Raw genomic sequence first — 115343 nt, forward strand, 5'->3', positions numbered from 1 at the left:
CGCCCATTGCGGAAGATTCCCCACTGCTGCCTCCCGTAGGAGTTTGGGCCGTGTCTCAGTCCCAATGTGGCCGTTCATCCTCTCAGACCGGCTACTGATCGTCGCCTTGGTGGGCCGTTACCCCACCAACTAGCTAATCAGACGCAGGCCCATCCTTCAGTGACCGGTTGCCCGGCCTTTGGTACATCGGTCATGCGACCAATGCACGTCATTCGGTATTAGCATTCCTTTCGAAATGTTGTCCCCATCTGAAGGGCAGGTTGCCTACGCGTTACTCACCCGTTTGCCACTAGAATCCATTTCTAACACCCAGTCTCTAAGTGTTAATCACTAAATAAAGTGTGGTGAGGCTCTGTTTTCGGGGGGCCTCACGACGCTGTCTCAGTGACAGTCATCTACTCAGTTACTCGGTGTTAGAAATGTCTTCCCGTTCGACTTGCATGTGTTAAGCACGCCGCCAGCGTTCGTCCTGAGCCAGGATCAAACTCTCCAAAAAATTATTTTGAAGAACCTGAATGGCTCTTAAAGTTTCTAGAATTACCTTTTAATAAAGGAATTTTAGTTTGGTCCGTCGTCAACATCAGCCAATCAACTGCGTCGCAAGCGACTTGTTGCTTGGGATGTTTTGACGTGGGCAATATTAACCAATCGCTAAAAGCTCTTGGATATTGCTCCAACAAACTATTGTATGTTTACTGTTTTTAAAAAACAGTACCATCATCTGGCTTGAATCATGTGTGCATGATTCTTGTTGCATTGTTTAGTTTTCAAAGAACACCCTGCTTTCTCTGAAGCTGTTGCTTCGTGAGTCAGCTTTTATAATATAACCTTTTTCCTCATCATTGTCAATGATTTTTTTGAAATATTTTTCAAGCTTAGAAAAAATAGTTATATACTTATATTCACCTTCTACTGACCATTCCTGCGCATCAGGTGACGACTTGTCCTATATTACACTTTTCGTGTCCCAATGTCAACATCTAATTACTTTTTATTGTTTTTTCTTTTGTTTTTGTCCCATAAAATAGTATAATTTTAGAGTATCTTCGTGGCGTAAACGCCCAAACTGGAGGATTTAAATTTAATGATCAATCTATCTCAAATTGCAACTGAGCAGGCAAATCCTGCTACCAAACATATTGATGAGCTATCTACCATAGATATGCTTAAAACTATTAACGCTGAAGACCAGAAGGTGGCCTGTTCGTTGGAACCTGCCCTTCCTGTTATAGCAGATGTTGTTGATGTAATTGCATATAAAATCAAACAGGGGGGCCGCCTGTTTTACATTGGTGCCGGTACATCCGGTCGTCTGGGCATACTGGATGCGGTGGAATGCCCCCCTACCTTTGGTACAGATCCTGAACTGGTTATAGGCATCATCGCTGGAGGTACCCCTGCCATTTTCAAGGCTGTGGAAGGGGCTGAGGATTCCACAGAGCTCGCTCTTGGAGACCTAAATGAATATTGCTTTAATCACAAGGATGTACTGGTGGGAATTGCCGCTTCCGGCAGAACCCCATACACTCTTTCTGCTATAAAATATGCCAGGGAATTGGGAGCCACTTCTGTTTCCCTGACCTGCTCACCAAATTCTCCTATGGAGGAGGCTGCCGAATATGCAATAGTTGTTCAGCCAGGCCCGGAAGTTATAACGGGCTCCACCCGATTAAAGGCGGGCACTGCCCAAAAATTGGTTCTTAATATGTTATCAACTGGAACAATGATTAAATTAGGCAAGGTTTACGGGCACTTAATGGTGGATGTAAAAGCATCAAACCAAAAACTCACGGAACGGGCCACCCGTATTGTTATGGAGGTCACTGACTGTGACCGTGAAACTGCTGTTGAGGCCTTGAATAATGCCAAGGGAAAAGCCAAACTGGCCATTTTTCACATAATTTCCGGGGAAACAATTGAAAATTCCAAGAGGCTTTTGAATGAGGCAGACGGCTACATTGGACAGGCCATAAAAAATCTGACTCTATAAATTTAACTTAAAAATTTTCATATAATTGAAGTTGTGAGGTATAAAATGAATTATAAGGATATTGCTCAAAACATATATTATTTGGTGGGAGAAAAGGATAATATTGTCTCATTCACTCACTGCATGACCAGACTTCGGTTGAAGCTAAATAATTATGATAAAGCAGATAAAGAAGCCATAAAAAACATCACAGGTGTTATGGGTACCAATCTTAATGAAGATGAATTTCAAATTATCCTTGGACCGGGCCGCGCTGACAACGTTTACGGTGAATTTGCAAATATTATGAACAATACCACTTCCCGGAATGGGGAGGGATCTGTACAGGCAGAAAAGAAAAAGAAAGCGGCTATAGGTGATGGCAAAGAGCTACACGCACAAATCCGCGCAAAAAACGCCACACCATTCAAATTGATGACCAAACGTATTGCCAACATTTTTATCCCAATGATCCCCGGGTTTATTGCCTGTGGTCTTCTTACCGGCATATTGGGTATTTCATTTAAGATTAATCCTGAGCTCACCAGTTGGCCAATTATTCAGCTTCTTACTGTAATGAGCAATGCCATTTTCTTTGGATTGAATATTTTGGTGGGCCATAACGCTGCCAAAGAATTCGGTGGCTCCCCCACCATGGGTGCTATTCTTGCCATCGTGCTCAGTCATCCCAACCTGGCCAATATAAATCTTATGGGCACAGAACTGGTACCCGGTCGCGGCGGTATAATCGCAGTTTTGATGGTGGCTATTATGGGAGCTTATCTGGAAAATTTCCTTAAACGTGTTATTCCTGAAATGTTCAGTCTGTTCTTAACACCTCTCTTAGTATTGCTTATAGGCGGTACAGTAGCTATTTTCCTCTTACAGCCTGTTGGACAGGTTATTGCTGAATTTATTGGCAATGCGGCTACCGCCGCTATCCAGCATGGTGGTATGGTTACCGGCTTTATCCTTGGAGGGATCTGGCTGCCGCTGGTTATGCTGGGAGTACACCAGACCATGACGCCTATCCACGCCCAACTTTTGTCTGAATACGGTGTTACTATTCTTCTGCCGGTACTGGCTATGGCCGGAGCAGGCCAAATTGGAGCTTCCATTGCCGTTTATGTAAAAACAAAAAATAATTTTCTCAAAAAAACAATTCTTTCTGCTTTGCCAGTTGGTATAATGGGTATTGGGGAGCCTCTTATTTATGGTGTTACCCTGCCTCTAGGCAAACCTTTTATAGGTGCCTGCATTGGCGGTGCCTTTGGCGGTGCAGTTCAGGCAACATTTATGGTCGGTGCTTCCGCCATGGGTATTTCCGGTTTGCCACTGGCTGCCACCACCAATAATATTCCTGTTTATCTTATTGGTCTTATAATTGCCTATATAGCTGGCTTTACAGCCACCTGGCTTATAGGTTTTGATGACCCTGAGGAGGAAAGTGATTAATATGAGTACTGGTATTTCAGTTTATCTTGGTCTTGACAATCATTTTGATGAAAACATTGAACTTATTAAAAAGGCCTCCAAAGCCGGCATAAAACGGATTTTTACCTCTCTGCACATTCCTGAGGCTGATACTGAGGTACTAAGGGCAGAGCTTAAGGAAATTCTCGATCTGGCCAAGGAATGCAATATGAGTGTTATTTCCGATGTTTCCCCCAGAGCCATGAAGGTTCTTGGGATGGCTGGATTCTCCCTAACTCATTTCGCTGAACTTGGCATCGGAACTCTACGGCTTGACGATGGATTCACCGTTGATGAAATTATCTCTATGAGTAAAAATGATTTAGGCATAAATATACAGCTTAATGCCTCCACCATAACCAAGAATCTTCTGGAAACGCTTAAGGAAAATGGCACAAATATGACAAAGCTTGAAGCCATGCATAATTTCTTCCCCAGAGAAAATACAGGGCTTTCGGAGGAGTTTGTTTACACAAAAACCCAACTGCTTCACCAATACGGCATTAAGGTAAGTGCTTTTATACCAAGTCTTAACCGACCACGGTCACCAATCTTTGCCGGACTTCCAACCCTTGAACTCCACCGTAAAACCAGCTTCAGCTTCTCGTTGCGCCACCTTCTGGCCATGGGAATTGATTCCGTCTTTGTAGGTGATTCTCTCCCTGCTGATAAGGAAATAGAGCTTTTAGGGACATATTCAAACACTGATGCTGTTCTGCTCCGGCCTGAACCTTGGACAACTGATGCTGATATCATAAATCTGCTTAAGAAGCCATTTACCACTCGCCCTGATGAAGCAAGGGACGTTATCCGCACTCAGGAAAGCCGCAAATTTGTCAAAGAAGCGGGTATAATCATAAAGGGTGACAATTGTGGTCCCAGAAACGCGGGCTACGTTACTATAGATAATGAAAATTATGGACGTTATCAGGGAGAACTGCAAATCTTAAAGGATTTCTTGCCTGCCGACCATCGCGTAAACATTGTGGCTTCTCTGTCAAATGACGAGAAGTTGCTGATAAAATATTTGACTCCGGGCAAATCCTTCAGATTCATCCTATAAACATAACAAAAAAGGGATAAAACCTAAGCTTCCGCTTTGGTTTTATCCCTTTTTAATTTCATTTCAAATATTAACTATGAGCCGCAGCCTTTCTGACTACATCATAATCGCCATCATGGGCCTCAACGAAGCCGTTAATCTTAACGTTCTTCATGATACTGCCCACAGCAGCATCACTGTCTGTCATGTGCTCAAAGGCCTGAGTCAGCTTCTTAACCAGCTCTGGATCTACACCAGGAGCTGCAGCGATGGCATCCTTTGGAATAGGATCTGTCATGAAGATAATATCCAGATTGTTGGCTGCCTCTGCACCAGCCTGTTCAAAGGCCTCGGAATAAGTGGCACCAGCCTCAATTGTACCGTTCAGTACAGCCTCAATTACCTTGTTGTGGCTGCCAAGGAATCGGGTGGAACCAAAGAAGGTGTCCGGATTCTTGCCATTTTCAATAAGGGCTGCCTTAGGATAAACATAGCCAGAGGCAGATTTTTTGTCAACAAAACCGAAGGACTTGCCCTGCAAATCATTCAAGTTGTTAATACCGCTGCCCTTCTTGGCAATGATATAACCAGTATAATTGGTGGCATTATTTACCTTAGGAGTTACCAATGGAGTAATATTGGTGGTGTTCTTGGCAGAAACATAAGCCGCCGGTGAGAACCAGCCCACATCAGCCATGTGGTTCTTCAAAGCATTGCCCAATGCCTCATAATCGTTTACGATGATGGTTCTTGCCTTCAGGCCAATACTCTTGGCAACCTGGGCCAAAATAGGCATGTGACTTGCCCGAATTTTCTCAGGAGCGGTGAATGGATTTACTGCAAAGATAATCTCATCCTTGTCCTTGAACTGTACAGCCACTCTCTGAAGGCTGTCACTAACCTTAAGGAGGGACTTGGCATATTCGCCAATTTCATCCAGACTGGCCAACTGATGGCTGACAGAAGAACTGGTCTCCTGGGTATTGCCGGCAATATCAACAGTGGCCTGGCCGATGGTCTCAATAACCTTGGCCATTTCATCAGTGGTTGCACACTGCTTGTTGGACATCTCACTAAGAGAGCTTACCACATTCTCGATGGTGCGGATATTGTTCACCATCTCACCCATAGCCGCGGAGGACTCAGATGCCATGGTCTCTACAGAGGTCAAGCGCTGAGAGCCTTCACGCATGCTCTTGGTAACACCGGAGGTGGTCCCTGTAATCTCACGAACAATTTCCTCTATTTCCTTTGTGGTTTCTTCACTTTCAGCAGCCAGCTTTCTAACTTCCTCTGCTACTACAGCAAAGCCCTTACCATGTTCACCGGCACGGGCAGCCTCAATGGCAGCATTCAATGCCAGCAAATTGGTCTGGCTGGCAATGCCCCGAATCTTCTCAACAAAGTTTTCAATCTTTTCAGAGGCCACATTCAGCTCGTCAATATCAGCAACAGCAGTCTGTACCACTTCACCAACATTGTTGATAGCCTTACTTACCTCATTAATGGAATCACGATACTGTTCAGCCAGTGAAGAAGATTCCTTGCACTGCTCCAGACTGGATATCGCTGTATCGGATACATTATGTGCAGATCCGGCAATTTCCATTACACTGGCAGATGCCTCCTCAAGGCTGCTGGCATTTACCTGGCTCTTTGAGCTTATGGATAATGCCAATTTATCCAGTTTGTCCAGAGTACTTCTGAACTGGCCGATACCCCACAATAACTGCTGGGAAGCATAAGCCATTTCCTCGGAAATGCCCAGCATGTCCACATCTGGTTTAGCCTGCTTGGATACAACAGCAGTATCTTTGGCAATTCTGTCTGCCGGCCTCATGGCAGGTCTTTGAGCTACAGGCTCCCCACCCTTCAAGATGGAATTAACACCGACTGCACCAATACCCCCTGCGACAACAATACCGGCAACAATGCCAAGGCCCCCCCCCAGCAATGCACCGATAATACAACCAACAGCTGCACTAAGAACCTGACATAAAATAAGTTTTGATTTCATTCCCTATATCGCCCCTTTTTATCCTTAAATGATGCTTTTTAAGCAAGACTTACTACATAAACATACATGAAATTGAATAGATACACAAGCCTATTATTGCACCAACAATTGACCCATTCATTCTGATCCACAGCAAATCAGGCTCCGCCTTGTCGTAAATCAGATGGTTCATCTGGTCGTCAGTAAGACTTCCCAAAACCTCCCTTGTAATATCCCCCAGCATCCCCTGCGCCTGAAGGGCACCACGCCCGGTAATTCCATACACAGTTTCATTAATGTAATCATTTATGCCAGATTTATTATCAAGAAGCTTCCAGAAGGTATCTACCAAAACTTTTGCCAGCCAATACATGAATTTGCCTGCTTCATCATCCCCGACAAAATCAATTTTGGCCGTAGAATTCCTTACATAAAAAGTTTCTTCTTTAGAGTTCGACCAAATACCGGAAAATTCCTGCTTTAATTCCAAATTATTTAGGGTCTTTTTTACTACATCTGTTAAAGAAGAAATCACAGTCTGACGCTCCCCGCTTTCCGGAGTTGCCAGCTTTTCCAAAAGCTTTATGCCCTGCTTCTGGGTAAGTTCTGCCGCTTCTTCAACGTTGATCAGATTGGAATTCTGGGCCCCTGCCATCATCATTTTTGCCATTGGACTATTCAGCTTTCCCTCAATATACGAATCCAAATAGTCCACAAGATTGTCCTTGAAGCTATCTTGAGATACATAACGGCCTGTACCCTTAATAAATTCATCGGCCAGTCTCTCCAAAACATCGCTGTTTCCGCTACCATTACTTAATTCCTCTATCAGCTTCCCAGCCATGACTGGACTGTTTAACCAGGCATCAAGCTTATTGGCCGCCAATATCTTGATATCGTTAATATTTTCTGCCAAAATTCCCTGAAGCCATTTGGCTGCTGTGTCGCGATTTTCCTCTTTGGAAAGCCATGCGCCTATCTTGGCCGAATAATCAATGGACTTTGCTTTATTTAACAGCTTCTTTTTTGAAAAAAACTCTTTTTGCAGCATCTTGCCCGTGGCTTCCACAAAGGCATCCCGCCGTCTTGGCAGTATGGCCGTATGATACGGAAACCCCAGCGGTTTTTTAAACAGCGCCGTTACCGCAAACCAGTCAGCAATACCGCCTACCAAAGCCGCCTCGGCACAAAACAGCAATCCGCTGGCAAAGAGGTTATCAGGGTATTCAATGTGGAGGCACAGGGTAAAAAGAAATATTACCGCCGCCCCCAGCAGGGTTTTGTCGGCCTTGTTCCAGTTTTGCCATATCATGGGTGAATCACCTGCCCTGCCAAATATACTACAATATACAATGCCATACCTGCCAATGAACCAACTACGGAGCCATTGATTCTAATCATCTGCAGGTCATCAGCCACTTTTTCCTCGGTAAATTCCACCAGCTCCTCATCAGAAAGGCCTTTGAGGCGTTCCTCTATCATGTTGGTAATAGTATGATGATGTATCTCCAGTTCCTTTGCCATCCAGCCTTTTATGACAGCATCCATTTTTTCCTTCCACTCATCATTTTCCACAAACTTTTCCAGAAAGCTCTGGGCAGCCCTATGGACTTTATCACCCATTTCATTATTGGCAACTACTTCGGAAAGATATTTCTCTGTCATGGCTTCTATTTTTTCCCCTGAAGAATATTCCCGAAGCGCACTCTCAAGATTATCCCTAATCCTTTGATTCTGGCATAACATTTTCATTCGAACCAGAAGCCACTGGGAAACAGAACCCCATTTTTCCTCATCTGATTTTACGGCATCTATCCATTTCTGGGCTCTTTTCACCAGCAGGCCGGTGACCTTTTCCTTATCAAGCCCCATAAGTCCCATAACGAAGCCGCGGCCCAAGCCGTCTCCCTCATATTTTTTAAGGAATTCTCCCACATTTTCCTTCAAAATTGATAGAAGCTTCTCATCTTTAAGAAGTTCCTCCCCTGCATTCAATAGGCTTTTAAGGACAATATCAGATACTTCCTTGGAGGAAAGTCGGTCCATTATGTCATCAGAAACAGCCGGAACGATTTTGTTGTCCACAGCTTCTTTAATAAAAGGAGTCACTTTTCTGGCCATGGTCTGGGCATCCATATCCCTAAATATCACATTGGTAATTTCCTCAGCCAAAGAGGACAAACGCTCCTTACCCTGAGAATCAATATATTTGGCCAGCAGCCCTGCCACATCCTGCCTGTCCACAAACTGCATGACATTTTCGGTGCTGAGAAGGTCATGGCCCACGAATTCCACCAGAGCATCCATTATTCGCTGGCGGTTTCTGATAATTATTTCCGTTTTATAAGAAATTCCCAGTGGCTTCCTGAAAATGGCAGTTACCGCAAACCAATCAGCCATACCGCCTATGGTCGCTGCCAAAAAGCCATTGTGCAACACACCGCCCCAAAAGCCGTAGTTTGCAGGCCAGGACATGGTTGCTCCCGCCCCCAGCACGCTTATGGCCAGTGCCACTGTAGCCTTGTATTTCTTCTTCATTGATTACCTCGAACATTCAAAATGCTGCCTAAGGAAAGGCAATATGCCTCTCCTCTGACAGCACTTTAATTTATGCTTTCTTAGAAACAGCCTCTGCCTTTGGGCCTCTTTCCTTGGCCACGGACAGCATCAGCTTAATTCGGTTCATCTGGTTAACCTCACTGGCCCCGGCATCACAATCAATGGCCAGAATATTGGCTCCCTTGTAGTGACGTCTCAGTTCGTGAATAACCCCCTTGCCGGTAATGTGGTTTGGCAGGCAGCCAAATGGCTGGAGGCAAACAACATTTGGCACGTTGTTCTTTATTAATTTAACCATCTCACCTGTGAGGAACCAACCCTCACCGGCCATATTGCCAAGAGAAACATGCTCCTGAGCCATCTGGGCAATCTCCTTGATGGTATGAGGCGGTATAAACCGTTTGCTGTTTTTCATGGCCTTTCTGACTGGACGACGATAGAATTCCATAAGCTGGATAAACATCTGTGAAATAAGCTTGCTCTTCAGTTTGCCGTCCAATAGCTCCCGCTTGACCACTGCGTCATAAGCAGAATACATAAAGAAGTCCACAAAATCAGGCATTACCACCTCAGCCCCCTCCTCATAGAGAAGACGTTCAATATGGTTATTGGCAACAGGGTGGTACTTGGCAAGTATCTCACCCACTATACCGACCTTTGGCTTCCACATATTTTCATCAATAGGAATGGCCTCAAAATCATCAACAATTGCCTTAATATTTTTGGAAAACCGCTTATAGCTGCCCTTCTTCTCATTGAGATCAGCCTTGCACCGCTCCATCCATTCGTCATAGAGCCGATCACTGTCACCCAGATTCAGCTCATAAGGCTTGGTACGATTTCGCACATTCATCAGTACATCGCCATAAACCGCCGCCTTAATGGCATCAGTAAGACTGTCTCTGGTAAAGTGGAAGGCATCTGTTTCCAGGCCCCAGCAAGCAAATACAGGAATCTGAGGATAGCCAGCGTCCTTCAGGGCCTGTCTCAACACATTGATATAGTTTGTGGCACGACATGCACCACATGTTTGGAATAACATAATAGATGTGTTGTCAGGATCGCACTTACCCTGCTGAACCGCATTGATAAGCTGACCAATGACCACAATAGCCGGATAGCACATATCATTATGAACGAATTTCAGTCCCACATCGATGGCACTTCTAGGCATTTCCGGAATTATAACATTATAGCCATGCTTGTTAAGCACGGACTCAAAGAGCTCAAACTGAATTGGCGCCATCTGAGGTGCCAGAATAGTATGGGTTCCCTTACATTCCTCTGTAAAATGAGGCCGCTCAGAAATCTCCAGCTGCTGATATTCCACAGGCTTCCTGCGGGCCAACGCTGCAATAAGGGAACGTAGCCTTATACGGGCTGCGCCCAGATTGCTTACATCATCCAGCTTAATCATGGTATAAATCCGCTCATGGTCCTCCAAAATGGATTTAACCTGGCCAGTGGTCAGGGCATCCAGACCACAGCCGAAGGAGCTGAACTGAATCAATGTCACATTATCATGTTCTGCCACATAATGGGCTGCATGGTAAAGTCTTGCATGATAGCTCCACTGATTTACAATTTTCAATGGCTCCGTCTTAACTGGCAAATGGTAGACCGCATCCTCAGAAATAATTGGCAAATCATAGCTTTGAATCATTTCCGGAATACCGTGGTTTATCTCCGGATCCACATGGTAAGGACGCCCAGCCAGCAAAATAACATGTTGTCCCCTGGCTTCTGCCTCACGGAGAATTTCTGCACCCTTCTGGCGCACTTCCTCACGATAGGAATCCAATTCAGCATAGGCCTTTTCCGCCGCCCTGGCAATATCGGACTTCTTCAGTCCCTCAAGCTTGCCAAGCTCTTCATTAAGACGCTTCACCATTTTTTTCTTATCGTTAATCGGCAGAAATGGCTCCAAAAATTTCACATTTTTTTCCTGTAAAATATCCATATTTCCCCGGATATTTTCGGCATAAGATGCCACCACCGGGCAGTTAAAGTGATTATCGGACGGGTGCATATCATCAGTCATATTATATGGCAGGCACGGATAGAATATCTTGTCAATGCCACGCTCCACCAAATCCATAATATGGCCATGAACCAGCTTGGCCGGATAGCATAAAGAGTCTGATGGCACTGTAGCCATACCACTGTAATACAGTTGGGCCGAGGATTCACTGGAAAGCACTACCTGGTAACCAAGTTCTGTAAAGAATGTAAACCAGAAGGGATAATCCTCATACATATTAAGAACCCGTGGAATACCTACTTTGCCTCTCTTTGCTTCTTTCAAAGGCTCATAATGGTTAAATAGGCGATCATACTTAAACTGATAGATATTTGCCGCCTTCCGCTCCTTTTTCTCCTTGCCGGCTCCCCGCTCACAGCGATTACCAGAGAAATAACGTCCTCCATCCGGGAAGATCTGCACTGTTACCTGACAGGAATTTCCACAGCCCTGACAGCGGAAGGAATTGCTCTTTACATTAAAACTCTCCAGTTCATTCAACGGCAGAATTGAAGAGTGATTGATACCGGACTCCAATGACAAAATAGCTGCGCCATAGGCCCCCATCAACCCTGCAATATCCGGTCTGATAACATTGCGCTCCAACAAGAGCTCCATTGAACGAAGGACTGCATCATTGTAGAAAGTTCCGCCCTGTACCACAATATTCTCCCCAAGGGAGCTTACGTCCTTAAGCTGCATCACCTTAAACAGGGCATTCTTTATAACAGATAAAGCAATACCCGCAGAAATATCTCCTACAGAGGCACCATCCTTCTGGGCCTGCTTCACCTTAGAATTCATAAATACAGTGCATCTGGTACCCAAATCAACAGGAGCCTTTGATTCCAAGGCCTTGGCTGCAAATTCCCCGGCTGTCATCTTAAGACTTTGGGCAAAATTTTCAATAAACGAGCCACAGCCCGCAGAGCATGCCTCGTTAAGGGTAATACTGCCAATGCTGCCCTTATTTACATAGAAACACTTCATGTCCTGGCCGCCAATGTCCAACACAAAGGACACATCCGGACAAAATTCCTGGGCTGCTCTAAGATGGGCAAAAGTCTCCACCTCACCCTTATCTGCATGAAGAGCTGCCTTAACTATTGCTTCCCCATAACCGGTGGTGGTTACTGAAGCAATATATGTATCCTCATTCATAGCTGCATAGAGCTCTTTCATTTCATCTACCACAGTATTCAGAGGAGAACCGTGATTACTGCCATAGGAAGTATAAAGGAGTTCCTTGTTCTGACCAATAGCTGCCAGTTTTGTGGTAGTAGATCCTGCATCTATGCCCACATATATAGGACCATTATATTTTGCCATATCGGCCTTTGGTACCTTGTCCCTGTCATGACGGGACTTGAATTCTGCATAAGCCCTTTCATCCTCAAAGAGAACGAAATCAGCCTGATGGCTCTCGGAGGCCATTACATCTTCAGCCTTCTTAATACTTTCCTTGAGCTCACTAAATTCCACCGGGCGAGCTTCCTCGCTCATAGCCGCCCCTACGGCAACGAAGTAATTCCCTTCATCCACCTTTACCACGTTCTCCGCAGCCAGTTTCAATGTCTCAATAAAACGCTTTTTCAGCTCTGGAAGAAAGTGAAGTGGGCCACCCAAAAAGGCCACATTGCCACCTATAGGCCGCCCCTGAGCCAGATTGCTGATAGTCTGATTTACCACTGCCTGAAAAATGGACAGGGCAATATCCGCTTTCGAAGCACCATCGTTCATCAGAGCCTGAATATCAGTCTTGGCAAAAACTCCACACCGTGAAGCAATTGTATATATCTGCTTTCCCTTCTCAGCCAATGCATTTAGTCCCTGGGCATCAGTGGACAAAAGAGATGCCATCTGATCGATAAAGGAGCCTGTACCACCAGCGCAAACGCCGTTCATGCGCTGCTCAGGGGCCTCACCGAAGTAGGTTACCTTGGCATCCTCCCCCCCCAGTTCCACAACTGTGTCAGTCTGCGGTATTAGGGACTTTACAGCAGAAGCACAGGCAATAACCTCCTGAACAAACGGCAATCCTATGCGCTCAGCAATACCCATGCCGGCCGAACCAGTGAGAGCAAGGGAAAACTTCTTGTCTTCAATAACCTTGCTTAAAGCATGAAGATTTTCTTTCAAAACAGAATTGATCTCGGAAAAATGACGTGCATATTTCTTATATACCAATTCTCTTTCCTTGTTGAGAACTACTACTTTAATTGTGGTGGAGCCAACATCAATTCCAACCCGCAAAAGAGAATTCATTCTTTCACCACCCGTGAACATAAAACTATCTAAAAGCCTGCAAAAAACAGGTCTACCTACCCTAATGTATATTATAACGCAGTTGTTCATTTTTTTCCATTTATGGAAAAATCTTATCTTAATATGTGTTAAAATGGATGTGTTAATTTGAAACGTTTGGGGGAAATATTTAGATGTCAGATATGGTTCATAATATAAAGGTTAAAGTATATATTGCCGACAGCTCAAAGCTCAACAATCCAAAGCTCTTTAAGTCTTTCTATGATAATGCCACTGCATACAGAAAAGACAAAGTAGATAAGATTCAGGAACAGCGTGATAAGCAGTCCGCACTGGCTGCCGGAGTGCTTCTTACCAAGGCTTTAAAAGAGGCCGGTTACGACCAGCAGACACTGGAATTAAAATTTAACAACAATGGCAAGCCTTTCTTTGCCAAGCACCCCGAGCTGGATTTTAGTTTGGCATACTCAGGGGACCGGGCTATGTGTGCCCTGGCTGTTGCTGACGGCCCTTTAGGGGCTGAAATTGGCTGTGACGTAGAAGAAAACACCAAGGAGCTGGCTGAATATCTGGATGAATACAATATGACGGCAGATAAGTGGACCAGACTGGAAAGCTATGCCAAGGCCACCCAGTCAGATATGAAAAGTCTCTTTTATGGCAGTGCCACAGTAATTCCCGGCTTTATCTTTTCGCATCCCGAATTGGATGACAATTACAAATACAATATCTGTTGCCGTACCCAGATACCTTCCAAAAATATGGTTATTGTAGATCTTGAACAAATGTAAAAATTCTATAAAATCATTGAATATTTTTTCAATTAGTATATAATCTTCTTAGTGGATAATAATTTACGGGGGGAAATTATGAATTTTGAAGACTATTATTCTTTAGGAGAACAAATTCATAGCTGTTTGCTGGATGTTCGCGGCATGAAGGATGAAGTAAAACAGCTTAACACCGTGCTGGATGATATTAAACAAAAGCTTAATTCCACTGCTGATTTAAGGGCAATGGGCAAACATAACATGTAACATAATAATCGTTGATTTACCAAGGCTGTTCCTGCAGCCTTCTTTTTTTTCAGGATATTATATGTAAAAGGGCTGACAAAATAAAAACAATCCAATTTTTGAATGTTGTATGCAAAAACCGGGCTGGGAGTACAACTTTGATAACTGACTGTACTATAAAAAAATTAAAAGGACAGCAAATTTGTGGCACGAAACGCCCACAATATGCTGTCCTTTTATTATGAATTTTTCTCTTAATAAAACACCTTTTCCAGATACAGGCCCTGGGGAGGTGCCGTAGCTCCTGCCTGTTTTCTGTCCAGAGATTCCATTATCCTTTTAAAGTCCTTCACAGATTTCCAGCCTAGGCCCACGTTACCCAAAGTCCCCACAATATTCCGTACCATGTGATACAGGAAGCCATTGGCATGGAAGGTAAGCTCCAATATACGTCCCCCCTGCTGAACCTCCAGGGTTGCCTCATAAATAGTTCTCACCGGACTTACAGGAGGTCCACCGGCTGCCCTAAAAGCACTAAAGTCATGCTCTCCCATTATAAATTCCAAACAAGCCCTCATTGACTCTACATCCAGTTTTTTACGTATGTTCCAGCTGTAATTCCGCTCAAAGGGATCGGGAATATCCCCCTGTAAAATTCGGTACTTATAAATTTTGCTTACAGCACTGTGGCGGGCACTAAATTCCCTGTCTGCCTCCGCTGCTTCCAAAACCACAATATCGGGAGGAAGTATACTATTTACAGCTCTTGGCACCCTGTCCGTGGGGATGGATCCATCCGTAAAGAAGTTAACTACCTGTCCTCTGGCATGGACCCCAGCATCAGTGCGTCCGGATGCCGCCAGCTCCACCGTATCCCCAAAAACTTTCCGGAGCCTGTCCTCCAAAATGTTTTGCACTGCAATGGCGGGCGGATTCTGCCGCTGAAAGCCATTATAATTGGTACCGTCGTAGGCCACCGTCAGACGTATATTGCGCTTCCGCGCCTTCATTATTTCCTTATGCTCAGGCTTCATATTTCATCCTTCTACAAATTATTACAACAGAAACTGCACTATGATTAAAGTGATTAGGAATATACCAAAGATTCCCCCTGCCCAAAAATCTATGTCGTGAAGACGTTGCTGCTTCATGCGGGTTCTGTCCACACCTCCCTGATAGCATCTGGCTTCCATGGCAATTGCCAGTTCATCAGCCCTTCTGAAGGCCGAGATAAAAAGAGGAACCAGTACAGGTATCATTCCCTTGGCCCGTTGGAAAAAATTACCGTCGCCGATATCTGATCCCCTTGACTGCTGGGCCTTGATAATCTTGTCCGTTTCCTCCAACAGGGTAGGAATGAACCGCATGGCAATAGTCATCATCATAGCCAGCTCATGGGCAGGAAAGCCGATTTTTTTTAATGGTGACATTAGGGATTCCAAGGCATCTGTCAATTTCAGGGGAGAGGTGGTAAACATAAGCAATGATGATACTGCAATCATCAGCACAAGGCGCAGGCTGATGAAAAATCCCTGTATAATCCCCTCCTTTGTCATAGCAAAGGTCCACACCTTAAATATAGGGTCCCCCGGTGTGCTGAAAAGATGAATGGTAAAGGAAAAAAGAATAATCCACCACAATGGCTTTATGGATTTTAATACCATGCCCAAAGGCAGCCTGGACAAAATTACCGCCCCAATGGCTCCCCCAGTCATAATACCGTAATTAATATGATTATCAAAGAGAAAAATGGCCACAATATAAATGAACAGCAAAACTATTTTCACCCTGGCATCCATACTATGGAGAGGCGAGTTTCCCGGGAAAAACTGTCCCAGTGTTATATCAGTTAACATTTTCTCTGCCCCCTTAGTGCTTCCACAATTTCCTGTACCGCTTTTTCCATGGTATAAGCATCATTTCGTATGTTAAGACCATTTTTTGCCAATTCGTTCAAAATGGCTTTCACTTCCGGCAGTTCCAGCCCGGCTTTGCTTATTACCTCCTGCTGTGAAAAAGCTTCATCAGGAGGTGCCTCCAGGGTTATCTTGCCTTTATTAAGGATAATTACATTATCCGCATAGCTGGCAATGTTATCCATATTATGGGAAATCAGCACAATAGTTGTACCACTTTCCTTATGGAGCTTTCTGAACTTTTCCATAAGGGATTCACGCCCCTTTGGATCAAGACCTGCAGTAGGCTCATCCAGTACCAGGTACTTTGGTTTTAATGCCAGAATTCCCGCTATGGCAGCCCTACGTTTCTGTCCCCCACTGAGGTGAAAAGGAGATCGGTTAGCATACTTGTCATAATCAAGGCCTACAAAATCCATGGACTGCTTTACCCGTTCCATAGTTTCAACCTCGCCACAACCGATATTAACCGGTCCAAAGGCAATATCCTTGGCTACCGTCTCCTCAAAGAGCTGATATTCAGGGTACTGAAACACAATACCCACCTTGCGGCGGGCCTCTTTGGCCACAGCATTCTTTTTGCCAATGTCCACCCCATCAACCAGTACAGAGCCTGTATCCGGCTTTAAGAGTCCATTGAAATGTTGTATAAGAGTAGATTTGCCGGAGCCCGTATGGCCAGCTATGGCTGTTATCTTTCCCTCAGGAATTGTAATACTGATATTATCAAGAGCTAAACGTTCAAAGGGCGTTCTGGGCATATATGTATATGATATATTTTTTAATTCTATTGACATAATGCCCTCACCAAATCCTCTGTGTTAATAATTGACTCATCTATTCTGACACCCTTCTGCTGCAGTCGGTAGGCAATTTCCGCTGCCATAGGCACCGCCAGTCCGCGTTTTTTCATAGCTCCAATATCCCTGAATATTTCCCTTGGTGTACCGCTGGCCACCAGATGCTTCTGATCCATGACAAATATTCTGTCAGCCAGTGCAGCTTCTTCCATAAAGTGGGTGATGTAAATGGTAGTAATCCCCCGTTCCTTATTTAGCCGCGAAACCGTATCCATGACCTCATGACGTCCTCTTGGATCCAGCATGGCTGTAGGCTCGTCCAATACAAGGCATCTGGTATTCATTGCCAGTGCCCCGGCTATGGCCACACGCTGTTTTTGCCCTCCTGATAGATGATGGGGGGAAAAATATCGAAATTCCTCCATATCCACCGCCCTAAGAGCCGCCGTTACATTACGGCGTATTTCATGGGGATCCAGACCGATATTTTCTGGGCCAAACCCCACATCATCCTCCACAATAGCAGCAATGATCTGATTATCCGGATTCTGAAAAACCATACCAATCTGCTTTCTGATATCATAAGTCAGAATCTCATCAGCTGTATCCATGCCATCCACCAGACACTTACCAGTTGATGGCACCAAAAGGCCATTAAAATGCTTGGCCAGGGTGGACTTTCCGGAACCGTTTGTGCCCAGTATAGCCACAAACTCTCCTTCTTCGATATTTATATTAACATTCTCAACTGCCAGCAGCTCATTTTCCATACCAGCATTATAAATGTGTGTTAAATCAATGCATTCAATAAAACTCATGCTAAACACCTCTAAGTTAATATTATAAGATATTTGTATGGTCAACGCAATAAACCGTAATGGTTAACCATAAATCATAATTGTTAATAATTGATTGTGTAAACTATAAGACTTTTTATTTATGGTGTATATTATATAGGTAATTTGTCTTGACTAAGTATCTTGTTAACTTTAAAATTAACAGTGGATTATGTTTTTTAACCATGGTTATAAATAATGAATGATAAATCATTTTGCCTAAATAACTATGACCTTGGTAGGAATCATGTCTGAAGAGGAATAAGGCATAGGATTATTATGCCGCAACAAGGAAAGGACGAGGGAATTGAAAAATTTAATGGGTCAGAAACGTCTTCGCCGTTTTGTAACACTAGGTATAGCTTGTGTTAGTGCGGCAACAGTTTATGGTGCATCGCCTTCACTGGTGTATGCAGCAGTAAATGACCAGATTGAGCAGACTGTGGGGCAGGATAAGGCCAAGGAAGAACTTGACCAGGCAAAGAAGAATGTTGAAAAAGATACTGCCCAAGCAGTTCGACCTGATAAGGTAACTGTACCAGTCACCTCTGTATCCGTGGAAGGAACAAACGGGTTGGACGAAGATGCCATCCGCACCTTGGTGCCTGAATTAAATAAGAAACAGATTAACATTCACGAATTGTCCAAGCAGATTCAGTTGTTAAATGATACTGGTGCAGCCAAGGTTGGTGCTACTTTTGTTTCTAATCAGGATGGAACTTTTGCTGTAAAGGTTGCCAATGAGGACAAGAAGCATGACAAATATGGGATTAGCTTCAGCAATACCGGTAACGAGTATTCCGGTGATTGGCGTACTACCTTAAGCTATGTAAACAATAATACTTTTGGACACGCAGATACCTTTGGCGCAGCCTTCATTACTTCACCAGACAATCATTTCAGCGATGTAAAAATGGGTGCTGTTTCTTATCGTACGTTACTACCAAAGGCCAATGGTGCATTAACATTTAATGCCAGCATTTATGATATTAATCAGGATGAAGCACCTATTATTGTCACCAGCGGTTTGATTAACAGTCAGAGTGCTGGTAAAGGCTTTAATACCGGACTTCATTACCAGCATTACCTTGCATACACATCCCGTGAGAAGGATATCATTGATTTCGGTATAGACTACCGCTCCGTACGCACCGATGGTCTTTTAACCACTGGTCCTGCAACTCTCGGTAACCAGAAAGAGGACTATAACGTAAAAACTGCTTCCTTGAGTTTCCTGCATAATAATCGGGATACTAATCATTCTCTTTCCTACAATGTTGGTATCGTTACTAACTTTGGCGGCAGTGATGCTTCTTACAACCGTAATTGGGCGGGTCCTGGCTTTGGCAGATATGATGACCATTTTGTACTTTATCAAGGGGGCGTAAACTACCAGATAAAGAGCAAATCCGATTGGATTTTCGGTGCCCGTATGCACGGTCAGTACACTACCAACAATCTTGTTGGACTTATGCAGATTGGTGCCGGTGGCATGAACACAGTTCGTGGATTCAGTAACAGCATCAGTGCAGATACTGGTGTTGTAGGCAGTGTTGAAGTATTCACTCCGGAATTTGTACCAAATTCCCGTTTTGTTGTATTCAGCGATTATGGCAACCTTACAAACAACCGAGATAGAGCTGCCTTCCACTGTGCCAGCTTGGCTTCTGTTGGTATAGGTTATCGTTATACGGATACCAAGCACGGTATCACTTTGGCCATTGATTATGCCAAGGTAGTCAACGATTTGGACAGTACCCTGACCAACACCAATAACCATAAGAGATGGAATGTAATGCTTAACATGAGCTTCTAAGGAGGGAACATAATGAAATTTAATCGTAAAATTCGTACGGCGGCACTGGCTACCATGATTGCCTTATCCCTGTCCAGCACCTGCTTTGCAGACGCCACTGGGGGTAATGTTACCATGGGTAATGTCACTATAGATTCCACTAACTATAATACTGGAGCTAGTGGCATTGATGTTACCGGTGCTACTGCTTCTTTTAAGGTCTATGAAAACAGTATCATCAATTGGGATTCTTTCAGTGTAAAGAATGGCCAAGCCTTCCATTTTGATACTAATGGTGGTGCTTTACTTAATAGAGTTACCGGTACTGACATTTCCTCAATTCTTGGTACTTTAACCCAGACTGGCGGCAACCCGCTGTTTATTGTAAATCCTAATGGTATTTTAGTTGGTGGTGGTGCTTCTATTAATGCCAGTGCTCTGGTGCTTTCCACTTTGGCCATCAATGATGCCAATTTCATTAATAGTGTTACTTCTGGTCAGACTGGTACTTTTGCCACTGATACGAATAAAGGTGCTGGAAAACTGACCGTTGAAAAAGGGGCCAGCGTTAATATTGATGACATCCTAATTATGGCCGGTGGTACTGTAGAAGTTGCTGATGGCGTAACCTTCACTACCAACGGAAATGATAATAACTCTATGATTCAAATTGCTGCTGCTGATAGTATGACAGTTAAGGATACAGATGATGTACATGACAAAATTTCCAGTATAAATGTTACTAAGAATAATACAGTAGCATTCCATGGCACTTTTAATAATGCCAGCGAGAATAGCATTGGAAACACCAATTTACATGTGAATGGCGGTACAGTAAATATGGATAACGCCAAAATTAATATGAATGAACGGTCTGAAACTTACATTATTGCTGGTAATACTCAAGAAGGTTTATCAGCAACTGCAGACAATAAGGTTACCGCGACTAATCTGACTATATCTGGTGGAAAAGCTGACGTTATCGCTGGTGGACACGTTCAACTGAACAATTCTGATATTACTATGTCCAGGAAAGATGGAGACATTAACATTTATGCTGGGCAAGAGATTAAGGCCGACAAAAATGGTGATCACCGAATGTTGACTCAGGCTAGTAAAGACAATGTTGTTTCTTTAAACAATACCATCATTTCTGGCACAAACAATGAAACAGTTATTGATGCTGGGGCAATTTCACTAAATAACAGCACCGTATCTAATAGAGACACCATATCTATGCATGCTGTTTCCGCTTTGGGTAATAACGGATCGACTGCTACTGCCAACGCATCCAATGCTATTGAGGTCAAAGACAGTTATGTAACAGGAAAGGAACTTTATCTTATTGCTGGTAAGATAAATGTAGAAAACTCCATTATTTCTGCTTCCGACAAAATTATGACAATTACTGCCAACGAGATTACTGCTGAAGATACAGAAAATGGCGTGACTATCAAAAATATCAAGAGTGATTCTTCCAACACTCAAACCAAAGATGAAAAATCTCTTATTGAAGGCACAGTTATTTCTGGTAGCACTCCATGGACTACAATAACTGAAAATTCAAGTCAACCACAAAACAACAACCAGGAGCAGAATTCCTCCTTCACCGCTGATGATGTTCAGAATATCAAGAATGGCCAATCTGCGATGCAGTACCTTTTAAACAACAACACTACCGATACCATACAGCAGGCCACCATCAAATTGGTTGACGTTATTAATGACAGTAATATTTCTGGCCGTGCCAAGGCAGCTACCGTTCTCGGCATGCTTGACCAAGTTAATAGAAATGGTAATCTTACCGATACAGAAAAGAAGGCTCTGCAGTTGACTATAATTAACTCATATACCCCTACTGCTACTGCGGTAAAGCAGAATGAGACTAATACGGTTGAAGATGGCAAAACCGTATCTGTTGAAACTGTAGATACTGCTACTATGCAGAATGCTACAAGTGCCGGTGAAGCTGCCAATGATGTAAGTGTTGACACCTCTGCTTTAAACTAAGCCAATAGTTTAAACAAAAATAATCTCAAATAAAAGAAGCTGGAATCATATTAATTGATTCCAGCTTCTTTTTTGCAATTAATAATATACTAGGATAAACAAAAAAGAGACATTCCATAAGGAATGTCTCTTTCATATGTCTTAGCTGTAAATTACTTTACCAGCTCAAGGATAACCATTGGAGCTGCGTCACCACGACGTGGGCCCAGCTTCAGGATACGGGTATAGCCGCCCTGACGATCCTTGCACTGCTCAGCGATTTCACCGAACAGCTTTCTAACAACATCTTCATCAGCAAGCTGAGCAAGAGCCTGACGACGAGCAGCCAAATCACCGCGCTTAGCGAGAGTGATGAGCTGTTCTGCAAGGCCGCTGATCTCCTTGGCCTTAGCCTCGGTAGTCTCAATGCGCTCATGCTTGAAGAAGGAAGTCAGAATGCTCTTGAACAGTGCCTTACGAGCACTGGAGTTACGACCTAATTTTCTGTAAGCCATTTATTTCCCTCTTTCCTATATCTTAATCTCGAAATGTCAATCAGTCATCTGCCAAATCATCGGCAGATCCATCATTTTCCTTAAGTGACAGGCCCAGTTCCTGGAGCTTGTTCTTGATTTCCACCAAGGACTTGTTACCAAGATTACGAACCTTCATGATTTCAGCCTCAGTCTTGTTGATGAGGTCACGAACTGTCTTGATTTCAGCTCTCATCAGACAGTGATAAGAACGAACAGTAAGCTCAAGTTCCTCAACCTTTTTGTCAAGAATTGGAGCATCAGTCATGTCAGCGCCCACAGCAGCAGCCTCTGAGGCCTCTGCAGTAGCAGCCGGCTTAGTATCAATAATCAGATTGCTGAAGAGCTTCAGTCTTGCAATCAGGATACCTGCTGCCTTGCTGACAGCCTCCTCCGGAGTAATGGAACCATCAGTCCAAACCTCCATTGTAAGCTTGTCATAATCGACAGTATCACCCACACGGGTATCTTCAACTCTGTAGTTAACACGACGAACAGGGGAGAAAATAGAGTCAATAGGAATCTCACCAATAGACTGATCAGGTTTCTTGTTCTTGTCACCCGGAACATAGCCAAGACCATGCTCTACAGTCATCTCTATATTCAGCGAACCTGTCTCGTTAACAGTTGCGATATGCAGATCCGGGTTAAGAATCTCAATATCAGCATCGTGAATAATATCAGCTGCTGTTACTTCCTTCTCACCCTTTACCTCGATGCGGATTGTCTTAGGTTCATCGCTGTGCATCTTAAGGCAGAGCTCCTTAAGGTGAAGGATGATGTTGGACACATCATCACGAACACCTGGAACAGTGGAGAACTCATGCAACACGCCATCAATCTTGATAGCGGTAATTGCTGCACCTTGTAAAGAGGACAGGAGAATGCGGCGGAGACTGTTACCAAGGGTAATGCCATAGCCACGCTCCAAAGGCTCGCAGATAAACTTACCATAGCGGCCGTCCTCACTGATTTCCTCTATCTGAATCTCAATCTTCTGCTTGTCGATTTCGATCATCTGGAATTGCCCTCCTCAATAAATCAATGCATATATGTACAAATACGACAATTAATACACAGATATTATTTGGAGTACAACTCGACGATTGCCTGGCTGTCAACAGGAATATCGAAATCATCAGCAGCTGGGAATCTGTTGATGGTGCCGGTAAAGTTGTCGGAACCTACAGTAATCCATGCTGGAACGCTAAGAGCGCTATTGGACTCAGCCAGCTCCTTGAAGAAAGCGTTGGAGCGAGCCTTTTCGGAAACTGCTACAACATCATTTACATCAACAAGAGCGGATGGAATGTCCAGACGCTTGCCGTTCAGGGTGATATGACCATGACGAACGAGCTGACGAGCCTGCTTACGGGTGGAAGCAAGACCAAGACGGAATACTACGTTGTCGATTCTTCTCTCGAGAAGGCTGATGAGGTTATCACCAGTGATACCCTGCATTTTCTTAGCCTTGTTATAGTAAGAACGGAACTGCTTCTCCAGTACACCGTAAATGAACTTTGCCTTCTGCTTTTCCTTCAGCTGAACACCGTACTCGGAAACCTTGCCGCGGGTACGACGTGGCTGACGGTTGGAACTCTTATTCAGACCAATAACACCTGGCTCGATACCGAGGGAACGGCATCTCTTCAGTGCTGGTACTCTATCAATTGCCATTTAGTTTGCACCTCCCATTATACTCTTCTACGCTTTGGTGGACGGCAACCATTGTGAGGAATTGGGGTAACATCCTTAATCATGCTAACCTCAAGACCAGTTGCCTGCAGGGAACGGATTGCAGCCTCACGGCCAGCACCAGGACCCTTAACGTAAACATCAACCTGCTTCAAGCCATGCTCCATAGCAGCCTTTGCAGCAACCTCTGCTGCCATCTGAGCTGCAAATGGAGTGCTCTTTCTGGAGCCACGGAAACCAAGTCCGCCAGCGCTTGCCCAGGAAAGTGCATTACCGTTCTTGTCGGTCAAGGTAACGATAGTATTATTAAAGGTGGAGCTGATATGAGCAACACCAAATTCGATATTTTTACGGTCCTTCTTCTTAGGACGTACAGATTTCTTAACTGCCACTCTCTAGCCCTCCTTATTTCTTCTTACCAGCAACAGCCTTTTTAGGGCCTTTACGGGTACGTGCATTATTCTTTGTGTTCTGTCCGCGTACAGGAAGACCCATACGATGACGACGACCACGATAGCAGCCGATCTCAACGAGTCGCTTTATGTTAAGGGACTGCTCACGACGAAGGTCACCCTCTACTACTACCTGCTTATCAATGATATCACGAAGCTTAATAACCTCATCTTCGCTCAAATCACGGGTACGAGTATCTGGGTTAACACCAGTCTCCTTTAAAATCTTCTGAGAAGTGGTAAGACCAATACCATAGATATATGTTAATGCGATCTCAATTCTCTTATCACGTGGCAAATCTACACCGGCAATACGTGCCATACATCAAGCACCTCCTTCTTAATTATCCTTGTCTCTGTTTATGTTTTGGGTTCTCGCAAATAACCATTACACGACCCTTACGCTTAATAACCTTGCATTTTTCACAAATTGGTTTAACCGATGGTTTAACTTTCATTGCGTTATGCCCCTTTCATGTACTATCCTTGATTACTCAAAGATTATTTAAAACGATAGGTGATACGGCCACGAGTTAAATCATAAGGTGTCAGCTCAATAGTGACCTTATCCCCTGGCAGAATGCGTATAAAATTCATTCGAATCTTACCGGAAACATGCGCCAAGACAACATGACCGTTCTCCAACTCCACCTGGAACATTGCATTTGGCAGTGCTTCCAGGACTTTACCTTCAACTTCAATTACATCTTGTTTAGACATAAGTGGTATTGCTCCTTAGTGTCATAACCTAGGAAAGGTGGCCGCAGGAGCGGCCCCATTTTCCGGCATCACAGCTTTCGCTGCACGATTCTTCTATAATAATTCGGTAGTACCAGGCAAAATGCCTGTCATAACTCTTAAGCCTTCAGCGCATCAACCATGTCACTGAAAACTTTGTCGATAGCCTGACGTCCATCAATCTCTAAGTATAAACCAGCTTTCTGGTAATAGTCAATCAATGGTTTTGTCTGAGCTTCGTATACTGACAACCGATTCTTCATAGTTTCCTCGGTGTCATCTGCTCTCTGATAAAGCTCGCCGCCACACTCATCACACTTGCCTTCAACCTTTGATGGACTAAACTTAATGTGGAAAGTGGCACCACAACTCTTGCAGATTCTGCGACCTACTGCTCTCTCAACGAGATCAGAGGAAGGAACAGTGATATTAACAACGCTCTTCAAGCTAAGACCCAACTCAGCCAAAATCTTGGTGAGGGCATCAGCCTGATCAACTGTACGAGGAAAACCATCCAAAATGAAACCCTTCTTGCAATCGTCCTGAGCAAGACGCTCGCGGACAATACCAATAGTAATTTCATCTGGAACAAGGTTTCCGGCATCAATACATGCCTTCGCCTGCTTTCCGAGCTCAGTACCCTCCTTGATAGCGGCGCGGAACATGTCGCCAGTGGAAATATGTGGAATACCAAACTCTTTCACCAGGTTAGCAGCCTGAGTGCCTTTTCCGGCACCCGGAGGGCCCATTAAAAGTAAATGCATTTAATTAATCCTCCTAATTCATAAAACCTTGGTAATGACGCATAACCACCATGGACTCTATCTGCTTCATGGTGTCAAGGCCAACGCCTACAACAATCAGCAGAGCAGTTCCACCAAAGTTTACACCTTCAAGATGAGTTGCAGATGCAATAAAGGTTGGAAGAACAGCCACAAGAGCCAGGAACAACGCGCCAGCAAGCGTAATTCGAGTCATGACATAATCTAAATATACTGCCGTTGGCTCACCCGGACGAATGCCCGGGATAAAACCACCGTATTTTTTCAGATTCTCTGCCATATCCGATATCTTTACAGTAACCGCGGTGTAGAAATACGTGAAGAAGATAATCAACAGTGCATAAACTGTTGTTTGTAGCGGTGTACCCCACGCAAAATACCCGGCAATAGTTTTTACCCAGGGGATATCAATAAACTGGGCAATAGTTACTGGAAACATCAGCACGGATGACGCAAAGATTATTGGAATAACTCCCGCAGTGTTAACCTTAAGCGGGATATGACTGGACTGTCCGCCATAGGATCTATGACCAACAACCCTCTTCGCATAAGATACTGGAACCCGGCGATAAGCTGTGTGAATTGCAACAACGAACACAATCATCGCTACAGCAATCACTGCGAAGAAGAAAACATTAATATAAGTAATGGTTCCTGTCTGTAAGTAATTATAAATCTTTCCAATGTTGTTTGGCAACGCAGCAACTATACCGGCGAAAATGATCAGTGAGATACCATTTCCTACGCCGTTGGCAGTTATCTGCTCACCAAGCCACATGAGGAAAACTGTTCCTGCTGTCAGTGTAATCGCAATAATGAGTATTGACACTGGACCAGGATTTAGGATAGCCTGCTTCAAGCCTATGGACATACCCAGGGCCTGTAAGAAGGCAAGTAATACTGTGAAATATCTTGTAACCTTGGTGGTTTTTTTATAGCCTTCCTGACCTTCCTTTGACCACTGCTCCAATGTTGGTACAACCACATTTAAGAGCTGAATGATAATGGAAGCGTTAATATAAGGCGTAATACTCATAGCAAATACGGAGAACTTACTGAGAGCACCACCGGAGAACATATCCAGTAAACCGAAAAGACTGCCATTGTTGAACAGTGATTCGATCGCTGAAGGATCTACACCTGGAACAGGAATATGAGTACCCATTCTGAAGATGGCGAACATAATCAGCGTAAAAGTGATCTTTGCCCGTAGCTCCGGAATCTTAACGATATTAGAGAGAGCTGATAACAAATCAGATCACCTCAACTTTTCCACCTGCTGCAGTAATCTTTTCTTCTGCGGACTTGGTGAAGCCGTTGGCTACAACAGTCAGCTTCTTGGTGAGCTCACCGTTGCCAAGAATGCGAACACCATCGCGAACGTTCTTCAGGATACCAGCCTCAATCAATGCAACAGCATCAACAGTAGCACCATCCTCAAAACGGTTCAGAGTCTCAACATTAACCTCTGCATAAACGTTAGCAAAGATGTTCTTGAAACCGCGCTTTGGTAATCTACGATATAAAGGCATCTGACCGCCCTCGAAACCAGTGCGAACGCCGCCGCCGGAACGGGACTTCTGACCCTTCTGGCCTCTGCCGGAAGTCTTACCATTACCGCTGCCCAGACCACGACCAACGCGGAAAGCGTTCTTGCGGGAACCAGGAGCTGGAGATAATTCATTTAACTTCATCTTTTAAGTGCACCTCCTTGAATCTCAAGCCTGCTCTTCAACAGTTACGAGATGCTCTACCTTGTGGATCTGACCACGGAGAGACTCGCTGTCTGGAAGCTCAACTGAGGAATTTAACTTCTTAAGTCCTAATGCTTTAATAGTAGCACGCTGAGTAGCTGGTCTACCGATCAGACTTCTGGTAAGAGTAATTTTTAAATTTGCCATTTCAAAACCCTCCTTAACCTAAAAGTTCCTGTACGGTCTTACCGCGAAGCTCAGCTACCTTCTCAGCCTGCTTCAGCTGCTCAAGACCCTTCAAGGTTGCACGAACCATGTTATTAGGATTGGAAGAACCAAGGGACTTGGTCAAAATATCCTTAATACCAGCAAGCTCGAGAACTGCACGAGCTGGGCCACCAGCGATAACACCAGTACCTTTTGCAGCTGGCTTCATCAGTACACGGCCTGCACCGAAAATACCAATCATCTCATGTGGGATAGTAGTACCCTTCAGAGAAACATCAATAAGGTTCTTCTTGGCGTCTTCAACGCCCTTGCGAATTGCCTCTGGAACCTCTGCAGCCTTACCCAGGCCTGCACCAACCTGACCCTTCTCATTACCAACAACAACAAGTGCGCTGAAGGAGAAGCGACGGCCGCCCTTAACAACCTTGGCAACTCTATTAATATATACAACTTTTTCCTGGAACTCAGGAGTCTCGTTGTCCATTCTAGCCATCTATGTACCTCCTTTACAAATATTAGAATTTCAAGCCAGCTTCACGAGCGGCTTCAGCAAGTGCTGCAACACGGCCATGATATACATAACCACCACGGTCGAAAACTACCTCGGTAATGCCCTTCTCAAGAGCACGCTTGGCAACTGCCTCGCCAACTGCCTTGGCAGCCTCAATATTACCACCGTAGTTCTGGAAATCCTTATCCTTTGTGCTGGCAGATACGAGAGTAACACCATTAACATCGTCGATAACCTGAGCGTAAATGTTGCTCAAGCTGCGGAAAACGTTAAGACGTGGTCTCTCAGCAGTACCGGAAATATGATTGCGTACACGCAGGTGACGCTTCTGACGAGCTTTATTTCTATCTTCCTTAACAAACACTGTCGGTTACTCCTTTCTGGTTATTATTTCTTACCCTTGGCGCCAGCCTTACCTACCTTGCGGCGGATGTGCTCGCCCTCGTACTTGATACCCTTGCCCTTATATGGCTCTGGTCTTCTGTAGTCGCGAACCTTAGCTGCGATAGCGCCAACAACTTCCTTGTCAATACCGTTTACAACGATCTTGGTAGGATTTGGTACCTCGAAAACGATACCAGTAGGTGGCTCAACAATAACTGGGTGAGAGAAACCCAGAGACAGGTTCAGGTTCTTGCCCTGGAGCTGTGCTCTGTAACCAACACCATTGATCTCAAGAGTCTTTGCGTAACCCTCAGTTACACCAACAACCATGTTGTTGATCAGGGTACGGGTAAGACCATGGAGAGATCTGTGATCTTTATTATCTGAAGGACGCTCTACAGTGAGTACACCGTCCTCTAATTTAATATTCATATCCTGGCTGAAAGAACGAACTAATTCACCCTTTGGGCCCTTTACGGTAACCTTATTGCCATCCTCAATCTTAACGTTTACGCCAGCTGGGATAGTAATAGGTGCTCTACCAATTCTAGACATCTGTACACCTCCTGACTTCTAAATAATTACCAAACGTAAGCTACAACCTCGCCGCCGAGACCAGCCTTGCGAGCATTCTTATCGCTCATGATTCCCTTGGAAGTGGAAATGATGGCGATACCCAAACCACCGAGAACTCTAGGGAGCTCAGCAGCCTTTGCATACTGGCGCAGGCCTGGCTTGGAAATACGCTTAATACCAGTAATTACCTTCTCACGGTTAGGACCGTACTTCAGGGATACAGTGATTACACCCTGCTTACCATCCTCAGTGAAAGTGAAGTCATTGATGAAGCCCTCTTCCTTAAGAACGCCAGCGATGGCCTTCTTAATGTTGGAACCAGGAATCTCAACCTTTTCATGATAAACGGAGTTTGCATTACGCAAACGAGTCAACATATCTGCAATAGGATCAGTCATTACCATTTAAACCGATATCCTCCTTTCATTTTCGCCTTTAAGTTACCAGCTAGCCTTGGTTACGCCAGGAATGGCACCCTTGTAGCTCTGCTCTCTGAAACAAATACGGCACATATCGAACTTTCTGATATAACCGTGCGGACGACCGCAAATCTTACATCTGTTGTACTTGCGAACAGGGAACTTTGGTTCCTTGCTCCACTTTTCAATCATTGCCTTCTTGGCCACAGTCAGTACCTCCTTCTTTACGCTTTAAAAGGCATACCCATGAGCTTCAAGAGCTCGCGAGCTTCCTCATCAGTCTTGGCAGTTGTTACAACTACGATATTCATACCGCGGAGCTTGTCAATCTTATCATACTCAATTTCAGGGAAAATGAGCTGCTCCTTCAGGCCGATTGCGTAGTTACCGCGACCGTCGAAAGAATTGGAACCGATACCACGGAAGTCACGAACGCGTGGAAGTGCAACATTCATGAACTTGTCGAGGAACTGATACATGCGAACGCCGCGAAGAGTAACCTTTGCGCCGATTGGCATGCCCTGACGAAGCTTCCAGGCAGCCAGAGATTTCTTTGCTCTGGTGAGAATTGGCTTCTGGCCTGCGATAATAGTCAAATCATTTACAGCGGAGTCAAGAGCCTTAGGATTACCTACAGCCTCACCAACACCCATGTTAATGATAATCTTAGAGATTTTTGGGAGCTCCATAACATTCTTATAACCGAACTTTTCGGTCAGAGCAGGAACTACCTCTTTAATGTACTTTTCCTGTAATCTATCCACTAGATGGTCCTCCTTTCCTTATTATTTGGTCTGGTCTATAACTTCGCCGCACTTCTTGCAGGCGCGTACAGACTTACCATTTACATCCTTGTGAGCAATACGGGTAGCCTTGCCACATGCTGGGCATACGAGCATAACCTTTGCTGCGAACATAGGAGCCTCTTTAACAAGGATGCCACCCTGTGGGGCACTCTGATTAGGCTTAGTGTGACGCTTAACCTTGTTAACGCCCTCAACTACAACCTTATTCTTCTTAGGCAGAGCCTGGATAACCTTGCCCTGCTTGCCTTTATCTTTGCCGGACAATACCAGAACGGTATCGCCCTTCTTTACATGCAGTTTTGTAATGGACAAAATAGCACCTCCTAACTATCAAAGAACTTCTGGAGCCAGGGAAACGATCTTCATGAAGTCTTTATCACGAAGCTCTCTTGCAACTGGTCCAAAAATACGGGTTCCTCTTGGAGTCTTATCCTCCTTGATAATTACGGCAGCGTTCTCGTCGAAACGAATGTAAGAACCATCGCTGCGACGCTGGCCCTTCTTGCTGCGAACTACAACGGCCTTAACAACGTCACCCTTCTTTACCATACCGCCAGGGGATGCAGATTTTACTGCAGCCACAATAATATCACCAATGTTGGCATACTTGCGATAAGAACCGCCAAGAACACGGATGCACATAATTTCCTTAGCACCGGTGTTGTCGCCAACATTGAGTAAAGTCTGTTGCTGAATCATCAGTTAACCTCCTCAACCAGAATTTCCATCATCAGGAAATTATTTAGCTTTCTCTACGATCTCTACAAGTCTCCAACGCTTATCCTTGGAAAGTGGACGGGTTTCCATAATGGAAACAGTGTCACCAATGTGAGCCTCGTTATTTTCATCATGGGCCTTGAACTTAACAGTCTTCTTAACGGCCTTCTTGTATAATGCATGCTGCTCGATGTCAAGAACTGCTACTACAATAGTCTTGTCCATCTTGTCGCTTACTACTTTACCAATTTTAGTCTTGCGTTCATTTCTTTCGCTCATTAGGGAGCCTCCTTTCATCTGCATATCAATTCGATTAATTAAGCATTAGCCTGTTCAGTCTGTACAGTCTTAATACGGGCAATAGTCTTCTTTACTTCCTTGATACGCATTGGGTTCTCCAACTGGCCAGTAGCGAGCTGGAAACGGAGGTTAAATAACTCCTCTTTGAGAGAAGCAAGTTTCTGGTTAAGTTCCTCAGCGCTCAAATCACGAATTTCATTAACCTTCATTTACTTCACCGCCCTCTGCTTCTAAATCTTCACGAACTACGAACTTTGTCTTGATTGGAAGCTTGTGGCCTGCAAGACGCATAGCCTCAGCAGCTACCTCACGAGAAACGCCGTCCATTTCGAACATTACACGGCCTGGCTTAACTACTGCTACCCAGTACTCTGGTGAACCCTTACCGGAACCCATACGAGTCTCAGCAGGCTTTGCAGTTACAGGCTTGTCAGGGAAAATCTTGATCCAAACCTTACCGCCACGCTTAATGTAACGAGTCATAGCAATACGGGCTGCCTCAATCTGTCTGTTAGTGATCCATGCTGGCTCGAGAGCTACAAGACCATACTCACCATGAGAAACCTTGTTACCACGCTGAGCCTTACCCTTCATGCGACCACGGAACTGTTTACGATATTTTACTCTCTTTGGTAATAACATTAAGCTTCGCTCCCTTCAACAGCAGCAACAGGCTGCTTTCTCTCAGGAAGAACCTCACCCTTGAAGATCCAAACCTTGATACCGATACGGCCATAAGTGGTAGCTGCCTCTGCAGTACCATAGTCGATGTCAGCTCTCAGAGTATGAAGAGGAATGGAACCCTCACGATAGGATTCGCTGCGTGCGATTTCAGCGCCGCCGAGACGACCGGAGCACATAATCTTAATACCCTTTGCACCAAGACGCATAGTACGGCCTACAGCCTGCTTCATAGCACGACGGAAGGCGATACGACGCTCCAGGGAGCCTGCAATATTTTCAGCTACCAGAGTTGCATCCATGTCTGGATTCTTAATCTCTTCAATGCTGATGTCTACATTGCTGTTAGTGAACTTCTTGAGACCAGCCTTGATCTGCTCAATGCCGGAACCACCGCGGCCGATTACCATACCTGGCTTTGCAGTGTGGATAGTCAGCTTAAGACGGTTCTTAGAACGCTCAGTCTCAATCTTGGAAACGCCGGAGCTCTGAAGAAGGTTCTTCAGGTAACGGCGAATTTTAATATCTTCATGCAGATTAGCTGCATAATCTTTGCCAGCATACCACTTAGCATCCCAAGTCTTTACGATGCCAAGTCTTATACCATGTGGATTTACTTTCTGACCCAAGTTTATAACCTCCTTTTATTACTTTTCGTCTACTGCTACAGTGATGTGGGAAGAACGCTTCAAAATCTTGAAGGCCTGACCACGGGAACGCGGATGAATACGCTTCATGGTTGGTCCCTGATCAACGAAACAAGAAGACACATAGAGGTTATCAACATTCATATCAAAGTTGTTCTCAGCGTTTGCTACTGCAGACTTGAGAACCTTTTCTATAGCTTCAGCACCAACTTTTGGTGTGAACTTTAAAATCGCAAATGCATCAGCAACGCTCTTGCCACGGATAAGATCCATAACTACGCGTACCTTGCGAGGTGCAATGCGAACATATTTAGCAACTGCTTTTGCTTCCACAGAGGAATCCTCCTTTCAAAATCTTATCTAAGACCGGTCTTTCTCTCTTCACCGGCATGACCCTTGAATGTACGAGTTGGTGCAAATTCACCAAGCTTATGGCCAACCATGTCCTCAGTTACATAAACTGGAACGTGCTTGCGGCCATCGTGTACAGCGATAGTGTGACCAACGAAAGTTGGCAGAATAGTTGAGCTTCTGGACCAGGTCTTTACGACCTTCTTGTCGTTAGCTGCATTCAGGGCATCAATCTTCTTAGTTAAGCTTTCATGAACATAAGGTCCCTTTTTTACTGATCTTGACAATTTATATCCTCCTTCCGGTGATTATCTCTTATTTGGTACGGCCTTTAACGATTAACTTATCAGAAGCCTTCTTACGGCGGGTCTTGGCACCCATAGCGCACTTACCCCATTTAGTAACAGGATGCTTGCGGCCAACTGGGGAACGACCCTCACCACCACCATGTGGATGGTCATTAGGGTTCATAGCTACACCGCGGTTCTCTGGGCGGATACCCAACCAGCGGTTACGGCCAGCCTTACCAATAGTGATGTTCATATGCTCGGCATTGCCAACTACACCGATAGTTGCACGGCAGTTAACATGTACCTTGCGCATTTCACCGGATGGCATACGAAGGGTTGCATAGTCACCCTCAATTGCCATGAGCTGTGCAGAAGCACCAGCGGAACGAACCAGCTGAGCACCCTTGCCAATCTTCAGTTCAACATTGTGAACCTCGGTACCTACTGGAATGTTCTTTAATGGGAGACAGTTACCTGGCTTGATGTCGGCATCAGGACCGGACTCAACCACGTCTCCAACCTTAAGACCGTTAGGAGCGATAATGTAACGCTTCTCACCGTCTACATAATTTAAAAGTGCAATACGGGCACTGCGGTTTGGATCGTACTCGATGGTAGCAACCTTAGCTGGAATACCATCCTTGGTACGCTTGAAATCGATAATACGATATAAACGCTTATGGCCGCCGCCCTGATGACGAACGGTCAATCTACCCTGCTGATTACGGCCACCGTGCTTCTTCAGACGCTCAACGAGGGACTTCTCAGGCTTATCAGTAGTGATTTCATCAAAAGATGCTACAGTCATGAATCTTCTGCCTGCAGAATATGGTTTAAAACTCTTTACTGCCACTTAATTAACCTCCTTTTCCCTTATCTTACGCTTCGAAGAACTCGATGGTTTCGCCAGCTGCAAGTTTAACAATAGCTTTCTTAAAGTCACGACGCTTTCCAACGAAGCGACCCATACGCTTTTTCTTACCTTCAACGTTGATGGTATTTACACCAGCAACCTTTACGTTGAAGATGGTAGAAACTGCCTTGGCAATTTCAATCTTGTTGGCAGCCTTTGCTACCTCAAATACATATTTGCCCTCAGCCATGAGAGTAGTGCTCTTTTCAGTAATGAGAGGGCGAATGATAATATCACGTGCTTCCATTATGCGTATACCTCCTCAATACGAGCGATGGCATCCTTAGTGATGAACAGCTTGTCAGCGTTCAGGATGTCAAATACATTCAGGCCGATAGTGTTAATGGTCTTAACACCTGGGATATTACGGGAAGACTTGTCAACGTTCTCTGCATAGTCTGCAGTAACGATGAGAGCCTTGTTATCTACACTGAAGCTCTCCAGCATCTTAACAACTTCCTTGGTCTTAGGAGCGTCGAAGTTAATGCTGTCGAGAACTACGATTTCACCATTAGCAACCTTGTCAGACAGAGCGCACATGATAGCAAGGCGACGCTGCTTACGAGGCATGCTGAATGCGTAGGAACGTGGGGATGGACCGAATACGGTACCGCCACCTACCCAAATTGGGGAACGGGTGGAACCACTGCGTGCACGGCCAGTACCCTTCTGCTTCCAAGGCTTACGGCCACCGCCGCGAACCATGCTGCGGGTCTTGGTAGCATGATTGCCAAGACGCTGGGAAGCAAGCTGCATAACTACAGCCTGATGTACCAGACCTGCGTTCATCTCTACGCCAAAAATATTTTCATTTAATTCGAGATCGCCAACCTTCTTGTTAGCGATGTCGTAAATTGCTACTATAGGCATTATTACTTATCCTCCTTCCGAATTAGTTTTTACCCGGTTTAACGGTTGCCTTTACAATTACGAGACCCTTCTTAGGACCAGGAATTGCGCCCTTGATAAGGAGCAGGTTACGATCTGCATCAACTCTTACAATGGAGAGACGCTGTACGGTAACCTTGTTGCCGCCCATCTGACCTGGCAGCTTCTTGCCCTTAAGAACACGACCACCGTGACCACTGATCATCGCACCTGTAGAACCAGGCTCACGATGAGACTTGGAACCATGTCCCATTGGTCCACGAGCAAAATTATGACGCTTGATACCACCAGCAAAGCCCTTGCCCTTGGAAGTACCAGTAACGTCAACTAATTCTCCGGCGGAAAATATATCAACACCGATTACATCACCAGTGTTATATTCAGAAGCATCAGTCAAACGCATCTCGCGGATGTACTTAACAGGAGTAACACCAGCCTTTGCGAAATGACCCTTCATAGGCTTGTTTACCTTGTTTTCCTTGACTACGCCGAAGCCAAGCTGTACTGCATTATAACCATCATTTTCAACAGTCTTGTTCTGCACAACAACATTGTTGCCAGACTCAACAACTGTAACTGGAACAACCTGACCCTCTTCAGTGAAGATCTGAGTCATGCCCAGCTTTCTACCTAAAATTGCTTTAGCCAATTATTCCACCTCCTAATTATAATTTGAGCTCGATATCAACACCTGCAGGCAGTTCAAGACGGGTTAAAGCGTCAACTGTCTTAGGGGTTGGCTCCAGAACATCAATAAGACGCTTGTGAGTTCTCATTTCGAACTGCTCGCGGGAATCCTTATTAACGTGTGGAGAACGCAGAATTGTGTAAACCTGCTTCTCAGTAGGGAGCGGAATAGGGCCAGATACCTGTGCACCGGTTCTCTTTGCAGTTTCAACAATCTTAACTGCACTCTGATCCAATGCCTTGTGATCATAAGCCTTCAAACGAATTCTGATTTTCTGCTGCTTAGACAATTTATTTTCCTCCTTCTCGTCCGGGCTCCAGGCCCAAACATTTCTCCGTAGTAGTTCCCTTACTAACGCCCGCAGCGTTGCAAGCCATCTACCACGTCATCGCATTGGGGGTACTTAGAAGCACACCGCTTCTTATTATATATACCATACTGAAAATGTCAATATGGAGAGTACCATAAACCTTATTATAAGGGCGACCCAAGGGCCGCCCTTACTATATAAGGATTTTAAATGAATCTATTTAGTTACTAAGACTAACTGCTTATTGATTAAGCGTCGATCTCAGTTACTCGACCAGCACCTACAGTGTGGCCACCCTCGCGGATAGCGAAGCGGAGACCAGCCTCGATAGCGATTGGGGTGATGAGCTCTACGGACATCTCTACGTTATCGCCAGGCATTACCATTGGTACATCCTCAGGGAGGGTTACAACACCGGTAACGTCAGTAGTTCTGAAGTAGAACTGTGGACGATAGTTGGAAGTGAAAGCAGTGTGACGGCCGCCCTCTTCCTTGGTCAGTACGTAAACCTGACCCTTGAACTTAGTGTGTGGGTTGATGGAACCTGGCTTAGCAAGTACCTGACCACGCTGAATGTCCTTACGGTCAACACCACGGAGCAGAGCACCGATGTTATCACCAGCCTGTGCGCTAGGGAGCAGCTTGCGGAACATCTCGATACCAGTTACAACAGTGGAACGAGTCTCTTCAGCAATACCTACGATCTCAACAGTGTCGTTGAGGTTCAGCTCACCACGCTCAACACGGCCGGTTGCTACAGTACCACGACCAGTGATGGTGAATACGTCCTCTACTGGCATCAGGAAAGGCTTATCGGTATCACGGGTAGGAGTTGGGATGTAAGCATCAACCTCTTCCATCAGCTTGAGGATGTTAGCCTTCTGCTCTTCATCACCCTCGAGAGCCTTCAGAGCGGAACCAGCAACTACTGGAATATCATCGCCAGGGAACTCGTAGCTGGAGAGCAGCTCACGAACTTCCATCTCAACGAGCTCGAGGAGCTCAGGATCGTCAACCTGGTCAACCTTGTTAAGGAATACTACCATTGCAGGTACGCCTACCTGACGAGCAAGCAGGATGTGCTCACGAGTCTGAGGCATAGGACCATCAGCTGCGGATACTACCAGGATAGCACCATCCATCTGAGCAGCACCAGTGATCATGTTCTTTACATAGTCAGCATGGCCTGGGCAGTCAACGTGTGCATAGTGACGAGCCTCAGTCTCATACTCTACGTGAGCGGTGTTAATGGTAATACCGCGCTCTCTCTCCTCTGGAGCCTTATCGATGTTAGCATAGTCCTCGAACTTAGCCATACCCTTCTCAGAGAGAACCTTGGTGATAGCAGCAGTCAGAGTGGTCTTACCATGGTCAACGTGACCGATAGTACCAATGTTAACATGTGGTTTTGTTCTTTCAAATGTTTCCTTTGCCATTTTGGATTATTTCCTCCTTATTATTCGCCTTTATTCTTGGCAATAATGCCATCTGCGATATTTTTAGGAACTTCCTCGTAGTGAGAAACTTCCATTGAGTAGTTACCGCGGCCCTGAGTCTTGGAACGCAAATCAGTGGAGTAACCGAACATACCGGAAAGTGGTACGAAACCGTTGATAACCTGGGCACCATTACGTGCTTCCATGCCATCGATACGACCACGACGGGAGTTCAGGTCACCGATTACATCGCCCATGTACTCTTCTGGTACGATAACCTCAACCTTAACATAAGGCTCGAGAATTACTGGATCAGCCTTGAGAGCACCGTTCTTGAATGCCATGGAACCGGCAACCTTGAACGCAGCCTCAGAGGAGTCAACCTCATGGTAAGATCCATCATAAACGATAGCCTTAACATCAACAACTGGGTAACCAGCGAGTACGCCGGCTTCCATAGCCTGCTTAATACCAGCCTCGATTGGGTTGATGAATTCCTTAGGAATCGCACCACCAACAACCTTGTTCTCAAAGCTGAAGCCAGCACCTGGCTCCTGAGGAATGAGCTGGAGTTTGCAGTGACCATACTGGCCATGACCACCGGACTGACGAACGAACTTACCCTCGCAGTCAACTTCCTTACGGATGGTCTCTCTATAAGCAACCTGAGGGTTACCTACTACACAGTCAACCTTGAACTCACGGAGCATACGGTCAACAATAATCTCCAGGTGAAGCTCACCCATACCGGAGATAATAACCTGACCAGTCTCTTCGTCAGTGCGAACGCGGAAGGTTGGATCCTCCTCTGCCAGCTTCTGAAGGGCAATACCCATCTTCTCCTGGTCGTTCTTGGTCTTAGGCTCAACTGCTACAGAAATAACAGGATCTGGGAACTCCATGGACTCCAGAATGATTGGTGCATTCTCATCGCAGAGGGTGTCACCAGTAGTGGTGTCCTTGAGACCTACTGCAGCAGCGATATCACCGCTGTATACAATCTCCAGTTCCTTACGGTTATTTGCGTGCATCTGGAGGATACGGCCGATACGCTCCTTCTTGCCCTTAGTGGAGTTAAACACATAAGAGCCGGAGGAAAGGGTACCGGAGTAAACTCTGAAGAATGCCAGCTTACCAACGAATGGGTCAGCCATGATCTTGAATGCCAATGCAGCAAATGGCTCGTTATCGCTGGAAGGACGGGAATCCTCCTCACCAGTCTCAGGGTTAACACCCTTGATGGCTGCGATATCAGTAGGAGCAGGCATGTAGTCAACAACAGCGTCCAGCATAGGCTGTACACCCTTGTTGCGGTAAGAAGTACCGCAGGTTACAGGGCACATCTTACAAGCAATGGTAGCCTTACGGATAACGGACTTGATTTCCTCCTCGGAAATTTCCTCACCCTCAAGGTACTTCATTGCAAACTCATCATCGAAGTCGGAAAGAGCTTCCATGAGAATCTCATGATACTCATCTGCCTTATCTTTCATATCAGCAGGAATTTCAACTTCGTCAGCTACCTTGCCGAGGTCATCCTCGTAAATGATAGCTTCCATCTTAATCAGGTCAATGATGCCCTGGAAGTCATCCTCAGCACCGATTGGCAGCTGGATAGCAACTGCATTGGCCTGGAGACGCTCCTTCATCATGTTGATTACGTTATAGAAATCCGCACCAGTAATATCCATCTTATTTACATAAGCCATACGTGGTACGCTGTATTTCTCAGCCTGACGCCATACGGTCTCAGTCTGAGGCTCAACGCCGCCGCGGGCAGTGAGAACTGCAACGGCACCGTCCAATACTCTCAGAGAACGCTCTACCTCTACAGTAAAGTCAACGTGGCCCGGAGTATCAATAATATTGATACGATGTTCCTTCCAATGGCAAGTGGTAGCAGCGGAAGTAATGGTAATACCACGCTCCTGCTCCTGCTCCATCCAGTCCATGGTAGCAGCGCCTTCATGAACCTCACCAATCTTGTGGTTGACACCTGTATAGAAGAGGATACGCTCAGTAGTGGTTGTCTTACCGGCATCTATGTGAGCCATGATACCGATATTACGAGTCTTTTCGAGACTATACTCTCTTGCCACTTGTATATCGCTCCTTAAAACTTAACTACTATAAGAAGATTACCAACGATAATGTGCGAAAGCCTTGTTGGCCTCTGCCATCTTGTGGGTATCTTCCTTCTTCTTGATTGCTGCGCCAGTGTTGTTGGCTGCATCCATCAGCTCACCGGCAAGTCTCTCATCCATGGTCTTCTCGCCACGCAGTCTTGCGTAGTTAACAGTCCAACGGATACCGAGGGTCATGCGACGGTCAGGACGAACCTCAACTGGAACCTGGTAGTTGGCACCACCAACACGGCGGGCACGAACCTCCAGAACTGGCATAACATTCTTTAATGCAGTCTCAAAAACCTCCAGTGGATCCTGGCCGGTCTTGGAACGAATAATTTCGAATGCATCGTATACTACTCTTTCAGCAACGCCCTTCTTACCAGAAAGCATTACCTTGTTGATGAACTTGGTGACGATCTTGGAATGATACACTGGATCCGGTAATACGTCACGCTTAGGTACTGAACCTTTTCTTGGCATCTGTTTTTGCCTCCTTCCATAATCTTCAGTCTTTAGAATTGTTTTTTAGCAGATCTTATGCTTTCTTAGCCTTAGCGCGCTTAGCACCGTACTTGGATCTACCCTGAGCACGATCCTGAACACCTGCGGTATCCAAGGAACCACGAACGATGTGATAACGTACACCTGGTAAGTCCTTAACACGTCCGCCTCTGATCAAAACAACGCTATGTTCCTGCAGATTATGGCCAATGCCTGGGATGTATGCGGTTACTTCAATGCTATTTGTCAAACGAACACGGGCAACCTTACGCAATGCGGAGTTTGGTTTCTTAGGAGTTGTAGTGTAAACTCTTGTGCAAACGCCACGTTTCTGTGGGCAATTCTTTAATGCCGGTGCTGTAGATTTATCCTGCATGCTCTGTCTGCTCTTGCGAACTAACTGATTAATTGTAGGCATACATGCACCTCCTTCCTTCAAATTGAGTATTTAGTATTTATTCAAATCCCACATCGCCGCCTATGGCAAGTGATATGAAATTTTTAACAATGGCCCTGTTTGAGAACCGCCACTGCAGCAGCCTTCACCCCGATGGAGCAGGCCCTGCCCAGCTCCTCCATGGTATATGCTGCTTCCACTGGGATCTCTTTATCCTCACAGAGTATTTTTAAGGGATTTGTAACCCTGCCCTCTGCGTTGGCACCCAGAAAAACGCACACAACCTGTTCCTTGTTGATGGCTTTGGTTACCTGTTTGATACCTGTAACATGCTCTGCCCTCTTCAATTCATCCAGCTGCATACGCTTCACTCCTATAATTGGAAATCCTCATACCTTAGGCACAAAGGTATTTTAGCACCCCCTAAAACCAATGTCAACACTTTATTTTTCTAGTATTTCATTGTACACGTGGTCTGGTGTATCATAAGTTACACGCACACCACGTATTGTGTACTTTTGTCCTTGTATTGTGAACAGTATTTGTTTTTTCTGGCACACTTACCCAACACTTACCCATTTTTTACTTATTTTCAACTCATTTTGCACATATTTTCAAAAAGCTTTACTAAAATATTTTATTAATTTTTTGTATTTTTTTGAGTACATTATGATAATCATACCAAAAATAAAGAGGGGCAGGTGATGGTCGCCTATCGTGAAGAGTTCTTGCGATAGGCTGCCATTGCCTGCCCAAATACATTTCTCTTTTACTTTAATTCAGCAATAACCTTACGCATTGCTTCAGCCACCTTCTCCTTGTTAAAGCCGAACTTCTCAAAGAGCTTTGCAGCTGGCGCAGAGGCGCCGAAGGAAGTCATGCACACAGTGGCACCATCCAGGCCCACGTACTTGCCCCAACCGAAGTCTTTGCCGGCCTCAACAGCCACACGGGCACGAACATGCTTAGGAAGAATACTTTCCTTATATTCCTCACTCTGCTGTTCAAAAATATCCATACATGGCATGGATACAACGCGGACATCAATGCCCTCACCCTTGAGTATTTCCTGGGCTTCAATACCCAGTGCTACCTCAGAGCCAGTGGCAATAATTATACCATCAGGAGTCTCCTTGGAGGACTCGGATACAACATAGGCACCTTTAAGTGCTTCCTTACTGCTGCCAGCAAGAGGAACCAGATTCTGACGGGTCAGAACCAAGGCAGTAGGCGTCTTGGTGCTGGTAATAGCACTGTACCATGCCGCTGCAGTTTCAATATCATCTGCCGGACGGAATACATTAATATTTGGCAGACTGCGCAACATTGCCAGCTGCTCAATCGGCTCATGGGTAGGACCATCTTCGCCCACGCCAATGCTGTCATGGGTCAATACATAAGTAACAGGCAGCCCCATAATGGAGGCCAAACGAATCATTGGCTTTAAATAATCGGAGAATACGAAGAAGGTACCCACAAAAGTGCGGAGACCGCCATGAAGAGTGATACCATTGGCGATGGCACTCATTGCCAGCTCACGGACGCCGAAATGAATATTCTTGCCTGCATAATTATCCTTGGCAAAGAAGGACTCCCCCTTCATCTCGGTCTTATTGGAAGGAGCCAAATCAGCACTGCCGCCAAACATATTTGGCAAAATGCCGTTCAGCTTGTTAATCAGGTTGCCTGAAAGGGCACGGCTGGCAGTCGGCTTATCATTTCTGGCCCAGAAATCTTCGTTGTTAAGAAGAGCCCCTGCATCAACTGGTGCATGGAATTCCTCCCAACGTTTGGCCTCCTCCGGGAAATTGGCGCAATATGCCGCAAAAAACTTATTCCACTCAGCCTCAGCCTTTTCACCTCTTGATGCCAGTTCCTTATAATCAGCATAAACCTCGTCCGGAACTTTGAATGCCTCTTGCTCCGGCCACTGGAGATTTTCCTTGGCAGCCTGGAGATTTTCTTCACCCAAAGGCTCACCATGGGCACTGGCGGTACCCTGCTTAGCAGGACAGCCATAGCCAATTTCAGTATGAACGCGGATAAATGAAGGTCTGACAGTATCAGCCTTGGCTTTTTCAATAGCCATACCAATAGCAGCACAATCAGTACCGTCAGCCACATCTATGGTCTGGAAGCCGAAAGCCTCCATGCGTTTCATAACATCCTCAGTAAAAGCAATATCCGTACTGCCCTCAATTGAAATACGGTTGCTGTCATAAATAACAATGAGCTTGTTCAGGCCCAAAGTACCAGCCAACGAGAAGGCCTCAGATGAAATGCCCTCCATGAGACAGCCGTCACCACCCAAAACATAGGTATAGTGATCCACCACTTCATAACCCGGTTTGTTAAACTCAGCAGCAAGATGTGCTTCTGCCATCGCCATACCCACAGCCATTGCCATACCGGCACCCAAAGGACCGGTGGTAGCCTCAACGCCTACGGTATGGGCGTATTCAGGATGACCAGGAGTAAGGGAATCCAACTGACGGAAACTCTTCAGGTCATCAATAGTAAGACCATAGCCAAAGAGATGAAGCAGGGAATACAGCATGGCAGAACCATGACCACCAGAGAGAATAAATCTGTCACGATTGGCCCACTTTGGATTCTTGCCATTATGGTTCATATGCTTGCCCCACAGTTCATAGGCAATTGGTGCACAACCCATTGGCAGGCCAGGATGACCGGACTTGGCCTTCTGAATCATTTCAGCAGCCAATATTCGTATAGCATTTACGCTATTTTTCTCTACATTACTCAAAGATATTCACTCCTTAAACTCACTTCAATATATTATCTGGAGGCAATTACATCAATTTCAACCAAAACGTCCTTAGGCAGCTTGCTCACCTCAACACATACCCGAGCAGGGCAGTTTTCAGTGAAATACTTGCCGTAAATTTCATTTACCTTGCCGAAGTCCCCCATATTGGTAATATAAACGGTGGTCTTTACCGCATCAGAGAGGCTGTAGCCAGCCGCAGTTACAATAGCCTTGAGATTTTCAAGGACCTGGGTTGTTTGCTCCACAATACCGCCTTCCACAACAGCACCGGTGGCAGGTACCAACGGAATCTGTCCGGAAACAAACAGCATGCCGCCAGCAGTTTTAACGGCCTGGGAATATGGGCCAATGGCACCTGGCGCATTTGTAGTCGCAATAATCTCGTTCATAGTTAATCCTCCTTGCAAGATAAACAATAAATAATTATTTCTTATTTGCTAAATCAGGACGCAGCGTGGCTGCCTTGCCTAAAAATACGTGTTTAATTTCACGCTGTTTCAGATTAGTATCCACCAGCAAAAGTACCCTGATACATTTTTCCATGGCCCCCTCCACATCCATCTGGCGGGCATCGAAAAGAGGAACTGCATCAAAACCGGGCAGCTTCCGGGCACCGGAAGCCGGAAATGCCGCGGTAATATCCTCAGTGGCACTGAAGATTGCCGCCCCGATATCCTCTGGTTTCACATCATTTCGTTTCAGCATTTCGCTGACAACTTCCTGGGTTGCAGCCCAAATTGCCTGGGCGGTATTTTCCTCTACAGTAGTAGCTCCGCGTAATCCCCGCAATTCCATTCCTCCTTATACAAAATACTTTCACAAACTATAACATTTTAGCTGGATAATACCTCAATACCGTTTTCAGTAACAAGTATAGTTTTCTCCCACTGGGCGGACAGAGAACCATCCTTGGTGCGTACGGTCCAACCATCCTTCTTGTCAACAGTAACCTTGTATTTACCTGCGTTAATCATAGGCTCCACGGTGAACACCATTCCAGGCACCAAAAGCATTCCTGTACCTGGCTGACCTACATGTGGCACAAATGGCTCCACGTGGAAATCCTTACCTACGCCATGACCGCCCAACTCTGTAACTACTGAGTATCCATTTGCTTTGGCATGGGCATTTACAGCGGCACCAATGTCACCCAGCCAGCCCCAAGGCTTTACTGCCTCAATGCCCAGCTCCATGCATTCTTTGGCAACCCGCACCAGCTTTTCCGCCTCAGGAGTAGTCTTGCCGCCCACGATAAACATTCGGGAGGCATCAGCATAATAACCGTCCAAAATTGTGGTAATATCAATATTCACAATATCCCCTTCCTTCAGAATGGTCTTCTTGGAAGGAATACCATGACACACAACTTCATTAATGGATATGCAGATACTCTTTGGGAACCCTTCATAATTCAAACAGGCAGGAATGCCACCATTTTTTTCAATAAATTCCCTTACCGCTGTATCAATAGCCTCAGTATTCTGCCCAGGTTCCACCATGTTTCCTGCCAGATCAAGGGCGGCATCATTTATCACTCCACTTTTTCTGATTCCCTCAATTTCTGCAGGAGTAAGTATTATATTATGAGGTGGCTTGCACTGGGATTTAAACACATCATATTTGTAGGAATCAATACGTTCATCAAAATCAAGATGACATTTCTTGTATTTCAGCCCACTGCCACACCAGCATAAATCATTTCTGTTCATTCTTTTGAATGCTTCCTTTCAATAAACTGTAGTCCATTCTTTATTTAAACATAGTAATTGGGAAGTGGCAAGTATTTTCTGCCTTACCTCCCCACTTGCTAATTATTTAATATCTGACCAATAATTGACATCGGATATACAGGGTATTACAATAAAATTTAACGGCTCACCCATTGAGCTGTAGGATAATATGAAAGGATCGTCCTGTATTTTGAAAATAAAAAATAAAATTACTACTATTATATATGTGGTTTTCTGTCTATTTTTAATGTTATGCCTATGGAGTATCAGGGAAAGCAAGGGTGGTATTCCTGTACTGAATTATCATCAGATTAATCCGTCGGAAAAAAGTCCACTGACTGTGCCTACCGATGATTTTGAAGCCCAAATGCAATATCTGAATAATCATGGCTACAACACCATTTCCCCAGATGAGCTTCAGGGTTTTCTGCTGGACGGCAGGCCCCTCCCCGATAATCCTATTCTCATCACTTTTGATGATGGATATGCCGACAACTACCAATATGCTTATCCTATCTTAAAGGAACATAATATGAAGGCTTCCATTTTTCTGGTTTCTGACTTTATGGGCCGCTTTGATAACTATCTTACCTGGGATCAGGTTTACGAAATGAGCGAAAACCATATTTATATGGGCAGCCATACCCTAAGTCACTTTGAGCTGACACCCCTCGAACAGCGTGAGCTGGTAAATCAGCTGGTGGGAGGCAAGCTGGCAGTGGAATGGAAAACTTTTAAATTCTGTGAATACATTGCCTACCCTGGTGGATTTTACAATCAACAGGTTCTATCTGAGGTAAAAAAAGCTGGCTACAAAGGTGGATTCACTGTATTCAACGATTACGTCCGTCAGGGTGACGATCCATATACCATGAACCGCATTGCCATATTCGGCTCCCAGCATCTTGTGATGCCAAGATTTTGGATTCGCCTTCATATGGCACCACTTGTAGGCCGTCTTGAACGGTTCAGGGCCAAGGTAATTGATGCCGGCTATCCTGCTTTGGCTGAACTCATATTTATACCGTAAGGAGAAACCTGAATTATGATTGCACATATCATTTCATATGCTTTTCTCATTGGACTCATTGTCATTTTCTTTATAGTGATGCGACGCATTTTGAAACGGGACAATGTTATCAACGAGCTGATTCTGGGCTTTTATGATTACCAGACTACTTCCAAGGAGGAAGTTATTCACCAGATGTATCAATACGCCTGTAATGACTTTCGCCTGAAGGGGCTTATAAAAAAATACAATGCCACTGAGGAAGATTATGTTGTCATCTTTGACAAGCTTATTTATTGGGCCAACTTCAAAAAACGCAAACGCTACATTCCAATAAACGCCTTCTTTTTCTACGGTTCACTGAAATATCTCCTTGAGCATAAGAACGATGAGGCCAAGCCTATCACCATGAAGATGATGAACTATTTCCACTTCTGATATATGTAACACCTGCTATTTGAACCCAATGTTTACATTTCAAAAGGGACCGCTAATGCGGTCCCTTTTAGTATACCTTTATTTATCTTCCATCTTGTGCTGATATTTCTTAATATCCCCCTTGAGAATATCAATATCTATATCGAAGCCGGCAGCATGCCCAGGCTCACCCTTTATGGCCTTGTCATAATTGTAGCTGCTGTTTACCACGACCTCATCGGTGAGCTTTTCACTGTTGCGGATAACAATGTTCCTGAATACGGTAAGGTACTCTCCCTCCATTTTCTCCACATAAAGCTCATCCTTCAGCTTCTGAATTTCTGCCTCATATTCAGTGGCAGGTTTGAAGTTTTCCAAGGCGTGCTGATAATCGTTATACGCCTCATCACGCTTTACCACTGTTCCTTCATCAAGATGCTCCTTTTCAATAAGGTCACCAATAACAGGATACTTTACCTTAACGTAATCCAGAATTTCCTTGTTTCTGTTCAGCTCCCGAATTTCTTCCTCCAGTGCCTCAATTTCCTGGTCACGCTTCTGCATTTCGCCATTCAGGGTCTTAATCCCCTCTTCCTTTTCCTGCAGCAACTCCCGATCTGACACTTTTACATAAACTACACCCATTACGCATAGCAGTGCGAAAATACCGGCAACCACCATTGGCATGATATTTTCCATGTTTTTATACCCCTTCTCTTTTAAAATTTCATAAAAAAAGCCCCAGATTTACCTGAGGCTTAGTTTTGCAATATGGTGGAGACGAGGAGAATCGAACTCCTGACCCCCTGCTTGCAAGGCAGGTGCTCTCCCAGCTGAGCTACGCCCCCATTTGCTTGTCTTTTTATCCCATTACTTCGTTGCTCCTCCTCGCCTTCGGTCGACGTATGTTTCTATACGTCTCGGTCAGACTCATCATCGCGCCTCGTACTGTGATAAAAATCCTGCGCAACTTCAACATTTAGCAATACAATTGCGTATCTTGCTTGTCTTTGAAGTTAAGCAAATGAACTCCAAACATGGTTCATTATATGAAAACTAGAACATTGTGTCAATATGATTTTCACATAATTTCATGTTTAGATTTTGTGGATTTGCCGCAAGAGAGCTATGGCATTCATGCCCAACCCAGTAAAACGTGCCACATCCTCTGGGGTATAACCCGCCATTAAAAGCTTTTTGGCTATTTCCGTAGCATCGTCCTTGTCTTCTATTTCCGGATCCTCAATAAAGGTTTCCTCTTCCTTGGACTCCTGCCCGTCCTCCAAAGACTCAGCTACTTGTCCCTGTTCAGCTTCATATCCGGATTCTGGTACCGGTTCATTTTCTGCAACAGCTTCATAGCCAGAATCCATCATAGACATTTCCTCCGGCTCAGAACTAATATCTATATGAAGTCCCATATCATTCTGGGCAGCTTCCAAATTTTTGGAAACCTCGCGAAAGGCCTCCAGTGCCAGCTGAGCTTCCTGAGAAATTCCACTGTCCATTCCAGACTCCAAATGTTCTTCAACCTCAGACCCTTCAATATATTCCTCAGTATCAGTTTTTTCAATGTATTCCTGAGCATCAGAATCATCAATATATTCCACATTTTCAGGCACTGCCAGATTTGGATCCTGAATATTGGATTCCAACAATTCAGAAAAATCTTGTCCCTCGTTCTGTGATTCATCAGCAATCAAAGTTTCAGCAAGTTTATGTTCTTCATAAACAGCATCCTCCGATATATCCATTAGCTGATGTTCATCTGCAAAATGTGGCTCAACCTCCAGATTGTGCTCTGCTTCTGGCTGAGGCTCTGCCGCCGACTGATCCACTGGACTGTCCATCTGCATTTTTTGCAGCTCATTAATTCGCTGCTGCAACATTTCCGCTTTATAATCAGCCTCCCGGAGCAACCCTTCCAAATGATCTATATGGCCTGCCATACGATTAATTATCTCATCTGCTGACTGCTCCAGTTCATAGCGAAGTCTTCCGGCTGATGCTTCCATAACCTCCGGATCCTCCTCTGCCTTTTGGAGCTGCCAGCGAGCCAATAATACAATAATCGCTCCGACAATAATTATAAAACCTAAAATCTCAGTGGTCATCTAACTCTCCCATTAAAAACTTATATCGATATTGTGACCTCTATATTGGTCAACAGCCATTTTTTCCGGCTCAGCCTCCTGGACCTCCTCCTCGATTTCCGCGGCGGCAAACTTACGCTTTTTGCCTCTATAGCCTCCCTTGCCCCGCTCCTCATCAGGATTATCTTTAATCTTCTGTCCTTCAGCTTCTTCTTTGCTGCGAACCTGCTGTTGCAGATGTTCCTGTTCCTGTTGGTCCTTTACAGCCTGATAATCATGCACCACGGCGCCATGCTGGTTCATATTGTGCTGAATCTGTCCAACATCGGCAGACTGCGGTACAGTCATTCTTATATTCATTGGGCTAAAATCCATAAAAACAGCCCCTTTCGACTATCAATATGCACCAATTTTTATGAAGTCATCCTCCACGTACTGGGTACAGCATTTCTCCTCCACCTGAACGTTCTTCATGATGGAATTAATGCTAAGCCTTGACCCAGGATACATTGTATCCTTAACACGTATTTTCCCTCGCTTCATCTTCTGAAGCTCAGTATCAAGCTCTTTCAATAGGCGTTCATTACGCTCCACAGTACCAGCCAATGGGAACTGGGAACGAATCAGAGCATTAAAGCGTTCTGCCTTATCAGGTGGCAACTGACTTATATCCAGCTTACCAAGGGTGTTAATCATCTTGGTAACTTGATCAAGGCGCTTTTTTGCCTCATTATATTCTTTTAATACAGTCTGATACTGCTTTTGAAGCATCGGATTTACACCAACAGTAAGTCTGGTAACCACATTGGAAGCATTGCCCACAGTCGTGGCCCTGATTTCCTCTCCGGCAGCCAAATTGCCCCCGTTAACAAGGCCCTTTTTACCTTCTACAACAAGGGTATGCCCAGCTCTTATGGTGGAGTGCATTGCTACATCAGTAATAATGACATTACCGCCGGCCTCAATATCCGCATTTTCAACAAAAGTTGCCTGGAAGTCATTCTCCGCCCGAACAGTGCCACGGCTCATGCCCTGAACGCCGCCCTTAACGACAATATTACGTCCAATAACATCTCCGCCACTAATCATACCCTTAATTTCAATATCACCGGTGGCCTTTAACTGGAATCCAAGCTGAACACTGCCATTTACAGTAACGCCACCAACAAAATCGATATTTCCAGTGGCCATGCCCACGTCACCCTTTACATCCAGATGTGGATCAACGCTTATCTTGTTCCCATTATCCACAATCTGGCCATCAATCTCGGAAACCACAAAGTTTTCGTCCTTGATAACTGTATTCTTGCCCGCAGGGACTGGTTTTGGCTTCCCTGGCTTCTGACGTATGGTGGCACCATGCACGTTGGTCCCTGGCTTGCCCTGGGTATGAGGAATTCGCTCCGCCAGCACCTGACCTTTTTTTGCCAACAAGAAAATATTTAAATTCTTGTAGTCCACCCGGTCATATTCATCCGCTACTGGGCGACCAGTGATGCTCATATCAAATTTTTTTATAATCTGGGCATCAAGGCCATGCTCAGGTGGAATACCAAAGGCAACCTTTGTTATTCGGCCGGTCTTGGCCGCCTCCTGAACAGCTTCCTCATCAATGCCAAAAACAATGTTCTTTACAGCCAGAGCTTCCTTAATCATTTCTGCAGTAGGAACAGCCTGATTGTCCCTGATATCAAAACGGACTGTTACCTCCAGCTTGTCCTTGGAAACGTCCACGAAAACGTTACCATATTCCCTGTTTTCAGTTAATTCCTGAGTAGTGAGCTGCACATCAGTATGGCCGCCCTCCTTATAATTATCAGGAACCACAAACTTATCAGATATTTTCGTAGGAATACCATTTGCTTCCCGGACCAATCTGGCCAAAAGCTCCAGATTATAGTCTTCAACACTGAATTCCTTTAATATCTGACGCATATCTGATAATTCAAACTGAATTCCTGGTTCTGTAGAATCATATACGGTCAAATAAACACCGTCATTGCGGAATTCAAATACATAACCAGAATCACGGCTACCCACTTTAGAGACTGAACTTGTATTATCCATAAACAGCCCTCCCTCGGTTATCCCACCCTCTCCAGAGAGACAACCAATCAAATGCTTCCGTGCATTTGTAAACTGATTTATTTTAAAGATCTATAGCCTCATTTGCCAAAAAGCCCCTCAATTTAAATACTGCCTTTGTATGCAGCTGGCAAATACGGGCTTCTGACAAATGCAATACTTGGCTAATTTCCTTCATAGTCAATTCTTCATGATAATATAGGGATACCACCAGACGTTCCTTTTCGGAAAGCTGGTCTATAGCCTTGGCCAATGTCTCTTTCATTTCAACTGTTTCCAGGCTTTTCGTAGGGTCATTGACAGCAGAAGATGCTGTTTCAAATTTTATATATTCTCCCAGAGGAATAATTGTAGAGGCACTTACCTGCTGCTCCAAGGCATGAAGCTGATCCATAGTTACCTCCAAAGCGTCTGCCAACTCTTCATCTGTTGGAGTGCGGCCTAAACTTCCCTCCAGACTTATAATCGTACTTTCGTATTTCTTTATTTTCTGGCGCAGTGAAACTGATATCCAATCCCGGGCACGAAGGTCATCCTTCATGGCACCGCTGATTCTGATACCAGCATAAGTTTCAAATTTATTACCCCGGTTGTAATCATATCGGGAAACTGCATCCATTAAACCAAAATAGCCGCTGACCTTCAGGTCATCGGTATCCACATGACTTGGCAGACTGATGGCCAGTCTGCCCGCTATAATGTTCACCAGTGGGAGATAATGCTCTACCAGTTGATTCCTGATGTCTATGTTATCCTTGTCACGACTATACTCTATCCAAAGCTGTCTTACATCCTCAGGACTTAACTCTGTGCGCTGCAACGTCTCTCACCACCATTATAAAAAACCATCAAAAACTTACTCTTCCTGATCAGTTGCCACATGACGCAACTCGTCAGCCTGAAGCGGGGTAAATCCCCCATCCTCAGCAGACACGAAGTCCTCCTGTGGGGTCTCTTCCACATCTGAATTCTCTAATTCCTCATTTCCCCCATGAGTGTCATCCTCTGCCTTTGCTTCATCAGCTTCACCATTTTTCCAGTTTTCCTCAAAATCGCGTATAATTGAGGCGTACCCCAAACGGTCAAACAGAAAAATGGCAATATAGACAACTACTCCGGACACTATAAAGCTACAAAATGCCCGGCCAAGAACAATCTGCAACCGGGCATCTGATAACAGTCCTGCGACTATAGCAGTCAATGCTGCTATAGCCCCGCAAACTGAAGCTGCACCTAGCTTAAACACATCAATCACCATCTAAATCTCTTTTTCACCCTTATCAATGGTCTTGACCTTGTAAACACCAGTTGATAAATCGATGGATACTGTGCGACCGTAACTGCCCCCCGTATCTTCACCGATAATAGGGATTCCCAAACCGCCAAGAACTTCCTTGGCCGCCTGAGCATTTCGTTGACCAACGCGCATTATATCTGTGGCGTTGGCGAAAGCAAACATCTGGGCACCACCAGCAATTTTGGCAACCAGTCTGCTCTTGGAAGCACCTAATTTAAGTACCTCATTCAGCATATCAGGTATGCCAGTATCTGCAAATTTTGCCCTGTTTTCGTTAGCTCTGGACTGAGTACTGTCCGGCAACATTATATGAAGGAGGCCGCCGACCTTAGTCTGCGGATCATATAGTGAGATGCCAATACATGAACCAAGTCCATAACTAATTAATGTTGCTGGAGCTGTACCGACTTTTGCGTCAGCCATTCCAACCTTAACTAATTCTGGCATATCATTCAACTCCCACTGCAGACAGTATAGTTTCCAATGAACCAGGATCTGGTACCAGGAAGAAGTGTCCCTTGATACCTTCATCATCGGTCTTGAACTCAGTCTCAATAACTAATGCATGGTCACCCATCTGACCAAGCTGTATCAAAACTACACTTAAAATAGCACCAGCCATATCCATTGCCAAAGCCGGAATAGATGGCAACAGGGATATATTTGTAAAATTGAACAACGCGTTTAAGTATGCACCGGACAGGATATTACCTATCTCCATAAGTGCTGACTCATCCATAAAGTCAAGCTTCTGTGTGTCACCATGCTTTTTGCCCATGAGCATATCTACGAGATAGAAAGCACTTTCCCTTGGTAACAGGAACAGAATATTACTAGGAGCCTTGCCATAAACTCTAAGGAAGACTCCCACAACCATAACATCAGGTCCGCCTACCAGGTCCGGAACATCACCAAGAGGCACGATTGATACTCTTGGTACATTCATATCGATGCGTTTGCTTATAATCTGGGATAAAGCAGTAGCTGAGTTTCCAGCACCAACATTACCAATCTCACGTAGCGCATCCATCTGGTTTGCAGATAAGCTTGCAACATCATCTGACATATCTTCACCCCATCCAGAAAATTACTCTTCGCCAGTAAGACCAATAATCTCGCTAATGTTAAGCTGAATAATCAGTCTTCCATCCACCTTGCCAATACCAGATATAAATCTTGAATTTGCATCTGTACCGGTTACAGCTCTTGTAGAATCAATATCATCTGCATCGATGGTTCGAACCTCTGTAACTGCATCAACCAGCATTCCTACAGAAACTTCATCCAGTTGGACAATAACGATACGTGTATTTGCAGTATATGGAGTATCCTCCAAACCGAGACGACGCTTCAAATCGATTACTGGCAAAACACTACCACGAAGATTTATAACGCCCTTGATAAATTCAGGAGCAAATGGAACTCGGGTAATATCAGTCAGGCCTTTTATTTCCTGAACATTCAAAATACTAAATCCATATTCTTCGTTTCTAAGCTTAAAAGCAACTACCTGAACCTCGCCGTCAGATACTACCTGTCCTTCTATGTTAGCCATTTTTCACCCCTCCTATGATTACATCAATGAACTTACATCCAGGATCATAGCAACATGACCATCACCCAGAACAGTAGCACCAGCCAGCATCTTCAGACCGGACAGGAGCTTGCCAAGTGTCTTAATAACGATTTCCTGCTGACCGATGAGATTATCAACCACAATACCCATCTTGTGGTCACCAACGTGTACAACAACCACAAAGATGTCCTCCTCATCGGTTTCCTCGCCCTTAGGTACGCTAAGAACTTCACCCAAACGTGCGATTGGAATAATCTCGCCACGAAGAACAATAACTTCCTTGTTCTGAACAGTTTTTATATCATCTGGAGTAATGTTGATGGTGCTGTCGATGGAACCAAGAGGGATTGCATACATTTCGTTCTGAACCTTAACCAGCATTGCCTGGATAATAGCCAGAGTCAATGGCAACTTAATCTTGAATACAGAACCTTCATCAATCTTGGTCTCAACGTCTACATTACCGCCCAAAGATTCAATCTTGCTGCGAACAACGTCCATACCTACGCCTCGTCCAGATACGTCGGTGATAACCTCCGCAGTGGAGAAGCCTGGCAAGAAAATCAGACGTACTGCATCTGCATCTGGCAGTGCATCTGCCTCTTCGCGGCTAATCATCCCCTTCTCAACGGCCTTGTTACGAATCTTGTCTGCATTAATACCGGAACCATCATCAGTAACCATAATAACCACGTTGTTACCTTCATGGCGGGCAATGAGTCCGACCTCGCCAGTACGAGGCTTGCCCTTTGCTTCACGCTCATCAGGATGCTCAACACCATGATCAAGGGAGTTACGGAGCAAATGCATCAATGGATCGCCGATTTCATCGATAACGGTACGGTCCAGCTCTGTGTCCTCGCCCTCGATGGTAAGATTAATTTCCTTGTTCAGTTCCTTGGTAAGGTCACGAACCATACGAGGGAATCTGTTAAATACCTGACTTACAGGCACCATGCGGACTTTCATAACAACGGACTGGAGGTCAGTGGTAACTCTGTCCATCTGTTCCAATGTCTCAGTCAAATCAGTCAGCCTGTGGGTCATACCAATCTGCTCAAGGCGAACCTTATTGGTAACAAGCTCTCCCACCAGATTCATGAGGGTATCCAGTTTTTCAATATCCACACGTACTGACTGGCCGCCAACGTGAGCCTTCTTTGCATCCTTTGCTGCCGCTGGCTTAGCATCAGCTTTCTTGGCTGGTGCAGGAGCTGCTTTTGCAGCTGGAGCCGGTGCAGGAGCTGCTGCCGGAGCGGCCTCTACTGGGGCTGCCGCTGGAGCTGGAGCAGGAGCTGCCACTTTTTCAGGGTCAAACTCAGTAACATTTGCCACGGTAATCTCGGAAATGGCAGAGACTGCCCCCTCAATAGCCTTGGCATCGGCGTCACTGACAATAATAACATCAAAGCTATGGTCAAATTTCTCCTGCTCCAAATCCTCTGCTGGTGGAACAGACTTAATAACATCACTGATTTCATCCAGTGCGTTCATCACCATGTAAGAACGGGCAGACTTCAAAATACAGTTCTCGGAAATCTCCACATGAACATGGTATGGGATAAGCCCACTGTTCTTTGCCTCAACTATTACACCTTTCTCGGTATCATTGATTTCTATGGCCCCGCCTGTGGTACCAGTATCAGCAGCTGTCTCAGCAGGTGCGGTCTCGGCAGGGGCGGCAGCATCAGCGGATTCGCCCTTAGCGATAGCATTTACCTGACGAACAAGATCAGATACATCCACCAAGTCCTCAGACTCACCATTGCTGATATTCTCTACCATTTCTTGTAAGGTATCCAAACACTTGAAGATTACATCTATAATTTCAGGGCTAACCTTCAACTGTTCCTTACGGAGCATATCAAGCAAATTTTCCATGTCATGGGTCAGTTCAGCCGTCTTTGTATAACCCATTGTGGCGGACATACCCTTTAAAGTATGAGCATTACGGAAGATTTCATTTAAGACGGACAAATCCTCCGGATCATTTTCCAGACTCAGCAGGCCATCATTCAGAGACTGCAAATGTTCCCGCGACTCGTCCAAAAACATTTCCATGTACTGATTTGTTTCCATTTCTATTCCCCCTGATTAGCTTATTTTCTAACTGCGTTCATAATTGCTTCTGCTATGTTCTGGACGGGCAGGACCTCGTCAGACAAACCAGCATCCACAACGGCCTTTGGCATCCCATACACTACACAGGTCTCTTGGGACTCTGCTATAACGTATCCTCCGGCCTTTTTGATCTTCTTCATTCCAGCGGTGCCATCACACCCCATACCGGTTAATATGACGGACACCACATCACCGCCGTACTGGGCAACAGAATCAAACATAATATCTACTGCCGGGCGATGGGCCGCCAAAGGTGGGTTCTGATTCAGTGAGATTACTCTTTGTGAACCGTTACCAGTGATCTCCATGTGATAATCACCTGGAGCTATGTAAACACAACCCGGTAAAATTGGCTCCATGTCCTCAGCCTCCTTGACCTTCACCTGGGACATGTCATCCAAACGCTCCGCCAATGATTTGGTGAAGCCAGCGGGCATATGTTGTACTATTACCATGCCACACGGCATATCGGCCGGCAGCTTGGGAACAACATACTGCAAAGCCTTGGGACCGCCAGTGGAAGTCCCCAAAGCAATGAGCTTACGTTCTCCAGAAGCACCTCCATGTGCCTGACGCATTTTTAGGTATGGATTATCCCTCTTTGCAATTTTCTCCGTAATAGAGCTATGATGGGATAAAACAGAGGACGTTCTGGAGGTTGCAGTCACGTGAGACACAGGTTTCAAGCGGCTTGCAACGACTGAGGAGGAATTAATCCCCCGATTAGGTGTAGTTACACCTTTTCTTTCAAGTATATTTATTCGCTTTAAATTCGCTGCTTCCTGCTTTTTTCCTAGAATATTCTCATTATTTACAATTTTTTTTACTTTCGCAGTTGCCGCACTACGACTTTTTTCCAGAATTTCATCCTTAATGGTGTCTATTCGCGATACTGATCCGCCAGCTTTAGTGATAAAATCTACCGCCCCAAGTTGTAGAGCCCTAATGGTTTCATCAGCATCCTTTTTGGTCAGGCTGCTAATCATAATCACAGGTGTTGGACATGCTTCCATTATCATTTCCAACGCCTGCAAACCATTCATAAGCGGCATATTTACATCCATGGTAACCAAATCAGGCTTCAATCTGGAAACCAATTTTACCGCTTCACTTCCGTCCGAGGCAGTAGCCACCACCTCAAAATCAGGAGCCGTTGTAAATAAGTCTGACAGAACCTTTCTCATAAAGGACGAATCATCAGCTATTATTACGCGAATCATACCGACACCCCCTAAATTTTCTCAATCCCCTTGGCTAATCCTCTCCGTTGCAGATCAAAAATAAATTTTATTAGACGGTTTTGGACGTTCCTGTCAATGGACAAAAACTCCGTACCTATATGATAAACTTTTTCGCCGTTTACATCAATTTCAGCGCAACGTGCTACCCGGCACATGAGCTGCAAAAGGCCAATATTAGGTATATCATCCAATTCGATAGCTATCTTGCTATCCACAGCCAGAGGTCGTTTAAAGGCAACACATATACCGCCGCCACTTAAGTCAACGGTACTGGTAAGGACCATCTGCTCAAGAGCCCCCTCCTTGTCGACAGGACGCACTACCACCGGCAAAGTGGCTTTTACGCGAACAAATTCACGATGCTGGGCCTTTTCCACATCCTCGGGTTTACTGATATACCACACCGGAATATTTTCTATGCCTTTATCCATAAAGACACCACGGAAAATATAGAAACAGCGCTCATCTATAACCTTGCAGATAATGCTGGTGCCTGTTTCCGGTATCAAAGGACGATGCTTATCATCCACAGGCATAGCCAGAACCATGTAATCGTCTTTTATGTCCTCGATTCTGGTGTTATAGAAACGGGTATCATCCATGAGAGATACCTGGGCCCTTTGCCCATATTTCAGCACCTTACTGGCTTTGACAATTTCTGCTTTCCTCATAATTTTTCCTTTCCGAGTCAAAAGTCCAAGAAGCTTTACTTCCTAAACAGCTTTCTCAGGAATCCGCGCCAACCAAGTTTTATCTTCTCCTGGCGTCCATTTACGAGACCATTGGCAATAGATGTTATACATCTTGCGGCTAAGGCATCAGGATGCCCAGACAATATAGGAACCTGAGATCTTACCGACTTTACCATCATCTGATCATCATATATATATCCAAGGCACTCTACGTTAAGTTTAAGGAACTTTTCTGCAGTCCTTGATAAAGTGCCGACCACTTCACGTATCTCCGGCTCGTCAATAACCCGATTTACGATAAGCTTAAGATTTGGATTCTCGGTTGTTTTGCTGTAGCCCTTCATAACGGCATACGCATCAGTTAATGATGTTGGTTCAGGGGTGGTGACCAAAAGCACCTCATCAGCAGAAACGATAAAGTCAAGTACATTCTTGCCAATACCGGCCCCCGTATCCACCAATATAATATCAGCCCAATCCGCACAGTCCTCCAGCTTGGAGAAGAGTATATCCCGCTCAGTTACTGAAAGCTCTCCTGCGTGCTCCATTCCTGATCCGCCGGAAATATAACTAACCCCATACGGGCCTCTGAGCAGGACATCCTCCAGTGCCACATCCGGATCCAGCAAATTCATAAGATTTACTCTGGATGAGGTACCCAACAAAATATCCACATTGGCCATACCCATATCTGCGTCAATTATAATTACCCTCTTGCCCATGTTACCCAGGGCAATGGCCAGATTAACTGTAAGATTTGTCTTTCCTACGCCACCCTTGCCACTGGTGATGGCAATGGTACGTGGCCCTTTGGATTCCGCCTGTTGTTTTGTTTTTTTCTCGGTCGCCTGGGTATTTGGCGGATCGGGATAAGTATTCTTATCCCCCACCAGACGACGGAGATTTGCTGCCTGATCGTTCATAATTCTTACCTCAGCAGCATTTCTACCAGCTTGGAATAGCTGGCCGGAGTAATATCATCTGGAACGCTCTGTCCATGGGTAACATAGGACAAAGCAATCTTTTTCTTGTAAAGAAGATTCATAATAAGTCCTAAAGAGCTTGTCTCGTCTGTCTTGGTAAATATAATCCTTTCAGGCTGACAAGGCATAAACCGATTCAGAATTTCCTCAGCATCCCTATTCTTTGTAGTAGAACTAAGTACAAGATGTTTTTCAATATCCTTGTTGGCCTTAAGAAGTCCCATCAGTTCCTTCATCTGGAACTCGTTATACTGACTTCTTCCGGCAGTATCAATAAGAATAAGCTGCTTATCAGAATGTTTTTCTATAGCCTGCTGCAATGCCTCAGGAGAATATACGATCTCTATAGGCAGGCCCAAAATATCTGAGTAGGTTTTCAGCTGCTCAACTGCAGAAATACGGTATGTATCAGCAGTTATGAGTGCTGCACTTACACCCCTTTCCAGAACAAATTTAGCGGCAATCTTGGCAAGAGTTGTGGTCTTACCAACACCTGTTGGGCCAACAAGGGCCACAATTTTAGGTTTATCAGAATAAAGAGTAATACCCGAAGCCACCCTAACCGTCTTTTTAAGAAATTTCTCCAGGGAACGATGGGCCTTTTCGGTGGTTTTGCCTGCCAATATCTCCGCCCCGGAAAGTCGGCGAACCATGTCCTGAATTATTTTTTCATCAATATCACATTCACGTAAAGCCTGCTGAAGAGAAATCTCCTCATTTTCAGTTGCCCTTGCCTTGCCCATACGGGCCAGCATTTCCTTCATTTCATCCAGTTCATTCTGCAGGGATTGAATGGTTTCCTGGTCATCCTCGACCTGTTTTGCAGCCTTTGCAAAGGCTTCTTCCTTGGCAGTTATCTCTGCCAAAGCTGCTGTCTCTGCAACAGCAACTTCAACAGACTTGACAGGCTCAGGCTTTTTTTCCATGGGCTTAATTATTCGGCTCACGGTAATCAGGTTTTCATCTGCCTTGGATACGCCGGATGAATTTGGGGCAGTCTGGACGTTTCCATTATCTGCCGCCTTTATGCGGTCAAGGGAAGACAAAATATCTTCAAAAGATGACTGTATCTGAGGTCCCTGTGCATTACGGCCGCTGCTCTGAGCTGCACTTTGGCCAGCATCATACTGGGCCGCCTTTAACTGTGCATTATCTACGCTAAACTGAGTGCCAGCTGTCTGATATTGGGAAACCGCAGCCTTTCTGGGAATAATTGGAGGAACCATTGGTTCCGATGCCGATGTCCCCTTAGCAGTTACCGACTTTGGTACTGCTGCAGCCCCAGTCTTTGCTCCACCAGGCTGTGCTGTCTGTGGTGTCTTAGTGGCACGGGGAGCAGATTTTTTTTCTGGTACTCTCTTTACCGGTTTCTGCTGTGGCTCATCCTCCACCGCAGCGATAACTTCGACGACTTCCTTGCTGCCAAAGCCAAGAAGACCGCCTTTTTTTGAACGAGTTGTATGTAATATAACAGCATCTATACCCAATTCAGCCTTAACATTGGCCATGGCTTCCTTCAGTGTCGGTGCCTTAAATGTTTTTATTCTCAATTTAGATCTTCACCACCCCAATAATCTGTATTTCTACAGTTTGTTCTATCTCTGCATGGGACAGAACTATAATCCCAGGAACGGACCTTTCAACCAATTTTCTAAAATACAGGCGCACAGTTGGGCTTGTAAGGGCTATTGGCTGATACCCCATGTCCGTCAGCTTCTGTAACTCTCCTCCAAGTGAAGTCAATATCTTCTGCATGGTATCCGGGTCAAGACTTACGTAGGAACCACGATCGGTACGCTGAACAGCACCAGCAATACGATTCTCGATGGTAGGATCAAGAGTGATACATGTTAGCTGATTATTCTGGGTATATTGCTGAGTGATTTGTCGAGACAAAGCATGTCTAACATACTCAGTTAAAATCTCAGTATCCTTGGTGGCACGGGCATAATCCGCCAATACCTCCAAAATAGTAGCCATATCCCTGATGGAAACTCTTTCACGCAGGAGATTTGCCAATACTTTCTGAATTTCACCTACGTTCATAAGATCAGGCACAATTTCGTCCACAAGGGTTGAATTTGTCTTTCTTGCATTATCAATAAGGTTCTGGGTCTCCTGACGACCGAGTATTTCATCAGCATGAGCCTTGATAACCTCTGTAAGATGGGTTGCCAAAACTGATACGGCATCAACAACTGTATAACCATTCAACTCAGCCTGCTCACGGGACGCTTCCGGAATCCAAAGTGCTGGCAAGCCAAAAGCAGGCTCCTGTGTTTCGATTCCCTGAATTTCCTCAAACACAGTTCCTGAATTCATCGCTAAGAAGTGGTCTAGTAATAATTCGCCCTTTGCTATCTCAATTCCTTTAAGTTTTATTATATATGCATTAGGTTTTATCTGAATATTATCGCGAATACGGATGGTAGGAACCACCAAACCCAGTTCCAGAGCACATTGACGCCTAATCATAACGATACGGTCCAAAAGGTCACCGCCCTGGCCGGTATCAACAAGAGGAATCAAACTGTAGCCAATTTCCAGCTCCATGGGGTCAACTTGCAGAAGTGAAACAATATTTTCCGGTTTTGTGGCCTCGGTTTTGCTTTTTTCCTTTTTCTGCACAGTGGCAGTTTCCTCCACCTGCTTTTGCCCCCGTGTCTTCTGATAACCAATAAATGCACAGACCGCAGCCAAAATACTAAATGGCAGACCTGGCAGACCTGGCACCAGTGCCAATGCCAAAAGCACTCCGGCGACAATGAAGAATACCCGGTCATGGCGTCCCAACTGAGTAACCAAATCGTGACCCAAATTATCGTCAGAAGCCGCACGGGTAACAATAATACCAGTTGCAGTGGAAATCAAAAGGGCCGGAATCTGGTTAACAAGGCCCTCACCTACTGTTAGCAAGGTATAATTGGAAAGTGCCTGTTCAACAGTCAAATTCCTTTGTACCATACCAATTACAAATCCGCCGGTTATATTAATCAAAATAATGATGATGGCCGCAATGGCATCACCTTTAACGAACTTACTGGCACCATCCATGGCACCGTAGAAATCAGCCTCGCGCTGAATCTTCATTCTACGCTCGCTGGCCTCGGCATCAGTAATAGCACCCTGGTTAAGGTCAGCATCAATGGACATCTGCTTACCGGGCATTGCATCCAGTGTGAATCGCGCGGAAACCTCGGCAACTCGCTCGGCACCCTTGGTAATAACGATAAACTGAATGATAATCAGAATTATGAAGATAATGAAACCTACTACTGCATTACCACCCACAACGAAATTACCGAAGGACATAATAACCTCTCCGGCATAACCTTCAAGCAGAATAAGTCGCGTGGAAGATACATTCAGGGCCAGCCGAAACAGGGTAGTTATCAGCAAAAGGGACGGAAACACTGATAAATCCAGTGCCTCAACATTATATATAGCCGCCATAACTACGATAAGGGCCAGTGTTATATTCATACACAACAGCAGGTCCAACAGCATGGTTGGCAGCGGAATAATCATCATAACAACTATGGTAACAATACCCACTGCTACCATTACGTCACTGTATTTAGTTATAAAACTGCCCTTCTCCTGGGCAGCCGTTTCGGGAGCAGCCATAGTTGATAATCTCCTAGTATATTAAAAAGCAAATCTTAAGCGTAATATCTGGTTTTTCTCTTTAGCCTGTAAACATAAGCCAGTACCTCAGCCACAGCCTTGTAAAGCTCCTGAGGAATGGCGGAGCCGATTTCCACGGCGGCAAAAAGAGCTCGTGCCAAAGGTTTGTTTTCCACAATGGGAACCTTGTTTTCTCTGGCGATAGCCTTAATCTTTTGGGCAACCAAATCCTGTCCCTTAGCTACAACAATAGGAGCAGACATGCCAGACTGATATCTTAAGGCAACAGCAAAATGTGTAGGGTTGGTAACGATTACGTCAGCCTGAGGAACCTCCTGCATCATACGGGCCATGGCCATCTGACGCTGTTTCTGACGAATCTTGCCCTTAATCTTAGGGTCACCTTCCTGTTGCTTGAATTCTTCCTTTACTTCCTGCTTGGACATTTTCAAATCCTGCAGATTCTGCCATTTCTGATAAGCAAAGTCCAATACCGCCATCACTATAAACACGCCAATTATCTTAAAGGCCAAGAAAAATATAGTATCCGACATTTTATTGAGACCTGCAAAAATATCCATATAAATTAACTTCGGAATCTGAAAAATCTCATCCGAAAGATAGGTGAGAATAAAATAACCTATTATAATAATCTTGAACAGTGATTTAATAAGCTCCACCAAGGAACGCTTGGAAAACATTCGCTTGGCACCATTAATAGGATTGAGCTTGTTAGGATCAAAGCTGATTGTTTCTGTGGAAAAATTAATACCTACCTGGGCCAGATTCATGGCCAAACCAATAATCATAATAAAGACCATTAGTGGAATGGATGTCTTGGCCAAAAGAATTATCATTCCTATAAACATCTGCATGATAGATTCCTCATTTATGTCAACATTCAAATTGCCATAAATATAGGTGGAATAATTCATAATCTCTGCCACGGCATTGCCACCGAGAATTTTAAGAACCATAAAACCAGCCAACAATACGAAGGCTGCGTTTATTTCCTGACTTTTACCTACCTGACCTTTTTTGCGGGCATCAGCCTTACGCTTGGCAGTTGGCTCCTCTGTTTTTTCTCCGGCAAAAAGCTGCAGGTCAAATTGGAAAAGTGGTTGTCTATATTTTCTATTGTATTGCCCGTAAGGCGATGGTGATGTTTCCATACATCTCATTGAACAACACATCCAAAAACATTATATAAAATGGAATTACAATAGCCAGGGTAAAGGTACCAATCATTATCTGCATCGGAATACCTACAACAAAGATATTCATCTGAGGCATTGTTCTGGCCAAAATACCCAAAGATACATTTGTCAGAAGTATGGCAAAGGTAATTGGCATTGCAATCTGTACGCCTGTTAAAAAGATATTAGCGGTAAAATCTATTATTAAATCTGTAATGGCGGCATCATAATGTATACCCACCATTGGTATGGCATCAAAACTGCGGATAAGAGCCGCTAGCAGCATATGATGGCCGTTTGTAACCAAAAATACTATCATGGTGAGATAGTAAAGAAACGTACCAATCAGCGGATTCTGCTGCCCTGATGTAGGATCCATTTCATTTACCACCGCAAAGCCCACCTGCATGTCCATTATCTTACCTGCCATGGTAACGCACTGAAGGCATACATAACTCACAAAGCCTATAAGCCAGCCCACAAACATTTCTGAAAGGACTGACAGGGAATATGCAAACAATGACATGGGTGCCTCAATGGGGTAGTTCTGGTCTATCACCGGAAACATAACAAGCGATATGGCAAAGCAAGCACCGGCCCTAAAATATATTGGTATATTCTGACTGCCATAAAATGGTGCTATCAGGAACAGGCCACTGAGCCGCGTCATCATTAACAGGAAAACAGCGGCATGATTTTGCAATAAATCAAAAAAATCCACCTATTTTACCTCATTGAATCTAACCTATATAAATTGGCAAATTTACAAAAACATTTGTAAAATATTCCACCATAATCCTGAGCATCCAAGGGCCAAAGATCAATATAGCCACAAATACAGCCACAATCTTCGGAATAAAGGCCAAGGTCTGCTCCTGAATGGAGGTGGTGGCCTGAAACACGCTGACCATAAGACCAACAGCCAAGCCAAGGCCCAGCATCGGGGCAGAAACCAAAAGCACAACTCTCAGTGCCTCCTGGGCCATCTGTATAACGAGATCTCCTGACACTTAATCATCCCCTAATGAAAACTGATTATCAAGGACTTTATCAGCAAGTGCCATCCATCCACCAGAACGAACAGCAATATCTTAAACGGCAACGAAATCATTACCGGCGGCAGCATCATCATACCCATGGACATGAGGGTACTGGCCACAATCATATCTATTACAATAAATGGTATATAAATCATAAAGCCCAGCTGAAATGCTGTCTTTAACTCACTTATCATAAAGGCTGGAATCAACGTGAAGGTGGATACATCCTCAGGTCCGTTAGGACGTGGGGCATCAGCCAAATTTACAAACATTGCCAGATCAGCTTCTCTGGTCTGTTTGAACATAAATTCCCTTATTGGCTCCACCACATTATCCAGGGCTTCCTCCTGGGTTATCTGCCCAGCCATATATGGCTGGAGGCCATTTTCATAGCCCTGGTTCCAGTAAGGTGCCATTATGTAGAATGTAAGAAATAAGGATAATCCTATAATTACCATGTTTGGCGGTGTTGTCTGTGTGGACATGGCGTTACGCAGAAATCCAAGTACAACAACAATCCTAATAAAGGCTGTAGTCATTATCAGAATTGAAGGTGCGATGGATAAAATGGTCAATACCGCCATGAGCTGCAGAGTCACTGCAACATCCTGAGGATTATCCGAAGATCCAACATCAATATTCACATTAGGAATAAGAGGTGCCGCACTGGCATCCCCTGCAAATAAAAAAAAGAAAAGCAGGCTTCCTCCTACAAAGAGTAGCCGCTGCAGCTTTGTCAAGCCTCACAACCCCTATCTTCTGCGATTAAAACCATCACGGATAAACGAAGGAACCCTCTTGGTCAGCTCATCCAGGGATGATAGCTGGCTGGCAAACATTCCCGTATCTATAGGCTGAATTGTTGACAGTCTCCTTAGCCGTTCGATTTCTTCAGGATCAGTCACTTCGCCTAACAAGGTAACCTGCTGGTCCGTAACACCCAACATCAATATTTTTCCTGCCAGCTCAACAACACATACTGATTTATGTGGCCCCAAAGGTAAGTGCTCCAACATCCTGCCACCATTATTATTGATGCTTTGACCAAATCTTCCGCCTAAAAATTTAGACGCAAAATATGCCATGACAACCACAAAGGCAAATACAACCACAAGGCTGATAATATATGCCAATGTCGACCACCATGACATTTGAGAAGGTTTTGGATCAGCATTCTCATATCCAGCTAAATAGCCACCGCCACCTGCTGAATCGGCTGCCGCCAGACAATCTGGCGACAGCACTGATAACACCAATATAAAAATACATAGGACAGATGCCATGGAGCAGAAACGTCTCCAGTCAATCATCAGCCAACTGCTTTACGAACAGCTTCAAGAACACGGTCTGCCTGGAAAGGCTTTACGATAAAGTCACGGGCACCGGCCTGAATAGCCTCGATAACCATTGCCTGCTGGCCCATAGCGGAGCACATAACAATCTTTGCGTTAGGGTCAATCTTTCTGATTTCCTTAACTGCGCTGATGCCGTCCATTTCTGGCATGGTAATATCCATAGTGGTAAGGTCCGGCTTCAGCTCCTGATACTTCTCAAGTGCCTTGGCGCCATTTTCTGCCTCGCCAACTACTTCATATCCATTCTTGGATAAAATATCTTTTACCATCATTCTCATGAATGCCGCATCATCAACTACTAATACTCTTACTGCCATTTGTCATCTCTCCTCATTAAATATTCTCATATTCTGAATTGAAATTATACTTACCTTAATATACTTCTAATTATATCTTAATCAACGAGATTTAACAAGTATTACTGTTTTGTAACGAATCTATGGAATTAAAGGCTCTGTACCCTTTCCATCGGACTTACAATTTCCGTAATACGAACGCCAAAGTTCTCATCAATTACAACCACTTCGCCCTTTGCTGTAAGCTGCCCGTTAACGTGAATATCAACAGGTTCACCGGCAAGCTTGTCCAGCTCGATAATGGATCCAGTGGAGAATTCCAAAATCTCTTTAATAGACTTCTTGGCACGTCCCAATTCAACTGTAACCTGTAATGGAACATCCTGAATGAGGCTGATGTTTGCGGTATTGGCCACGGTAGGTTCGTTGGTCAACGGGGCAAACTGTGCGCTCTGTACTGGAACTCCGGCACCCACCACAGCGGAATTTGCATACTGTGCCGGCGGAGCGTACATTGGCTGTGGCGCAGCCATCATCTGAGGTGGTGGCGGTGCCATTGGTGCCGCCTGAGGTGGTGGAGGTGGAGGTGGTGCCGCTGCTGGAGCTGGTGCAGGAGCAGGCGCTGCCGCTGGGGCAGGTGCTGCTGGTGCAGGTGCAGGAGCTGGCTCCGGCTCTGGCTCTTCCTCTGGCTGTGCTCCGCCATTCATGAGGAACTCAACCATTTCCTTGGCCACATCTACTGGAAGTATCTGCATAATCTCACTATCGATGAGACCATCCACTTCCATTCTAAAGGATATTTTTGCCACAGGCTCACTCTGGCTGAGGAGTTCACTTACTTCGCTGTTTGGCTCCATGCCGAAGTCAACCAGATTAACCTTAGGTGGTGAAATATCGATTTTTTTGTTGAACATGGTAGACAATGAGGTAGCAACTGTACCCATCATCTGGTTCATGGATTCACCCACTGCACTCATGTGAATCTCAGTGAGTTCCCCCGGTGGGTTAAGTCCATCGCCACCCATCATCAAATCAGCAATGATGGAAGCATCCTGGGCCTGAATAGCCAAGATATTGTTACCATTGATACCAATAACGTAACCTACCTCAACTACCAGATAAGGCATCGGATATTCATCCTTGATGATCTGCATGGTAGCCATGGAGACAGTAGGAGTAGTAATATTTACCTTATGTCCCAAGAGCACCGACAAGGTTGTTGCCGCGCTCCCCATGGAAATATTACCAATCTCTCCTAATGCATCTTTCTCTATATCTGAAAGCATGCCATCAACATCTGCTCCAGCATCGGAAGGAGCCGGTGCCGCCTCTGCAGGCTCTGGATCACTGCTTTCGGAAGATCCACCGCCGCCGTTCATCAGCGCATCGATCTCCTCCTGTGTAAGCATATCACCCATTAGTGCCTTCATCTCCTTCCGTCTTAATCAATTTCGTAATCTGCACAGCAGATCTTTTGCCGGAGGTACCCGGCCGACACAAAAACTTTGTGTCACTTCCTATGATACATTTCAGCTCGTCATTAACCTTGGTATCCAGTTGTAAAACATCACCATAGCTTAATGACAGGAATTCACGAACTGAAATATCGAATTGTCCCATTTGAACTATCACAGGAACCTTGGTTTTCCTAAGTTTTTCCTTGATAATATCAGTATTTTCCGGGTGTTCTTCCCTGCTGACATTGGCAGATACCCAGAAGGTCGTGGTCAGCTTGGACATAATAGGTTCAAGCACAAGATAAGGAATACAAATATTCAAAAAGCCTTCCACTGAACCAATCTGTGTCTTAAGCGTAATAATAACAACCATATCACTAGGTGGAACAATCTGGGCAAACTGGGGGTTCGACTCCATTGCCTCCATCTTAGGATTAAACTGGACAACATTGAACCATGCTTCCCTGAGATGCCCCAAAGCCTTGTCAAAAATTCTCCTGATAACGGCCTCCTCAATCTCAGTGAGGACACGGGACTTAATGGTATTATCTCCCGGACCACCAAATACCCGGTCTATAATTGAAAATGCAATACCGGAATTCATCTCCAAAATGATATTTCCCTTAAGGGGTGGTACTGCCAATATTCCAATAACACTAGGGTTTGAAAGCGATTGGACAAATTCCTGATATGTCAACTGCTCAACGGACACAACCTCTACTGATACCAGCGCACGCAAGTACGTGGACAAGTATGTATTAAAAAGTCGTGCAAAGTTGTCATGCAGCATATTTAGTGTTCGAATCTGATCTTTAGAAAACTTATCTGGCCGCTTGAAGTCGTAAGTCTTAATCTTTTTCTGATTTTCTTCCTTCTTCATTTCCTCAGCGTCAGCTTCACCTGAAGCGAACTGGGCCAATAGTTTGTCTATCTCAGATTGTGAGAGTACATCATCTGCCAAGCTTCATCCCCCTTTCCTTCTCAAGATATATATAATAATTTTTTTACTGAAGCATAAAGCTGGTGATGTAAACATCATAAACACTGCCCTCACCAAGAGCCTTGTTTACCTCACTCTTAATCTTAGCCTTTAAATCATCCTGCTTGTTGGCATCCAATTCCTCAATCTTCACAGTACGAAGAATCTGCAGGGTGGAGTCCATAATCTTGGTTTCAGCCATAGGAACAAGCTTGCCCTCTTTTACGACCTCTTCCTTCTCAGGATTAAGTTCCATAACGATACCAACCTTAAGGAATCTGCTGGCCTTAATGCCACCAACATTGACAATCATACCTTCCTTGGGATCGCCAAGCTTAATAAATACACCAGGGTCGTGGTTCTTCACTTCACCGCCTGCTACATTGGCACCGTTGGACATCACCTGAGTGGTAATGAAAAAGGAAATACCGCCGGCCAGTATCAAGCCAAAAAGAATAAGAACAACTACAATAATTATAGGAAATTTCTTACTTTTGCCACCTGCTTCGGGAGCCGGTTCCTCGATTTTTTCTTCATCAGCCATTCTATGTCACTCCTTCTCAATTTATCTATACCATTGACGAGAATCCATTCTCACCAAAATATATTCAACATTATTATTGTACCAATTATCCCACAAAATACAACTATTTATTATTTAAACCAGGCCCTCTTATACTTAACGACCTGGCGGACTACCTCTTCCATTGGCTCTTCCACAATAATCTTCTTGCCATTAGTAAGGGTAATAACAGTATCTGGAGTTTCCTCAATAGTTTCTATTATTTCGGCATTTAAGACAAATTCTGCTTTCTGTTTTTTCTCCGAATTAAATCTTGTAAGCTTAATCATAATAAGCTCCCCCTTAGAACATTGTAATACTTATTGGCAGGTGCAGGAAGCACCTGCCAATAAATATTTGTAAAACCCTTTTAAAGTCCCAACGGATAGGACTTATTTAATTATCCTTCGCTAATTATCTCTTCATGTTGATAAGGTTCTCCAGCATCTCGTCAGATACAGTGATAATCTTGGAGTTGGACTGGAAACCACGCTGGGTAATAATCATGTTACTGAATTCTTCCGCCACGTCTACATTGGACATTTCCAAGGCAGCAGCTGTGATGGTAGCACCGAAATTGTCAGCAGTACCAACATTAGGAGTACCGGAGTTGTTGGACTCAACATAAAGGGAATTCCCCTTCTTGGTAAGACCAGAAGCATTGGTGAACTGGGCTACAGCAATCTGAGCCTCCTTGCGGAGAATACCGTTGGTATAGGTACCAACTACAGTACCAGACTCATCAATGGTTACAGTATCAAGGGTACCAGAGGCATAGCCGTCGGCCTCAGCATTAATGGTGCTGGAATTTGCATACTGGGTAAGATTGTCAAAGGTGACTGCAACTGTCTGATCAGAAGCACCATTACCATTAGAATAGGACAGCTTCAAAGAACCGCTACCAGATTGATAAGCACCAGTATCTTTAAACTTAATGTAAGCATCATCCATAGTAACTTTTGTAAATGTACCATCTTCTTCTACAATAACGTGATCGCCTATTTGAAGTGTTGTTGATCCACCTATAACAGGAGCTGTTTTCCCATTAGAAAGTGTAATTTCAGTAGAGCTAGTAGCAGTAACCGTTGGTGCTGCATTTTTTGCCACCCAAGTATTTTTACTATCTACCATAGTTCCACTACCATCTGGTGCTTTTGGTGTTTTTTCTACAGTAACCGGAACCACATGAGCCCCACCTTGAGAATCATATACTTTTATAGTTGTTGAAAGTGGTATACTGTTACCAGTTTTGTATGTACCGGAAGTAACAGTTTGAGTAGTACCATCAGACATGGTAAGTACCGCAGCCATAATGGTTGTTCCATTCACCGTACATGGATCCGGAACAGGGGAAACTGGCTGACCATTATTATCAGTAGCAGTAATACCTGTAATAGTTGGTGCAGAAGCATTAAGATTGTTTACATAATTGGCAGTCTGGGTTTGGGATGACGGCATGGTCTTACCAGCCCGAACAGCTATAGCAGTGGTTGAACCCGCTGTATTAACGGTATTGTGCTCAGTGGTGGACTCATTCATATAGCCCTGAACATACAAGCCTTCTGCATTAACCAGATTACCCTGATTATCAAAATTAAAGGCACCATTACGGGTATAGAAGGTCTGGTTGCCCTGCTTAACTACGAAAAGAGCATTGCCGGAAAGGCACAAGTCGGTGTTTATACCTGTGCTCTGCACGGAACCGTCCTTGAAGTTTACGTCAATAGCAGAAATCTTGGAGCCAAGACCAATCTGCTTAGGGTTGGTACCACCCACATTGTCGCCGCCAGAGGAAGCTGCACTGAGGGTCTGGCTGATGGTATCCTCGAAGTTTACACGGGAGGATTTAAAACCAGTGGTGTTTACGTTGGAAATATTGTTACCAATAACATCCATACGGGTCTGATGATTTTTAAGACCGGAAACGCCGGAAAAAAGTGAACGCATCATAATGAATCAATCTCCTTTTCTTTGTCTGATGCGGCTGTGTGATAAAGGACATCTGTCATTCCGTCCTTTAAGCTCTCCATTTAGGTCCAAGCTTATAATATGGCCGCACTATCAATATTCGTAAAAATGTTTTCCTTTGCACTATTTCCATCCATGGCGGTAATTACAGTCCTGTTGGCAACACTGACAACCAAGGCAGTATCGTTCATGTAGATAACGGATTCCTTAGCTCCCTTTTCAGCCATCCTGGCTACTGTGTCATCCAACTTTGCAAGGTCCTCATCACTGAAATTCAGATTGCGATCCTGCAATCTCTGAATTGCGTGATTTGAAAACATCACCTTGTTGGAGCTTTCCTTCAATAAATCAGCAAAGGATGCTCCCTTTGTTACTGCTGCATCAGCAGTGGTTCGGCGACGGCTGAGACTGGAATTTTCCACTGGCAAAATAGGTTGTGACGGGAAAAATATTCGAGAGTCACTCATATTTGCCTCCACTATTCTTATACACCATCACCCACACGGGTGATATTGGCAATTTCTACCTTGGTCTGCATCTCAGTACCATCAGCCCCTTCTACGGTGGCAATAACAGAGGTCTGGCCATCAGTAACGCTTACGCCGCTAACCTTGCCCTCATAATAATTGTTGCTGCCATCATGCCACTGAATGGTCTTGCCAATCATGCTGCTAAGCTGTCCCACCAGTACAGAGGAATCAATATTTTCAACCAAGGTAAGTACATCACCAAGCTTGGAAGCCACATTGGTCATCTGCTCCAGAGAAGAATACTGGGCCAGCTGGGCCAGATATTCGGTGTTGTCCATTGGAGAAAGTGGGTCCTGATACTGCATCTGGGTTACCAGCAGGGAAAGGAATGCATCCTTGTCCAACTCGTTTTTCTTGCCTACCTCGGAAGCACTTACCCCCTGGGTAGTCTTGTAGGTATCAAGATCATAGGTCTTGCCGTCTACGGTAATGGTATTTAATGAACTTGCCATTTTATCGTCTCCTTTCCAAAAATTTATACTGCGTAATCAACGCCGTCGGAAATCTTATTGCCTTCACTGTCACGAATAACCTCAGTAGCATTGTTTACAGGCTCTGCTGCAAGATTCTCCACATCATCCTCAAAATCCTTCAAATCAATTTGCTGGCTTCTGATATTCTGCTGTTCCTGCTGCTGGTAATATCCCTGGCTCTGTCCCTCCGGAAGCTGTCCATCGGATAAGCCGGTCTGAACCTCTACACTGTCAACTTTGATGCCCTGCTCGTTCAGTTCCTTCTGCAACTGGATCATTGATGTTTCAAGCATTGCCCTTACTTGGGCATTATCAGTGTGGAAGGTAGCTGTTACACCGCCATTGCTGTTTACGGCAACCTTCAGAGTCAAATCACCAAGATGTCTTGGATTCAGCTTAATGACCATTTCAGTGTTCTCAGCATTACGGAGAAGTCTGGCCTGCTCCACAATCTGCTGATTAATCTGATAATCAGTTCTGGTCTGGCTCACATTCTGCTGCCCCGGAATCTGGGCTGTGTTGTCAGCGGTCTGGGTCTGAATGTTGGAAACATTTGCGGCCTGGGCTGCATCCATGCGGTTGGTAAAGGTAGCTTCTTCACTTTCTGCTGGCTGAGTCTGAGCTTGTGGTGCTGCCACTGTCTCAGCCTCTGTCTCCTGTGGGAAGCCCTGCTGGGACTGCTGTCCATCTGGATTTAAGCCCTGCTTGGCGTCATTACCAGTTACCACCTGGGTCTGCTGACCAATGAGGTTGTTCATATCCTCCACAGTGGTTTTCTGAGGAGCTGCCTCAGTACTCTTGGTCTCCTGGGCTACAACTCTGCCGGACAGAACTGCCAGCATCTGCTGTTCCTTTGTCATATCCCCTGAATTTACAATCTGGGAGCCATCCGGTGCCGTTACCTTTTCCACTGGCTGAACTGGCTTTAACAGTGCCTCAATGGACTTAGGCTGATGCATCTCCGGTTGGGCTGACTGAGTCTGAGCATTTTCGCTCTGAACCATTGGCTGGGTCTGTACCTCTGACTCTGATACTACAGTGTCATCTACTACCACATTTTCCTTGGCAGCATTCTGAATCTGAGTGTTAACCCGATTATCCTGCTGTTTAATCTCCGTGGCAGTGGCTGGCTGCTGCAATTCCTGGGCTGCAGTGCTGATTTCCGGAGCAGTGGTCTCCATCTGCACCACTTCCTGAACTGGCTGCTGCTCATTGGCTACTGGTATTTCCACAGTCTGGGCCTCACTCTGGGCTGGCTGGTTGGAAGTAGTAAGCTCTGCCAATGGAAGCTGTACTGCAGTGGTTGCTATGGCCTCTGCTGCCATTTCTTCAGCAGCTTCATCCACCACCTCGGCAACAGCCTCCTTTGCAACGGCTGCTGTGTCCTTCACATCAGCATCAGCCTTGGCATCGGCCTGGTCAGATGTATTCTGCAGACCTTTGTCGCCCACTGGATTTTCCACAGCCTCTTTGGTAAGCTGGGCCAGCTTATCATCCTTCGCAACATCCTTGGTGGCGTCTTTTGTAACATCCTTCAGCTCAGATGAGAAGTCCTTGCCCTGCTTGCCAGCAGATGCCTTACGTCCCTCAAAGGCCGTATTGACATTCTTCTGCTGAACATTGGCCTGTGGTGCTGCAGGAGCAGCTGTAAAAAGATTTGCACTTACATTTGTTCCCATGAATTCACCTCCTTGAATAATAAATAGATATATATATGATAACCACCTAATGGTGGGAATCACCCCTATAGTTTATTCTAGCAAATGAAGATTAAAGTACAATTAATAAAAATTATTAATTAGTTATAATTTTATTTTTACTCGCCATTACCGCCCTGTTCCTGGTTTTGCTCAGGCTGTGGCGGGTTTTGCATAACACGCTTCGGTGCGCCGTTATACATAATCTTTGTAATGTTGGCTGCCCGGTCTGTATCAAATTTAGTAAGCACCTGGGATACCTGGGACTCATCCATGCGCTGGAGTATGGAAATAACTATATCGTCATCCATAGTTTCCATAATCTTGGCGGCCTCCTCCGGCTTCATCTCATTGTAGAGACGGGCCAGCTTGGAAACACGTTTCTTTTCTGCAGCCTGTCTTTCCTTGGTCTGCTTTTCTATTTCCTCCTTGGATAGAACAACTGGCTTGGATTTTGGCTTAACCTCTGCCTTTTTTTCTTCCTTTTTGGCCTCAGTACGCTGTACTGCTTCCTCCACAGAAGATTCGCCGTCTTCGGCAGGTCTTACAAAATATTCCCCCACAATCGGCAACTCATAGAGACCATATTTTTCATTGGCTTCATTGGTATCTATAATTCTGAAATAAATTCCCAAAAAGAAGCCTACGATTATAAGCACAAACAGCACCAGGGCTATAATGAGAAATTTCAATATTTTTTTGAATTTGCCCGGCTTTTTTTCAGCCTCGCCATTCTGATTCTCTTCCATCAAATCCACCCTATATAACTATTATCGATAAATATCCAGTACCTTATTTACATAATTTTGGGTCTCAATATATGGGGGAACCCCACCATAATCCTTAACAGCCTGTGGGCCGGCATTGTATGCGGCCACAGCCTTCTTCACATCCCCATTGAATGTATCAAGCATCTCCTTGATGTACTTGGTACCACCGTCGATGTTCTGCTGCTTGTTATATGGGTCAATCCCCAGAGAAGCAGCAGTATCCGGCATAAGCTGCATAACTCCAACAGCCCCTGCGGAAGATACAGTGTCCTGATTGCCACCGGATTCGGTCTGGGCAATAGCAGCCACAAGACGAGGATCTACGTGATACTTGGTGGCGGCCTCATTAATAAGGGCAGTGGTATCACCTCCAAAGCTGGTAGACTCCACCCTGGTTCCACTAAAATCCTTGGTAGGGTCCAGCTTGCCCTCTGCTGCCTTTAATTCTGCAGCAAAGGAATTCTTGCCGGTGGCGTTGGCATTGTACGCCGGCTTGCTGATACCAAATTTGTCATTGAGTTCATTAATACGCTGGACAACATTTTCCAGACCTTCTATTCTCATCATATTCAATCACCCTCACAGATGCCTTAACCCATATTTCTGAAGTAGAGCTGGCCGCCGATTTCATCCAGTACCTTCTGTTCCTCAAAGAGAAGCTCTGCCATATACTGCTGTAGGCGCTTTTCCTTCAGCTGCTCAATACTCTTGAGCTTGTTCATTATCTTCACAAGCTCCGTCATTCGCTTTTGCCTTTCAGCCTGGCATTCCATAATGAAATGCTGCTGTTGCTCAATCTGTTCACGCTTGTAATTGAAGAAGCTGTTGTAGGTCATAAGTGTTCCCACTGTAATGGTTCCCTTGCTTGTAAGGGCATCATAGTCCTTGTGCCCCTGGGCCATCTGCTCCAGCAATTCCTCCAGATGGTGTCTTGCTTCTTCCAGCTTTTTGGTGGCGGTGGCCAGTTCAACCTGGGCCTGGTCCTTATTCATTTTGGTAACCTTCAGAAGGGTTTCCAACTGGAACCGGAATTTCTTCATGGTTCACTGCCTCCACCAGTTGTATTATTATATAGCTTCCAAACGTTCAATGGTTTCATCGAAGCCCTGGACCTCGAATACCCCCTGACAAAGGAAGTCATTTATGGCATCAATTTTCTGAATGGCTTCGTCAATTTTCGGGCTGGAACCCTTGACGTAAGCGCCTATATGTATCAGATCCTCAGCATCCTTATATACTGCCATAAGGGCCCTGAGTTTCCTGTTTGCATCCATGTGTTCATCAGGCACCACAGCTGACATTACACGGGATACACTGGCCAACACATCTATGGCCGGGAAATGATTCTGGGCCGCAATGTTTCTGGACAAAACAATATGGCCATCAAGAATACTTCGCACTGCATCGGCTATTGGCTCATTCATATCATCGCCATCAACCAATACTGTATATATCCCCGTAATGGAACCCTTCTCACTGGTTCCCGCCCTCTCAAGAAGTCTTGGAAGGAGGGCAAACACAGAAGGAGTGTAGCCTCGGGTGGCCGGCGGCTCACCAACGGTAAGTCCCACCTCACGCTGAGCCATGGCAAATCGGGTTACTGAGTCCATCATAAGGATAACTTTACGGCCCTTATCGCGGAAATATTCCGCAATAGCAGTGGCTGTCATGGCCCCCTTGATACGCACCAAAGCCGGCTTATCCGAGGTGGCTACCACCACCACAGAACGTTTAAGTCCTTCTTCCCCCAAATCACGCTCGATAAATTCCTTTACCTCACGTCCACGCTCTCCTACCAGCGATATAACGCTGATATCAGCTTCTGTATTTCGGGCTATCATGGAAAGCAACGTGGATTTGCCAACACCGCTGCCCGCCATAATACCAATTCGCTGTCCCTGCCCCATGGTAATAAGGCCATCAATCGCTCTTACACCAACGTAGAGGGATTCCTTGATAACCGGCCTGTCGAGTGGGGCTGGTGGGTCCGCCTGGAGTGGATATTCCTCCCGACAGAGAATAGGGCCCTTGCCATCTATAGGATTGCCTAAACCATCGATTACTCTGCCCAAAAGCTCAGGACCAACCTTTACTTGAAGTACCTTCTGGGCGGACACAACCTCACAGCCCGGGCCAATGCCCTTGGAATCCCCTAAGGGCATCAAAAGAACTTTGCCATCCCGAAAGCCTACTACCTCAGATGGAACAGGCTCAACATCCGGGAAGTGGGATTTAACATAACATAACTCTCCCATGCTGACGTTTGGCCCCTGGCACTCAATAACCAGGCCAACCATCTGAACCACCTTGCCTATCATACGCATAGGCTTGCTGTTTTCAACTGCGTTAGTAAACTTTTTCAGGTTGATTTCCATTATTTCATAACATCCCTAATAGACTGCTCAATAACCTCAAGCTGGGTAGTCAGCTTGGCATCTATGGTTCCATTAGGCGATTCCACAACCACATCACCTAATTTCAAGGTTTCATCGGATTCAATGGAAAGCTCACACTTGCCCTCCATGGTGGTGAGGTAATCTGTGCGGGCCATCAATACCAGCTCATAGGCATCAGGGCAAACCCTTATGGTGACCTGTGGCTGGTCCTTAACCTTTTCTATAGCACTCTGTACCAGTGGCAAAACCATCTGCGGTACATCTATGAAATGCTGGGGAATAACCTTGTTAGCTATTGCAATAACCATTTCAGCAATGGTATTTTCGGCCGTAGTAACATAATCAAGGGCCTCCTTCTGCGCCACCTTAATGGTGTTCTCAGCTTTAGCATTGGCATCAACTATTATCTGATGCTGTTCCTCTTTTATCTGTTCCATGCCTTCCTTACGACCGGCCTCAAAGCCTTCCTGATGTCCGGCTTCCCTAGCTTCTTCTTTTATCTTATCTGCCTGGGTTGTGGCTTCGGAAATAATTCTTTCCGCCTCGGCCCTGGCTTCCTGTCTTGTAATCTCGCCGGCAATCTCAGCATCCTTGAGCTTCTGAATAGCGGCTTCCTCCTTGCGGCGGATATTAGCCATTATGTTCTCACGAACTTCTTCGCTCATTTCAGGAGTTTCTTCTTCAACGGGCTCCTTGGGACGCTCAAATTTTGGGGGCGCCACTATATGGGGATCCTCCTGCCAAATTACACCTTTCAGCACCCTAGACAATCATTTCGTCACCCTTTCCACGGGAAATTACAATCTCGCCCTTCTCTTCCAGACGACGGATGACATTTACGATGCGCTGCTGAGCTTCCTCAACATCACGAATCTTAACAGGGCCCATGTACTCGATTTCTTCACGCAGCATATCGCCGGCACGCTTGGACATATTCTTGAAGACCTTGGCCTGAACATCCTGATTGGTTGCCTTGAGGGCCAAGGACAAATCCTTGGTATCCACCTCGCGGAGTACCATCTGGAGAGAACGGTCGTCGATCATTACGATGTCCTCGAACACAAACATGAGCTTCTTGATTTCTTCGGTGAGTTCCGGATTGTCCACTTCCAGGGCATCCACGATACCCTTTTCTGTAGCACGGTCCACACGGTTCAGTACCTCAACGATAGCCTTAACACCACCGGCATCGGTGAAGTCCTGAGTAACCAGAGCAGACAGCTTGCGTTCCAGCACTCTTTCCACCTCACGGAGCACATCCGGAGATGTACGGTCCATGATGGCTATTCTCTTGGCAACCTCGGCCTGCCTTTCCTGCGGCAGTGAAGCCAATATGGTAGCGGCCTGATCTGGTTCAAGATATGCCATAATCAGGGCTATGGTCTGAGGATGCTCGTTCTGAATAAAGTTTAACAGCTGGCTCGGATCAGTTTTATGCAAGAAGTCAAATGGACGCACCTGAAGGCTGGTAGTGAGACGGCTGATAATTGCAGATGCCTTCTCGGAGCCCAAGGCTTTTTCCAATACGTTCTGTGCATATTCCAGACCGCCGGAGGACAAGTAGTTCTTGGCCATGGCCATCTGATAAAATTCGCTTATTACGGCTCTTTTCTGCTCCGGAGAAACCTGCTTCTGATTGGCAATTTCCAAGGTCAGCTTTTCGATTTCTTCATCGTTCATGTGCTTGAACAACATGGCAGAATACTCTGGGCCGAGGGTTATAAACAGAATCGCAGCTTTTTGCTGGTTATTTAATTCTGGTTCATTGTCACCATACATATCCATAATTCTTAATCCTCCGACAGCCAGGTCTTAACAAGCAAAGCAACTTCGGCAGGTTTGGTGCGGATGAGTTCCTCGATAACCTGACGCTCGTTGATGTGTTCCTGTTCCTCTGGAGTGAGTTCGTCCGGTTCAACTGTGCCAGCCTCAATAGCAGCAGCACGCTCTGCTTCCAAACGCATTCTCTCTTCCTCTTCCAGTCTTGCCTGCTCCTCGGCAGCCTCTCTTGCCAGACGCTCCTTCTCCCGCTTTCTTCTGATGTAGAAAGCAACAGCCAAAGCAATTACCAGGAGTATCAGACCGATGGTAATATACATATTTCTGGCCTGACGGTCCTTCTCCGCCTGTTCCTCAGCAGCACGTCTGTCAGCCAACTCGGTGCTAAATGGCAACGGCTCAACAGACACTGTGTCACCACGGTCCGGATTGATGCCTACAGCAGAGGATACAGAACGGGAAATACTTTCCTGCTGGGCAGGAGTAATATCGTCATTTACCAGAACGGCAATATTTACACGCTTAATAGAACCAGGAGAAGCAATAGTCTTCGCCTTGGCCTCGTTAATTTCGTAGTTCTTGGTGGTTTCCTTCTTTGAGTACTCAGCATTTGAATTATTCTCAGTAGCCACATATCCCGGCACGTTGGACTGGGTACCGGCCGGCCCTCCAGGAGTATTGGAAGTGCCATTATAAGACTCGTTTATAGTCTGTTCGCTACGAATAATGCCGGAATCATCTACTACAGGAGTAAAGGTCTGAGTATCTGTCTGGCGCTGGTCGAAATCCAGCTCCACATTAACCCTTACATAGGAACGACCTTCGCCCAAGGCCTGATCCAACATTGTCTGAACATCCTTCTGCATGCGGTCCTGAACCTTGCGGGTCATCTCCAGCTGGGTCATGGTCTTGACGCTAACGCTGTTCTCTTCCTCATCATCCGGGTCATTGAGAATTTTTCCAGTTTCGTCAACTACAGTAATATTTTCAGGCGAAAGCCCCTGGATACTGTTGGAAGCCAGGTTAACAATGCCCTTTATTTCTTTTTTGTTCAGCTGTGTATTCGGTTTCAACTTCAGCATAATGGAAGCTGTTGCCGGTTTCTCATTTTTCTTATAGAGGCTATCCTCCGGGAGTACAATATGCACTCTGGCCTTCTCTACAGCCTCAATTTGTTCAATAGTACGAGTCAGCTCACCCTGCAATGCCTGGAGATAGTTAACTTTGTTCTGGAACTCCGTTACGCCCAGCTTACTGTCATCGAAAATCTCAAAGCCTTTGTTGCCATGAGGAAGGCCCTCAGTGGCAAGCTGCAGTCTGGCTTCATGAACATTAGCAGACGGAACCAGAATGGTGGTCCCCTGCTTTGTCTCCTGAACCTCGTATTCTATTTTGTCTTCCTTAAGCTTTGCCGCTACTTCGCCAGCATCCTTTGTCTCCATGTTGGTGAACAAAGGAACCATATCGGGCTTCCCGCCATACATGAAGCTGGCACCAATTATCAGAATCACCAGCAGTACAATACCACCGATGGCCATATAACGCTGTTTTTTAGTGGTTTTTTCCCAAAGCTGAAGGTATTTTTCTTTCCACTCGCCCATTATCTCAATCCCTTCGCTGTGTTTTGCCTTTTTTTACCAAGAAATTATACCTGCATACGCATAATTTCCTGATAAGCTTCCACAGCTTTGTTGCGGACTTGGAGCGTAAGCTGCAACGCAATGTCAGCCTTTTCAGCTGCCACTACAACCTGGGATATATCTTCAACCTGACCAGCTGCCAGCAAGGCGTTCATTCTTTCTGATTCCTGTTCCAAAGCATTTACATTGCCAAGGGCATCCCCAAGATATTCGCCAAAGGTTTTGACTACAGGCGCTTCCTGGGTTTCTCCCAAATGACTCTCAGCATGCATAGAAACCGGAGTCATCTTCAATGGTTCTATCTGCATCATGTCACCTCATTTATTTACTGATACTTAAGGCCTGTGTAGCCATACTCTTCGCCGCATTAATGGTAGTAACATTGGCCTCATAAGCACGGGAAGCCGTAATCATGTCTACCATTTCGTTTACAATGTTAACATTTGGCAATTCAACATAGCCATCAGCATTGGCATCCGGATGGCCTGGATCATATACCAATTTACCCTGGGTGTTATCCTCCTGAATAGCCACAGCACGAACGCCATCGCCACTCTTTTTGCCAAACTCCGACTTGGAAATCTCACCAGAGAGGACCCGGGCAAAATTCTTATTATGCATTTCTCTAGGTTCAAATACCACAAACTTGCGCTTGAACGGGGTCCCGTTCTCAGTACGGGTAGTATTGACATTAGCAATATTGTTGGATATGACATCCATTCTGAGACGCTCAGCTGTCAAACCGGAAGCAGCTGCATCTATGCCACCAAACATACTCATAAGCTGTTCTCCATTCTATATATTATGAAAGAATTCATTATTTACTCTTTTATTTGCTGGAAATAGTAGTCTTTAACCTCTGAATAAAACTTCCCATCTCCTTGGTCATGGCATTGTAATAAATCTGGTTTTTGGCCATATTTGCCATTTCCTTGTCAATATCAACATTGTTCTTGTCTGTTCTCATTGTGGTACTTTCATCCATAACTACAGTGGCCTCAGCCCTTTCCTTCATAGGAATAGGCAAATGGCGGTCGTGGGTACGTACCATTTCCAGTCCCAGCTTCTTGTCAAGGCCTAATTCCTTGGCCAGTAGGCTTTCAAATACGACATCACTTTTCTTAAACTTAGGAGTATTTACATTAGCTATATTATTGCTGATAACTTCATGCCTCAAGTTTGCCGCAGACATACCACGGGACAGGTAATCCATGGTTGCGGTATTAAAAATCTGATCCAACATGGGCTCATTTCCTCCTAAAATATTTATCATAAAACGTAAAAGGGCATAATTCGATATACTACTAACATTCTACAAATAATTAAAAAATCCTTGTCTATTTTAACACATTCTCAATAAATCACGAAGAAATTTTCATGTTTTTTCCAGAGTATATAGACATTTGTGACCATCGTCCACTATTCTTTTTAAACGCAAATGGCTAATTATTATTATTTATTAAGGAAATAAAAAACAGGGAGATTGCAACTTAAAGAAAACAAGCTCCCTGCTTTAATAATAGTCATAATTGGCAACCATCCATTGTCACCAACAGATTTTTTACTTAACTGCTGGTAAAAGATACCTTATTCGGTCTCTTTTGCCAAATCCTCGATGCCTTTCCAAAGATAATCGTTCTTAACCTTAATGTGAGTCCCCTTCATACCCTGTGATTTTGGTTCAACAACGCCGGCAGATTCCAGCTTGCGAAGGGCATTGACGATAACGGAACGGGTAATATCCAGGCTGTCGGCAATTTTCGAGGCATTAACGGCACCCTCCTTGCCCCCAAGCTCACGGAAAATCTCAATGGTAGCCATTGCCTCGGAAATGGACAGGGTGTCAAGAGCCATCTTGACATTTTCTTTCTTCTGTTTTTCCTCCTGATTTCTGCGGGAGCGGTCATGGAGCATCTCCATCCCCACAACAGCAGCACCATATTCTGCCAACAGCAAATCGTCATTGGTAAAATCTTCATTGTATCTTGCCACTACCAACGTGCCGATACGTTCACCAACTCCATAAATAGGAACAATGGTAGTATTTTTGCCATGGAACTTGCACTTGGTCTCACTGTCATCCACAAAAGCACAAAGGCCTGATTTGGAACGAAGGTTGGCAGATGTCTCATCAATCTTGTTGAGCCAGTTTACGTAATGGCGGGGGAACTTGCCCACAGACACTACATTATCAACCATCAAATCACATTCAAAATCATCCTGAAAAGCATAACCATATATACTGCCTTCTGTATCAACAATATATACATTTGCATCTATCACATTACTAAGTACAGTTGCAATTTCCTTGTATTCCACATTGTGGAAACGCTGCAATACTCTGTTAATCTTTCTTGTTCTTTCCAAAAGAGTAGCCATACTCTTTTCCCTCCCAATTTTTTGTCATTCTTTTAGTGCAATTAATTTTACCACAAAAAACAAAAATAATCACACAAAATTGTGATTATTTTTGTTTTTATTATTTATATTTAAAATATTCTTCTTTTTTGATACATTTGCTATTTCAGGATATAATTCTGTATTTTTGCTTATTTATAGAATAAACTGACTAACATCCTGATTAACAACTATTTCAGAAAGGGCTTCCTTAACGTAGGACTCGTCCACTACAACGTGTTTTTCATCCAAATCCGGCGCATCAAAGGAAAGATTCTCCAGCAGCTTCTCCAAAATTGTATGGAGGCGGCGGGCACCAATATTTTCATTCTGGTTATTCACATCGCAGGCCAGCTTTGCCAGACAGTCAATAGCCTCATCGGTGAACTCCAGATCTATACCCTCCGTTCCCATAAGAGCTTTATACTGTTTGATAAGGGCATTTTGAGGCTCAGTGAGAATGCGCTTGAAGTCCTCCTTCTCCAACGATGTGAGCTCCACGCGAATAGGGAAACGGCCCTGAAGCTCCGGAATAAGATCTGATGGTTTGGAGGTGTGGAAGGCACCGGCAGCAATAAAGAGAATGTGGTCAGTCTTTACAGGACCGTACTTGGTCATTACTGTGGAACCTTCAACGATTGGCAGGATGTCACGCTGTACACCGTCACGGGCCACATCATGGTTGTTGCCATGACCACCGCTGGAGGCCACCTTGTCAATTTCATCAAGGAATACGATACCGCTGTTCTCTGCCACCTTCACAGCTTCCTCGGTAACCTCCTCCATATCCACAAGCTTCATGGCCTCTTCCTGCTGGAACAGCTTGCGGGCTGCTTCAACAGTAACCTTACGCTTTTTATGTTTCTTTGGCATCATACTGCCAATAATATCCTGAATGTTGTCCCCCATACCCTCAAGGGAAGATCCGGCAAACATGCCTACCATCGGCTTATTGTTATCTTCGATGTCGATTTCAATCATCTTGTCCTCGTACTCACCAGCCAATAGCTTTTTACGGCACCATTCACGGCCTGCCTGATACTGCTTTGGTTCCTCATCAGAAACTCCCTCGGATTCCTCATCATTGGAATTGCCGAAAAGCTGTCCAAATGGATTTACAACGGATTTCTTTGGCTGAGGCACCATAACATCAAGAATACGTTCCTCTGCCAATTCCGCAGCCTTTTCCTGTACCTCCTCCAAACGGGAAGAACGCACCATACGCACAGAGGTCTCCGCCAGATCCCGGATAATGGATTCAACGTCGCGGCCTACATAACCCACCTCAGTAAATTTGGTGGCCTCCACCTTAATGAATGGAGCCTTCACCATCTTGGCCAGGCGACGGGCAATTTCAGTTTTGCCCACACCAGTGGAGCCAATCATAAGGATGTTCTTTGGAATAATATCATCCTTCATGCTTTCATTGTCCAACTGACGGCTGCGCCACCGGTTCCTCAGTGCAATAGCCACGGACCGCTTGGCAGCCTTCTGGCCTACTATATATTTATCTAATTCCTCAACAATCTGTTTTGGAGTCTGTTCATTCATCATAAAATCCTCCGTTATTAACTAAAATCAGTCCAGTTCCTCAACCTTGATATTATGGTTGGTATATACGCAAATATCAGCTGCAATAGTGAGGGCCTCCTTGGCAATTTCCGCAGCAGAAAGTTCTGTGTGCTTAATCAAAGCACGGGCCGCTGAAAGGGCATAAAAGCCCCCTGATCCAATGGCACCCACACCGCCGTCCGGCTCAATAACCTCGCCGTTTCCGGAAATCATTAAAAGATTTTCCTTGTCAGCCACCAAAAGCAGGGCCTCCAGTTTACGGAGAACCTTGTCAGTACGCCACTGCTTGGCAAGCTCCACAGAAGCCCTTGGCAAATTGCCATTATAAGATTCCAGCGCGGCCTCGAATTTTTCAAAAAGTGTGAAGGCATCAGCCACAGAACCTGCAAATCCCGCCAGAACCTTATCATGATATAAGCGGCGAACTTTTCTGGCACTTGCCTTCATTATAGTATTCTGACCAAAGGTAACCTGACCATCACCGGCGATGGCAGTTTTGCCATTATGCTTAACTGCAACTATTGTGGTTGCGTGAAATTGTGTTTCCATTTATAATTGCTCCTTAAACTTTTCTAGGGTCTCCAGGGCCCGTTCTGCAATACGCTGTTTCTTGAGCTTTTTGTCGCGAATTTTTTCCTTGATGGGAGACATGATGCCAAAATTTACATTCATTGGCTGAAAGTGTTTTGCAGGGGCCGTAGTGATGTAATGGCACAGGGAGCCGTGAGCGGTTTCCTGAGGAAATACCACTGGCTCCAATCCCTTGCATATGCGAGCAGCATTAATGCCAGCCACAAGGCCGGAGGAGGCTGATTCCACATAACCTTCAACACCAGTCATCTGACCTGCAAAGAAAAGATTGTCATTTCCTTTAAACTGCATGGTGGGACGCATGGTTTCAGGAGAATTAATAAAAGTGTTTCTGTGCATTACCCCGTATCGAACGAATTCTGCATTTTCAAGGCCAGGGATCATGCCAAACACCCGGCGCTGTTCAGGCCACTTAAGATGTGTCTGAAACCCCACAATATTATATAGAGTTCCTTCCGCATTGTCCTGACGAAGCTGAACAACTGCATAAGGCAGCTTGCCGTCAGCTGGATTTTCCAGCCCCACAGGTTTCAAAGGACCAAATAGCAGAGTATCCTCCCCCCGTGACGCCATTTCCTCCACAGGCATACATCCCTCAAAGAATTTTTCCTTTTCAAAGTTATGGGTTGGAGCCTTCTCGGAATTTACCAGCTCTCTCCAGAATTTGTGGTATTCTTCCTTAGTCATTGGGCAGTTAATATAAGCTGCCTCGCCCTTACCGTATCGGGAAGCCTTCCAAGCCTTGGTCATATCGATGGATTCAAGGGTGACAATGGGCGCTGCAGCGTCATAGAAATAAAGGTACTCCTGCCCCATAAGCTCGCCAATATTTTCCGCCAGCTTACCCTCTGTGAGAGGACCACTAGACACAATAGTAACGGCATTTTCCTCATAAGGAATTTCTTCCAGTTCCTTATGGATAACATTGATTAAAGGATGGTTGCTCACCTTGTCGGTAATATATTTGCTAAAACCCAGACGGTCCACAGCCAAGGCTCCCCCTGCAGGAACCTTGGTGGCATCAGCTGCCTCCATAATTATAGATCCCAGACGGCGCATTTCTTCCTTAAGAACACCCACGGCGTTTTCCAGACCAGCACCCCGAAGGGAGTTGCTGCAAACAAGCTCCGCAAACAGATCAGTCTTGTGGGCCGGGGTATTCTTTACAGGGCGCATCTCATATAAATCAACCTTTATGCCTCTGTTGGCAGCCTGCCAGGCAGCTTCACTGCCTGCCATACCAGCCCCAACTACGATAATTTTATCCATTCTGTTCCTCTTTGGTCTTCTTGGCCTCCTCAGCCTTTTGGGCTTTCTTGGCCTGTTTTAAAAGTTCCTTGTTAATTGGATGGTCTGCTCTGGTCTTGCAATCTGCATTGTAGCAATATATCAGGCCACGGCCATTTCTGTAATAGTGCTTCAGTTGCAGGGAACCGCACTCCGGACATGGCTCAGCAATTGGCGCATCCCAGCTTACGAAATCGCACTCAGGATAGTTGTTGCAACCATAGAAGCCCTTGCCACGGCGGGATTTTCTCTCTACTATATGACCTTCACACTTAGGGCACTTTACCCCCGTATCCTTCAAAATGGCCTTGGTGTTGCGGCACTCCGGGAAACCAGGGCAAGCCAGGAACTTGCCGAATCGCCCCTGCTTAACCACCATCATACGGCCGCAAATATCACATGGCACATCAGAAACCTCCACTGGGAGCTCCACATGACCAATGGCCTCATCAGCCTTTTCCAAAGTTTCGGCAAAGGGGCCGTAGAATTCGCGAAGGAGATCCGTTTTATCCACCTTGCCCACGGCAACGCTGTCCAACTTCCCCTCCAAATCGGCAGTGAACTTGGCATCTACAATATCCTTGAAGTATTCCTTCAGCATATCCACCACAATATCTCCCAACTCAGTTGGCTGGAAGGACTTGCTGATACGCTGTACATAGCCACGAGCCAATATTGTTTCAATAATAGGTGCATAGGTACTTGGACGTCCAATACCCATTTCCTCCAAGGTCTTAACCAGGGAGGCATCATTGTAGCGTGGCGGCGGTTCAGTAAAGTGCTGAACAGGGTTAACCTTAAAAAGATTAATATCATCGCCTACAGCCATATCAGGCAGGATTATATCCTTGTCATTGGTATCTGCCATGGTATAAACAGCAGTGAAACCAGGGAATTTCATTTTGGAGCCTGTGGACTTTAAGGTAAATACTTCCTTAACCGCCTTGTCCGTCCCATAATTGGTAATAGTTACACCAAGTCTGTCGAACACGGCAGGAACCATCTGGCTGGCCACGAAACGCTGCCAGATGAGCTGGTACAGCTTAAACTGGTCTTTGCTAAGATATTTCTCAATCTGCTGCGGAACCATCATGGCACTGGTAGGACGAATAGCCTCATGGGCATCCTGAGCCTTCTTACCAACGGAATATACATTAGCCTTGGCAGGATAATATTTATCCCCAAAGTTTTCCATAATATATTCCTTGGCTTCCTGCTGAGCCTGCTCGGAAATACGCACTGAATCTGTACGCATATATGTAATAAGACCCACAGGCCCCTTACGGCCCAAATCAATACCTTCATACAATTGCTGGGCAACCATCATGGTACGTTTGGAAGTAAAGCCCAGCTTTCTTGCAGCATCCTGCTGGAGACTGGAGGTAGTAAATGGCGGTGCAGCCTTGCGGGATGTCTGGCGTTCCTTAATTTCAGTCACCTTCCACTTGCAGGCCTCCATTTTCTCCTGAACAGCTCTGGCCTCATCGCCCTTGCTGATTTCCAGTTTTTTGCCGTTAATTTGGGAAAGCTCCGCCTCAAACTGAGGAGATGTACCCTTTTTCAGCTTGGTGCCGATGGTCCAATACTCCACGGACACGAAATCCTTTATTTCCTTTTCCCGGTCACAGATAAGCTTTACAGTTACGGACTGAACACGTCCGGCACTGAGGCCCTTCCTTACCTTCCTCCAGAGAAGCGGGCTAAGCTTATAGCCCACTATACGGTCCAGCATGCGGCGGGCCTGCTGGGCGTCCACCATATCCAGATTAATGGGATGGGGCTCCTTAACAGCGGCCTGAATAGCCGGCTTTGTTATCTCATTAAATACAATTCGGCAGTCAGAAGAGCTGTCGATGTCAAAAAGATGTGCCAAATGCCATGCAATAGCTTCTCCCTCACGGTCGGGGTCGCTTGCCAGATATATTTTATCAGCCTTCTTGGCTTCTTTTTTCAGTTCCTTGATAAGGTCACCCTTGCCACGGATATTAATGTACTTTGGCTCAAAGTTATTATCCACATCAATGGCAAACTGGCTCTTGGGCAAATCGCGAAGATGTCCCATGGAAGCCTTAACCACATAGCCCTTGCCAAGGTAACGCTCAATTGTCTTTGCCTTGGTCGGAGACTCAACCAGCACAAGAGTATTCCTGGATTCCTTGTCAGTCTTGGATTTAGCGGTGGTCTTTTTTACAGTTTTCCTGGTTGTTTTCTTATTAGCAGTCTTTTTTGCAGCAGTTTTTTTAGTTGCTGCCTTCTTTTCCTTTAAGTCTTCATTTTGCGTTTCAGTCACAAAATGTCCCCCTTTATTTCCTTACATACGAATGAGCCTCATTACTTTTTATTATCCCCCGTATTTCCATCTGGAGCAGCAAAAAGGCTACACTGGCAGCATCGCTGCCATGTAAATTATAAATGATTTCATCAACTGATAATGGTACATCAGGAGTAAGGAGGCTGTAAATACGCCTTTCTTCCTCTGATAATGCAAATTTCTTTTCCATATTATCATTTTTTGCTGATAAAGTCTTGTTTTTTATAAAATCACTGTACTCTGATATTATATCGTTAGTGTCAAGTACCAGCTTGGCCCCCTGCTGAATCAGCTTATTGCAACCTGCACTTCCCTGGGTAAAAATCCCTGCAGGCACAGCGAAAACATCCCTATTTTCCCTAAGAGCACAGTCAGAGGTAATAAGGGCACCGCTTTTTTGTGCAGCCTCCACCACCAGGGTTCCCCGACACATTCCGGCTATAATTCTGTTTCTGGCGGGAAAAGTAAACTTGTTGGGCTGGGTACCAGGCATATACTCTGAAATCACCGCTCCCCTTTCGGCAATCTCTTCCAGAAGCCTTTTATTGGAACGGGGATAAGCCACATCCACTCCACAGCCAAGGACAGCCTCAGTTATTCCCCCAACAGCCAGTGCCCCCCTATGGCTTTCCGTATCAATACCATAGGCCGCACCACTAACAACAGTCACTCCAAGGGAAGCCAGGCCACCGGAAAATCTTTCCGCCACGGCTCTTCCATAAGGACTTATTTTACGGGACCCCACCATGGCAATACGAAAATGATCATTATCCAAGCGCCCTTTACAAAACAATATATGGGGTGGATCGAAGGTTTCCTTCAATAAAGTCGGGTAATCATCATCTTTTTTTGAAATCAGTTTTATGTGCTGTTTTGGGCACATTTCCGCTAACTTCTCAGGGCAACGGGAGTTGTCCCTGCGAAAGGTGAAGAAGCTCTCCAATTTATCATCCGTTAAGAGCTTGGTGTAGGCAATTTCTTGCTCCGATGCCCGCCAAACCTCCTCCCCATTTTTGAATATCCCCAAAAGTTTATCCAATATTGCGCCAGTCATGCCAGGGATATTCTGCAAAACTCCTAAATAATATTTTTCCATTTTATACCTCACATTTTATATATTTAATTTATTACATATATATTATTAAATATATGTCGTTTTGTGAAGTATTTTTTTGTTTTTATAGGTATATAAAAGCAGACTGCAATATGCAGTCTGCCATTTTTTACTATGAAATATTTGGGAATGGAATCTGAAAGATGAAAATGAACTATAGATTTCGTATAAGGGCTGGTGAAAGCCCATATGCTTTCATCTTGCTAATTTAGTTTGTAAACAGCTTATCCCAATATGCGTAGAGAATCATCAGAAATACCAATATTAAGATGATAACATCACCCATAATTAATCCACTTCCTCAAGCCTTGGATTGTCACTATAGGCACGGCCTGCCTTGGCACATGGTTTACCGTTCACAAGCACAATATCAGCGGTGAAATCCGCATTGGTAGCGAAAATATTGCTGCCTACAGCATATACATCCACAGGTACATTGTTGGTTTCAAAGAGACGGATGCGCTCCGGATTGAAGCCGCCGGAAACCATAATCTTCACATGATTGAAGCCCTCTGCATCCAGTGCCTCACGAACATTTCTTACAAGCTGCTCATTTACGCCGGTAGGCTTGAAATGTCCCATCTGGCCGATAAGGGACTTATCCACCATCTTATCTGATGTATCAAGGCGCACACCATACAGCTTGTCACCCAGGGCACGGGCCACTTTGAGACTTGTACCTACACAGTCGTTGTTGAAATCCACCAACGCCACCCGGCCAATTTTAGGGTCAATATATTTATCGAACATCTCAGTGGCCTTCAGGGTATCTCCCTCACAGGCTGCAATAAGAGCATGTGGAATAGTGCCTGCTGCCTCTATTCCCCAGGTAAGGGCATTGGCAGGGGTTGATACATTGGTCATGCCACCAATTTTTGCCGCATAGCCATCTCCCTTCTGAACTGCATAATGGTCAAAACGGGACGGGAAAAACAATACCGGCTTGCCGTTGGCTGCCTCTACCGCTTTGGCACAGTTGGTGGCCACCTTGGTCTGGCGGGCAATAATCCCCAGGTACACTGTTTCCAGGTGGCTGAAATCCGCCAAATCACCTTCAATAGTCATTACAGTCTCCCATGGCTCGATTTTATCACCGTCATGGAGAGCACGGATCTTTATCCTTTCAGGATGATAGGCGCACCGCTTAATAAGGGCAATGGCCTCGTCAATACCGCAGAGGGTGGCATAGTCACGCTGGAAAATCTGCATGGTTACAGTTGGATGATAATCAGCGTGATTGAGAATCTCCTGAGTACGGAGAAAATATATGTCACTATACAGTCCGCTCTTAATCTCATCTACCGGAAAATCAAAGCTTTCTGGATTAAGCCGCTTCTTTGTCATAAAATATGCCTCCTAAAAATTAACCGCCCCACACTCCTGATGAAGCCAAGTTTATTCTCGTACGGTATTATGATACAATGAAAAGCACAACAAACGCAAATAAAATAAGGAGATTTCCAATGGAAAGCAATATTATAACTTTATCTTCTCAGCCGACAGTTGAAGTTGAAAAGGAAATGGAGCAAATCGGGGTATCTTCCCGGGGCATAAATATAATGAAGGAAAAACTAACATTTCACTGCTTCAAAATCACCGATGTGGACACCAGGGCAGCCAATATTCTAAAGCAAACCATGCTGAGTCAGGGGGCAGAAGCTGCAGTTTCCGCATCCACTATAAATCTCAGTGCCTCCCATACCCATGTAATTATCGGAGCCACCACAAAACAACTACGACAGGCTGTACCACGTCTTAAGGAGCAGCCCTGGGGGCTGAAGACCATTGCCCAAAAAATTGAAAAAGAGTTTTTAAATATATAAAATTTTAGGCAGGAATTAAATTACCTTTGGCGAAGTATTACCTATACGACAAAATAATCCAAAGGAGTTGATTTATGTGGCAAAAATCAGAATTCTCAATATGATGTTTTACGGCTTCCACGGTCAGTATGAGTACGAGCGTGAGCAGGGCCAGAAGTTCTATTTTGATGTTGAGGTAACCACCAAGAACGACAAAGTCGTGGAAAGCGATGATGTGGCGGACACCATCAACTCCAGTACCATTTACTCCATAGTAAAGGATGCAGTTGAAAACAAAAAATTCCATTTGCTGCAAGCCTTAGGCGGACATATCGGTGATAAACTGATTGCCAACAATCAGATTGTAGCTGAAGTCAAGGTAACAATCCGCAAACAGTATGTGCCTATCTCCGGTGCCCTGGATTGCGTTGAGATTGAAGTTGTACGTAAAGCTGAATAAGTACCTTCAAAAATACAAGGAACCTGTACAATGAAGTACAGGTTCTTTTATTGTGGGAAAGACAAAAAAAGACGGAGCACAAGGCTCCGCCAAATAGAAGTTTTAAATTACTCTGCGTGCGCCGATGTAGCAGGAACCCCAATAACCACTGTACAGGGAATCCACAGCAACACCACGGCTGGAAGATGCATTGATGAAGGAACCATCGCCGAGATAGATACCAACATGGGATGCACCATAATCGTAAGTGGAGAAGAATACCAGATCACCCGGGATTAACTCACCACGGGATACCGGCATACCGACCTCGTACTGTGCATCTGCAGTGCGTGGAAGATAAATTCCAGCATTGGCAAATACATAACGTACATAACCAGAACAATCGAAGCCACTTGGGGAAGTACCACCGAATACATAAGGTACACCAATGTAGGCCATTGAATTGGAAATGATACGGCGGGAAATGGAATTAAAGCTACGGCTTACCTGCGGCATATCCCTACCCATCAAAGCTGAATAAGTTGAAGGGCCAACAAGTCCATCAGCAGTAAGTCCCTGATTGCTCTGGAACATCTTTACTGCTTCCACAGTAGCCGGACCAAAGTCACCATCAGCGGCAACATCGTATCCAAGGTTAGCTAACTGCCCCTGAATCTCTGCTACCTCACTTCCCTGATCTCCCATACGAAATGCTGAAGCATTGCACACGGAAAAAACGCACACAAACATCATGGATAGCGCAAAAATGCGCATAAACTTACCCAAAAAGACACTCCTCTCTCTATGCGCCTACGAGGTTAGCTGCCGGGTTAGGGTTGAGAAAGACTACCCTTTAAGATCCACTTGTGCAGCATCCATGCTGCAACAGCTGATTTTCATTCACCCCAAAAATTTGGTTCCCCCGCTCCATGGGCTGGATTAGGCTTTTTATAGATATGTATGCCCATCATATTAGATTGTAAAATGCTATGAGTGATCAATAAGCCGAGTTCTGTTCCGCCGAAGCGGTGACAATCATTTATCTGGACTGCCAGTTGCCTGACAGCTCTAGCGACACACCCGGAAGGTCAGCGGGCCGCCTCATATCCTTCCCTATTCGGTCTTGCTCCATGTGGGGTTTATCAAGCCAGCCAGTCACCTGACTGCTGGTGCGCTCTTACCGCACCTTTCCACCCTTACCTGGCGAACCAGGCGGTTTCCTTTTCTATGACACTTTCCCTAAGGTCACCCTCGCTGGACGTTATCCAGCACACTGCCCTGTGGAGCCCGGACTTTCCTCAAACGAAATAAATCGTCAGCGATTGTCTTTCACGCTCATAACAATGTAATTATATCATTCTGAAAAAATAGTGTCAAACTGCATAGGAGGGAATTGGTCATATAATGGTAATGTATTGGTTAACTTTTGAGTTTTTTGAGTAACTCTTGTATTTTTTGTTCGATGTTGTCAGCCTGCGTTATATCGGTAACCACAGCCATATTTTTTGCTCCATGTTCCCATACATGAAAAATATTTTGAGTTTTTATGCCCCCAATTGCTACAAAAGGCACAAGAGATTTTTGGGCTGCGTACTCAACGTAGGAAAAGCCCACGGGCTCAGCAGTGGCCTTGGTTTGCGTGGCAAAAACAGGACCTACCCCCACATAATCTATCACATCTTTTATACGGTTGGCCGCCTCTAATTGACCCGGATTATGGGTCGAAAGTCCGATAACCATGTCTTTACCCACAATTTGTCTGACAACTTTCGCAGGCAAATCTTCCTGACCAACATGAATACCATCTGCTTCCACTGCCAAAGCCAAATCCACGAAATCATCAATTATAAATGCCGCCCCGTATTCTCGGGTGAGCCTGCGAAGCTCCACACATTCTTTGTAACGTTCCAGACCGCTCTTCTCCTTTTCCCGATACTGCACAAAGCGTATACCTGCCTCCAGCATGGCCTTTACCACTTCGTAATTACTTCGTCCCAAAGAAGCTTTTTCCGCAGTGATTCCGTAAATAGGAAAGCTCCTGAAGAGCTCCATGGTTTCCCGTCTTGTCATAATCAGCCTTCTTTCCCGCCAACTACATAAAAGAAATCTTCGGAGATATTATCCTCGCAAACCTCCACTTCAGTTCCCTGCTTCATGGAAGCCAGCTCCCGGCGAAGGTATTTTGCCACAGCATTTACCACAGGGAACTCAGTGGCAAAGTGACCGGCATCAATAAGATTAATGCCCTGTTTCACAGCCTGCTGTGCTTCATGGTATTTTATGTCGCCAGTTACATAAACATCGGCACCTTTAAACACCGCCTTGCCAATAAATTCAGCACCGGCACCGCTGCAAAGTGCCACCTTCCTTACCGTATCCTTGCCGCCTCTCACAAGGCGGACATGATTGCATTTTAAGGTATCGCAAAGCATTGTGGAAAACTTTTCTATGGACATTGGCTCGAGAAGGTAGCCAATTCGTCCTAAACTGTCACCAGTTTCCGCATCAGTAATAGCTAATCCTTCTACCTTTTCCAGCTTCCACAACTGTGCCAAAATATCATTACAGCCCCCCTGGGCAATATCCAGATTGGTATGAGCAGAATATACGGCGATATTGTGAGTGAGCAACTTTTGGAGCATACCTCCATCATAAGTATCAGTTCTTATACTTAGGAGCCCCTTGAAGAGCATTACCGGATGATGGGAGATTATCATATCCGCCCCAATTTCAATAGCCCTATCAACCACTGGCAAGCTTACATCAAGACACACAAAAATCTTGCTTATCTCCTGCTCGGGACTGCCCAACTGAAGACCGGGATTATCCCAGTTTTCTGCCAACTTTTTGGGAGCCAGTTTTTCCATAATTCCCATTATTGTCTGACACTTCATAATGTATATCCCTCCAACAGCTTTATCCTGGCTTCAATCTCTGCCAGTTTTTCCTTTGTATGGCTGCCACCCTTCTGAAGCCCCTGACGAATTTTGTCAAGCTGGGCAATGTTGTTCTGAACATGTTCAGTGAAAAGCTCCGGACGTTTTTTTATGAGCACAGGCCCCAAAATAAGTTCTGCTTCGTTAAGTGGCTCCGCCATCCCCCGGACAGCCTTTATTATCTGATATACCCTGCCGTCAACCTTGGCAAGTTTTTCATCTTCTATGAGCCAGTTGTTGTCATAAAGCCAGCCTCTAAGGTATTCAAAACCATTTTGTGGCTGAAGCACCAGACATTTCAACTGGTCTGTTACCTCCGGCCGTGCCTCCAGTATATCTGCCTCCAGCTTGCCCCCCATTCCGGCAATACAAACAGTATCCACCTCTCCAGCAGTCAGGGCAGCCAGTCCGTCACCCTGGCGAACAGCTATCGATTCATTAAATCCTGCCTCAGAAATGGTACGTCTGGCAGCCTGGCAGGGGCCTGAGTTTAAGTCTGCGGCGATTACTCTGCGGGCATTATTAATTTTGAAGAGTTCAATGGCCAGATAGCCATGATCCGTACCAATATCAGCCACACTGTCTGAAATAGGCACAAATTCCGCCACAGCCTTCAAACGGTCATCTAACATAAGTTCACCTCTATTTTATTTGGGGAGGTGCCCTAATTGCTCAAAACAGTACTCTCCCCTTTAAAACATAACCTAAAAGGGGACAGCATAAGCAGTCCCCTTTCATTAATACGCAATATAAACATATTATCAGTCGAGGAAATCCTTGAGCTTCTTGCTACGGGTTGGATGACGCAACTTTCTCAAGGCCTTGGCCTCAATCTGACGGATACGCTCTCGCGTTACGCCAAAGCTCTGTCCCACTTCTTCCAGCGTACGTGCACGACCGTCCTCAATACCAAAGCGAAGAACCAAAACCTTGCGTTCACGCTCAGTAAGGGTATCCAGGACCTCCGCCAACTGTTCCTTAAGCATCATGAAAGATGCCTGCTCTGCTGGTGCCGGTGCATCGTGATCCTCAATGAAATCGCCAAGGTGGGAGTCTTCCTCCTCGCCAATAGGAGTCTCCAGGGAAACTGGTTCCTGGGCAATCTTCATTATTTCACGAACACGTTCAACGCTGATATCCATCTTCTTGGCAATCTCGTTAGGCTTTGGATCACGTCCCAAATCCTGAACCAGCTGTCTGGTAACACGGATAAGCTTGTTGATGGTCTCCACCATGTGAACCGGAATGCGGATTGTTCTTGCCTGATCCGCAATAGCTCTGGTAATGGCCTGTCTGATCCACCATGTAGCATAGGTACTGAACTTATAGCCCTTGGTATGGTCAAACTTTTCAACGGCCTTAATCAATCCCAGATTGCCCTCCTGAATCAAATCCAGGAACAGCATACCACGACCTACATAACGCTTGGCAATACTTACAACCAGACGAAGGTTAGCCTCTGCCAGACGCTTCTGGGCATCCTCGCCAAAGGCCTTAGCCGTATTCATGGCGATTATGTCATTCTTGGAAAGAGGCTCCACCTCAAGTTCAGCATAACCTAATGCTTCATTATAATTGGTAAAGAGCTCACTGTCGAAGTCCTCAAGACCGTCTATATCCTCCTTGTACTGTTCCACGATAGCATTTACGCTATCATTGTCCACATGAAGGTATTTACGGGTAACATCATTGTTATCAAGCTGCAAAAGCTCAGTCCATTCTGACAAAGGTCTTACACTGTCAGTACCTGTCTCAGCATCATGTCTGACAACTTCATCTGCGGCCAAGCGGATTTCAGCAGAAACGCCGTCCTCCATACGCTCTGCCAATTCCTTCTCCTCTGAACCCGTAAGAAGCGGCACCCTGCCAATCTCCTTCAAATACATACGAACCGGGTCATCTATATTTACACCGTCAGGTATATTAATACCTACCTCAACGTCAACATCATCTTCATCTTCAGGTTTATCAACATCATCGTCCGAGTCGGTTTCGTCAAAAGAAACTTCCACACCATTCTTACTGAACTTGTCCACAATGATTTCATCCAACTCTTCCGGAGATATATCCTGTTTCTGTAAAGCTTCCATAATCTCCCCTGCTGTTATCTTATTCCCATTATCACGAGCACGTTCTACTAAATCAGCTAAATTGCCGCCTTCCATCTCTGGGATATTGTCCACAGTATCATTTGCTTCAGCTGAAGCCTTGGTCTTAGCATTTTCTTTAGCTTTGGTGCTCTTGACTGTTTTGGTGGTTTGGGTGGTTTTAGCAGGCTTTTCACTCTTGGCAGTCTCGTTCTTCTTGTTTTCGCTATCCTCGGCGACTGTCTTCTTTACTGTCTTGGTGGCAGCCTTTGCGGTAGTTGTTTTCTTGGCAGTTGCAGTTTTGGTGGATGCAGACTTGACAGATGGAGACTTGGCGGATGTTGCCTTAGTCGTTGCAGTCTTGGTGGATGCAGACTTGGCAGTTGAAACCTTAGTCGTCACAGCCTTGGCAGTTGCAGACTTAGTCGTTACAGTCTTGGCAGCTGTTGTTTTGGCAGATTTCTTGGCAGCAGTCTTACCAGTCTTCTTGTCTGCAGGTGCTTCTGCTTTGGTGGATTTTACTTTTTTCTGGGTAGATGCTGCTTTGGTATCTTCCTGTTCAGTAGTGGTAGTCTTTTTCTTTTTCTCAGCCATTGATAAACCTCCTTTCTCAGAATTTTGGTAGTTGAAAATCAATTAACACCTTGTAATTCATCCATTTCATGTTTTATTTTCTGACTAATGGCCAGTTCCTCCAAATACTTTGCATCACCCTGCCGATACATTTTCTCGGCATTTCTTGAATGCACTTCATACTGGCTCACCAGATAATTTCTCCGCAATTGGCGCACACAAGCCTCATATAATATGGAATGGTCTTCCTCTCCTAAGTCCTCGACTACTGCCCGGGATAATTCCTCAACAGCTTCGTCGCCTAAATTGGCCATTCCCATAATGTCACTTATTTTTTCGCCAGCCCTGTATTTTTCCATCAGGGCAATCAATATTTTTTTGTGAATCTCATCAGGCACTGAATCTATAGGCACCAAGCTTACAAAATGGTCAATGATGGCAGGCTCATCCCATACCATACGGATAATAACCCTGCCCGCACGCCGTTCTGCATTGTCAACCTGCCGCACCACGCTTCGGATTGCTTTGGTGGTACCTTGGTTGTCACCGGCCCAACGACTTTTTTTGCCTAACTCTACAAGTATATCATTTTCTGACACACTTAGCAATTGTGCCACCTTTGACACATAAGCTGAACGCTCCGCTGTATTTCTGATTGTAGCCAATATTGGCAACATTTCCGACAGAGCCCTGAGCCTTCCTTCCAGCCCGGAAACATCGCTGTGGGCCATAATGTGCTTCAGGCGGAACTCCACCACGGAAACGGCCTGACTGACCACCTTCCGAAATTCCTCAACCCCATATTTCCTGATATATTCATCAGGATCCTTGCAATCAGGCAACTGAACCACCTTTATGGCAGCAGAGGTTTCAGCAGCTATGCCAATGGCCCTTGAAATAGCCTCCTGCCCGGCATTATCGCTGTCATAGCAAAAATAAACAGCAGGGGCATACCTTAAAAGCTTCTTGCACTGGTCTATAGTAAATGCCGTCCCCAATGAAGCAACCACGTTTTTTATACCGGCTGCCGCCACGGAAATAACATCCATATAGCCTTCCACCACAAGGGCAAATCCCTCCTGACCAATGGCCCTATGGGCCTTGTCCAGACCAAAGAGAAGCTTGCGCTTGTTGAAAAGAATTGTTTCAGGGGAATTTAGATATTTGGGATTGCCATTATCAATAACACGCCCCCCAAAACCACATACCCGTCCCCGCTCATCCATAATCGGAATCATCACACGGTTACGAAATCTGTCATACTCTCCCTGACCCTTCTGCCTTTTCACCACCAAACCGCTTTCCAGCAAAATCTCTGTGTCAATGCCACGCTTGGCAAAGGCTGTGGTAAGTTTGTCCCAGGCATCAGGGGCAAAGCCAAGGTTAAATTCTTCTATTATATTGTCGTTTATTCCACGACTATGAAAGTATTCCAAACCGGCAGTTCCATATTTTGTCATGGTAAGACAATTATGGAAGAATTTACTGGCCATCTCATGGGCCTCACGAAGCTTTTTCAGCTTCTCTTCACGGGCTATTTCCTCAGGGCTCCGCTCTCTTTCAGGAAGGGGAATATTCAGCTTCTCCGCCTGAAATATAATAGCTTCCCTGTAGGAAATACTTTCTATCATGGATATAAACTTAAAAACATCCCCACCTGCGTGACAGCCAAAGCAGTAAAAAAATCCCTTCTCCGGGGTCACAGCAAAGGAAGGTGTTTTTTCATTGTGAAACGGGCAACAGCCCCAAAACTGTTTTCCTTTGCGCTTTAACGGTACATAGGTGGATATTACAGAAACAAGATCTGATTCTGACCGAACTCTCTCCACGAATTCATCTGTCAGCCAGGTTGCCATGTGTACTCATCCTTTTCCAACGCATAAAAACAGTGCAAAGATTTGTCATACCTTTATACCTGTTATCATAAAGATACCACGGTATAATTCGCGGCTAAACCTAAAAATCCTGCAAGATGCTGCTAAATTTTTGTATAGCCTTATTCAAATCCCTTGCACTATTAATATTCAATATAAATTCAAAATATCCTTTTTTTAGAACGAAATCTTAGCGAATCTGAGCGAAATTGCAAAAATAAGCTTCAGATCACTTCACCATAACTCCAACAGGAGGCATGAAAATATCATTAAACAGCTGTACTGCATAGCTGTCTGTAATGCCGGCCACGTAGTCCACCACTGTCTGCTCCAGTCCCCATTGGCTCTGCCGTTTTTGAAACTCCAGTGGCATTTTGTCAGGATTATCCATAAAATATTTAAAAAGCTGTTCAATAACAAATACCGCCTGATTGCGTTCCGTAGCCAGACGCTCTGAATGATATATACTATCGAACATAAATTCCCTGAAAATACTCATGGCCTCATTCATTTCATCCGAAAAGGCAATATCGCCCTTTTTCTCTGAGGAGCGAATCATATCCGATACCATGGCGGTAATCATCCTGGAGGTGTCATTGCCAATTTTTTCGATAACCACCTTCGGCAGACTGTCAGGCTGCAAAATATTTGCCCGCATACTGTCATCAAAATCATGGCAGAGGTAGGCAATACGATCAGCCCAATGGATTATTTTTCCTTCCATAGTAAAAGGACTGATGCCGCCACTGTGGTGAAGGATGCCGTCCATGGTTTCCTTAGTGAGATTAAGGCCTTTTCCGCCCTTTTCCAGATATTTGACAACTCTAAGACTTTGCTCATTGTGGGCAAAGTGGCCTGTGAGCCTGTCCAGAGCCGCTTCCCCTGCATGGCCGAAGGCGGTATGCCCCACATCGTGCCCAAGGGCAATGGCCTCTGTCAAGTCCTCATTAAGGCGCAGGCTTCTGGCAATAGTACGGCCTATCTGGGCCACCTCCAGACTATGGGTCATGCGGGTGCGGTAATGATCACCGGAAATAATATAGACCTGGGTCTTGTGCTTTAAGCGGCGGAAAGACTTGGAGTGAATTATGCGGTCCCGGTCCCGCTGGAATCTGGTACGAAATTCGCAATCCTCCTCCGGCCGTTCCCTTTCTGCATCACGACTTTTGGCCGCCAAGGGAGAAAGCATCTCATATTCCATTTCCTCAGTACGTTCCCTGACCATCATATTTCGCACCGCCTTTTACATAGTCTCTATATCAAAAAATAAATCTCATTTTATGGTTTACCATTTTAACCCACTTATGTCAAGGTTTGGAGGTTTCTTTAATTAAAAACAGTGTACACAAAACTATTATTCTATGATATAATATGACATATTATGTTTATTATGATTTAGAGGGGAGAGTTCTAAATGACTCAGGAATCTATCGAAGCAATTCTCAAAGCAAAGATTGCTGAAGAGCGCGGCAAGCTGCCAGTTCATGAATATATCGACCTGAACGCTGTTTCTAACGGTCGTGGTGTTGCTGACGGCGGTCTCATGTTCCTCAAGGCTGTTGATACTGCTCTGGACATCATGAGCAAGTCCGTAGCAGCTACATTGGCTGAGATTGTAAAAGACTAATTTAAATCTATTAAAAAAATGCTGTTCCGAAAGGAGCAGCATTTTTTATTGCCTGATTATTATAGCGCAGGGGCAGATGGCTTGAACAGTTTGTCACGATGCGTTAATAAACTTTTTGTTGCTTTCCTTAATATTAGTGAAAAAAATCATTTGTTTGAGCGAAGCGAGTTATGATTTTTTGCACTATATAAAAGCAAGAAAAAGTTTTAGTATCGTGACATTGTGAAAGCCACTGCCCCTGCGCCCTTAAAATTAGCCTAAAACGATCTTGCTGAAGTCTGCCACCTTGCAGATGAGCTGATCAACAGCCTTTAACAGACCAAGGCGGTTGTTCTTAATCTTCTCATCCTTGTCCATAACCATTACAGCATCAAAGAATCCATCTATCGGAGCTGCCAGTTTGGTAAGCTCAGCAATGGCACCAGCGTAATCCTGACCTGCCAACAAGCTTCCCACCTTGGCAGAAGCCACCTTGAACTCATCATTCAGCACACCCTCTGCTGTCTCCACAAAGAGGGACGCATCACAGCCAGCTGCAACGGTTTCATCCTTGCGGGAAATGTTGCCGGCGCGATTAAAGGACTGAATGGTCTCTTCAATGCCTTCCTTCTTAACCGCCTCGTTTACAGCCTGGGCACGGAGGGTTACAGAATAAATATCATCCACATCAACGAATACTGCATCCACCACATCATAGCGAATCTCAGCATCGGAAAGAACATTCTTCAGACGGAGCTTCATAAAATCAGCCACATCATCCTGCATCTTGGCCTGAGCCTTGGAGTCATTAATGTTAAGAAGCTCCATAGCCTTTGCCACAAGACCGGAAAGGGAAATGTGGTACTTGGCCTCCACCAGCATATTCACCATACCAAGGGCCTGACGACGCAGGGCAAATGGATCCTGGGAGCCTGTTGGAATAAGGCCGCGGCTGAAGGTTGCCACCAAATTATCAATCTTGTCAGCCATAGAAACGATACGGCCAGCTACAGAAGCAGGCTGTCCATCAGATGCGCTTCTTGGCATATAATGCTCGTCAATAGCCTGGGCTACTGCTGGGTTCTCACCATCAAGGAGGGCATATTCACGACCCATAATACCCTGAAGCTCGGTGAACTCAGTTACCATACCGGTTACAAGGTCAGCCTTACAAAGCTTGGCTGCACGAACAGCATCCTTTTTCTCCTGATCAGAAACCTTAAGTTCATCAGCAATATATGCTGCCAGCTTCTCCAAACGACCAGCCTTGTCGTAAATAGAACCAAGGCCTTCCTGGAATACTACGGTCTTCAGCTTGTCGCCGTGCTCCTCCAGGGATTTCTTGCGGTCCTCATCGAAGAAGAACTGGGCATCCTCAAGACGGGCACGAAGTACGCGCTCATTACCATGCTGTACGATTTCCAGATGCTCACTGCCACCATTACGGATAGTAATAAAGAGAGGCATCAGCTTGCCATCCTTCAATACAGGGAAATAACGCTGGTGGTCACGCATTGGGGTAATAACAGCCTCAGCAGGGAGCTTCAGATACTTATCATCAATGGTGCCACAAAGAGCTGTTGGATATTCTACCAGATAGAGAACCTCCTCCAGCAGACCTTCCTCAATCTGAGCCTTGCCACCCTTGGACTCAGCCAGCTCCACGATCTGCTGACGAATCATCTCACGGCGACGGTTATGGTCAACGATAATAAACTGCTCCTCACAAGCCTTCTCATAATCATCAGCACTCTTAATTTCAAAATCACCTTCGGAGAGGAAACGGTGGCCACGGGAAATGCGGCCGGATTTTACATTAGCAGTTTCAAAATCAATAACTTCCTCACCATAGAGGCCCACCAGCCAACGGAGCGGACGAATGAACTTGTAGTCCAGATCTGCCCAGTGCATATTGTTTGGGAAATTCAGGCCATCCACCAGACCCTTCAATGTATCGCTGAGAAGGTCAACTGTTTTGCCGCCCACCTCATGTACCATAGCGTATACATAGCCATCCTTGGTAACCAGATCCTTGGCATCAATACCCTGGCCCCGGGCAAAGCCCTGAGCTGCCTTGGTAGGATTGCCATCGGCATCAAAGGCGATATTAACAGCCGGACCGCGGTTCTCCTTGGAAAGGTCCTCCTGATTTTCAGCCAGTCCCTCAACGATGAGAGCCAAACGGCGTGGAGTACCCATGGTCTTTACATTGTCGTAGGTAAGACGCAGGTCAGTGAAGGTCTTCTCGGCATTTTCCTTAAGCTGAGAGATAATACCAGGCATTGCATAGGCTGGAATTTCCTCAGTACCAATTTCTAATAATAAAGTCTTGCTCATTATGCCTTATTCCCCTTTCCCATCATTGGATAGCCCAGCTCCTCACGCTGCTTCAAGTAGCATGCGGCGCACATACGGGCGAGCTTACGAACGCGGCCGATAAAGGCAGCACGCTCAGATACGGAAATAGCACCACGGGCATCCAACATGTTGAATGCATGGGAGCACTTTAATACATAGTCATAGGCTGGATGAACATAACCCTTGTCGATTACGCGGACAGCCTCCTTCTCATACTTGTCAAAGAGGTCAAAGAGCAGATCTGCATCAGACAGATCAAAAGCATAGGTGGACTGCTCAAACTCGTTCTGATGGAATACATCACCATAGGTGTAGTCGCCAACCCACTGAATGTCGTAAACATTCTCAACGCCCTGGATGTACATGGCAAGGCGCTCCAGACCATAGGTAATCTCAACGGCAGTTGGCTTAATATCCTGGCTGCCCACCTGCTGGAAATAGGTGAACTGGGTGATTTCCATGCCATCCAGCCAAACCTCCCAGCCAAGGCCCCAGGCACCCAGAGTTGGAGATTCCCAGTTATCCTCAACAAAGCGGATATCATGCTCCTTAGGGTTGATGCCAAGGCGCTCCAGAGATGCCAAATAAAGCTCCTGAATATTGTCAGGGGACGGCTTCATAATAACCTGGAACTGATGATGCTGATAAAGACGGTTTGGATTGTCGCCATAACGGCCATCTGCCGGACGGCGGGAAGGCTCCACATAAGCCACATTCCAAGGCTCAGGTCCAAGAACTCTGAGGAAAGTGAATGGGTTCATGGTGCCGGCACCCTTTTCTACGTCATAAGGTTCGCCCAGAATACAGCCCTGCTCGGACCAGAACTGCTGAAGGGCCAGGATCATTTCCTGATATTTCATAAGAGTTTGCCTCCTTCTGATTTGTTACAGAAACAATAAAAAACGCCCCTGTAACATCGGTTAATAATGTTACAGGGACGAGATAACCCGCGGTTCCACCCTGCTTGAATGCCAAAGCATTCCGCCTCAATGGATATTTACTTACGCTCCAAAGTGCCATTCGTCCCAACAGCAGGCTCACACCACCCCTGCATCGCTTGATAGGAACTGTCACGGAGTAAATCCTAGGATATTGCGAAGAATAAATATTTACTGTCTAGGCGGAGAAGTGAGTCATAGTGGTGCTATGACGAAGGACGACAACGCAGACAGTGAATATTTAGACAAGCAAGATACAGGAGTTATTCCGTGACAGTTCCTAAAGGACTACTCCTCTTCTTCATCGCTAAGAGGAATTTTAGCAAATATAGGAGTTAGAGTCAAGGGCATGGAAAACATTTCGTTTTTATCCAGGCATGAAAAAAGCCCAGTGAAAATACACTAGGCTAAAAATCTACTTGGTGCGCTCGGCGGGAGTCGAACCCACGCTTTCAGCTCCGGAGGCTAACGTCCTATCCACTGGACTACGAGCGCTTTTTATTCATTGCGGAATGAAATTTCTCACAAAGCATATTATACCATTCGCTGTCACAATCCGCAAGATAAAGTATCCCCGGCCTGGACTAGCGCACAAAGCGAGGCTTCAACAGTAAAGTTACAAAGAAAATCAAGGCAGATATTACCACAATAGTGGCTCCCGCAGCCATATTGAAATGGTATGCCAATATAAGTCCCGAAATGCCGGAAATCATGGCACTGCCGATGGATACAGCGTGATATTGCTTTACGCTGTTGGACACGTTGCGGGCAGCAGCAGCAGGAAGCACCAGCAGGGAATTAATAATCAAAAGACCTACCCACTGAATGCTGATGGCCACCACCACCGCCACCATGGCGGCAAAAATGCCCTCAGTAAGCATCACATCAATACCACGACTACGGGCAAAGGACTGGTTGATGCTAAGTACCAGCAATTTATTGAACATAATGCCCCAAAGGACAAATACCATAATCAGCACCAGCAACAGGGAGCCAAGCTCCTGGTGGGTAATACTCAAAACATCGCCAACAAGGTAATTGCTGAACTTATTAAAGCCACCGCCGTAGGACATCATCATAAGGCCCACTGCAATACCGGTGGAGGAAAAAACGCCGATAATGGTATCTGTGGAGGCTGAGCTTTTATTTTTAATCCATGTGATAAGCAGGGCAAATGTCACGGAAAACAGTATCAGTGACTGCATAGGTGAAATAATCCCCACCACGGCACCAATGGCCAGTCCCGTAAAGGCACCATGTCCCAAAGAATCTGAAAAGAAGGCCATGCGGTTTGACACCACCATAGTGCTGAGCAAGCCAAACAAGGGGGTTATCAGAAGAACTGCCAAAAAGGCATTTTTCATAAAATCATATTCCAGCCAGGAAAATGGCAAAGAGCCGAGGATACTGTAAATAAAATCCATTATTCTCCATCCTCCTCAGTTGCTGCACAGTCAGGGCACCCACAGCCCTGCTGATGCTTTTTCTTCTTATGCTCAACCCAAACAAAGCCAGTACCTCCGTGATTGACACCGCCCTCTGTAAGCATACCAAAAATCTTTCGGGTTCTGCTGTCACGGAAAACCTCCTCCGGGGTGCCGGAGCATACCACGCCCTTATTCATGAGCACCACCTGATCAGCGTGACGGGCCACCATATTAAGATCGTGGGATATGAGGATAATGGCCATATCCTCGTTGTTCTGCAAATCCTCCAAAATATTATAGAAGATTTCCAGACCATTCTGGTCCACGCCAGATACTGGCTCATCCAAAAGGAGAATGTCCGGCATTGGATTTAGAGCTAAGGCCAAAAGCACCCTCTGAAGCTCTCCACCAGAAAGAGCCCCCAAACGGCGATCAATGAGATCAGCCGCCTTAACCCGTTTCAGACTTTCCTCCACCTCACTACGAATGTTGGAGGGCAAAAGCCAGATAGGACGACGGGAGCGGCAGGCAGAAAACAGATCCAGCACCGTAATAGGGGCACTGACATCAAATTTAAGATATTGGGGAACGTAGCCAATAATCGGCTTTCCCGTACGCTTTCCCTTGGCATCGGCATATTTTAAGGTTCCGGTATGACTAATCTCCCCTAAAATAGCCCTAAGAAGGGTGCTTTTCCCCGCTCCATTTGGTCCAATAACAGCCGTAAGCTGACCGCAGTGAACGTGAATATTCACATCCTCAAATATAGTCAGCTTACCTACTTTAACTGTGAAATTTTCGATTTTGGTACAGCACAGCTTGGAGCAGTCATTGCCCTCTCCTTTAGTGTGCCTAAATAATCTTTTCAGCATATTATTCTTCCTGCTTTATAATACAGAATCATTGGGAGATGTACTGGGGAACGCTCTCGCTCACTAGTTTGCGTAACGGATACTAAGTTCATCCTACGCCCATAGGCTTGGATTCACTAAGTACCGACGCAAAATACGTCCCCAGCTACATCTCCCAATATTCCTTAACACATAAAACTACTCTACATTCAGTCAGAATATAGAATGCTAACTGAATAGGCCTACAATTTACTTTAACTGATCGCGAAAGGCCTTGTTGCCTAATATAAAACCTATTATAGCATAAACCGCCAACACCGCAACTGACTCCAAAGCCACGGGGCTCTGGGTGGAAATCCCTCTTAAAAGATAGGAGGTATGGGTCAGTGGCAATACATCGATGAACCAGCGAAAAACCTCCGGCAAGGTACGTGTACTGAAAAATGTACCACACAAAAAGGACATGGGCAACAGCACATAGGTATTCACCTGGGACAGCTCCTCATAGCTGTCCATTTTCATGGCGGCGAAAAAGCCCACCTCCGCAAATATTATGCAGTTTAATATGAGGATTCCCACAAACAAGGGGGTAATATTGAGATTTGCCCCAAAGGCCAGGGCCAAAATCATAATAATTGCAGAAGAAATAAGCCCACGCAGCACAGCTGCCAAAATCTTGCCGATAATAAAGGCATTAAAGTGCATAGGGGCAATAATATATTCCCCGATACTTCTGTGATAAATTCGCTCCGTACAAAGAGGAGTAAGACTGTTGTAGCTGATATTCATGGAATTAAGGGCCATAATACCAGGCACAAGAAAATCCAGATATGAGCCGGAGCCCACCTGAATATTTCTTCCCAGCCCCCAGCCAAAGGCCACCAGATACAGCATAGGGGCCACCATGCGGCTAAGGATAAATTTAGGCAGACGGCGTTTCAACACCACCCAGTCACGCCAAAAAACGGTGCAAATATCCTGCAGCATTATACCCCCTCCTTTCTGCCGGTAAGCTCGATAAAGGCATCCTCCAGATTGGTTCTTCTGATATGGGCACCATGCTCAAGGGTTCCTGCGAAGGCTGCCGCCTCCTGACGGCTTTCAAAGAACTGATACTGATGTCCCTCCTGATCATCCCATTCCACTGTAATCCTCCCAAGGCTGTTGCAAAAAGCCTCAGGGGTATCGATGGCAATGAGCTTGCCCTTATTTACTATGGCCACCCGATTACAGAGGGCCTCCGCCTCCTCAATGTAGTGGGTGGTAATAACAACCGTGGTTCCCTTGGCCGCCAAAGACCTTATAAGATCCCAGATACGACGGCGCACCTGGGGATCCAAAGCCACAGTAGGCTCATCCATAAACAGAATCTTAGGCTCATGGATAAGGGAACGTGCAATAAGAAGACGGCGCTTCATACCTCCGGAAAGAGAACGGGGCATACGATTAATGGTATCCCCCAGCTCCACAAATTCCAGCATTTCCTGAATGCGCTGTTTGCGCTTTTCAGAGCTCATGTGATGAAGGCGGCCGTGAAGCTCCATATTTTCCCCCACAGTCAGATCATTATCAAAATTAATATGCTGGGGCACCACACCAATGAGTTTCTTTATTTCCAAAGGATTTTGGGTTATAGATTCCCCATTATAATAAATCTCTCCAAGGGTAGGCTTGGTTTCCATGGTAAGCATACGAATAGTGGTGGTTTTTCCGGCACCGTTTGGCCCCAGAATACCAAATATTTCCCCTGGCCTTACATTAAGGGAAAGATTATCCACCGCCCGCTTGGTAACAGTTTTTTTCTCTTTATTCTTAACTTGAAATTCCTTTATCAGACCTTGAATTTTTATCATAAATGGGTACTCCGTAAAAATATATATTAATTATTATCCGCCGCAAATTCTGTTTAACGTAATTTAAAAGTAATCCTTATTCGCTTCTGAAAAGATACAGCCTGGCCGTATTCGTTATAGGCAACAGTATAGCGGTATCCCCACGCTGCATTAAGGGCAGACTGGTCCATTTCGCCGTAGCCCGAGGAGGACTCAATATCAGCACTCATTACACTGCCATCAGTTCCCACCACAATGCGGACTATGACCTGTCCCTTAACATTACGTTGGCGAAGGCTTTCAGGATAAACCGGTTCCGGGGCTTCTATAAGGACTGGGGCTATGGCAGGACGCTTGCCGTCCCCATCGCCGTTACCAGGCCCATCCCCATTACCATTGCCGCTGCCGCCGTTACCATTCCCCGACGGACCACTGCCAAAGCCGTTTCCAGCATTACTACTGCCACTACCACTATTGGCAGAAATACTTTCTCCATTGCCATTTACGTTACCAGTGGGATATGTAACTGCCGTCGGAGCCACAGGAGCATTATGCTCTTTCTTGAACATCTCCTGTTTTTCCGGTTCCCTGGTGAAGGACTCCTCTATCTTTGGCAGGAGTTCTTCCTTATTTTTGTCCAGCACAACATCTTCAATGGAAGGTGCCGCAGAAGCAGGGGCTGCCTCTGCAGGAGCCTGGGCTCCCCCAGCGTTATGACCTCCACCAGCACCAGCATCAGCATCATAAAGACTTACATCCACGGGCTGCTCCCCGTGGGGTGATACAACCACAAAGAGGCCCGTAAAGCATACAAGGACAAATATAACCAAGTGAACAAGCAAAGACCCCATCCAAGCCCTATATTCACGTCTCTTATCTGAATCATTTTTGTCCGGGGCCATCTTATTTACCTCCGGACTCCGCCGCCAGGCCGAACTTTGTTATGCCTGCGGCCTTAAACTTATCCAAAAGGCCAATGACCATACCATAATCAAGATTCTGATCAGCTCTTACCACCACTGCAAACCGCGGATTTTTGGCATTTTCCGCCTTGGCCTTGGCTATAAGCTCCTTTTCCCCAATGAGCTTATCCTCCAGCCACAGGGAACCGTCGCTTTTCATGGTTACAAGATAATTTACGCTCATCTGGGTTTCCGCACTTTGGGCCTTGGGCATATTGACGGGAACTGTCTTTAAATTAACCATGTAAAGGGTGCTGAGCATGAAGAATACCAAGAGGAAAAACATGATATCTATCATTGGAATAATCATGACCTCCGGCTTATGAAAATCATGACGATCGCGGATGCGCATAATCAATCACGCTCCTCTGCCATGCCCTCCACCAAAGAGAAGCACTGTTCCATGTCGGAAATGATGCTGTCAATGCGCTGGGTAAAATAGGCATGAACCCCCAGTGCAATAATAGCCGTACAAAGGCCCATGGCGGTAGCGATAAGGGCCTCACCAACACCGCCGGTAATGGCCACCGCCTGTCCTGATTCAATATTAAACACACTAAAGGCTGAAATCATACCGCTGATAGTACCCAAAAGTCCAAGGAGTGGTGCCATGGTAACAATTACATTCAGATAATATAGGCGCTTACGGAACCGGGTAAGGGCTATACCGGACTGGACCTCAAAAAATGTAGTAAGAGGCACATTTTCATTGCCACTGAAGGCCATACCCTTGGATAAAAGTGAAGGAATAATTCCTTTTGTGGAGCCTGCCATAGAAGCCGCACCTTCCCAATCCCCCTGACTAAGCATATCAGCAAAATTACGGGCAAAGCTGCGGCCAGGATCCTTGGCATTAAAGTACATGCTGCGTTCTATGGCAATGGCCACCACAAATATGGAACACAAAAGCAGCAAATACATTACCGGACCACCCTTATGAAAAAACTCTATTCCGGTCATTATTGAATCCACAAAAAATCCTCCTTACATTAATTCGGGCAAAAACATTACCCCCTTAGTATATCACAACCAAGGGGGTACTGCGTCATTCATGAGTATTTAATTAGCTATTTAACTAAATAAATTATTTAGCCAGCAAAGCATCCCAAGCTTCATTTGCTCTTTCAACATAAATCTCACGGATTGCCTTGTTCTCGCCAAGACCGTGGATATAGGTATCAACGTTGAAGCCTTCAGCCTTCAGAATGGACTTGTGGGAATCTTCCTCATCACCAGCCATATCGTTGTTGGCATGGTCACCGGCAACCATCATCATAGGCATGAGGGTTACATTCTTGATGCCCTTTTCCTTCAGCTGAGGAATAATAGTCTCCAAAGAAGGCCAGCCCTCTACAGTGTAGATGTAAGCATTGTCATAGCCAAGCTGATTCAGACGATTCTGCATTACAGTGTAATAAGCATTTGCAGGATGTGGAGTACCATGCTCCAGAATCAGAACGGCATCCTCCTTGCCGGTCTTAGGGAACTGGGTAGCATAAGCGTTCATGGTTTCCATAATATCGTCACGCTGCTCCTCCTGGCCCATCCAATACATGAGAGAAGTACCCATGGTCATCTTCTTGAAGTCGTTCTTGTACTGATGGAATACAGCCACATCATAGGAATACTCCATACCAGGAATTACATCCAAAGTAGTGAGAGCTACGCGGGTGTAGCCTTCCTTCTTCAGCTGCTCCAGAGCCTCCTCAGGAGTTGGATAGGTAATACCCTCATTGGCCTTGATGCGGTCAATGATAATATGGGAAGTGAACGCAGTAACAACCTTTACACCAGGATGAGCTGCCTGAATATCAGCAACAGTCTGGGTAATAGTCTTGTCACGGTTGTCCTTGTAGGTGGTACCGAAGCTCATTACAACGATAGCATCCTTGTTGGCCTTGTTAGCCAATGCCTTATTCTCGTTCACCATAACGCCAATCTGGGAAGCGTTCTTCAGGGCAGTGGTAGCTGTGGTAACCTCTGGGTTCAGTGCATAGGAAGCCTCAGAGCTGTTTACATTAACAGCGAACAGTGCGGCACAAGCCAGGGAGCATGCAACCATTTTCTTTAAATTCTTCATGTTTTAATTACCTCTCTTTTAAAATAAAATTTTTTAAATATAAAAAGCCCTTCCGCGAATACTCGCGAAAGAGCTTTATACTTACAAATTCATGAAAAACCTGTAAATAATCCCCTTCCTATCTCTCGCAGGTAATAACGGTGATTGTTCAACAGGCAGTTCTCCTGACTCCAGATCATCATCATGGTGTCGCCTTCCCGGAATAATCCAGTGACATCGTAACACCCAACTCCCTGATACAGTGGCGGGACCGTACCGGCTTTTAACCGGTTTCTCATGTTAGGCCAGCCTAATGATTAGGCCTTGGCACCTGTTCCATATATTCGACTAATGATAGTATAATGCAATTTTATCTATTAAGCAATACCTGTAATCATGTAGAACAAGATACAGAGGAAAGGTACAAGGAACTTCATACCCATCAGTACAATAATATCAGCATAGGATTCCTTGTGGCTGAGACCGCAGATTGCCAGCAGGGTAACGAGCGCACCTGCATGAGGAACAGGGTCAATACCGATGGAAGCAACTGCCACAATACGATGGAGAGCCTCAAGAGGAATACCGGCAGCAGTGGCCATCTGTGCCCACTGTTCACCCAGCATGGAGAGGGCAATGGTGAGACCGGAGGATGCGGAACCAGTGATACCGCACATTACGTTGGTGGTAAGCACTGCGGAGAACAGTGGACCGCCACCGAAGTCAAGATTCAAAAGGAAATCCTTGATAACAGCGAAACCGCCAAGGCTTACAACTACGCAACCAAAAGCATAGCCGGAAGCAACGTTCAGTACAGCACTACAGGAGGATACTGCGGAACCATTAATAGTAGGAAGCATACCATCCTGAAGGCGAAGGTGACGACGGGCAATAAAGGCTGCCACGATGGAGCTGAGGATCAGGGAAATACTGATAGACCAACCAGCGGAAATCTTGGCTACAGACTGAGCCAGGAGGGACAGCTTAAGTCCACCCAGGGACTCCAGTGAATTCTGATCCCAATGGAAGCCCCACTCCCAACCAAATGGGTTGGAAAGAATAACATTGAGGACAATAACCATCAAAAGAGGAATACAGGAAACCTTCCAGTTTGGATTTGGAAGCTTGTGGCGTCTCTGACCAAATTCGATGTGACGTCCATAGCCCTCGCCATTGGCCTTAAGGCGCTTTGCACGGAAGGAAATCCAGCCCCAGCCCATGAGAAGGAATACCAGGGATGCGAACAAACCAATGCCCACGCCGGACCATGTGGAGGTACCGAAGTAGGAAGAAGGAATAATGTTCTGAATCTGCGGAGTACCAGGTAAAGCAACCATTGCAAAGGAGAAGATACCCATCCACAATGCGGCAGGTAACAGACGCTTTGGAATATCAGCCTGCTTAAATACTACGGCACCGAAAGGATACATAACGAATGCAACTACGAATACAGAAAGACCACCATAGGTCAGGGCACCGCAGCCCAAAAGTACTGCCAATACCGCACGCTTTACACCTAAAATCTCAATAATCTTGCCTGCAACGGATGCTGCCATGCCGCCCTTTTCCATAAGACGGGCGAAAACAGCACCAAACAGAAAGATTGGATAGTAGTTCTTAACATATTCAGCAGCCTTTGTCATATAGAGCTCACTGAAGATTGGTAAAACAGCATGTTCACTTCCAAGTGCAGCAACTACGGCAAAAAGGGGAGCAACCAGAATTACTGAAGCACCACGATATGCCATGTACATAAGACCGATAAGCGCAATAAGAATTATTGCTGTGTCCATTACAAAATCTCCTCCTAAAATTGTTAGATAATTGTTGTTAGCGACTCCTCGTTTTAGAGTCAGCTTCTATATTAAAACAGTCTGAAAGATAATTGTCAAGATAAACTTAACAGTAGGTATTAATTTTTTGCAAATTATATATTTTTTTCATGTTTTGGCCTTAATTATAACTATAAGTTATCAACATTATGCTTTTAAACTTTTGTTCAAACAATTATTTACATTTTTTCAATTAACCCAGGTGAAAAGAAAGATAGCTTTCGGACAGCTCCACCTATCCGAAAGCTAGTGTTGCACCAGGCAACCAATGAATGAAATGAAATGTATGAGCAATGCTTTTCCTTGCAGCGCTGAAACCACAAGAAAAAACCTTTCGACTTATTCAGTGACCTGAAAGCGAAAGGTTTTGGCAATACAAATAAAAAATCCTGACACTTAGCCAGGATTTAAACAATCTACGTTGCTAAATCCCCATCCCCATCACTCGCAGGTCAAACGGTGATTGTTAAACAGGCAGTTCTCCTGACTCCAGTTCATAGCTCCTCACGCCTTCCCAGATATAATCCAGTGACATAAATGTGAATCGCTCCCTGATACAGTGGCGGGACCGTGCTGGCATTTGACCAGCTTCTCTATTAGGCCTTTCGGCACCTGTTCCAATCATTATTTAATTCATCTTACGAATATGATACTAGCACTTATGGTAAAAAGTGTCAACATATAATTACACATTTTTCCATTTCAATTAATAATTTATCACAATCTGTCAACCTGAATAGTTACCTCATTATCTGGGTAATCCTTTTTTATATCTTCCTCCACCATTTCAATAATCCGCTCGTCAGTGAATTTACAGCTATATGGCACAGCCAGATCAAAGAGGATTCTTCCCGAGGAGGTGAGACGGAAATCGTGGAAAGTAATCAGAGGGTCCACACAGGCCACAATATGATAGAGCTTTTCCTTGATTTCATTCTGCATTGGGTCCCCAATCACCATAGGGTCCACATGAACGGTCATGGAAACCTTGAATTCCTCCCTGATGGATTCCTCAAGACTGTCTATTATGTTATGGGCTTCCATGAGGCTCATATCCGAAGGCACTTCAGCATGAAGGGATACGAAAATTCTTCCCGGCCCATAGTTATGAACGATAACATCATGGACACCCAATATCTGCTTCTCTTCCAATGTACGACGGGTGATGGCCCTGACAAATTCAGGATCAGGCGGCTCACCCAACAGTGGCTGCAGTGTGTCACGGGCTGCCCCCCAACCACTGTGGATAATAAAGAGCGCCACCACAATACCAGCCATGCCATCAAAATCATGCCCCGTGGTGAGATCCACAATGAGACAGATTATAACCACAAAGGTGGCCACACAATCGCTGAGGCTGTCGGTGGCCGCTGCCAGCATGGCAGGGGAATCTATCCGCTTTCCCAGTCCGCGGTTAAACAGCCCCAGCCACAGCTGAAGCATAAGGGACAAGGCCAAAATCACAATGACGGTGACAGAGGTATCCATTGGCTCCGGATTAAGCACCTTTTCCACGGAGGAATGGAGCAGCTCAATGCCAATAACCAAAATAGCGCCTGCTATGATGAGCCCCGCAATGTATTCTATGCGGCCATGGCCAAAGGGATGCTCCGGATCCGCCGGCTTGGCAGACATGCGATACCCTAAAATAGTTATAACAGAAGCTCCCGCATCGGCCAAATTGTGAATAGCATCACCGATAATGGCTATGGAGCCGGAAGCAAAACCGATAAACAGCTTGATAAGGCACAGGATAACATTAACCATTATGCCTACGCCACCGCTTAGATAACCGTAGCTGGTTCGCACATTGGTATCATTTATCTGGTCACTGTTTTTTACAAAGCGTTTTATGAGAACATCAGTCAGCATTACTGTCATCACCTACACTGGTCATATACCAAGCATCAAAATCCCTTACAAACTTCCACACAGCTTCGTTGGAAATTTTGG

124 protein-coding genes, 2 tRNA genes, 1 rRNA gene, 1 other RNA gene, 2 pseudogenes and 3 riboswitches (1 of these 133 running past the window's edge) are annotated in these 115343 nt (G+C 45.3%); of the genes and pseudogenes, 12 read left to right on the top strand and 118 right to left on the bottom strand.

Annotation, left to right across the window (positions count from 1 at the left end):
* Nucleotides 1-496, bottom strand: a 16S ribosomal RNA gene (locus T525_RS15085); the annotation flags it as partial.
* 588 nt (nt 497-1084) lie between these two features.
* On the opposite strand from T525_RS15085, the gene murQ reads away from it, so the two are divergent.
* The 3 genes from murQ to T525_RS0111270 are packed head-to-tail and all read left to right on the top strand — an operon-like array spanning nt 1085 to nt 4505.
* Complete coding sequence (murQ, locus tag T525_RS0111260; protein WP_027407264.1) at nt 1085-1990, top strand: N-acetylmuramic acid 6-phosphate etherase; 906 nt, start codon at nt 1085-1087, stop codon at nt 1988-1990.
* A 45-nt stretch (nt 1991-2035) separates the two neighbouring features.
* Complete coding sequence (locus T525_RS0111265) at nt 2036-3424, top strand: PTS transporter subunit EIIC (protein WP_027407265.1); 1389 nt, start codon at nt 2036-2038, stop codon at nt 3422-3424.
* A 1-nt stretch (nt 3425) separates the two neighbouring features.
* Nucleotides 3426-4505 (top strand): DUF871 domain-containing protein, encoded by a 1080-nt coding sequence (locus tag T525_RS0111270; RefSeq protein WP_027407266.1) that lies wholly within the window; start codon nt 3426-3428, stop codon nt 4503-4505.
* 70 nt (nt 4506-4575) lie between these two features.
* Here T525_RS0111270 and phnD read toward each other — a convergent pair whose 3' ends face one another.
* The 4 genes from phnD to T525_RS0111290 all read right to left on the bottom strand — a co-directional run bounded on the left by phnD (nt 4576) and on the right by T525_RS0111290 (nt 13324).
* Nucleotides 4576-6501 carry a phosphate/phosphite/phosphonate ABC transporter substrate-binding protein gene (gene phnD, locus T525_RS0111275; protein WP_027407267.1) on the bottom strand — a complete coding sequence of 642 codons (1926 nt, stop codon included), beginning with the start codon at nt 6499-6501 and terminating at the stop codon, nt 4576-4578.
* Nucleotides 6502-6553: 52 nt separating this feature from the next.
* Nucleotides 6554-7792, bottom strand: a complete 1239-nt coding sequence (locus T525_RS0111280; protein ID WP_027407268.1) for a DUF445 domain-containing protein — start codon at nt 7790-7792, stop codon at nt 6554-6556.
* Nucleotides 7789-9018: a DUF445 domain-containing protein gene (locus T525_RS0111285; RefSeq protein WP_027407269.1), complete on the bottom strand. Its 1230-nt coding sequence runs from the start codon at nt 9016-9018 to the stop codon at nt 7789-7791. Before T525_RS0111285 ends, T525_RS0111280 begins: the two co-directional genes overlap by 4 nt.
* 70 nt (nt 9019-9088) lie before the next feature.
* Nucleotides 9089-13324, bottom strand: a complete 4236-nt coding sequence (locus tag T525_RS0111290; protein WP_027407270.1) for a 2-hydroxyacyl-CoA dehydratase — start codon at nt 13322-13324, stop codon at nt 9089-9091.
* 173 nt (nt 13325-13497) lie between these two features.
* Between T525_RS0111290 and T525_RS0111295 the strand changes: the two genes are divergently transcribed.
* The gene (locus T525_RS0111295) at nt 13498-14115 is read left to right on the top strand and encodes a 4'-phosphopantetheinyl transferase superfamily protein (protein ID WP_027407271.1); all 618 of its coding nucleotides are present in this window, start codon (nt 13498-13500) and stop codon (nt 14113-14115) included.
* Nucleotides 14116-14193: 78 nt separating this feature from the next.
* Nucleotides 14194-14361: a hypothetical protein gene (locus tag T525_RS16430; protein ID WP_156945780.1), complete on the top strand. Its 168-nt coding sequence runs from the start codon at nt 14194-14196 to the stop codon at nt 14359-14361.
* A gap of 233 nt (nt 14362-14594) precedes the next feature.
* Here the strand turns inward: T525_RS16430 and truA are convergent, their stop codons facing one another.
* The 4 genes from truA to T525_RS0111320 are packed head-to-tail and all read right to left on the bottom strand — an operon-like array spanning nt 14595 to nt 17874.
* Nucleotides 14595-15374 carry a tRNA pseudouridine(38-40) synthase TruA gene (truA, locus tag T525_RS0111305; RefSeq protein ID WP_027407272.1) on the bottom strand — a complete coding sequence of 260 codons (780 nt, stop codon included), beginning with the start codon at nt 15372-15374 and terminating at the stop codon, nt 14595-14597.
* A 21-nt stretch (nt 15375-15395) separates the two neighbouring features.
* Nucleotides 15396-16196, bottom strand: a complete 801-nt coding sequence (locus tag T525_RS0111310) for an energy-coupling factor transporter transmembrane protein EcfT (protein WP_027407273.1) — start codon at nt 16194-16196, stop codon at nt 15396-15398.
* Entirely contained in the window at nt 16190-17053 is an 864-nt protein-coding gene (locus tag T525_RS0111315; protein WP_027407274.1) for an energy-coupling factor transporter ATPase, read from the bottom strand. The genes T525_RS0111310 and T525_RS0111315 overlap by 7 nt, the downstream gene beginning before the upstream one ends.
* On the bottom strand, nt 17044-17874 hold the full coding sequence (locus tag T525_RS0111320) for an energy-coupling factor transporter ATPase (RefSeq protein WP_027407275.1): 831 nt from the start codon (nt 17872-17874) through the stop codon (nt 17044-17046). Before T525_RS0111320 ends, T525_RS0111315 begins: the two co-directional genes overlap by 10 nt.
* A 325-nt stretch (nt 17875-18199) precedes the next feature.
* On the opposite strand from T525_RS0111320, the gene T525_RS0111325 reads away from it, so the two are divergent.
* Together T525_RS0111325 and T525_RS0111330 are read left to right on the top strand one after the other, a co-directional pair.
* Nucleotides 18200-19708 (top strand): ShlB/FhaC/HecB family hemolysin secretion/activation protein, encoded by a 1509-nt coding sequence (locus T525_RS0111325; protein WP_198022690.1) that lies wholly within the window; start codon nt 18200-18202, stop codon nt 19706-19708.
* A gap of 12 nt (nt 19709-19720) precedes the next feature.
* The gene (locus T525_RS0111330) at nt 19721-21697 is read left to right on the top strand and encodes a filamentous hemagglutinin N-terminal domain-containing protein (RefSeq protein ID WP_027407277.1); all 1977 of its coding nucleotides are present in this window, start codon (nt 19721-19723) and stop codon (nt 21695-21697) included.
* A gap of 152 nt (nt 21698-21849) precedes the next feature.
* On the opposite strand, the gene rplQ is transcribed toward T525_RS0111330, so the two are convergent.
* The 39 genes from rplQ to map all read right to left on the bottom strand — a co-directional run bounded on the left by rplQ (nt 21850) and on the right by map (nt 45242).
* Nucleotides 21850-22191 carry a 50S ribosomal protein L17 gene (rplQ, locus tag T525_RS0111340; protein ID WP_027407278.1) on the bottom strand — a complete coding sequence of 114 codons (342 nt, stop codon included), beginning with the start codon at nt 22189-22191 and terminating at the stop codon, nt 21850-21852.
* Between the two features lie 40 nt (nt 22192-22231).
* Entirely contained in the window at nt 22232-23227 is a 996-nt protein-coding gene (locus T525_RS0111345) for a DNA-directed RNA polymerase subunit alpha (RefSeq protein WP_027407279.1), read from the bottom strand.
* A 65-nt stretch (nt 23228-23292) separates the two neighbouring features.
* The gene (rpsD, locus tag T525_RS0111350; RefSeq protein WP_027397573.1) at nt 23293-23886 is read right to left on the bottom strand and encodes a 30S ribosomal protein S4; all 594 of its coding nucleotides are present in this window, start codon (nt 23884-23886) and stop codon (nt 23293-23295) included.
* 17 nt (nt 23887-23903) lie between these two features.
* On the bottom strand, nt 23904-24296 hold the full coding sequence (gene rpsK / locus T525_RS0111355; RefSeq protein ID WP_027397572.1) for a 30S ribosomal protein S11: 393 nt from the start codon (nt 24294-24296) through the stop codon (nt 23904-23906).
* 13 nt (nt 24297-24309) lie between these two features.
* Nucleotides 24310-24678 carry a 30S ribosomal protein S13 gene (rpsM, locus tag T525_RS0111360; RefSeq protein WP_027407280.1) on the bottom strand — a complete coding sequence of 123 codons (369 nt, stop codon included), beginning with the start codon at nt 24676-24678 and terminating at the stop codon, nt 24310-24312.
* 22 nt (nt 24679-24700) lie between these two features.
* Nucleotides 24701-24814: a 50S ribosomal protein L36 gene (rpmJ, locus tag T525_RS15950; RefSeq protein ID WP_058965281.1), complete on the bottom strand. Its 114-nt coding sequence runs from the start codon at nt 24812-24814 to the stop codon at nt 24701-24703.
* Between the two features lie 43 nt (nt 24815-24857).
* The gene (gene infA / locus T525_RS0111365; RefSeq protein ID WP_009645081.1) at nt 24858-25076 is read right to left on the bottom strand and encodes a translation initiation factor IF-1; all 219 of its coding nucleotides are present in this window, start codon (nt 25074-25076) and stop codon (nt 24858-24860) included.
* A gap of 137 nt (nt 25077-25213) precedes the next feature.
* Nucleotides 25214-25858 carry an adenylate kinase gene (locus T525_RS0111370; protein ID WP_027407281.1) on the bottom strand — a complete coding sequence of 215 codons (645 nt, stop codon included), beginning with the start codon at nt 25856-25858 and terminating at the stop codon, nt 25214-25216.
* A 13-nt stretch (nt 25859-25871) separates the two neighbouring features.
* Nucleotides 25872-27128 carry a preprotein translocase subunit SecY gene (secY, locus tag T525_RS0111375; RefSeq protein WP_027407282.1) on the bottom strand — a complete coding sequence of 419 codons (1257 nt, stop codon included), beginning with the start codon at nt 27126-27128 and terminating at the stop codon, nt 25872-25874.
* A 1-nt stretch (nt 27129) separates the two neighbouring features.
* Nucleotides 27130-27570 (bottom strand): 50S ribosomal protein L15, encoded by a 441-nt coding sequence (gene rplO / locus T525_RS0111380; RefSeq protein WP_027397568.1) that lies wholly within the window; start codon nt 27568-27570, stop codon nt 27130-27132.
* Nucleotides 27571-27594: 24 nt separating this feature from the next.
* Nucleotides 27595-27777: a 50S ribosomal protein L30 gene (rpmD, locus tag T525_RS16085; RefSeq protein ID WP_027397567.1), complete on the bottom strand. Its 183-nt coding sequence runs from the start codon at nt 27775-27777 to the stop codon at nt 27595-27597.
* A gap of 13 nt (nt 27778-27790) precedes the next feature.
* Complete coding sequence (rpsE, locus tag T525_RS0111390; RefSeq protein WP_027397566.1) at nt 27791-28291, bottom strand: 30S ribosomal protein S5; 501 nt, start codon at nt 28289-28291, stop codon at nt 27791-27793.
* Between the two features lie 22 nt (nt 28292-28313).
* Nucleotides 28314-28673: a 50S ribosomal protein L18 gene (rplR, locus tag T525_RS0111395; RefSeq protein WP_027407283.1), complete on the bottom strand. Its 360-nt coding sequence runs from the start codon at nt 28671-28673 to the stop codon at nt 28314-28316.
* 23 nt (nt 28674-28696) lie between these two features.
* A complete protein-coding gene (rplF, locus tag T525_RS0111400; RefSeq protein WP_027407284.1) occupies nt 28697-29248 on the bottom strand; it encodes a 50S ribosomal protein L6 in 552 nt (183 codons plus the stop codon).
* Between the two features lie 26 nt (nt 29249-29274).
* Nucleotides 29275-29673, bottom strand: coding sequence for a 30S ribosomal protein S8 (gene rpsH, locus T525_RS0111405; protein WP_027397563.1), 399 nt, complete (start codon nt 29671-29673; stop codon nt 29275-29277).
* Between the two features lie 36 nt (nt 29674-29709).
* Nucleotides 29710-29895, bottom strand: a complete 186-nt coding sequence (locus T525_RS0111410) for a type Z 30S ribosomal protein S14 (RefSeq protein ID WP_027397562.1) — start codon at nt 29893-29895, stop codon at nt 29710-29712.
* 17 nt (nt 29896-29912) lie between these two features.
* Entirely contained in the window at nt 29913-30452 is a 540-nt protein-coding gene (rplE, locus tag T525_RS0111415) for a 50S ribosomal protein L5 (protein WP_027397561.1), read from the bottom strand.
* 21 nt (nt 30453-30473) lie between these two features.
* On the bottom strand, nt 30474-30806 hold the full coding sequence (gene rplX / locus T525_RS0111420; protein ID WP_027407285.1) for a 50S ribosomal protein L24: 333 nt from the start codon (nt 30804-30806) through the stop codon (nt 30474-30476).
* Between the two features lie 18 nt (nt 30807-30824).
* Nucleotides 30825-31193 (bottom strand): 50S ribosomal protein L14, encoded by a 369-nt coding sequence (gene rplN / locus T525_RS0111425; protein WP_027407286.1) that lies wholly within the window; start codon nt 31191-31193, stop codon nt 30825-30827.
* A 39-nt stretch (nt 31194-31232) separates the two neighbouring features.
* Nucleotides 31233-31490: a 30S ribosomal protein S17 gene (gene rpsQ / locus T525_RS0111430; RefSeq protein ID WP_027397558.1), complete on the bottom strand. Its 258-nt coding sequence runs from the start codon at nt 31488-31490 to the stop codon at nt 31233-31235.
* 38 nt (nt 31491-31528) lie between these two features.
* Complete coding sequence (rpmC, locus tag T525_RS0111435; protein ID WP_027397557.1) at nt 31529-31720, bottom strand: 50S ribosomal protein L29; 192 nt, start codon at nt 31718-31720, stop codon at nt 31529-31531.
* Entirely contained in the window at nt 31710-32153 is a 444-nt protein-coding gene (gene rplP, locus T525_RS0111440; protein WP_027397556.1) for a 50S ribosomal protein L16, read from the bottom strand. The genes rpmC and rplP overlap by 11 nt, the downstream gene beginning before the upstream one ends.
* Complete coding sequence (gene rpsC, locus T525_RS0111445) at nt 32153-32821, bottom strand: 30S ribosomal protein S3 (protein WP_027407287.1); 669 nt, start codon at nt 32819-32821, stop codon at nt 32153-32155. The genes rplP and rpsC overlap by 1 nt, the downstream gene beginning before the upstream one ends.
* Before the next feature lie 18 nt (nt 32822-32839).
* Nucleotides 32840-33172, bottom strand: a complete 333-nt coding sequence (gene rplV / locus T525_RS0111450) for a 50S ribosomal protein L22 (protein WP_027407288.1) — start codon at nt 33170-33172, stop codon at nt 32840-32842.
* A gap of 23 nt (nt 33173-33195) precedes the next feature.
* On the bottom strand, nt 33196-33477 hold the full coding sequence (gene rpsS, locus T525_RS0111455; RefSeq protein WP_027397553.1) for a 30S ribosomal protein S19: 282 nt from the start codon (nt 33475-33477) through the stop codon (nt 33196-33198).
* Between the two features lie 28 nt (nt 33478-33505).
* Nucleotides 33506-34333, bottom strand: coding sequence for a 50S ribosomal protein L2 (gene rplB / locus T525_RS0111460; protein ID WP_027407289.1), 828 nt, complete (start codon nt 34331-34333; stop codon nt 33506-33508).
* Nucleotides 34334-34358: 25 nt separating this feature from the next.
* Nucleotides 34359-34640, bottom strand: a complete 282-nt coding sequence (rplW, locus tag T525_RS0111465) for a 50S ribosomal protein L23 (RefSeq protein WP_027407290.1) — start codon at nt 34638-34640, stop codon at nt 34359-34361.
* Entirely contained in the window at nt 34640-35263 is a 624-nt protein-coding gene (gene rplD / locus T525_RS0111470; RefSeq protein WP_027407291.1) for a 50S ribosomal protein L4, read from the bottom strand. Before rplD ends, rplW begins: the two co-directional genes overlap by 1 nt.
* Before the next feature lie 22 nt (nt 35264-35285).
* Nucleotides 35286-35930: a 50S ribosomal protein L3 gene (gene rplC / locus T525_RS0111475; RefSeq protein WP_027407292.1), complete on the bottom strand. Its 645-nt coding sequence runs from the start codon at nt 35928-35930 to the stop codon at nt 35286-35288.
* Between the two features lie 16 nt (nt 35931-35946).
* Nucleotides 35947-36258, bottom strand: a complete 312-nt coding sequence (rpsJ, locus tag T525_RS0111480) for a 30S ribosomal protein S10 (RefSeq protein ID WP_027397548.1) — start codon at nt 36256-36258, stop codon at nt 35947-35949.
* Between the two features lie 269 nt (nt 36259-36527).
* Nucleotides 36528-37715, bottom strand: a complete 1188-nt coding sequence (tuf, locus tag T525_RS0111485; RefSeq protein WP_027407293.1) for an elongation factor Tu — start codon at nt 37713-37715, stop codon at nt 36528-36530.
* A 20-nt stretch (nt 37716-37735) separates the two neighbouring features.
* On the bottom strand, nt 37736-39814 hold the full coding sequence (gene fusA, locus T525_RS0111490) for an elongation factor G (protein WP_027407294.1): 2079 nt from the start codon (nt 39812-39814) through the stop codon (nt 37736-37738).
* 39 nt (nt 39815-39853) lie between these two features.
* The gene (rpsG, locus tag T525_RS0111495; RefSeq protein WP_027397545.1) at nt 39854-40324 is read right to left on the bottom strand and encodes a 30S ribosomal protein S7; all 471 of its coding nucleotides are present in this window, start codon (nt 40322-40324) and stop codon (nt 39854-39856) included.
* Between the two features lie 55 nt (nt 40325-40379).
* Entirely contained in the window at nt 40380-40763 is a 384-nt protein-coding gene (rpsL, locus tag T525_RS0111500) for a 30S ribosomal protein S12 (protein ID WP_027397544.1), read from the bottom strand.
* 83 nt (nt 40764-40846) lie between these two features.
* The gene (locus T525_RS0111505) at nt 40847-41104 is read right to left on the bottom strand and encodes a ribosomal L7Ae/L30e/S12e/Gadd45 family protein (RefSeq protein ID WP_027407295.1); all 258 of its coding nucleotides are present in this window, start codon (nt 41102-41104) and stop codon (nt 40847-40849) included.
* Nucleotides 41105-41511: 407 nt separating this feature from the next.
* On the bottom strand, nt 41512-43509 hold the full coding sequence (tkt, locus tag T525_RS0111510; protein ID WP_027407296.1) for a transketolase: 1998 nt from the start codon (nt 43507-43509) through the stop codon (nt 41512-41514).
* Nucleotides 43510-43541: 32 nt separating this feature from the next.
* Nucleotides 43542-43922: a RidA family protein gene (locus T525_RS0111515; protein WP_027407297.1), complete on the bottom strand. Its 381-nt coding sequence runs from the start codon at nt 43920-43922 to the stop codon at nt 43542-43544.
* A 34-nt stretch (nt 43923-43956) separates the two neighbouring features.
* On the bottom strand, nt 43957-44322 hold the full coding sequence (gene aroH / locus T525_RS0111520) for a chorismate mutase (RefSeq protein WP_027407298.1): 366 nt from the start codon (nt 44320-44322) through the stop codon (nt 43957-43959).
* 44 nt (nt 44323-44366) lie between these two features.
* Nucleotides 44367-45242 carry a type I methionyl aminopeptidase gene (gene map, locus T525_RS0111525; protein WP_027407299.1) on the bottom strand — a complete coding sequence of 292 codons (876 nt, stop codon included), beginning with the start codon at nt 45240-45242 and terminating at the stop codon, nt 44367-44369.
* Between the two features lie 268 nt (nt 45243-45510).
* Here map and T525_RS0111530 point away from each other — a divergent pair, with 268 nt between their 5' ends.
* A complete protein-coding gene (locus T525_RS0111530; RefSeq protein WP_198022691.1) occupies nt 45511-46293 on the top strand; it encodes a polysaccharide deacetylase family protein in 783 nt (260 codons plus the stop codon).
* Between the two features lie 15 nt (nt 46294-46308).
* Nucleotides 46309-46710 carry a hypothetical protein gene (locus tag T525_RS0111535; RefSeq protein ID WP_027407301.1) on the top strand — a complete coding sequence of 134 codons (402 nt, stop codon included), beginning with the start codon at nt 46309-46311 and terminating at the stop codon, nt 46708-46710.
* 78 nt (nt 46711-46788) lie between these two features.
* On the opposite strand, the gene T525_RS0111540 is transcribed toward T525_RS0111535, so the two are convergent.
* The 47 genes from T525_RS0111540 to T525_RS0111770 all read right to left on the bottom strand — a co-directional run bounded on the left by T525_RS0111540 (nt 46789) and on the right by T525_RS0111770 (nt 91158).
* The gene (locus T525_RS0111540; RefSeq protein ID WP_027407302.1) at nt 46789-47388 is read right to left on the bottom strand and encodes a hypothetical protein; all 600 of its coding nucleotides are present in this window, start codon (nt 47386-47388) and stop codon (nt 46789-46791) included.
* Between the two features lie 73 nt (nt 47389-47461).
* A tRNA-Ala gene (locus T525_RS0111545) sits at nt 47462-47537 on the bottom strand.
* Between the two features lie 249 nt (nt 47538-47786).
* Nucleotides 47787-48803 carry a hypothetical protein gene (locus T525_RS15715; protein ID WP_027407303.1) on the bottom strand — a complete coding sequence of 339 codons (1017 nt, stop codon included), beginning with the start codon at nt 48801-48803 and terminating at the stop codon, nt 47787-47789.
* A 12-nt stretch (nt 48804-48815) separates the two neighbouring features.
* A complete protein-coding gene (locus T525_RS0111555) occupies nt 48816-49157 on the bottom strand; it encodes a hypothetical protein (protein WP_027407304.1) in 342 nt (113 codons plus the stop codon).
* A gap of 21 nt (nt 49158-49178) precedes the next feature.
* Nucleotides 49179-50849 (bottom strand): DUF342 domain-containing protein, encoded by a 1671-nt coding sequence (locus T525_RS0111560; protein ID WP_027407305.1) that lies wholly within the window; start codon nt 50847-50849, stop codon nt 49179-49181.
* A gap of 82 nt (nt 50850-50931) precedes the next feature.
* Nucleotides 50932-51687, bottom strand: a complete 756-nt coding sequence (locus T525_RS0111565; protein ID WP_027407306.1) for a FliA/WhiG family RNA polymerase sigma factor — start codon at nt 51685-51687, stop codon at nt 50932-50934.
* Between the two features lie 36 nt (nt 51688-51723).
* Complete coding sequence (locus T525_RS0111570; RefSeq protein WP_198022692.1) at nt 51724-52113, bottom strand: hypothetical protein; 390 nt, start codon at nt 52111-52113, stop codon at nt 51724-51726.
* Between the two features lie 12 nt (nt 52114-52125).
* On the bottom strand, nt 52126-52611 hold the full coding sequence (locus T525_RS0111575) for a chemotaxis protein CheD (protein WP_027407308.1): 486 nt from the start codon (nt 52609-52611) through the stop codon (nt 52126-52128).
* Nucleotide 52612: 1 nt separating this feature from the next.
* Complete coding sequence (locus T525_RS0111580; RefSeq protein WP_027407309.1) at nt 52613-53230, bottom strand: chemotaxis protein CheC; 618 nt, start codon at nt 53228-53230, stop codon at nt 52613-52615.
* A gap of 21 nt (nt 53231-53251) precedes the next feature.
* The gene (locus tag T525_RS0111585; protein ID WP_027407310.1) at nt 53252-53719 is read right to left on the bottom strand and encodes a chemotaxis protein CheW; all 468 of its coding nucleotides are present in this window, start codon (nt 53717-53719) and stop codon (nt 53252-53254) included.
* Nucleotides 53720-53737: 18 nt separating this feature from the next.
* Nucleotides 53738-55819 (bottom strand): chemotaxis protein CheA, encoded by a 2082-nt coding sequence (locus T525_RS0111590; RefSeq protein ID WP_027407311.1) that lies wholly within the window; start codon nt 55817-55819, stop codon nt 53738-53740.
* A 20-nt stretch (nt 55820-55839) separates the two neighbouring features.
* Nucleotides 55840-57081: a chemotaxis response regulator protein-glutamate methylesterase gene (locus T525_RS0111595; RefSeq protein ID WP_027407312.1), complete on the bottom strand. Its 1242-nt coding sequence runs from the start codon at nt 57079-57081 to the stop codon at nt 55840-55842.
* Between the two features lie 11 nt (nt 57082-57092).
* Nucleotides 57093-57773: a flagellar brake protein gene (locus tag T525_RS0111600; protein ID WP_037325641.1), complete on the bottom strand. Its 681-nt coding sequence runs from the start codon at nt 57771-57773 to the stop codon at nt 57093-57095.
* A gap of 35 nt (nt 57774-57808) precedes the next feature.
* On the bottom strand, nt 57809-58717 hold the full coding sequence (locus T525_RS0111605) for a MinD/ParA family protein (protein ID WP_027407314.1): 909 nt from the start codon (nt 58715-58717) through the stop codon (nt 57809-57811).
* Nucleotides 58718-58722: 5 nt separating this feature from the next.
* Entirely contained in the window at nt 58723-60327 is a 1605-nt protein-coding gene (gene flhF, locus T525_RS0111610; RefSeq protein WP_027407315.1) for a flagellar biosynthesis protein FlhF, read from the bottom strand.
* A gap of 1 nt (nt 60328) precedes the next feature.
* Complete coding sequence (gene flhA, locus T525_RS0111615) at nt 60329-62404, bottom strand: flagellar biosynthesis protein FlhA (RefSeq protein WP_027407316.1); 2076 nt, start codon at nt 62402-62404, stop codon at nt 60329-60331.
* 35 nt (nt 62405-62439) lie between these two features.
* The gene (flhB, locus tag T525_RS0111620) at nt 62440-63576 is read right to left on the bottom strand and encodes a flagellar biosynthesis protein FlhB (protein ID WP_027407317.1); all 1137 of its coding nucleotides are present in this window, start codon (nt 63574-63576) and stop codon (nt 62440-62442) included.
* Complete coding sequence (gene fliR / locus T525_RS0111625; RefSeq protein ID WP_027407318.1) at nt 63539-64321, bottom strand: flagellar biosynthetic protein FliR; 783 nt, start codon at nt 64319-64321, stop codon at nt 63539-63541. Before fliR ends, flhB begins: the two co-directional genes overlap by 38 nt.
* 19 nt (nt 64322-64340) lie before the next feature.
* A complete protein-coding gene (gene fliQ / locus T525_RS0111630) occupies nt 64341-64610 on the bottom strand; it encodes a flagellar biosynthesis protein FliQ (protein WP_027397519.1) in 270 nt (89 codons plus the stop codon).
* An 11-nt stretch (nt 64611-64621) separates the two neighbouring features.
* Nucleotides 64622-65371: a flagellar type III secretion system pore protein FliP gene (fliP, locus tag T525_RS0111635; protein ID WP_051533606.1), complete on the bottom strand. Its 750-nt coding sequence runs from the start codon at nt 65369-65371 to the stop codon at nt 64622-64624.
* 21 nt (nt 65372-65392) lie between these two features.
* Nucleotides 65393-65950: a flagellar biosynthetic protein FliO gene (gene fliO, locus T525_RS0111640; RefSeq protein ID WP_072031658.1), complete on the bottom strand. Its 558-nt coding sequence runs from the start codon at nt 65948-65950 to the stop codon at nt 65393-65395.
* Nucleotides 65950-66312, bottom strand: a complete 363-nt coding sequence (locus T525_RS0111645; protein WP_027397516.1) for a response regulator — start codon at nt 66310-66312, stop codon at nt 65950-65952. The genes fliO and T525_RS0111645 overlap by 1 nt, the downstream gene beginning before the upstream one ends.
* Nucleotides 66313-66440: 128 nt before the next feature.
* Nucleotides 66441-67709 (bottom strand): flagellar motor switch phosphatase FliY, encoded by a 1269-nt coding sequence (gene fliY / locus T525_RS0111650; protein WP_027407321.1) that lies wholly within the window; start codon nt 67707-67709, stop codon nt 66441-66443.
* Complete coding sequence (fliM, locus tag T525_RS0111655) at nt 67702-68709, bottom strand: flagellar motor switch protein FliM (RefSeq protein ID WP_027407322.1); 1008 nt, start codon at nt 68707-68709, stop codon at nt 67702-67704. The genes fliY and fliM overlap by 8 nt, the downstream gene beginning before the upstream one ends.
* Nucleotides 68710-68752: 43 nt before the next feature.
* Nucleotides 68753-69271 (bottom strand): flagellar basal body-associated protein FliL, encoded by a 519-nt coding sequence (fliL, locus tag T525_RS0111660; protein WP_027407323.1) that lies wholly within the window; start codon nt 69269-69271, stop codon nt 68753-68755.
* Between the two features lie 110 nt (nt 69272-69381).
* Nucleotides 69382-69579, bottom strand: coding sequence for a flagellar FlbD family protein (locus tag T525_RS0111665; protein WP_027407324.1), 198 nt, complete (start codon nt 69577-69579; stop codon nt 69382-69384).
* A gap of 124 nt (nt 69580-69703) precedes the next feature.
* Nucleotides 69704-71239, bottom strand: coding sequence for a flagellar hook protein FlgE (locus tag T525_RS0111670; protein WP_027407325.1), 1536 nt, complete (start codon nt 71237-71239; stop codon nt 69704-69706).
* 92 nt (nt 71240-71331) lie between these two features.
* Complete coding sequence (locus tag T525_RS0111675) at nt 71332-71724, bottom strand: TIGR02530 family flagellar biosynthesis protein (protein ID WP_027407326.1); 393 nt, start codon at nt 71722-71724, stop codon at nt 71332-71334.
* Nucleotides 71725-71741: 17 nt separating this feature from the next.
* Nucleotides 71742-72239: a flagellar hook capping FlgD N-terminal domain-containing protein gene (locus T525_RS0111680; RefSeq protein ID WP_027407327.1), complete on the bottom strand. Its 498-nt coding sequence runs from the start codon at nt 72237-72239 to the stop codon at nt 71742-71744.
* A gap of 23 nt (nt 72240-72262) precedes the next feature.
* Nucleotides 72263-73939, bottom strand: coding sequence for a flagellar hook-length control protein FliK (locus T525_RS15720; RefSeq protein WP_027407328.1), 1677 nt, complete (start codon nt 73937-73939; stop codon nt 72263-72265).
* Nucleotides 73940-74076: 137 nt separating this feature from the next.
* Nucleotides 74077-74706 (bottom strand): MotE family protein, encoded by a 630-nt coding sequence (locus T525_RS0111690; protein ID WP_051533571.1) that lies wholly within the window; start codon nt 74704-74706, stop codon nt 74077-74079.
* Nucleotides 74707-74727: 21 nt separating this feature from the next.
* The gene (locus tag T525_RS0111695; protein ID WP_027407330.1) at nt 74728-75294 is read right to left on the bottom strand and encodes a lytic transglycosylase domain-containing protein; all 567 of its coding nucleotides are present in this window, start codon (nt 75292-75294) and stop codon (nt 74728-74730) included.
* A gap of 23 nt (nt 75295-75317) precedes the next feature.
* A complete protein-coding gene (gene fliJ, locus T525_RS0111700) occupies nt 75318-75767 on the bottom strand; it encodes a flagellar export protein FliJ (RefSeq protein WP_027407331.1) in 450 nt (149 codons plus the stop codon).
* A gap of 27 nt (nt 75768-75794) precedes the next feature.
* Entirely contained in the window at nt 75795-77102 is a 1308-nt protein-coding gene (gene fliI, locus T525_RS0111705) for a flagellar protein export ATPase FliI (protein WP_037325642.1), read from the bottom strand.
* Nucleotides 77102-77845 carry a FliH/SctL family protein gene (locus tag T525_RS0111710; protein WP_051533572.1) on the bottom strand — a complete coding sequence of 248 codons (744 nt, stop codon included), beginning with the start codon at nt 77843-77845 and terminating at the stop codon, nt 77102-77104. The genes fliI and T525_RS0111710 overlap by 1 nt, the downstream gene beginning before the upstream one ends.
* A 40-nt stretch (nt 77846-77885) precedes the next feature.
* Nucleotides 77886-78902: a flagellar motor switch protein FliG gene (gene fliG / locus T525_RS0111715; RefSeq protein WP_037325673.1), complete on the bottom strand. Its 1017-nt coding sequence runs from the start codon at nt 78900-78902 to the stop codon at nt 77886-77888.
* A gap of 11 nt (nt 78903-78913) precedes the next feature.
* Nucleotides 78914-80503, bottom strand: a complete 1590-nt coding sequence (gene fliF / locus T525_RS0111720) for a flagellar basal-body MS-ring/collar protein FliF (RefSeq protein ID WP_027407335.1) — start codon at nt 80501-80503, stop codon at nt 78914-78916.
* Nucleotides 80504-80547: 44 nt separating this feature from the next.
* Nucleotides 80548-80850: a flagellar hook-basal body complex protein FliE gene (gene fliE, locus T525_RS0111725; RefSeq protein ID WP_027407336.1), complete on the bottom strand. Its 303-nt coding sequence runs from the start codon at nt 80848-80850 to the stop codon at nt 80548-80550.
* Nucleotides 80851-80863: 13 nt separating this feature from the next.
* Nucleotides 80864-81322, bottom strand: coding sequence for a flagellar basal body rod protein FlgC (flgC, locus tag T525_RS0111730; protein WP_027407337.1), 459 nt, complete (start codon nt 81320-81322; stop codon nt 80864-80866).
* 49 nt (nt 81323-81371) lie between these two features.
* Complete coding sequence (flgB, locus tag T525_RS0111735; protein ID WP_027407338.1) at nt 81372-81785, bottom strand: flagellar basal body rod protein FlgB; 414 nt, start codon at nt 81783-81785, stop codon at nt 81372-81374.
* Between the two features lie 344 nt (nt 81786-82129).
* Complete coding sequence (gene codY / locus T525_RS0111740; RefSeq protein WP_027407339.1) at nt 82130-82921, bottom strand: GTP-sensing pleiotropic transcriptional regulator CodY; 792 nt, start codon at nt 82919-82921, stop codon at nt 82130-82132.
* A 174-nt stretch (nt 82922-83095) separates the two neighbouring features.
* Nucleotides 83096-84493, bottom strand: coding sequence for an ATP-dependent protease ATPase subunit HslU (gene hslU / locus T525_RS0111745; RefSeq protein WP_037325643.1), 1398 nt, complete (start codon nt 84491-84493; stop codon nt 83096-83098).
* A gap of 24 nt (nt 84494-84517) precedes the next feature.
* Complete coding sequence (gene hslV / locus T525_RS0111750) at nt 84518-85060, bottom strand: ATP-dependent protease subunit HslV (RefSeq protein WP_027407341.1); 543 nt, start codon at nt 85058-85060, stop codon at nt 84518-84520.
* Entirely contained in the window at nt 85061-86371 is a 1311-nt protein-coding gene (gene trmFO, locus T525_RS0111755; RefSeq protein WP_027407342.1) for a methylenetetrahydrofolate--tRNA-(uracil(54)-C(5))-methyltransferase (FADH(2)-oxidizing) TrmFO, read from the bottom strand.
* Nucleotides 86364-88679: a type I DNA topoisomerase gene (gene topA, locus T525_RS15100; protein WP_084277078.1), complete on the bottom strand. Its 2316-nt coding sequence runs from the start codon at nt 88677-88679 to the stop codon at nt 86364-86366. Before topA ends, trmFO begins: the two co-directional genes overlap by 8 nt.
* A 13-nt stretch (nt 88680-88692) precedes the next feature.
* Nucleotides 88693-89796: a DNA-processing protein DprA gene (gene dprA / locus T525_RS0111765; RefSeq protein ID WP_027407343.1), complete on the bottom strand. Its 1104-nt coding sequence runs from the start codon at nt 89794-89796 to the stop codon at nt 88693-88695.
* Nucleotides 89797-90102: 306 nt separating this feature from the next.
* Nucleotides 90103-91158 carry a nicotinate phosphoribosyltransferase gene (locus T525_RS0111770; protein WP_027407344.1) on the bottom strand — a complete coding sequence of 352 codons (1056 nt, stop codon included), beginning with the start codon at nt 91156-91158 and terminating at the stop codon, nt 90103-90105.
* A 119-nt stretch (nt 91159-91277) separates the two neighbouring features.
* Between T525_RS0111770 and T525_RS0111775 the strand changes: the two genes are divergently transcribed.
* Nucleotides 91278-91637 (top strand): hypothetical protein, encoded by a 360-nt coding sequence (locus T525_RS0111775; RefSeq protein ID WP_037325644.1) that lies wholly within the window; start codon nt 91278-91280, stop codon nt 91635-91637.
* A gap of 76 nt (nt 91638-91713) precedes the next feature.
* Nucleotides 91714-92076, top strand: a complete 363-nt coding sequence (folB, locus tag T525_RS0111780; protein ID WP_027407346.1) for a dihydroneopterin aldolase — start codon at nt 91714-91716, stop codon at nt 92074-92076.
* 102 nt (nt 92077-92178) lie between these two features.
* Here folB and T525_RS0111785 read toward each other — a convergent pair whose 3' ends face one another.
* From T525_RS0111785 to T525_RS0111815, 9 genes and pseudogenes are all read right to left on the bottom strand, one after another.
* A complete protein-coding gene (locus T525_RS0111785; protein ID WP_198022699.1) occupies nt 92179-92829 on the bottom strand; it encodes an NlpC/P60 family protein in 651 nt (216 codons plus the stop codon).
* 17 nt (nt 92830-92846) lie between these two features.
* A riboswitch (cyclic di-AMP (ydaO/yuaA leader) is annotated at nt 92847-93011 on the bottom strand.
* 30 nt (nt 93012-93041) lie between these two features.
* Nucleotides 93042-93393: RNase P RNA component class A (gene rnpB, locus T525_RS15785), an RNA gene on the bottom strand.
* Nucleotides 93394-93474: 81 nt separating this feature from the next.
* A complete protein-coding gene (thiE, locus tag T525_RS0111790) occupies nt 93475-94125 on the bottom strand; it encodes a thiamine phosphate synthase (RefSeq protein ID WP_027407348.1) in 651 nt (216 codons plus the stop codon).
* 2 nt (nt 94126-94127) lie between these two features.
* Nucleotides 94128-94949 (bottom strand): Nif3-like dinuclear metal center hexameric protein, encoded by an 822-nt coding sequence (locus T525_RS0111795; RefSeq protein WP_369751947.1) that lies wholly within the window; start codon nt 94947-94949, stop codon nt 94128-94130.
* On the bottom strand, nt 94946-95623 hold the full coding sequence (locus T525_RS0111800; RefSeq protein WP_027407350.1) for a class I SAM-dependent methyltransferase: 678 nt from the start codon (nt 95621-95623) through the stop codon (nt 94946-94948). Before T525_RS0111800 ends, T525_RS0111795 begins: the two co-directional genes overlap by 4 nt.
* A gap of 129 nt (nt 95624-95752) precedes the next feature.
* Nucleotides 95753-96478, bottom strand: a pseudogene (gene rpoD, locus T525_RS16575) (RNA polymerase sigma factor RpoD); the annotation flags it as partial.
* A 318-nt stretch (nt 96479-96796) separates the two neighbouring features.
* Nucleotides 96797-97672 (bottom strand): annotated as a pseudogene (locus tag T525_RS16810) (sigma-70 factor domain-containing protein); the annotation flags it as partial.
* A gap of 38 nt (nt 97673-97710) precedes the next feature.
* Nucleotides 97711-99507, bottom strand: a complete 1797-nt coding sequence (dnaG, locus tag T525_RS0111810) for a DNA primase (RefSeq protein ID WP_027407351.1) — start codon at nt 99505-99507, stop codon at nt 97711-97713.
* 247 nt (nt 99508-99754) lie between these two features.
* Nucleotides 99755-100753 (bottom strand): deoxyguanosinetriphosphate triphosphohydrolase, encoded by a 999-nt coding sequence (locus T525_RS0111815; RefSeq protein WP_027407352.1) that lies wholly within the window; start codon nt 100751-100753, stop codon nt 99755-99757.
* Nucleotides 100754-100939: 186 nt separating this feature from the next.
* Between T525_RS0111815 and T525_RS0111820 the strand changes: the two genes are divergently transcribed.
* Entirely contained in the window at nt 100940-101152 is a 213-nt protein-coding gene (locus T525_RS0111820; protein ID WP_027407353.1) for a hypothetical protein, read from the top strand.
* A 252-nt stretch (nt 101153-101404) separates the two neighbouring features.
* Here the strand turns inward: T525_RS0111820 and glyS are convergent, their stop codons facing one another.
* From glyS to T525_RS15120, 14 genes are all read right to left on the bottom strand, one after another.
* Nucleotides 101405-103468, bottom strand: a complete 2064-nt coding sequence (glyS, locus tag T525_RS0111825; protein ID WP_027407354.1) for a glycine--tRNA ligase subunit beta — start codon at nt 103466-103468, stop codon at nt 101405-101407.
* Nucleotides 103468-104349, bottom strand: a complete 882-nt coding sequence (gene glyQ, locus T525_RS0111830; protein WP_027407355.1) for a glycine--tRNA ligase subunit alpha — start codon at nt 104347-104349, stop codon at nt 103468-103470. Before glyQ ends, glyS begins: the two co-directional genes overlap by 1 nt.
* A gap of 498 nt (nt 104350-104847) precedes the next feature.
* Nucleotides 104848-104922 (bottom strand) — tRNA-Arg (locus T525_RS0111835).
* Nucleotides 104923-105011: 89 nt separating this feature from the next.
* Complete coding sequence (locus T525_RS0111840; RefSeq protein WP_027407356.1) at nt 105012-105851, bottom strand: metal ABC transporter permease; 840 nt, start codon at nt 105849-105851, stop codon at nt 105012-105014.
* Entirely contained in the window at nt 105851-106726 is an 876-nt protein-coding gene (locus T525_RS15110) for a metal ABC transporter ATP-binding protein (RefSeq protein ID WP_084277080.1), read from the bottom strand. The genes T525_RS0111840 and T525_RS15110 overlap by 1 nt, the downstream gene beginning before the upstream one ends.
* 228 nt (nt 106727-106954) lie before the next feature.
* The gene (locus T525_RS0111850) at nt 106955-107692 is read right to left on the bottom strand and encodes an ABC transporter permease (RefSeq protein WP_027397479.1); all 738 of its coding nucleotides are present in this window, start codon (nt 107690-107692) and stop codon (nt 106955-106957) included.
* Entirely contained in the window at nt 107692-108558 is an 867-nt protein-coding gene (locus T525_RS0111855; protein ID WP_037325645.1) for an ABC transporter ATP-binding protein, read from the bottom strand. The genes T525_RS0111850 and T525_RS0111855 overlap by 1 nt, the downstream gene beginning before the upstream one ends.
* A gap of 53 nt (nt 108559-108611) precedes the next feature.
* Nucleotides 108612-109439 (bottom strand): energy transducer TonB, encoded by an 828-nt coding sequence (locus T525_RS15725; protein ID WP_051533573.1) that lies wholly within the window; start codon nt 109437-109439, stop codon nt 108612-108614.
* 1 nt (nt 109440) lies between these two features.
* Complete coding sequence (locus T525_RS0111865) at nt 109441-109851, bottom strand: biopolymer transporter ExbD (RefSeq protein ID WP_027407358.1); 411 nt, start codon at nt 109849-109851, stop codon at nt 109441-109443.
* A 2-nt stretch (nt 109852-109853) separates the two neighbouring features.
* Complete coding sequence (locus tag T525_RS0111870) at nt 109854-110471, bottom strand: MotA/TolQ/ExbB proton channel family protein (RefSeq protein WP_027407359.1); 618 nt, start codon at nt 110469-110471, stop codon at nt 109854-109856.
* 112 nt (nt 110472-110583) lie between these two features.
* Nucleotides 110584-111579 carry a sirohydrochlorin cobaltochelatase gene (locus T525_RS0111875; RefSeq protein WP_027407360.1) on the bottom strand — a complete coding sequence of 332 codons (996 nt, stop codon included), beginning with the start codon at nt 111577-111579 and terminating at the stop codon, nt 110584-110586.
* Between the two features lie 136 nt (nt 111580-111715).
* Nucleotides 111716-111908, bottom strand: a riboswitch (cobalamin riboswitch).
* A 27-nt stretch (nt 111909-111935) separates the two neighbouring features.
* Nucleotides 111936-113351, bottom strand: a complete 1416-nt coding sequence (locus T525_RS0111880) for a GntP family permease (protein WP_027407361.1) — start codon at nt 113349-113351, stop codon at nt 111936-111938.
* Between the two features lie 494 nt (nt 113352-113845).
* A riboswitch (cobalamin riboswitch) is annotated at nt 113846-114021 on the bottom strand.
* An 86-nt stretch (nt 114022-114107) separates the two neighbouring features.
* Nucleotides 114108-115262 (bottom strand): cation diffusion facilitator family transporter, encoded by a 1155-nt coding sequence (locus tag T525_RS0111885; RefSeq protein WP_198022693.1) that lies wholly within the window; start codon nt 115260-115262, stop codon nt 114108-114110.
* Nucleotides 115252-115343, bottom strand: the end of a protein-coding gene (locus tag T525_RS15120) for a protein O-GlcNAcase (RefSeq protein ID WP_051533574.1). The gene runs 1372 nt beyond the window's last position; 92 of the gene's 1464 nt are visible here — the last part of the coding sequence; its start codon lies off the right edge, out of view; it ends in the stop codon at nt 115252-115254. Before T525_RS15120 ends, T525_RS0111885 begins: the two co-directional genes overlap by 11 nt.

Source organism: Anaerovibrio sp. RM50 (assembly GCF_000622005.1).
Classification (GTDB): Bacteria; Bacillota; Negativicutes; order Selenomonadales; family Selenomonadaceae; genus Anaerovibrio.

Coding starts and splice junctions, on each gene's coding strand:
- murQ (WP_027407264.1), top strand. CDS start 1,085: ATGATCAATCTATCTCAAATTGCAACTGAGCAGGCAAATCCTGCTACC.
- T525_RS0111265 (WP_027407265.1), top strand. CDS start 2,036: ATGAATTATAAGGATATTGCTCAAAACATATATTATTTGGTGGGAGAA.
- T525_RS0111270 (WP_027407266.1), top strand. CDS start 3,426: ATGAGTACTGGTATTTCAGTTTATCTTGGTCTTGACAATCATTTTGAT.
- phnD (WP_027407267.1), bottom strand. CDS start 6,501: ATGAAATCAAAACTTATTTTATGTCAGGTTCTTAGTGCAGCTGTTGGT.
- T525_RS0111280 (WP_027407268.1), bottom strand. CDS start 7,792: ATGATATGGCAAAACTGGAACAAGGCCGACAAAACCCTGCTGGGGGCG.
- T525_RS0111285 (WP_027407269.1), bottom strand. CDS start 9,018: ATGAAGAAGAAATACAAGGCTACAGTGGCACTGGCCATAAGCGTGCTG.
- T525_RS0111290 (WP_027407270.1), bottom strand. CDS start 13,324: ATGAATTCTCTTTTGCGGGTTGGAATTGATGTTGGCTCCACCACAATT.
- T525_RS0111295 (WP_027407271.1), top strand. CDS start 13,498: ATGTCAGATATGGTTCATAATATAAAGGTTAAAGTATATATTGCCGAC.
- T525_RS16430 (WP_156945780.1), top strand. CDS start 14,194: ATGAATTTTGAAGACTATTATTCTTTAGGAGAACAAATTCATAGCTGT.
- truA (WP_027407272.1), bottom strand. CDS start 15,374: ATGAAGCCTGAGCATAAGGAAATAATGAAGGCGCGGAAGCGCAATATA.
- T525_RS0111310 (WP_027407273.1), bottom strand. CDS start 16,196: ATGTTAACTGATATAACACTGGGACAGTTTTTCCCGGGAAACTCGCCT.
- T525_RS0111315 (WP_027407274.1), bottom strand. CDS start 17,053: ATGTCAATAGAATTAAAAAATATATCATATACATATATGCCCAGAACG.
- T525_RS0111320 (WP_027407275.1), bottom strand. CDS start 17,874: ATGAGTTTTATTGAATGCATTGATTTAACACACATTTATAATGCTGGT.
- T525_RS0111330 (WP_027407277.1), top strand. CDS start 19,721: ATGAAATTTAATCGTAAAATTCGTACGGCGGCACTGGCTACCATGATT.
- rplQ (WP_027407278.1), bottom strand. CDS start 22,191: ATGGCTTACAGAAAATTAGGTCGTAACTCCAGTGCTCGTAAGGCACTG.
- T525_RS0111345 (WP_027407279.1), bottom strand. CDS start 23,227: ATGATCGAAATCGACAAGCAGAAGATTGAGATTCAGATAGAGGAAATC.
- rpsD (WP_027397573.1), bottom strand. CDS start 23,886: ATGGCAATTGATAGAGTACCAGCACTGAAGAGATGCCGTTCCCTCGGT.
- rpsM (WP_027407280.1), bottom strand. CDS start 24,678: ATGGCACGTATTGCCGGTGTAGATTTGCCACGTGATAAGAGAATTGAG.
- rpmJ (WP_058965281.1), bottom strand. CDS start 24,814: ATGAAAGTTAAACCATCGGTTAAACCAATTTGTGAAAAATGCAAGGTT.
- infA (WP_009645081.1), bottom strand. CDS start 25,076: ATGTCTAAACAAGATGTAATTGAAGTTGAAGGTAAAGTCCTGGAAGCA.
- T525_RS0111370 (WP_027407281.1), bottom strand. CDS start 25,858: ATGCATTTACTTTTAATGGGCCCTCCGGGTGCCGGAAAAGGCACTCAG.
- rplO (WP_027397568.1), bottom strand. CDS start 27,570: ATGAAGTTAAATGAATTATCTCCAGCTCCTGGTTCCCGCAAGAACGCT.
- rpmD (WP_027397567.1), bottom strand. CDS start 27,777: ATGGCAAATTTAAAAATTACTCTTACCAGAAGTCTGATCGGTAGACCA.
- rpsE (WP_027397566.1), bottom strand. CDS start 28,291: ATGGCTAGAATGGACAACGAGACTCCTGAGTTCCAGGAAAAAGTTGTA.
- rplF (WP_027407284.1), bottom strand. CDS start 29,248: ATGTCTAGAATTGGTAGAGCACCTATTACTATCCCAGCTGGCGTAAAC.
- rpsH (WP_027397563.1), bottom strand. CDS start 29,673: ATGGTAATGACTGATCCTATTGCAGATATGTTGACTCGTTTGCGTAAT.
- rplN (WP_027407286.1), bottom strand. CDS start 31,193: ATGATTCAGCAACAGACTTTACTCAATGTTGGCGACAACACCGGTGCT.
- rpsQ (WP_027397558.1), bottom strand. CDS start 31,490: ATGAGCGAAAGAAATGAACGCAAGACTAAAATTGGTAAAGTAGTAAGC.
- rpmC (WP_027397557.1), bottom strand. CDS start 31,720: ATGAAGGTTAATGAAATTCGTGATTTGAGCGCTGAGGAACTTAACCAG.
- rplP (WP_027397556.1), bottom strand. CDS start 32,153: ATGTTATTACCAAAGAGAGTAAAATATCGTAAACAGTTCCGTGGTCGC.
- rplW (WP_027407290.1), bottom strand. CDS start 34,640: ATGGAAGCACGTGATATTATCATTCGCCCTCTCATTACTGAAAAGAGC.
- rplD (WP_027407291.1), bottom strand. CDS start 35,263: ATGCCTATAGTAGCAATTTACGACATCGCTAACAAGAAGGTTGGCGAT.
- tuf (WP_027407293.1), bottom strand. CDS start 37,715: ATGGCAAAGGAAACATTTGAAAGAACAAAACCACATGTTAACATTGGT.
- rpsG (WP_027397545.1), bottom strand. CDS start 40,324: ATGCCAAGAAAAGGTTCAGTACCTAAGCGTGACGTATTACCGGATCCA.
- rpsL (WP_027397544.1), bottom strand. CDS start 40,763: ATGCCTACAATTAATCAGTTAGTTCGCAAGAGCAGACAGAGCATGCAG.
- T525_RS0111505 (WP_027407295.1), bottom strand. CDS start 41,104: ATGCAGCTGGATGAATTGAAGAGGGCAGAGCATGTTACAGGTATCAAA.
- T525_RS0111515 (WP_027407297.1), bottom strand. CDS start 43,922: ATGAACGAGATTATTGCGACTACAAATGCGCCAGGTGCCATTGGCCCA.
- map (WP_027407299.1), bottom strand. CDS start 45,242: ATGAACAGAAATGATTTATGCTGGTGTGGCAGTGGGCTGAAATACAAG.
- T525_RS0111530 (WP_198022691.1), top strand. CDS start 45,511: ATGTTATGCCTATGGAGTATCAGGGAAAGCAAGGGTGGTATTCCTGTA.
- T525_RS0111535 (WP_027407301.1), top strand. CDS start 46,309: ATGATTGCACATATCATTTCATATGCTTTTCTCATTGGACTCATTGTC.
- T525_RS0111540 (WP_027407302.1), bottom strand. CDS start 47,388: ATGGAAAATATCATGCCAATGGTGGTTGCCGGTATTTTCGCACTGCTA.
- T525_RS15715 (WP_027407303.1), bottom strand. CDS start 48,803: ATGACCACTGAGATTTTAGGTTTTATAATTATTGTCGGAGCGATTATT.
- T525_RS0111555 (WP_027407304.1), bottom strand. CDS start 49,157: ATGGATTTTAGCCCAATGAATATAAGAATGACTGTACCGCAGTCTGCC.
- T525_RS0111560 (WP_027407305.1), bottom strand. CDS start 50,849: ATGGATAATACAAGTTCAGTCTCTAAAGTGGGTAGCCGTGATTCTGGT.
- T525_RS0111575 (WP_027407308.1), bottom strand. CDS start 52,611: ATGCCAGAATTAGTTAAGGTTGGAATGGCTGACGCAAAAGTCGGTACA.
- T525_RS0111580 (WP_027407309.1), bottom strand. CDS start 53,230: ATGTCAGATGATGTTGCAAGCTTATCTGCAAACCAGATGGATGCGCTA.
- T525_RS0111585 (WP_027407310.1), bottom strand. CDS start 53,719: ATGGCTAACATAGAAGGACAGGTAGTATCTGACGGCGAGGTTCAGGTA.
- T525_RS0111590 (WP_027407311.1), bottom strand. CDS start 55,819: ATGGAAACAAATCAGTACATGGAAATGTTTTTGGACGAGTCGCGGGAA.
- T525_RS0111595 (WP_027407312.1), bottom strand. CDS start 57,081: ATGATTCGCGTAATAATAGCTGATGATTCGTCCTTTATGAGAAAGGTT.
- T525_RS0111600 (WP_037325641.1), bottom strand. CDS start 57,773: ATGAGGAAAGCAGAAATTGTCAAAGCCAGTAAGGTGCTGAAATATGGG.
- T525_RS0111605 (WP_027407314.1), bottom strand. CDS start 58,717: ATGAACGATCAGGCAGCAAATCTCCGTCGTCTGGTGGGGGATAAGAAT.
- flhA (WP_027407316.1), bottom strand. CDS start 62,404: ATGGCTGCTCCCGAAACGGCTGCCCAGGAGAAGGGCAGTTTTATAACT.
- flhB (WP_027407317.1), bottom strand. CDS start 63,576: ATGGAAACATCACCATCGCCTTACGGGCAATACAATAGAAAATATAGA.
- fliO (WP_072031658.1), bottom strand. CDS start 65,950: ATGATTGACTGGAGACGTTTCTGCTCCATGGCATCTGTCCTATGTATT.
- T525_RS0111645 (WP_027397516.1), bottom strand. CDS start 66,312: ATGGCAGTAAGAGTATTAGTAGTTGATGATGCGGCATTCATGAGAATG.
- fliY (WP_027407321.1), bottom strand. CDS start 67,709: ATGGGTGATATGCTTACACAGGAGGAGATCGATGCGCTGATGAACGGC.
- fliL (WP_027407323.1), bottom strand. CDS start 69,271: ATGGCTGATGAAGAAAAAATCGAGGAACCGGCTCCCGAAGCAGGTGGC.
- T525_RS0111665 (WP_027407324.1), bottom strand. CDS start 69,579: ATGATTAAGCTTACAAGATTTAATTCGGAGAAAAAACAGAAAGCAGAA.
- T525_RS0111670 (WP_027407325.1), bottom strand. CDS start 71,239: ATGATGCGTTCACTTTTTTCCGGCGTTTCCGGTCTTAAAAATCATCAG.
- T525_RS0111675 (WP_027407326.1), bottom strand. CDS start 71,724: ATGAGTGACTCTCGAATATTTTTCCCGTCACAACCTATTTTGCCAGTG.
- T525_RS0111680 (WP_027407327.1), bottom strand. CDS start 72,239: ATGGCAAGTTCATTAAATACCATTACCGTAGACGGCAAGACCTATGAT.
- T525_RS15720 (WP_027407328.1), bottom strand. CDS start 73,939: ATGGGAACAAATGTAAGTGCAAATCTTTTTACAGCTGCTCCTGCAGCA.
- T525_RS0111690 (WP_051533571.1), bottom strand. CDS start 74,706: ATGGAAGAGAATCAGAATGGCGAGGCTGAAAAAAAGCCGGGCAAATTC.
- T525_RS0111695 (WP_027407330.1), bottom strand. CDS start 75,294: ATGATGAGAATAGAAGGTCTGGAAAATGTTGTCCAGCGTATTAATGAA.
- fliJ (WP_027407331.1), bottom strand. CDS start 75,767: ATGAAGAAATTCCGGTTCCAGTTGGAAACCCTTCTGAAGGTTACCAAA.
- fliI (WP_037325642.1), bottom strand. CDS start 77,102: ATGGAAATCAACCTGAAAAAGTTTACTAACGCAGTTGAAAACAGCAAG.
- fliG (WP_037325673.1), bottom strand. CDS start 78,902: ATGTATGGTGACAATGAACCAGAATTAAATAACCAGCAAAAAGCTGCG.
- fliF (WP_027407335.1), bottom strand. CDS start 80,503: ATGGGCGAGTGGAAAGAAAAATACCTTCAGCTTTGGGAAAAAACCACT.
- fliE (WP_027407336.1), bottom strand. CDS start 80,850: ATGCAGATAGAACCATTGAAGATGACTCCGGTTTCTATGCATGCTGAG.
- flgC (WP_027407337.1), bottom strand. CDS start 81,322: ATGAGTATGTTTGGTGGCATAGATGCAGCTGCTTCCGGTTTGACAGCT.
- flgB (WP_027407338.1), bottom strand. CDS start 81,785: ATGTTGGATCAGATTTTTAATACCGCAACCATGGATTACCTGTCCCGT.
- codY (WP_027407339.1), bottom strand. CDS start 82,921: ATGGCTACTCTTTTGGAAAGAACAAGAAAGATTAACAGAGTATTGCAG.
- hslU (WP_037325643.1), bottom strand. CDS start 84,493: ATGATGAATGAACAGACTCCAAAACAGATTGTTGAGGAATTAGATAAA.
- hslV (WP_027407341.1), bottom strand. CDS start 85,060: ATGGAAACACAATTTCACGCAACCACAATAGTTGCAGTTAAGCATAAT.
- trmFO (WP_027407342.1), bottom strand. CDS start 86,371: ATGGATAAAATTATCGTAGTTGGGGCTGGTATGGCAGGCAGTGAAGCT.
- dprA (WP_027407343.1), bottom strand. CDS start 89,796: ATGGAAAAATATTATTTAGGAGTTTTGCAGAATATCCCTGGCATGACT.
- T525_RS0111770 (WP_027407344.1), bottom strand. CDS start 91,158: ATGACAAAGAAGCGGCTTAATCCAGAAAGCTTTGATTTTCCGGTAGAT.
- T525_RS0111775 (WP_037325644.1), top strand. CDS start 91,278: ATGGAAAGCAATATTATAACTTTATCTTCTCAGCCGACAGTTGAAGTT.
- T525_RS0111785 (WP_198022699.1), bottom strand. CDS start 92,829: ATGCGCATTTTTGCGCTATCCATGATGTTTGTGTGCGTTTTTTCCGTG.
- thiE (WP_027407348.1), bottom strand. CDS start 94,125: ATGACAAGACGGGAAACCATGGAGCTCTTCAGGAGCTTTCCTATTTAC.
- T525_RS0111795 (WP_369751947.1), bottom strand. CDS start 94,949: ATGAAGTGTCAGACAATAATGGGAATTATGGAAAAACTGGCTCCCAAA.
- T525_RS0111800 (WP_027407350.1), bottom strand. CDS start 95,623: ATGTTAGATGACCGTTTGAAGGCTGTGGCGGAATTTGTGCCTATTTCA.
- dnaG (WP_027407351.1), bottom strand. CDS start 99,507: ATGGCAACCTGGCTGACAGATGAATTCGTGGAGAGAGTTCGGTCAGAA.
- T525_RS0111815 (WP_027407352.1), bottom strand. CDS start 100,753: ATGATGGTCAGGGAACGTACTGAGGAAATGGAATATGAGATGCTTTCT.
- T525_RS0111820 (WP_027407353.1), top strand. CDS start 100,940: ATGACTCAGGAATCTATCGAAGCAATTCTCAAAGCAAAGATTGCTGAA.
- glyS (WP_027407354.1), bottom strand. CDS start 103,468: ATGAGCAAGACTTTATTATTAGAAATTGGTACTGAGGAAATTCCAGCC.
- glyQ (WP_027407355.1), bottom strand. CDS start 104,349: ATGAAATATCAGGAAATGATCCTGGCCCTTCAGCAGTTCTGGTCCGAG.
- T525_RS0111840 (WP_027407356.1), bottom strand. CDS start 105,851: ATGGATTTTATTTACAGTATCCTCGGCTCTTTGCCATTTTCCTGGCTG.
- T525_RS15110 (WP_084277080.1), bottom strand. CDS start 106,726: ATGCTGAAAAGATTATTTAGGCACACTAAAGGAGAGGGCAATGACTGC.
- T525_RS0111850 (WP_027397479.1), bottom strand. CDS start 107,692: ATGCTGCAGGATATTTGCACCGTTTTTTGGCGTGACTGGGTGGTGTTG.
- T525_RS0111855 (WP_037325645.1), bottom strand. CDS start 108,558: ATGATAAAAATTCAAGGTCTGATAAAGGAATTTCAAGTTAAGAATAAA.
- T525_RS15725 (WP_051533573.1), bottom strand. CDS start 109,439: ATGGCCCCGGACAAAAATGATTCAGATAAGAGACGTGAATATAGGGCT.
- T525_RS0111865 (WP_027407358.1), bottom strand. CDS start 109,851: ATGCGCATCCGCGATCGTCATGATTTTCATAAGCCGGAGGTCATGATT.
- T525_RS0111875 (WP_027407360.1), bottom strand. CDS start 111,579: ATGAAGAATTTAAAGAAAATGGTTGCATGCTCCCTGGCTTGTGCCGCA.
- T525_RS0111880 (WP_027407361.1), bottom strand. CDS start 113,351: ATGGACACAGCAATAATTCTTATTGCGCTTATCGGTCTTATGTACATG.
- T525_RS0111885 (WP_198022693.1), bottom strand. CDS start 115,262: ATGCTGACTGATGTTCTCATAAAACGCTTTGTAAAAAACAGTGACCAG.